This is a genomic window from Pseudacidovorax intermedius (assembly GCF_001476815.1).
Classification (GTDB): domain Bacteria; phylum Pseudomonadota; class Gammaproteobacteria; order Burkholderiales; family Burkholderiaceae_C; genus Xenophilus; species Xenophilus intermedius_A.
In genome coordinates this window covers 54,902-165,885 of the sequence record NZ_LDSL01000051.1, presented here as the reverse complement: position 1 = coordinate 165,885, position 110,984 = coordinate 54,902, and the positions used below count along the sequence as shown (strand labels likewise).

Below are 110,984 nucleotides of genomic sequence, written 5' to 3'. Positions count from 1 at the left end.
CATGAGCCGGGCCCGGGCGCGTTGGGCGTGCGTGTTCGGTCTGGCCTCACAACCCTTTTTCCTGGCCGCCACTTGGCAGGCCGGTCAGCTGGGCATGTTCGCTCTGGCTTTGCTGTATACGGCGGCATGGGCGCGCGGAGCATGGTCCTACTGGCTGCGGCCGGCGCTGCGCCGCAGAATGTGACGAATGTGCAATCGATACGTCGCGCCCACTGAACTGGAAATGGAACGGCTCTTTCACATCGGCCGCGCCAATCCCGTCCCCTGGCCTCGGACGATCTTCCCGCGCAGCCCTGGCCCTTTCATTCGGCGGACCCGCGAGGACGCCGGCTACTCCCGCGAACTGGTCGTAGGGCAGTGGGGCCTGATCCCATGGTTCGCCAAGGAGCCACGGTTGAAGTATTCGACCAACAACGCGCGCAGCGAAGAGCTGGAAGCCAAGGCCACTTTTCGCGACCCGTGGAAGCGTGGACAGCGCTGCGTCATCCCGGCCCTGACCTTCGACGAGCCGAACTGGGAGACGGGCAAAAACCAGTGGTGGACGTTTCGCCGCGCCGATGGCGCGCCGTGGGGCCTGGCTGGACTGTGGAACATCTGGACAGATCGGTCCACGGGCGAAGTCCATGAAAGCTACACGATGCTGACCATCAACGCGGACGCCCATCCGCTGATGAGCCGCATGCACAAGCCCGACCCCAAGCTGCCGCCGGACCAACAGGACAAGCGAAGCGTGATCCCTCTTGAGGCGAGCGATTGGGACCAGTGGCTCGCCGGCACCACGGCCGATGCGCGCGCCCTGCTGCGCCTGGCGCCCGTCGACGTCTTCGATGCACGACCAGCAGAGGAATCAGCATGAATATGCAGCTCGATGTCTTCTATCCGCCGGCGCCGCCCGCGCAACTGGAGGCGGCGCGCGCGGCGGCGCTGGCGGTCTTTGGAGCAGCCGACGTCGATCCCTACAACGCGTGGCTGGCGTGGGCCGAAGAACTGAGGTGGCTGGAGTGCGGCTGCGATGACGCGTACCGCCCCAGCGACAACGCGCGCCGGCTGATGGATCTGCATTCGCGCGCGCAGATGGCAGCGAATTCGGTGCTCGGCGTCTCGGATGGCGAGGTCGTCACACTCGACTTTGTGGAGCGGTGAAAGGACGCCTCCGGCTGCGGGAATGAGAGTCCGCCAGGGCGCATGCGGACGCGCTCGGAATGCAGCCAAAAATTCCCACGAACACGCCGCAAACCCGCATGGATGCTGGGTTGCGCCTCTAGATTGTGATTCCTGAAGTCGCGGGGAAAGCTGAAGCTCTTTGTGAGCGAGTTGGTCTGCGTCTGCTCCGAACGCAGCCTGACCGGCCACTTTGGGCCCAACTCGGTCTTTCGCTCGGAGGGCGGGATAAACCGGAAGCTGTCACTCAACGATTCAATGATCGTTGTATAGTTGATCTATGGAAGAAGCTGACGCCGTCCGATCTCTCGCCGCCTTGGCACAAGTCCTGCGCCTGCGCCTGTTCCGCGCGTTGGTCGTCGCCGGGCCCGAAGGCCTGACCCCAAGTGCACTGGCCGACCACTTGGACGTAGCCGGCAACACGCTGTCGTTCCATCTCAAGGAGCTGACGCATGCCGGCCTGGTGACGCAGGAGCGGCAGGGCCGCAACCTGATCTATCGAACCTCGTTCAACACGATGAACGAACTTATGGAGTATCTCAGCGAGAACTGCTGTGGGGGCGAGGCGTGCTCCACCACCGACGCGGCAGCTTCCTGCCGCTGCTGATCACACCTAACGATGACCATGAACGCAACCGTGCGCCCTTTGAACGTCCTGTTCCTCTGCACCCACAACTCGGCCCGCAGCATCCTGGCCGAAGCCCTGCTGAACGGCATGGCCGGCGACCGCTTCCGCGCCTTCTCGGCCGGCAGCAGCCCGCGCAACAACCAGCGGCCCAACCCGCTCGCGCTGGAGGCGCTGCAACGGGTCGGCATGTCCACCGAAGGCCTGCGCAGCAAGAGCTGGGACGAGTTCGCCAAGCCCGACGCACCCCACATGGACCTCATCATCACCGTATGCGACAACGCGGCCGGCGAGGTGTGCCCGATCTGGCCAGGCCACCCCGCTATGGCCCATTGGGGCTACGCCGACCCGTCCGAGGTGCAGGGCAGCGCGGAGGAGAAACAGGCCGCGTTCCGCAAGACGCTGCACGCCATCCGCCACCGCGTCGAGCTGTTCATCAACCTGCCTGCTGCCGCCATCGACAAGCTGTCGCTCCAGCGGTCCGCACGCGATCTGGCCAAGCGCTGATCGCGCGCGGCTAACCTCTCCTGCGGCCCTGCCGGGCCGAAGCCCCGTCCCCTTAAGAGGCCCCTGCCATGCTCGCGGCTATCCTGATCTTTCTCTTCACGCTGGTGCTGGTCATCTGGCAACCGCGAGGCCTGGGCATCGGCTGGAGCGCATCGCTGGGCGCGCTGCTGGCCCTGGTCTTCGGTGTGGTGCACCTGGCCGACATTGCCGTGGTGTGGGGCATCGTCTGGAACGCAACTGCCACGTTCGTGGCCGTCATCATCATCAGCCTGCTGCTGGACGAAGCCGGCTTCTTCGAGTGGGCCGCGCTGCACGTGGCGCGCTGGGGCGGCGGAAACGGCCGCCGGCTGTTCGCCTTCATCGTGCTGCTGGGCGCAGCGGTGGCGGCTTTGTTCGCCAACGATGGCGCCGCGCTGATCCTCACGCCCATCGTCATGGCGATGCTGGTCGCGCTGGGGTTCTCGCCGGCCGCAACCCTGGCGTTCGTCATGGCGGCCGGGTTCATCGCCGACACCGCCAGCCTGCCGCTGATCGTGTCCAACCTCGTCAACATTGTGTCGGCCGACCTCTTCGATATCGGCTTCAACCAGTATGCGGCTGTGATGGTGCCGGTCAACGTCGCCGCCGTGCTGACCAGCCTGTTGGTCCTGCTGCTGTACTTCGGCCGGCGTGTGCCGGCGCGCTACGACCTGGCCCAGCTCAAGACGCCAGCCCAAGCCGTCCGCGACCCGGCCACGTTCCGAGCCGGCTGGGTGGTACTGATCCTGCTGCTGGTCGGCTTCTTCGGTCTGGAGCCACTGGGCGTGCCGGTCAGCGCGGTCGCAGCCGTGGCCGCCGTGGTGCTGCTGGCCGTTGCGGCCAGGGGCCACGTTATCAGCTCACGCAAGGTGCTGCACGGCGCGCCCTGGCAGATCGTCGTCTTCTCGCTGGGTATGTATCTGGTGGTCTACGGTCTGCGCAACGCTGGGCTGACCGACCGCGTCGCCGCGCTGCTGGATGTGTTCGCGCAGGGCGGCATTTGGGGCGCGGCCATCGGCACGGGCGTGCTTACAGCCCTACTGTCCTCGGTCATGAACAACATGCCCACGGTGCTCATTGGGGCGCTGTCCATCGACGCCTCGCAAGCCAGCGGCCTGGTCAAAGAGGCCATGGTTTACGCCAACGTCATCGGCTGCGACCTCGGCCCCAAGATCACGCCGATCGGCAGCCTGGCCACGCTGCTATGGCTGCACGTGCTCCAGAAGAAGGGGACCACCATCGCCTGGGGCTACTACTTGCGCGTGGGCATCGTGCTTACGTTGCCCGTGCTGCTGGTCACGCTGGCGGCCCTCGCCCTGCGCCTCAGTGTGGCTTGAGCCTGGGCCGAGCGCTTGCACCAATCAACAAGAAACCGACCATGAGCAACATCACGATCTATCACAACCCTGCCTGCGGCACCTCGCGCAACACGCTGGCGATGATCCGCAACAGCGGCGTTGAACCTCAGGTCATCGAGTACCTGAAGACGCCGCCCGACCGCGCCACGCTGGTGCGGCTGATCGGCGCCATGGGCATCACGCCGCGCGAGCTGCTGCGCAAGAAGGGCACGCCCTACGAAGCACTCGGCCTGGACAGCACCTCGTGGACCGATGCGCAGTTGATCGACTTCATGGTGCAGGAGCCCATTCTCATCAACCGGCCCATCGTCATCACGCCGCTGGGCACGCGCCTGTGCCGGCCTTCGGAGGCCGTGCTGGACCTGCTGCCGCAGCCGCAGCAAGGCGCCTTCACCAAGGAAGACGGCCAGGCCGTCATTGACGCCAAGGGAGCACGCATTGCAAAGCCCTGAGCTGCCCAACATCGAAGCGGACCACTTCCGCAGGCCCGACCTGGCCCAGCTGCTGCCGGCCGAGCGCGCGACCCATCCACCGCGCATCCTGCTGCTGTACGGCTCGGTCCGTGAGCGCTCCTACAGCCGGCTCGTGATCGAGGAAGCGGCGCGGCTGCTGCAGGCCATGGGCGCCGAGCCGCGCATCTTCGATCCGCGCGGCCTGCCGCAGCCCGATGGCGCGCCAGAGGACCATCCTAAGGTGCAGGAATTGCGCGACTTGGCGGAGTGGTCCGAGGGCATGGTGTGGTGCTCGCCCGAGCGCCACGGGGCCATGACCGGCATCATGAAGTCGCAGATTGACTGGATTCCGCTCTCCAACGGATCGGTGCGACCCACGCAGGGCAAGACCTTGGCTGTCATGGAAGTGTCCGGCGGCTCGCAGTCCTTCAACGCGGTAAACCAACTGCGCGTGCTCGGCCGCTGGATGCGTATGCTGACCATCCCCAACCAGTCGTCCGTGGCCAAGGCCTTCGCCGAGTTCGCCGAAGATGGCCGCATGAAGCCCTCGCCTTATTACGAGCGCGTGGTGGACGTGATGGAGGAATTGGTGAAGTTCACGCTGCTGACGCGCGACTGCGCGAGCTACTTGGTCGACCGCTACAGCGAGCGGCGCGAGAGCGCTGAGGCGCTGTCCAAACGGGTCAATCTTCGCAGCATCTGACGCCAAAACTGCTGCTCGACAGCGGACGCAGGCGGTCGACCGCTTGTGGCCGATTGCGGCCATGTAGGTGGCGTGTCAGATGGTCTCACAACGTTCTCATCCGCGGGAATCAACAGCACAGACACGCTACCAGCAATTACTCCCACTGCTGCTTAGTTGCCTCCGCTGCGAGCAGCTGGCCCTGAGCATTTATTTGGAGCAGGCGACCCACGCCGCCCTTTGCCACCAGCATGATCTCTATGATGCCTTTTGGAGTTTCTGTCGGCCGCACCCCGGCGCGATAGATGACGATCCGTTGAAAGGTATCCGCGACCAGTTGACGAGCCCGAACGCGAGCGTCGTAATCCTGTGCCTCGACGCCCTCAGCTAGTCGTTGCCAGGCGGCATCCGCCCCCGCCAAGTCAACGCGCGCCAGCGCGGCCAGTTCACGCTCGGCGGCGCTCAAATCTTTCTCTGCCTCTACTTGCTCGGCCTCTAATGATCGTGCGCGGCGGGCGAAAGTTAGTGGCGCGCCGCCATCCGCCCCAGCCTGCAAGATCGCGTCGGTGAGCCGTTCAATTTGCTGAGTCAGTTCGGCGAGCTTTGCGCGGGCGGCTGCCACGCGAGCCCTGGGGCCGCTGGAGCGATCACCGCCGTACAGCGCCTGAAGGTTGAGCATGTCGCTGCAGTAAGTCATCAGGGCGCGCTCAATCGGTGCAACCGAAATGGTCATAGGTTTGATGGTGCAGTCAGCGTTCTTGTACGTGATGCAGTTCAACCGTCGGTGCCCATCGTGAATGCCGCCGTCGGCTCGGCGGTTACGGGTGCCGATGTTCTGGCCGACCATTGCATGGCCGCAGTACCCGCATACAGCAATGCGAAGGCCTGTGATGAGGTGCGGCACAACGGACTTGCCAGCCCGGCGCACGCGAGAGTGAGCTACCGCCTGAAGGTCATCCCATTCCGCCGGAGTCAACAGAGCGGGGTAGTAACCAGGCAGTCGGTATGTGGTTCCATCGACCGCAATCTCTTTCTCGCCCAGCAAGGCGCGCTGCTGTATGAGGCGGTAGATCTGCAGCGACTGCGGCCCCGAGTCCGTCATCTGTAGGCCCTCGTTCGCAAGGTGCAGTGTGATGCGCCGGGGGCTGTAGCCGCGGCGGTACAGGTCCAACGCAGTGCGAACGGCTTCTACCCGCTCAGGGACCAATTCAAACTTGCCATCGACAAGCCGCGTCCATGCCGGATCCTTCCCGTTGCGCACTATGCCGCGGAAGGTGCCAGCGAGCCAGCCCTCGCACTGCTTGCTAATCGCTGCCTTGACGCGCTTGCTCTTCGTGTCGGATTCCTCGTGTGCGCGAATCATGACCAGCAGCGAGTAGACAAGGTCCATCGGGTTGGCCTTGAGTCGTTCCCGGCTGTAGGCCTTCCCGTCGCTGGCCGTCACCACGGTGATGCCGGCATTTACAATTTGGGCCAGTTGGGCCTGGGCCTGGATCGGCTCGGCCCGGGAGAGTCTGTCCAGGCCTTCCACCACAAGCACGGAGCCGGCCGGCACCTTGCCAGACTCGACAGCGGCCAGAAACACCCCAAGCGCACCCGACTTCACGTGCCGTTGGTGGTAGGCCGAGAGCCCCTCATCTTGCAGCGTCAACGATTCGTCGAGCCGCAGACCGTGCTCTGCGGCCCAACGTGCCGCATAGGCCGCCTGACGCTCTGCACTCGTGCCCTTAGCTTGGCGCGGGTCCGAAAAACGCGTGTAGCTATATACCAGTCCTGACAATGAACACCCCAACGATGACCGACGAGCAGAAGCGCGCCCCGAGTGTAGGTTTCATATCGCTCGGGTGCCCGAAGGCCCTGACCGACTCCGAGCTGATCCTCACCCAGCTCAGCGCCGAGGGCTACCAGACCTCCAAGACCTTCCAGGGCGCCGACCTGGTGATCGTCAACACCTGCGGCTTCATCGACGACGCGGTCAAGGAAAGCCTGGACACCATCGGCGAGGCGCTGGCCGAGAACGGCCGGGTGATCGTCACCGGCTGCCTGGGCGCGAAGAGCGGCGGCAGCGGCGGCAACCTGGTGCGGGAACTGCATCCTGCGGTGCTGGCCGTCACCGGCCCGCATGCCACGCAGGAGGTGATGGACGCCGTCCATGCCAACCTGCCAAAGCCGCACGACCCCTTCGTCGACCTGGTGCCGCCGGCCGGCATCAAGCTCACGCCGCGCCACTATGCCTACCTGAAGATCAGCGAGGGCTGCAACCACCGCTGCACCTTCTGCATCATCCCGTCCATGCGCGGCGACCTGGTGTCGAGGCCCATCGGCGACGTGCTCAAGGAGGCCAAGGCGCTGTTCGAGGGCGGCGTCAAGGAACTGCTGGTGATCAGCCAGGACACCTCGGCCTATGGCGTTGACATCAAGTACCGCACCGGTTTCTGGGACGGCAAGCCGGTGCGCACCCGCATGCTGGACCTGGTGGCGGCGCTGGGCGACATCGCCGAACCCTACGGCGCCTGGGTGCGGCTGCACTACGTCTACCCGTACCCGAGCGTGGACGAGATCATCCCGCTGATGGCCGAAGGCCGCGTGCTGCCCTACCTGGACGTGCCGCTGCAGCACAGCCATCCGGACGTGCTGCGCCGCATGAAGCGTCCCGCCAGTGGCGAGAAGAACCTGGAGCGCATCGCGCGCTGGCGCGAGATGTGCCCCGAGCTGGTGATCCGCAGCACCTTCATCGCGGGCTTCCCGGGCGAGACGGAAGCGGAGTTCGAGCACCTGCTGGACTTCGTGCGCGCCGCCGGCATCGACCGCGCCGGCTGCTTTGCCTACAGCCCGGTGGAGGGCGCCACGGCCAACGACCTGCCGGGCATGCTGCCCGCCGAAGAGCGCGAGGCGCGCCGCGCCCGCTTCATGGCGGTGGCCGAGGCCGTGTCGGCCCAGCGGCTGCAGCGCCGCGTGGGCGCCACGATGCAGGTGCTGGTGGATTCCGCGCCGGGTCTGGGCCGCAAGGGCGGCGTGGGCCGCAGCTATGCCGATGCGCCCGAGATCGACGGCGTGGTGCGGCTGCTGCCGCCGGAGAAGGTCAGCAAGACGATGAAGGTGGGCGAGTTCACCAAGGCGCGCATCGTCGCCGCCGAAGGCCACGACCTGGTGGCGCTGCCAATCTGAGGCGCCGGCAGGGCGGGGCGGTGCAGCCCCTTGCCCGATGCCTTGCGCGTCGAACGCCTTGAGCGCCAAAACAAAAAGGCCACCCGAAGGTGGCCTTTTTGCTGTGTCTTGGTGCCCAGGAGAGGACTCGAACCTCCACGATGTTACTCGCTAGTACCTGAAACTAGTGCGTCTACCAATTCCGCCACCTGGGCTCAATATTCTTCGCTTTCGCGAAAAACATATCCGTTTCAGGAAAGCCTGCGATCATAACAGCATTTTGAAGCGGTAAGCAACTCTGCGCCGTCGATCATCTGCGGTGCCATTCGAAGTGGCCTGGCAGCGAACCGCCTGGGCCGTCGAGCGCCGCAGAGGCTCTCACAAATAAGAAAGCCGCCGGGGTTGCCGGCGGCTTTGCTGTGTGTTGGTGCCCAGGAGAGGACTCGAACCTCCACGATGTTACTCGCTAGTACCTGAAACTAGTGCGTCTACCAATTCCGCCACCTGGGCCAATTTCTGTCGTACCCTAGAGGGGTTAACGTCAAAAATTTCGTATGCGTTTCAGGAAAGAAGGAGATCATATCAAAAATCCCGCAGTTGCCAACCCCCTGTTGGAAGAGTTCGAGGGAACGGTGCAAGGCCACCGTGACGGCCACGGTTTCGTGCAACGCGACGATGGAGAAGCCGATGTGTACCTGCCGCCCAACGAGATGCGGGCGGTGCTCCACAAGGACCGGGTCAAGGCGCGCATCGTGCGCACCGACCGGCGGGGCCGCCCCGAGGGGCGGGTGGTCGAGATCGTGGAGCGTCCGGCCCAGCCCATCATCGGGCGGCTGCTGAACGAAGGCGGCGTGTGGCTGGTGGCGCCGGAGGACAAGCGCTACGGTCAGGACGTGCTGATTCCCAAAGGCGCCACCGGCACCGCCAAGACGGGCCAGGTGGTGGTGGTCGAGTTGACCGAGCCACCGGCGCTGTTCGGCCAGCCGGTGGGGCGCGTCTCCGAGGTGCTGGGCGAGATCGACGACCCCGGCATGGAGATCGAGATCGCGGTGCGCAAGTACGGCGTGCCGCATGTGTTCTCCGACGAATGCCTGGCCGAGGCCAAGGCGCTGCCCGACAAGGTGCGGCCCACCGACCGCCGCAACCGCATCGACCTGCGCGACGTGCCGCTGGTCACCATCGACGGCGAGGACGCACGCGACTTCGACGATGCGGTGTACTGCGAGCCCATGAAGATGGGCCGCGGCAAGACGGCCAAGACCGGCTGGCGCCTGCTGGTCGCCATCGCCGACGTCAGCGCCTATGTGAAGACCGGCTCGGCCATCGACATCGATGCCTACGACCGCGCCACCAGCGTGTACTTTCCGCGCCGGGTGATCCCGATGCTGCCGGAGAAGCTCTCCAACGGCTTGTGCTCGCTCAATCCCGACGTCGACCGCCTGTGCATGGTGTGCGACATGGTGATCACCGCCGACGGCGAGATCCACGCCTACCAGTTCTATCCGGCCGTGATGCACAGCCATGCCCGCTTCACCTACACCGAGGTAGCGGCCATCCTGGCGAACACGCGCGGCCCCGAGGCCGGCCGCCGCAAGGAGCGGGTGCAGGACCTGTTGAACCTGGCCGACGTGTACCGCGCGCTGCTGGCCCAGCGCAGCAAGCGCGGCGCCGTGGACTTCGAGACCACCGAGACGCAGATCGTCTGCGACGAATCGGGACGCATCGAGAAGATCGTGCCGCGCACGCGCAACGAGGCCCACCGCCTGATCGAGGAGGCGATGCTCGCCGCCAACGTCTGCAGCGCCGACTTCATCGCGCAGAGCAAGCACCCGGGCCTGTTCCGCGTGCACGAAGGCCCCACGCCGGAGAAGAAGGAGATCCTGCGCAACTACCTGCGCGCCATGGGTGTGGGCATGTCGATCACCGACGAGCCGCATCCCTCCGAATTCCAGGCCATCGCCGAGGCCACCAAGGGCCGGCCCGATTCGCAGCAGATCCACACCATGCTGCTGCGCTCCATGCAGCAGGCGATCTACACGCCGATCAACAGCGGCCACTTCGGCCTGGCCTACGAGGCCTACACGCACTTCACCAGCCCGATCCGGCGCTATCCCGACCTGCTGGTGCACCGCGTGATCAAGGCCATCCTGGGCGGTTCGCGCTACCAGCTGCCGGCCCTGCCGACGCCGGGCGAGGCGCATGCCAAGCTGGCCAAGCGCCTCGCCTCGCGGGTGAAGGCGCCGACGCAGGCGCCGGCCAAGCTGCCGGCCGCACAGACCAAGGAGACGCAGGCCTGGCAGGCCGCCGGCCTGCATTGCAGTGCCAACGAGCGCCGCGCCGACGAGGCCAGCCGCGACGTCGAGGCCTGGCTCAAATGCAAGTACATGCGCGAGCACCTGGGCGAGGAATTCGGCGGCGTGGTCACCGCGGCCACCACCTTCGGCATCTTCGTCACGCTGGACGCGATGTACGTCGAGGGCCTGGTGCACATCACCGAGCTGGGCGGCGAATACTTCAAGTTCGACGAGGCCCGGCAGGAACTGCGCGGCGAGCGCACCGGCATCCGCTATTCCATCGGCACGCGCGTGCGGGTGCAGGTGAGCCGCGTCGACCTGGACGGTCGCAAGATCGACTTCCGCCTCGTGCGCGAGGGTGACGACCTGACGGCCCGCGCCATGCGCGACAAGGGCGTGGCGCCGCAGGGCGTGCCGGCCAAGGCGTCCGACAAGCGGCAGTCCCGGCAGCGGGCGGAATCGCGCTCGGCCACGCGCACCAATCCGGTCACCTCGCCCATCCAGGCGTTGAAGTCGGCCGTCAAGAACGCGGCGGGCAAGGTCAAGAAGAAGCGCAGGCCGCCGCGGCCCTGAGCCCTGAGCCCAGTTCGCTTTCCGTCCAATCCTTTCAAGAGACTGAACGCCCGTCATGCGCTCGTATCTTCGCCGCCTGCGGGTGGCGCAGGTGGCGGGCGGACCACGCGGGCGCCGATGCCATGAACGACAAGACATCCTCTTCCGCGGCCCGCGCGCCGCGCATCGCCATCGTCACCGGCGCGGGCACCGGCATCGGCCGGGCCGCGGCGCTGGCGCTGCTGGCCGACGGCTGGTCCGTGGTGCTGGCCGGTCGCCGGCCCGAGCCGCTGGAGTCGGTGGCCGACGAGTCCGGCGCCGGCGCGCGCGTGTTCGCCGTGCCCACCGACGTGACCCGGCCCGAATCGGTGGACGCGCTCTTCGCCGCCACGCTGCAGCGCTACGGCCGCGTCGACCTGCTGTTCAACAACGCCGGCGTGAGCAACCCGCCCGGCCCGTTCGAGGACTGGACGCCCGAGCAGTGGAAGGGCGTGGTGGACATCAACCTCAACGGCATGTTCTATTGCCTGCAGCGCGCCTTCCGCGCGATGCGCGACCAGACGCCGCGTGGCGGCCGCATCATCAACAACGGCTCCATCTCTGCCCACACGCCGCGGCCCAACTCCATGGCCTACACGGCCACCAAGCATGCCGTGGCCGGTCTGACCAAGACCGCGGCGCTGGATGGCCGCAAGTACGACATCGCGGTGGGCCAGGTGGACGTGGGCAACGCCCTCACCGAGATGGCCGCCAAGTTCCAGCGCGGCGTGCCGCAGGCCACGGGCGAGATCGCGGTCGAGCCGACGATGGACGTGAACGTGGTGGGCCAGTCGGTGCTCTACATGGCCAACCTGCCGCTGGAGGCCAATGTGCTCTTCCACACCGTGATGGCGACCAAGATGCCCTTCGTCGGGCGAGGCTGAGGCCGGGCGTCACCGCACCTGCTGCGGCACGGCACGGCCCAACGGATGCGGGTCAGCGCTGCACCAGGCCCCGGCCGGCTTCCCGTGCGAGCTGCGTGGCACTGAAGGGCCGGCCTGCCGGCCAGCCATCGGCCACCGCGCCATGCCACCACACGGCATGGGCGGCCGCGTCGGCCGCCGCCAGGCCGGAGGCGAGGGCGGCGCCCACCATGCCGGCCAGCACGTCGCCCGTTCCGCCGGTCGCGAGCCGTGCGTTGCCGGTGGGGTTGATGCGCGGCGTCGAATCCGGGCTGGCGATGACGGAGCCCGATCCCTTGAGCACGACGGTGCAGCGGAAGGCATCCGCCAGCCGGCGGGCGGCGCCAAGGCGGTCGTCCTGGACCGCCGGCGTGTCGGTGCCCAGCAGGCGCGCGGCTTCCAGCGGATGGGGGGTGAGCACCGTCGGGCGGCCGGTGGCCGCCCGCGCGCGCAGGGCATCGTGCAGTCGCCGGTCCGCCGCCAACGCGTTGAGTCCGTCCGCATCGAGCACCAGCGCGGCGGCCTGGTCGATGGCCGTGGGCAGCAGGTCGCCGAGCGCCGTCCCCGCGCCGCAGCCGCACACGACGGTCAGCCGGTCCAGCGGCAGCGTGCCGGGCGCCCGCAGCATCAGCGCATACTCGGAGGCCAAGGCGGGGGCGTCCGCCTCCAGCAGGCCGACGAAGACCCGGCCCGCCCCCGCATGCAGCGCCGAGGTGGCGGCCAACAGGGCGGCACCAGTCATGCCCGGCGCACCGCCGATCACCGCCACGTCGCCGAAGCTGCCCTTGTGGCTGTCGTGCGGCCGGGCGGCCGGCGCCGGACGGCCCGACAGGAAGGCATCCGGCGGCGTCGATGACGGGTCGATGCCCAGGTCGTCGAACCACACCTCGCCGGCCAGGTCGCGGCCCTTGGCGGTGAAGAGGCCGGGTTTGACGGTCAGCAGGCTCAGGCAATGGCGCGCAGCGGCGCCTGCGGCACCCAGCTCGGCGGCGAACTGGCCGGTGTCTGCATCCAGGCCGCTGGGCAGGTCGACGCTCAGCACCGGGGCGGTGCCGGCGTGCATGCGCCGCAGATGGGCGAGCAGGGGGCCTTCGGGGGGGCGCGTGGCGCCCAGGCCCAGCAGGGCGTCGATGGCCAGGTCGAATTGCGCGGGCGCCTGCGCGGCAAGCGGCACGCCGGCCTGCCGCAGGCGTTGGCCGGCGTCGGCCGCGTCGGGCGGCAGCCGCGCAGCGTCGCCGTTGAAGCTCACCGCGACCGGGCGACCCAGCCGGTGCAGTTCGAGGGCCGCCTCGAAGCCGTCGCCGCCGTTGTTGCCCGGGCCGCAGGCGATCCAGATGCAGCGTGCATGCGGCGCCAGTGCCATCGCCAGGCGCGCGACCGCCACGCCGGCACGGCGCATGAGCGTGTGCGAGGGCAAGGCGCCGGCCGCCGCGCGCTCGATGGCGCGCGAGGCGGCCGTGCCGTGCAGCGGTTGGGGGAGGGTGAGGTCGAGGCGATGCAGTCCCATGCCGGCGAACTTACCGCGTCCGGGCGCCGCGGCCCAGTGCCGGGCGGTCGTCGGCAGGGCGGCGCTGCCCGGCACGTCGCGTCGGACAACAGGCCGTCAGCGGCGCAGCAGGCGCTCGATGCCCAGGCCGTCGATGTCGATTTCGGGCTCGCGGCGGGCGATCTGGTCGGCCAGCACGCGCGCGCTGCCGCAGGACAAGGCCCAGCCGCTGGAGCCGTGCCCCAGGTTCAGCCAGACGCCCGGCACGCCGCTCGCGCCGACGACGGGCGGGCCGTCCGGCAGCATGGGCCGCGCGCCTTTCCACTGCTGCACGCCCATGGACAGGTTCGCGCTGCCGGGAAACCAGTCGCTCAGCACCTTGTAGAGCGTGGGCAGGGCGGCCGGGTGGATGCGGTCCGCATGGCCGCCCAGTTCGGCGCCGCCCGCCACCCGCAGGCGCTGGCCCTGCCGGGAGATGGCAACCTTGTAGCGTTCGTCCATGACGGCGCTGCGCGGCGCGTTGAGCGGCTCGCGGATCGGCGCGCTGATCGAATGGCCGTAGACCGGCGCCATCGGCAGGTCGATGCCCAGCGGCGCGAGCAGATGGGCCGAACCCAGGCCGGCGCAGACCACGATGGCGTCGTAGGCCACGGCGGGCGAGCCGGCCGACAGGCTGAGCGAACGCGGCTGGGCGCGCGACAGCGGCGCGATGTCGCAGCCGAAGTAGAACTGTGCGCCCAGCGACTCGGCATGGCGCTTGAGCAGCATGGTGAACTGTCGGCAGTTGCCCACCTCGTCCTGCGGCAGGTGGATGGCGCCGGCCAGCGGGGTCTGGGTGGACAGCCCGGGTTCGAGCGCGCGTGCGGCATCGGCGTCGACCAGTTCGAAGACGGCCCCGGCCTCCCGCAGCAGTTCCAGCCCGGGCTGCACCAGCTTCTGCTCGCGGGCGCCGCGCAGCAGCACCAGGTAGCCGTCGCTGCGCTCGTAGACCAGTTCGCAGGCATCGACGATGCCGTGCAGTCGCAGCCGGCTGTAGAAGGCCAGGCGCTGCATGCGGCCACGGTTGGCCAGGTAGGTCTCCAGGCGGCAGGCGCGCTGCCAGGCGCGCATGAAGGCGAAGTCGCGCCCCGCCAGCGGCCAGCGCAGCTTGACCGCCCCGTGGGCGGACAGCAGCGATCGCAGCACCTTCATGCGCATGCCGGGCGCCGCCCAGGGTGTGACGTAGCCGGGCGCGACCACGCCCGCATTGGCGAAGCTGGATTCCTCTGCGGCCGCCTGGCGGCGTTCGAAGACGTCGACTTCGTGGCCGTCGCAGGCCAGTTCCCAGGCAGTGGTGACGCCGATGATGCCGGCGCCCACGATCGCGATTTTCATTGGAGGCGGAGAGGAGGGCGGTGGCGCCCCTGACGACGCGCCGATGAGCGGAGCATAGTGCAGCAACGTGCAGCCGCCCGGCCCGGCGGACGCCGCGTCGCATGAAATGTTGCGACAGCGTCAAGAGTGTGGCGGCCGGACGTCGAAAGGCGCGGCCGCGCCGCCGTGGTACACTCCCGCGGTTTCGCCGGCCAAGGTCTTCGCCTTTCTTGACGACCTGCCGAGCGCCTGCCACCCCCGGTGGCGGGCCTGCCGGCGGAATTCATCCGCGAACCAGCCCATTCAAGGTGTTCGCCGCCCGGCCCTTTTGCTGCCGGTCGCGATATGCGGGCTGGCTTCAAGACCCAACCTTTGGAGAACTGCAATGTCCACCACCATGCGTGAGATGCTGGAAGCCGGCGTCCACTTCGGCCACCAGACCCGTTTCTGGAACCCCAAGATGGCACCGTTCATCTTCGGCCACCGGAACAAGATCCACATCATCAACCTGGAAAAGTCGCTGCCGATGTTCCAGGACGCGCAGAAGTACGCCAAGCAGCTGGCTGCCAATCGCGGCACCATCCTGTTTGTCGGCACCAAGCGCCAGGCCCGTGAAATCGTCTCCGACGAAGCCCGCCGCGCCGGCATGCCCTTCGTCGAGACCCGTTGGCTCGGCGGCATGCTGACCAACTTCAAGACGGTCAAGACCTCCATCAAGCGCCTGAAGGACATGAAGGCCCAGCAGGAAACCGGCCTGGAAGGCATGTCCAAGAAGGAACAGCTGACCTTCACCCGCGAGATCGAGAAGCTCGAGAAGGACATCGGCGGCATCCAGGACATGAACGCCCTGCCGGACGCCATCTTCGTGATCGACGTGGGCTTCCACAAGATCGCCGTGTCCGAAGCCCGCAAGCTGGGCATCCCGCTGATCGGCGTGGTCGACTCCAACCACTCGCCCGAAGGCATCGACTACGTGATCCCCGGCAATGACGACTCCTCCAAGGCGGTCGCCCTGTACGCCCGCGGCATCGCCGATGCTGTCATCGACGGCCGCAACAATGCCGCTGCCGACGTGGTCAAGGCCGTCGCCGAAGGCGAAGGCGACGAATACGTCGAAGTCGAAGACAACGCTTCCGCCTCGGCCTGATTTCCAAGGCGGTCCGGAGAAGGGGCTTCGTGGCCCCTTTTTCGTTCCTCTGGCTACTGAAAACGATCTACGGAGTTAAGACATGGCAGCAATTACCGCAAGCATGGTCGCCGAGCTGCGCGCCAAGACCGATGCCCCCATGATGGAGTGCAAGAAGGCCCTGACCGAGGCCGAAGGCAACATGGAAAAGGCCGAAGAGCTGCTGCGCGTCAAGCTGGGCAGCAAGGCCGGCAAGGCTGCCGCCCGCATCACCGCGGAAGGCGTGGTCGCCGCCAGCATCGAAGGCAATGTCGGCGCGCTGGTCGAAGTCAACAGCGAAACCGACTTCGTGAGCAAGAACGACAGCTTCATCGCCATGGCCCAGGCCGCGGCCCAGCTGGTCGCCAAGCACAACCCGGCCGACGTGGCCGCCCTGGGCGCGCTGGCGTACAGCCAGGACGGCTTCGGCCCCACGCTGGAAGACGTGCGCAAGGGCCTGATCGGCAAGATCGGCGAGAACATGTCGATCCGCCGCTTCAAGCGCTTCGACAGCGGCGCCAAGCTGGCTTCCTACCTGCACGGCACCCGCATCGGCGTGGTCGTCGAGTACGAAGGTGACGACACCGCCGCCAAGGACGTCGCCATGCACGTGGCCGCCATGAAGCCGGTCGCGCTGTCGTCGAACGACGTGCCCGCCGAGCTGATCGAGAAGGAACGCGCCGTGGCCGCGGGCAAGGCCGAGGAAGACCGCAAGGCCGCCGAAGCCGCCGGCAAGAAGCCGCAGCCCGAGGACATCGTCGCCAAGCGCATCGAAGGCGGCGTGCAGAAGTACCTCAAGGAGGTCTCGCTGTTCAACCAGGCCTTCGTCAAGAACGACAAGCAGACCGTCGAGCAGATGCTCAAGGAAAAGGCAACGACCGTGAAGGGCTTCACCCTGTACGTGGTCGGCGAAGGCATCGAGAAGAAGGTCGACGACTTCGCGGCCGAAGTCGCTGCACAGGTGGCTGCCGCCAAGGCCGGCGCCTGATTGCCCGCGCAAGCGGTGGCGTGCCCTGTAACGGGGCGTGCCACCGCTTTTTTCTTGCGCCCCACCACGTACACTCCTTCCCGCCTTCACTTTCTGCACCAATTGCCTATGCACGACGCCGCCCCCGCCCACAAGCGCATTCTTCTCAAGCTGTCGGGTGAGGCGCTGATGGGCGACGACGCCTTCGGCATCAACCGCGCCACCATCGTGCGCATGGTCGAGGAAGTGGCGGAAGTGGTGCACCTGGGCGTCGAGGTGGCGGTGGTCATCGGCGGCGGCAACATCTTCCGCGGCGTCGCAGGCGGTGCCGTCGGCATGGACCGGGCCACGGCCGACTACATGGGCATGCTGGCCACGGTGATGAATTCGCTGGCCCTGGCCGATGCCATGCACAAGCAGGGCCTGACCGCCCGCGTCATGTCCGCCATCGCCATCGACCAGGTGGTCGAGCCCTATGTGCGGCCCAAGGCGCTGCAGTACCTCGAAGAGGGCAAGGTGGTGGTGTTCGCCGCCGGCACCGGCAACCCCTTCTTCACCACCGACACGGCCGCCGCGCTGCGCGGTGCGGAAGTGGGCGCAGAACTGGTGCTCAAGGCCACCAAGGTCGACGGCGTGTACAGCGCCGATCCCAAGAAAGACCCGTCGGCGACGCGCTATTCCTCGCTGTCCTTCGACGAGGCGATCTCCCAGAACCTCGGCATCATGGATGCGACCGCCTTCGCGCTGTGCCGGGACCAGAAACTGCCCATCAAGGTGTTCTCCATCTTCAAGCCGGGCGCGCTCAAGCGCGTGGTGTTGGGTAAAGACGAGGGCACGCTGGTGCACGTCTGAGAACAAGAGAAGACATCATGACCATTGCCGACATTCGCAGCGGGACCGAAGCCAAGATGAAGCAGACGCTGACGGCGCTGCAGGGCCATCTGGCCAAGATCCGCACCGGCCGCGCCAACCCGGCGCTGCTGGACAGCATCCATGTGGACTACTACGGCTCGCCGGTGCCGCTGTCGCAGGTGGCCAACGTGTCGCTGCTCGACGCCCGCACCATCAGCGTCCAGCCCTGGGAAAAGGGCATGGGCGCCAAGATCGAGAAGGCCATCCGCGAGAGCGACCTGGGTCTGAACCCGGCCAGCATGGGCGACCTGATCCGCGTGCCGATGCCGCCGATGAGCGAGGAGCGCCGCAAGGAAATGACCAAGCTGGCGCGCAACGAAGGCGAGAGCGCGAAGGTCGCCACCCGCAACCTGCGCCGCGATGCCAACGAGGCCGTCAAGAAGCTCGTCAAGGACAAGGCCGCCTCCGAGGACGACCAGAAGCGCGCCGAGGCCGAGATCCAGAAGATGACCGACCGCTACATCGCGGAGATCGACAAGCTGGTCGCGGCCAAAGAGGCCGACATCCTGGCCGTCTGAAGCAGCGTCCACCCGCCGCTCGCTGCCGTCGTTCACCGCCTTGCCCGCGCCGCCGGGCCCAGGAACTGCCCCGCCCATGAAAGCCCAAGGTCTGCCGCGCCATGTCGCCATCGTGATGGACGGCAACGGGCGTTGGGCGACGCGCCGTTTCCTGCCCCGCGTGGCGGGCCACCGGCAAGGCGTCGAATCCCTGCGCCGCTGCGTGCGTGCGTGCGCCGAGCGGGGCATCGAGGCCCTGACGGTGTTCGCCTTCTCCTCGGAGAACTGGAACCGTCCCAAGGACGAGGTGTCCGGCCTCATGGACCTGCTGCTGCTGGTGCTGCAGCGCGAGGTGCCGCGGCTGGCCGCGGACGGGGTGCAACTGCATTTCGTCGGCGACCGCACGGGCCTGTCGGCCCGCCTGGTCTCGGGCCTGGCCAAGGCCGAGAGCGACACGGCGTCCAACACCCGGCTGGTGCTCAACATCTGCTTCAACTACGGTGGCCGCTGGGACATTGCCCAAGCCGCCGAGCGGCTGGTGCGCGAAGGCCTGCCGATCACCGAAGTCAACCTGAACCGGGCCATGGCGCTGGCGCATTGCCCGGACCCGGACCTCGTGATCCGCACCGGCGGCGAGCAGCGGCTGTCGAACTTCCTGCTGTGGCAGAGCGCCTATTCGGAGTTGTACTTCACCGACTGCCTCTGGCCCGAGTTCGACGAGGCCGCGCTGGACCATGCGATCGAGGCCTTTCGCAGCCGCGAGCGGCGCTTCGGCAAGACCTCGGAGCAGGTCGGGGGCGCGCAGCCGCTACCGCTTCAAAGCCAGGTAGCCTGACCCAGCACCGACATGCTCAAGCAACGCATCATCACGGCGCTGGTCCTGCTGGCCATCCTGCTGCCGGCACTGTTCTATCCGTCGCCCGAACCCTTCGCCGTCGTCATGCTGGTGCTGGTGGCCGCGGCGGGCTGGGAATGGGGGCGGCTCAACGGCTACCGCCAGGGCATCGCCGTGCTGTTCGGCGCCGAGATGGTGCTGCTGTGCGGGCTGTCGTGGTGGCTCGGCCTGCTGTCGCGGCCGCTGCCCATCTTGTGGTCGGTGGCGGGGGCGGCGTGGGTGCTCGGTGGTGCCGCGCTGCTCAAGCTGGCGGTGCCCGGCTGGCCGCACATTCCCAAGGCGCTCCGGGTCGTCGGCGGGCTGCTCGCCCTGTGGGCCGCCTGGCTGGCGGCGGTGCAGGCCCGCATGGTGGGCATCAACTTCCTGCTGTCCATCCTCGTGCTCGTGTGGGTGGCCGATGTGTTCGCCTATTTCGCCGGGCGGGCGTTCGGCCTGCGCTTCACGCGCAACAAGCTGGCGCCGGCCATCAGCCCGGGCAAGAGCTGGGAAGGCGTGTGGGGCGGCATGATCGGCGTGGTGGTGCTGGCCCTGTGCTGGGTCTGGGCCGACCGCGCGGCGGCTGCCGCGGTGCCGAGCCTTTACTCGCATCTGGCGGGGCGGGGCTGGTGGCTGCTGCTGCTGGGTGTGGTCTTCCTGGCCGCCATGAGCGTGGTGGGCGACCTGGTCGAGTCGCTCATCAAGCGCAGCGCCGGCGCCAAGGACAGCAGTGGCCTGCTGCCCGGCCACGGCGGCGTGCTCGACCGCATCGACGCGCTGCTGCCGACCCTTCCGCTGGCGATGATGCTGGCGTCCCTGGCCTGATCCTCAAGGTATTCCGGTGAGACAACGCGTGACGATCCTCGGGGCCACCGGCTCCGTGGGAACCAGCACCCTGGACGTGGTCGCGCGCCACCCCGAGCGTTACGAAGTCTTTGCGCTGACCGCCGCCCGGCGGGTGGATGAGCTCGCGGCGCAGTGCCTGCGCTTCCGGCCGCGCTTCGCGGTCATGGCCGACGAGGCCGCGGCGCGCGAACTCGCGGCCCGGCTGGAGGGGGCGCAACTGCCGACGCGCGTGCGGAGCGGTGCCGCCGCACTCGACGAAGTCGCGGCGCATCCCGAGGTGGATGCCGTCATGGCCGCCATCGTGGGCGCCGCCGGCCTGGCCTCCTGCCTGGCGGCCGCGGCGGCCGGCAAGCGCCTGCTTCTGGCCAACAAGGAGGCGCTGGTGGTCGGCGGCGAGTTGTTCATGGCCGCGGTGCGCCAGGGCGGCGCCACGCTGCTGCCCATCGACAGCGAGCATTCGGCCATCTTCCAGTGCCTGCCCGAAGACCCGGCCGCCTGGCCGGCGCGGGTGGACCAGATCATCCTCACCGCCTCCGGCGGGCCTTTCCGGCAGCGCGATCCCGCGACGCTGGGCGATGTCACGCCGGAACAGGCCTGCGCCCATCCCAACTGGGTGATGGGTCGCAAGATCTCGGTCGATTCCGCCACGATGATGAACAAGGCCCTGGAGGTGATCGAGGCGCGGCACCTGTTCGGGCTGCCGTCCTCGCGCATCCAGGTGGCGATCCACCCGCAGAGCATCATCCATTCGATGGTGCAGTTCGTGGACGGCTCGGTGTTGGCGCAGTTGGGGACGCCCGACATGCGCGTGCCCATCGCCTGCGGCCTGGCCTGGCCGGAGCGGGTGGAAAGCGGCACCCGGCGGCTCGACTTCCGTCAGATGGCCGCCATGACCTTCGAGGAAGCGGACCCTGTGCGCTTTCCGGGCCTGCAACTCGCGTGGCAGGTGCTCGAGGCGGCCCCCGGCACGCCGGCGGTGCTCAATGCCGCCAACGAGGTCGCCGTGGCAGCCTTCCTGGAAGGGCGGCTGCGCTTCGACCGCATCCATGCGGTCAATGTCGAAACTTTGGCGGCGGTGACGCCCTCCAACCCGCAGTTCCTGGCCGACCTGCTGGCGCTGGATGCGCAGTCCCGGCGTGCCGCCGAGCAGGCGGTCGGCCGGATGTCGTCCTGACCCGCCTTCCTATTTTGCCGCCATGCTCACTGTCGTTGCCTTCGTCGTCGCGCTCGGGCTGCTGATCGCCGTCCACGAATACGGCCACTACCGCGTGGCAGTGGCGTGCAACGTGCGGGTGCTGCGTTTCTCCATCGGCTTCGGCCCCACGCTGTTGCGCTGGAAGCCGCGGCGTCAGCATCCGGGGCAGGACACCGAGTTCGTCGTCGGCGCGTTGCCGCTCGGCGGCTACGTTCGCATGCTGGACGAGCGGGAGGCGCCGGTCGCCGCCGAGGAGCGCCACCGGGCCTTCAACACCCAGCCGCTCAAGTCCCGCGCTGCCATCGTCGCCGCGGGGCCCATCGCCAATCTGCTGCTGGCGGTGCTGCTGTACGCCGTGGTCGGCTGGATCGGCGTGCAGGAGCCGGCCGCCGTCATCGGCAAGCCGGCCGACACGTCCCTGGCCGCCGAGGCCGGGCTGCGCGGCGGCGAGCGGGTGCTGAGTGCCGGCGACAGCGCCGAATCGCTCTCGCCCGTGGCTTCCTTCGAGGACCTGCGCTGGCAGGCCACGCGTGCCGCGCTCGACGGCCGCGACCTGACGCTGGAGGTGGCCGTGCAGGGTGGCGGCGGCCGCGAGGTGCTGCTGCCGCTGAGCCGCCTGGGCACCCGGGACGCCGACCCGCAGATGTTCGCCAGAATCGGCCTGGCCGCGCCCTTCACCCGCCCGGTGCTCGGCGAGGTGATGCCCGACGGCGCCGCCCACCGCGCGGGCCTCGAGGCTGGCGACCTGGTGCTGTCCGTGGGCGGCAGGCCGGTGGCCGATGGCGCGCAGTTGCGCGAACTCATCCGCGCCTCGGTCGACGGGCGCGAGCCGCGCACGCAGGCCTGGCACATCGAACGCGGCGGCTCGGCCTTGACCCTGGATGTTCGGCCCGATGTGCGCGAGGACGGCGGGACGGCGGTGGGCCGCATCGGCGCCTACGTGGGCTCTGCCCCGGAGATGGTCACCGTGCGCCAGGGCCCGCTGGACGGCCTGGCCAAGGGGGTGCAGCGCACCTGGGAGGTCTCGGCGCTCACGCTCAAGATGATGGGCAAGATGCTCGTCGGCGAAGCCTCGATCAAGAACATCAGCGGTCCGCTCACCATTGCCGACTACGCGGGCAAATCCGCCAGCCTGGGCCTGACGCAGTACCTGGTGTTCCTCGCCCTCATCAGCGTGAGCCTGGGCGTGCTCAACCTGCTGCCGCTGCCCGTCCTCGATGGGGGGCACCTGATGTATTATCTTTGGGAGGGCCTCACCGGCAGGAGCGTGTCTGACGCCTGGATGGAACGCCTGCAGCGCGGGGGAGTCGCGCTGCTGCTGGTGATGATGTCGATCGCGCTCTTCAACGACGTGAATCGGCTCTTTGGCTAACCTTCCTACCGAGCCTTGGCGGCGCCGGGTTTTTTCTTCTCACATGAACCAACAGATCAGTCGCTTCCGCCTGCGCAGCGTGGCAGCCGTGCTCACCAGCGCGCTGGCCGCGACGGCCGCCTGGGCCATCGAGCCCTTCACCGTCCGTGACATCCGCATCGAAGGCCTGCAGCGCGTCGAGCCCGGCACGGTGTTCGCGTCGATCCCGCTGCGCGTGGGCGAGACCTACACCGACGACCGCGGCTCCGCCGCCATCCGTGCGCTGTTCGACCTGGGCCTGTTCAAGGACGTGCGCATCGACGTCAACGGCAACGTGGTCGTGGTGATCGTCGAGGAGCGTCCCACCATCGCCGACGTCGACTTCGCCGGCACCAAGGAATTCGACAAGGACGCGCTCAAGAAGGCGCTGCGCGAGGTCGGCCTGACCGACGGCCGTCCTTTCGACAAGGCGCTGGCCGACCGGGCCGAGCAGGAACTCAAGCGCCAGTACATCTCGCGTGGCCTGTACAACGCTGAGGTCGTCACCACCGTCACGCCCATCGAGCGCAACCGCGTCAACCTGACCTTCACGGTCACCGAAGGCGCGCCCGCGCGCATCCGCGACATCCGCATCGTGGGCAACAACGCCTTCAGCGAATCCACGCTGCTCGGCCTGTTCGACCAGGACACGGGCGGCTGGCTGTCCTGGTACACCAAGTCCAACCAGTACTCGCGCACCAAGCTCAATGCCGACCTCGAGACGCTCAAGCAGTACTACCTGACGCGCGGCTACATGGACTTCCGGATCGATTCCACGCAAGTGGCGATCTCGCCCAACCGGCAGGACCTCTCGATTACCGTCAACATCCAGGAAGGCCCCAAGTACGTCGTCTCCGGCGTCAAGCTCGAGGGCAACTACCTGGGCCGCGACGACGAGTTCAAGTCGCTCGTTTCCATCAAGCCCGGCGAGCCCTACAACGGCGACCAGGTGACCGAGACCACCAAGGCCTTCAACGATTACTTCGCCAGCTTCGGCTACGCCTTTGCGCGCGTGCAGGCCAAGCCGGAGGTAGACAGGGCCAACAACCGGGTCGAGCTCGTGCTGCAGGCCGACCCGTCGCGCCGTGTGTACGTGCGCCGCATCAACGTGGCCGGCAACAACAAGACGCGCGACGAGGTGATCCGCCGCGAGTTCCGCCAGTTCGAAGCCTCCTGGTACGACGGCGACCGCATCAAGCTGTCGCGCGAGCGGGTGGACCGTCTGGGCTACTTCACTGAAGTCAACGTCGACACGCAGGAAGTGCCGGGCTCGCCCGACCAGGTCGATCTGACCTACAGCGTGGTCGAGAAGCCCACCGGCTCGCTGCAGCTGGGCGCCGGTTTCTCGAGTGCCGACAAGATCTCGCTGAACTTCGGCATCACGCAGGAAAACGTCTTCGGCTCCGGCAACTATCTGGGCCTGAACGTCAACACCAGCAAGTACAACCGCACGATCTCGGTCACGACCACCGACCCGTACTTCACGCAGGACGGCATCTCGCGGTCGATCAGCCTGTTCCACCAGACCAGCCGGCCGTACTACAGCACCGATGGCGACTATTCGCTGGTGGCCGAAGGCGGCTCGATCCGCTTCGGCGTGCCTTTCAGCGAGGTGGACACGGTGTTCTTCGGTGCCGGCCTGGAGCGCTACCGCTTCAAGCCGGGCGAGGTGCCCGACTATTCGCTGTTGCAGCTGATCAACCCGACGCTGGCCAACTTCTATCGTGCGCAGTACGGCAAGTCGGTGCCGCAGGCCTACCTGGACTACTTCCGCTGCGGCTTCTCGAACACCGCCAGCGGCTACCCGGGTGCGCTCACCTGCAACCGCGACTCCGTGTGGGGCGTGCCGCTCACCGTGGGCTGGGCCCGCGACGACCGCGACAGCGCGCTGGTGCCGACCAAGGGCCGCGTGCAGCGCGCCAACCTCGAAGTCGGTGTGGGCGGCGATTTCAGCTACGGCAAGTCGAGCTACCAGTTCCAGCAGTACGTGCCGTTGTCCAAGCAGTACACCCTGGCCTTCAATGCCGAACTGGGCTACGCGAAGGCCTTCGGCGGCAAGGACTTCCCGATCTTCAAGAACTTCTACGCTGGCGGCCTGGGCTCGATCCGCGGCTTCGAGCAGAACTCGCTCGGCCCGCGCGATTCCGTCACCACCGCGGCGCTGGGCGGCACGCGCAAGGCCGTGTTCAACATCGAGCTGAGCACGCCGTTCCCCGGCGCCGGCAACGACCGCACGCTGCGCCTGTACACCTTCCTGGACGCCGGCAACGTGTTTGCCGACCGCCGCGCGGGCCAGACCGACGAGCAATGGAAGGCGCAACAGCGCATCCGTGCCTCCTTCGGCCTCGGCGTGAGCTGGATCTCGCCGCTGGGCCCGCTGCGCATCGCCTATGCGGTGCCGATCCGCCAGCAGAAGGAAGTGCCGGATCCCAACAACCCCTTCGTTCCGATCGTGCCTGCCGACCGCACGCAGCGCATCCAGTTCCAGATCGGGACGGCATTTTGAGTCAGTCAATGAAGAAGATGTATTCGTGGTCCGGGGCACTGCTGCTGGCCGCCGGCATGCTGGCAGCCGGCGCCGCACAGGCCCAGGAGACTTTCCGTTTCGGCGTCGTCAACCCCGACCGCGTGATGCGCGAGGCGCCTGCCGCCAAGGCCGCGCAGACGCGGCTGGAGCAGGAATTCCTCAAGCGCGAGAAGGACCTCAAGGACCAGGAAGCGGCGCTCAAGGCCGCCTCGGACAAGCTCGAGCGCGACGCGCCCACGCTGTCGGAGAGCCAGCGCACGCAGCGCCAGCGCCAACTGGTCGATCAGGACCGCGACTTCCAGCGCAAGCGCCGTGAGTTCCAGGAGGACCTGAACCTGCGCCGCAGCGAAGAACTGCAGAAGGTCTACGAAAGCGCGCAGCGCGCCATCAAGCAGGTGGCCGAGGCCGAGAAGTACGACGTGATCCTGCAGGATGCCGTCTACGTGAACCCCAAGCACGACATCACCGAGAAGGTGATCAAGGCCCTGAACGCCGGCGCCGGCAACGCCACCGGCGGCACGGCCGGCAAGTGACGACCGCGCCGTGAGCCTGTCACTGGGGGAGATCGCCGCCGCATTGGGTGGCGAACTGCTCGGCGACGCGGCGCTCGTGGTGGACCGGCTGGCGCCCCTGACGTCCGCCGGGCCGGAGGCGATCAGCTTCCTGAGCCATGCCCGCTACCGCAAGGAACTGGCCGCCACCCGGGCGGCCTGTGTCATTGTGGCGCCCGCCATGCGCGACGAAGCCGCCGCTCGCGGCGCCTGCCTCGTCGTCGACGATCCGTACTTGTATTTCGCGCGGCTGACGCAGCTGTGGAAGGCCCGCCATGCGCGGGCGGTGCCGCCGGGCATCCATCCCACGGCGGTGGTGGACGCAGAGGCGCGCATCGACCCGACGGCCACGATCGGGCCGCTGTGCGTGGTCGAGCGCGGCGCAGTCATCGGCGCCGGCACGGTGCTCAAGTCGCGCGTCACCGTCGGCGAGGACTGCACGATCGGGGCGCGCTGCCTGCTGCATCCCGGCGTGGTGATCGGGGCGGACGGCTTCGGCCTCGCACCGCACCAGGGCGCCTGGGTCAAGATCGAGCAACTCGGCGCCGTGCGCATCGGGGACGACGTCGAGATCGGCGCCAACACCTGCATCGACCGCGGCGCGCTCGAGGACACCGTCATCGAGGACGGCGTGAAGCTCGACAACCTGATCCAGATCGGCCACAACGTGCGTGTCGGCCGCAACACGGCCATGGCCGGTTGCGTGGGGGTGGCGGGCAGTGCGGACATCGGCGCGCAGTGCACCATCGGCGGGGGCGCCGTGGTGCTGGGCCACCTGAAGCTGGTGGACGGCGTGCATGTCTCGGCGGCCACGGTGGTGACCCGCTCGATTCTGAAGCCAGGGCAGTACACTGGCGTGTTTCCCTTTGATGACAACGCAGCATGGGAGCGCAATGCCGCCACGCTGCGGCATCTGCATCAGCTGCGCGAGCGCCTGCGGGCCCTCGAGAAGAACGCGGCCTCCGGCCAGACACCATGACGAACACGCTCGACATCCACCAGATCCTGAAGCTCCTGCCCCATCGCTACCCCTTCCTGCTGGTTGACCGGGTGCTGGACATGGAAAAGGGCAAGCGCATCACGGCGCTGAAGAACGTGACGATGAACGAGCCCTTCTTCAACGGCCATTTCCCGCACCGTCCGGTGATGCCGGGCGTGCTGATGCTCGAAGCCATGGCGCAGGCGGCGGCACTGCTGTCCTTCCGCTCGCTGGACATCGTGCCGGACGACAACACCGTGTACTACTTCGCCGCCATCGACGGCGCGCGCTTCAAGCGGCCGGTGGAGCCGGGCGACCAGCTGACGCTGGAGGTCGAGATCGACCGCATGAAGGCCGGCATCTCCAAATTCCGCGGCCGGGCCCGCGTGGGCGACGAGCTGGCCTGCGAGGCCGAGCTGATGTGTGCCATGCGCCGCATCGACGCCTGAGGCATGACACGGATCCATTCGACAGCGCTGGTCGACCCGGCCGCCGAGCTGGACGAGTCGGTCAGCGTCGGGCCCTACACAGTCATCGGGCCCAAGGTGCGCGTGGGTGCCGGCACGCGCATCGGTCCGCATTGCGTGATCGAGGGCCGCACGACCATCGGCCGCGACAACCAGATCTTTCAGTTCGCGTCGCTCGGCGCCATGCCGCAGGACAAGAAATACGCGGGCGAGGACACCGCGCTGGAGATTGGCGATCGCAACACGATCCGCGAGTTCTGCACCTTCAATCTCGGCACCGTCCAGGACGCCGGCGTGACCCGCGTGGGCCACGACAACTGGATCATGGCGTACGTGCACGTGGCGCACGACTGCCGGTTAGGCGACAACATCACCATGGCCAATGGCGTCACGCTGGCCGGCCATGTGCAGGTGGGTGACTGGGTGACGGTGGGCGGCCTCACGGGCGTGCTCCAGCGCATGCGCCTGGGCGACCACGCGATGATCGGTTTTGCCAGCCACGTGGGCAAGGACATCCCGCCCTTCATGGTGGTGGATGGCAATCCGCTCACGGTGCGCGGCGTCAATCTCGTGGGGCTGCGCCGCCGCGATTTTTCGGCCGAGCGGATCGCAGGCATTCGCGAGATGCACAAGCTCATCTACCGCCAGGGCCTCACGCTCGATCAGTCGCGCGAGGCCGTACGCGTCTTGGCCGACACGCGCCCGGATTGCGCCGCGGACGCTGCCCTCATGGACCAGTTCCTCGGCAGCGCCCAGGCCGGTGTGGCCCGCTGAGCGCATGCAGCTTCCCACTCAACGCCAGTTCGCGATGGTCGCGGGCGAGGCCTCCGGCGACCTGCTCGCCAGCCTGCTGATCGACGGCCTGCGGCCGCGCTTTCCCGATGCCGCGCTGGTCGGCATCGGCGGCCCGCAGATGATCGCGCGCGGCTTCCAGAGCTGGTGGCCGCAGGAGAGGCTGGCGGTGCGCGGCTACATCGAGGTGCTGCGCCACTATGCCGAGATCGCGGGCATCCGCCGCCAGCTGCGCGCGCGGCTGCTGCAGGAGTGGCCGCAGCTGTTCATCGGCATCGACGCGCCCGATTTCAACCTTGACCTCGAGGCCGCCTTGCGTGGCCGCGGCATCCGCACCGTGCATTTCGTCTGCCCCTCCATCTGGGCCTGGCGGGCGGACCGCATCGAGAAGATCCGCGCGGCGGCCGACCATGTGCTGTGCATCTTTCCCTTCGAGCCGGCATTGCTGGCGGAGCAGGGCGTGTCGGCCAGCTATGTGGGCCATCCGCTCGCCAACGTGATTCCGATGCAGGCCGACCAGGCCGCGGCGCGCCGCGCGCTGGGCCTGGACGAAGGGCGCCCCGTGGTCGCATTGCTGCCCGGCAGCCGGCGCTCCGAGCTGCGTTACCTGGCCGCGCGCTTTTTCGGCGCAGCGGCGCAGATGCGCAAGGCCCGGCCCACGCTGCAGTTCGTGGCGCCCATCATCCCCAGCCTGAGCGCCGACGCCGAGGCGCTGCTGGCCGCCAGCGGCATGGCAGATGCCATCCGGCTGGTGGACGGCCGGTCCCACGAGGTGCTGGCCGCCTGCGACGTGACGCTGATCGCCAGCGGCACGGCCACACTGGAGGCGGCGCTGTTCAAGCGGCCGATGGTAATCGCCTACAACATGAACCGCGTGTCCTGGCACCTGATGCACCGCCAGCAGTTGCAGCCCTGGGTCGGCCTGCCCAACATCCTGTGCAACGACTTCGTGGTGCCCGAACTGCTGCAGGACGCCGCGACGCCGCAGGCGCTGGCCGAGGCCACCCTGGCCTGGCTGGACGCGCCCGAACGCGTGGCGGCCCTGCAGGACCGGTTCGCGCGCCTGCATGCCGAGCTGCAACGCGACACCTCCACCCTGTGTGCCAATGCGATCGAGAAAGTCCTCCAAGCCTGAACAGGTGCCCCTGGCCTGGGATGCGCCGGGCCTGCTCGCCGGCGTGGACGAGGCCGGCCGCGGGCCCCTGGCCGGCCCCGTGGTGGCCGCGGCAGTGATCCTGGACGAGCTTCGCCCCATCAAGGGCCTGGCCGATTCCAAGGTGCTCACGCCGCTCAAGCGCGAGAAGCTGCGCGACGAGATCCTTGCCAAGGCCCTGTGCTGCTCCATCGCGGTCGCCACCGTCGACGAGATCGACACCCACAACATCCTGCAGGCCACCATGCTGGCCATGCGCCGCGCGGTGCAGGGCCTGCGGCTGCGCCCGGCGAAGGTGCTGGTGGACGGCAACCGGCTGCCGCCGCTGGACGTGCTGGCCGAGGCCATCGTCAAGGGCGACGCACGGGTGAAGGCCATTTCGGCGGCGTCGATCCTGGCCAAGGTGCACCGCGACCGGCTGTGCCTGGACCTTCACGACGAATTTCCGCAGTACGGCTTCGCCACCCACAAGGGCTACGGCACGCCGGAGCACCTGGCGGCGCTGCGCGCCCATGGCGCCTGCGTGCACCATCGCCGCAGTTTCTCACCCGTGGCGCAGGCGCTGGCGCTGGCGGGGGTGCCCCCGGTGGTGGTGCACGTCAAAAGCCGGGTCGGCCCGCAGATGGCGACCAGCGGGGCGGCACTGCCATGAGCCGCATCGAACCCGTGCGCGTCTCCTCGCGCGACAACCCGCTGCTCAAGGATCTGCGGCGCCTGGCGCGCGACGGCGCGGCCTACCGGCGCATGGGCCGCCTGTGGCTGGAGGGCGACCACCTGTGCGTGGCGGCACTCGATCGCGGCATGCAGCCGGCGGCCGCGGTGTTTGCCGAATCCTTCTGGCCGACGGCGCCCCAGCGGCTCGCCGAGGCCTGCCCGCGCGTCTACCTGGTACCGGATGCGCTGATGGCGGAAGCCAGCGGCCTGGAGTCGCCGGCGCCGATGGGCTTCGTGCTGCCGCTGCCACCGGTGTCCGAGGCCGCGCCGGGCCAGCCGAGCGTCGTGCTCGACCGCCTGCAGGACCCGGGCAACGTGGGCTCCATTTTGCGCAGCGCCTCGGCCTTCGGCTTCCGGCAGGTCGTGGCGCTGAAAGGCACGGTGGCGCTGTGGTCGCCCAAGGTGCTGCGTGCCGGCATGGGCGCGCATTTCGCGCTGTCGCTGGTGGAGGGCGCGTCGTCGGCCGACGTGGCGTCTCTCGGCCTGCCGCTGCTGGCCACGAGCTCGCACCAGGGCACTTGGCTGCACCGCGCGGCATTGCCCTGGCCTTGCGGCTGGATGATGGGCCACGAAGGGCAGGGCCTGGACGCCGGTCTGGACGCCCTGGCCGCCATGCACATCCGCATCGCCCAGCCGGGCGGCGAAGAGTCGCTCAACGTCGCTGCCGCTGCTGCCGTCTGCTTGCATGCCAGCGCGGCGACGCAGCTTGCCGGCCAGCGCTGAATCGCACCCCGCGCTCCCGTATCTTTTGCGTCAGCAGCGTGCGTTTTTCACGCTTGTTAATCATTCCGCTGTGCTTTTTCCTGCGTTTGCGGCAGAATTGTTAACTTTCGTGTCAAACGCTTCCAATTGCCTCCCCATCCGGAGGGGGCAGATGAGTCCGGCGCTTCCACATGCAGCAGAACAGCGGGAACGGTGCGGCGCTTCGCGTGCTGAATCACCTGGTCAATGCAGCCGTCGCAGCCATACTTCTGGTGGCTGCGCTGTTGGCTGCGCTGTTTTTCGCCTGGTCGCTGCAGCGGCTGCATGCGCTGCATGAGGTCGAGGAGCAGCTTGCGGTCTACCAGCTGGCCCTGAGTGCGGTGGAGCAGGTGTCGGCGGAACGCGGGCCGATGAATGGCGCACTCGGCCGCCCCAGCCAGTCGGCCCCTGCGCTGGATGCCGCACGACGCCGGACCGACGTGGCTTTCGAGGCCTTGCGACACGGGGCGCTGGCCTGCGCCGCCTGCCGGCTAGAACCCTACGCCTTTGCCGCGGTGGAGAGCGATCTGCAGCAGGCGCGACTGCTGGTGCAGACGCTGCTGGGGCAGCCGCTGGCGCAGCGCGACCCCGCGCAGATGGCGCTGGCCGTGGCGCGCATGTTCGGCGTGGTGGAGCAGGAGTTCCGTCTCGTCGACCAGCTGGGGCAGGACATCCAGCGGCTGTCACCCGAGATCGCGGTTCCCGTCAACAATGCCCGGCTGGCAGCCAAGCTGCGGGAGAACGCCGGCCGCCTGGGCTCGCTGCTGACGGTCGGCCTGGCCACCGACCGGGATCTCACCAACCTCGAGCGCCAGCGGGTGTCGGAGACGCTCGGCCGCATCCGCCAGCTCAGCGAGTTGCTCCAGGCCGCCATCGTGCCGGGTGTGGACAGCGAGGAGGCCAAGGCCTTCAACAGAGTGGCCGAAAGCTATTTCGGCCAGAGCATGGCCTTTTTCGATGCCACGCTGGAGCGCATGGCGCGCGGCGACGGCCCCACGCCCGCGGCATTCGCCGAGGCGTACGTGCCGCCCATGGCCGCCATCGTGGCGCTGCGCGACGCCGAACTCCGCGTCGCGCAGCTGCGGCTGGATCGGCTCAAGGACAAGGCCTGGTGGGCGCTGGCAGGCATCCTGGCGGTGAGCCTGGTGGTCGTCACGCTGCTGTCGGTGGGGGTCGTGATGCTCAAGCGTCGGCTGCTGTCGCCCTTGCTGGACACCGTGCACCGCCTGATCGGGCTGACGCAGGAAGACACCACCTTCACGCCCACTGCGCCTGCCAGGCGGCGCGGGGGCTATGGGCGGGAACTGCGCATGATCTTCGCGGCGCTGCGCCATCTGGAGGAGCTGCTGCACCGCTCCATCCACGTGCGCCGCGAGCGCGATGCACTCATCGCCCGGCTGCATGTGCTGGCCGGCACCGACCACCTCACCGGCCTGCCCAACCGGCGTACCTTCGAGCAGCGGCTGCTGCAGGCGGGGGCGGAGAGCGGCGGCAGCATGCTGGCGTTGGTGATGTTCGACGTCGACCATTTCAAGCAGATCAACGACCAGCACGGCCACGAGGTGGGCGACCAGTTGCTGCGGCAGATGGCCGACCGGCTGCGCTCGACGCTGCACCGCCCCGAGCAGGCAGCACGCATCGGCGGGGAGGAGTTCGTCGTCTTCCAGGCGGTGGCGCGGCCGGCCGAGGCCATGGCCATGGCCGAGAACCTGCGCCTGGCGCTCAGCCGGCCCTTCTCGATTCCCGACCACGGCACCATCGCCGTGACGGCCAGCTTCGGCGTGGCGCTCACCCGCCAGAGCGGCAAGCTGCAGGCGCAGGACCTGCTGCGGCGGGCCGACCAGGCGCTCTACCGTGCGAAGCGGGCAGGGCGCAATCGGTGCGAACTCGCGGATTTCGACGTGTCGGCCTACGCCAGCCGGCTCGAGGATGAGGCGGCGAGGCTACAATAGGCGGCTTTTCGCAACAGCGTCGCCCGATTCTTTTCTTCGCCAGAAAATTCCCTAGCACCGTTCGCAGCCTGCGCGGCCACGAACCTTGGGCGACCGTCTTATCCGGAGAACCCAGTGCTTTTGTCCCTCCAAGGGTCTTTTTCGCCCGCCATCCTGGCGCTCGCTGACGGCACGGTCTTTCTCGGCAAGTCGATCGGTGCCCCCGGCACCACAGTCGGCGAGGTGGTGTTCAACACCGCCATCACCGGCTATCAGGAAATCCTCACCGACCCCAGCTACCTGCAGCAGATCGTCACGCTGACGTATCCGCACATCGGTAACTACGGCGTCAATGAGGAAGACATCGAAGCCGACAAGATCCAGGCCGCCGGGCTCATCATCAAGGACCTGCCGCTGCTGGCGTCCAACTTCCGCAAGACCCGCAGCCTGAGCGAGTACCTCGCCGCCAATGGCACCGTCGCCATCGCCGGCATCGACACCCGCCGCCTCACCCGCCACCTGCGCACCCACGGTGCCCAGAACGGCACCATCGTCGGCCTGGCCGCCGGCGAGACGCCCACGCAGGAACGCATCGACGCCGCCATCGCCGCCGCCAAGGCGGCGCCCTCGATGGCCGGACTGGACCTGGCCAAGGTGGTTTCCACTCGCCAGACCTACGAATGGACGCAGACCGAGTGGAAGCTGGGTGCAGGCTACGGCGTGCAGATCACGCCGCGCTTCCATGTCGTCGCCTTCGACTTCGGCGTCAAGAAGAACATCCTGCGCATGCTGGCCCAGCGTGGCGCGCGCATCACGGTGGTGCCGGCGCAGACGCCGGCGGCCGACGTGCTCAAGCTCAAGCCGGACGGCGTGTTCCTGGCCAATGGCCCCGGTGATCCGGAGCCCTGCGACTACGCCATCGCGGCCAGCCGCGAGCTGATCGAGACGGGCATTCCGACCTTCGGCATCTGCCTGGGCCACCAGATCATGGCCCTGGCCTCGGGCGCCAAGACCTTCAAGATGAAGTTCGGCCACCACGGCGGCAACCATCCGGTCAAGGATCTGGACAGCGGCCGCGTGTCCATCACCAGCCAGAACCACGGCTTCGCGGTGGACGAGAAGACGCTGCCGGCCAACCTGCGCGCCACGCACGTCAGCCTGTTCGACGGCACGCTGCAGGGCTTGGCCCGCACCGACAAGCCGGCCTTCTGCTTCCAGGGCCACCCCGAGGCCTCGCCCGGCCCGCACGACATCGGCTACCTCTTCGACCGCTTCACGGCACTCATCGAAAAACACAAGGCGGAGGCCGCGAATGCCTAAGCGCACAGACATCAAGAGCATCCTCATCATCGGCGCCGGCCCGATCGTCATCGGCCAGGCCTGCGAGTTCGACTACTCCGGCGTGCAGGCCTGCAAGGCCCTGCGCGAAGAGGGCTACAAGGTCATTCTGATCAACAGCAACCCGGCGACGATCATGACCGATCCGGCCACGGCCGACGTCACCTACATCGAGCCGATCACCTGGCCCACGGTCGAGAAGATCATGGCCAAGGAGCGCCCGGACGCCATCCTGCCCACCATGGGCGGGCAGACAGCGCTGAACTGTGCGCTGGACTTGTGGCGCAACGGCGTACTCGACAAGTACAAGGTCGAGCTGATCGGCGCCACGCCCGAGGCCATCGACAAGGCCGAGGACCGCCTGAAGTTCAAGGACGCGATGACCAAGATCGGCCTGGGCTCGGCCCGCTCCGGCATCGCGCATTCCATGGACGAGGCTTGGGCGGTGCAGAAGAGCGTCGGCTTCCCGACCGTGATCCGCCCCAGCTTCACGCTGGGCGGCACCGGCGGCGGCATCGCCTACAACCCGGAAGAGTTCGAGACCATCTGCAAGCGCGGCCTGGAAGCCTCGCCCACCAACGAGCTGCTGATCGAGGAATCGCTGCTCGGCTGGAAGGAGTACGAAATGGAAGTGGTCCGCGACAAGGCGGACAACTGCATCATCGTGTGCTCGATCGAGAACCTGGACCCGATGGGCGTGCACACCGGCGACTCGATCACCGTCGCACCCGCGCAGACTCTGACCGACAAGGAATACCAGATCATGCGCAACGCCAGCCTGGCGGTGCTGCGCGAGATCGGCGTGGACACGGGCGGCTCCAACGTGCAGTTCTCGGTCAATCCGAAGGACGGCCGCATGATCGTCATCGAGATGAACCCGCGCGTGTCGCGCTCGTCGGCGCTGGCCTCCAAGGCCACCGGCTTCCCGATCGCCAAGGTCGCGGCCAAGCTGGCCGTGGGCTACACGCTGGATGAGCTGCGCAACGAGATCACCGGTGGCGCCACGCCGGCGTCCTTCGAGCCCTCGATCGACTACGTGGTCACCAAGATCCCGCGCTTCGCCTTCGAGAAGTTCCCGCAGGCCGATTCGCGCCTGACCACGCAGATGAAGTCCGTGGGCGAGGTGATGGCCATGGGCCGCACTTTCCAGGAGTCTTTCCAGAAGGCGCTGCGCGGCCTGGAGGTCGGCGTCGACGGCATGAACGAGAAGACCCAGGACCGCGAAGTGCTCGAGAAGGAGCTGGGCGAGCCCGGCCCCGAGCGCATCTGGTACGTGGGCGATGCCTTCGCCCAGGGCCTGAGCGTGGACGAGGTGTTCGACCTGACCAAGATCGACCGCTGGTTCCTGGTGCAGATCGAGGAGATCGTGAAGATCGAGCTCGAGCTGGAGACCAAGACCCTGGACGACATCGATGCCGACACGCTGCGCGTGCTCAAGCAGAAGGGCTTCTCCGACCGCCGCCTGGCGCGCCAGCTTAAAACCACCGACAAGGCCATCCGCGACAAGCGCCGCGCCCTGGGCATTCGGCCGGTCTACAAGCGTGTGGACACCTGTGCGGCCGAGTTCGCCACCGACACGGCCTACATGTACTCCACCTACGACGAGGAGTGCGAGGCCGAGCCGACGGACAAGAAGAAGATCATGGTGCTGGGCGGCGGTCCCAACCGCATCGGCCAGGGCATCGAGTTCGACTACTGCTGCGTGCATGCGGCGCTGGCGATGCGCGAGGACGGGTACGAGACCATCATGGTCAATTGCAACCCGGAGACCGTGTCGACCGACTACGACACCTCCGACCGCCTGTACTTCGAGCCGCTGACGCTGGAAGACGTGCTGGAGATCGTCGACAAGGAAAAGCCCACCGGCGTGATCGTGCAGTACGGCGGCCAGACGCCGCTGAAGCTCGCGCTCGACCTGGAGGCCAACGGCGTGCCGATCATCGGCACCACGCCGGACATGATCGACGCCGCGGAAGACCGCGAGCGCTTCCAGCAGCTGCTGCACGAACTGGGCCTGCGCCAGCCGCCCAACGCCACCGCGCGCACGGAGGCCGAAGCGCTGGAGAAGGCCGCTGCGCTGGGCTATCCGCTGGTGGTGCGCCCCAGCTACGTGCTGGGCGGCCGCGCCATGGAGATCGTGCACGAGCAACGCGACCTGGAGCGCTACATGCGCGAGGCCGTCAAGGTGAGCAACGATTCGCCCGTGCTGCTGGACCGCTTTCTGAACGACGCCGTCGAATGCGACGTGGACTGCATTCGCGATGCCGAGGGCGCCACGCTCATCGGCGGCGTGATGGAGCACATCGAGCAGGCCGGCGTGCACTCGGGCGATTCCGCCTGCTCGCTGCCGCCCTACAGCCTCAAGGCCGAGACCATCGCCGAACTCAAGCGCCAGAGCGCCGCCATGGCCAAGGCACTGAACGTGGTCGGCCTGATGAACGTGCAGTTCGCCATTCAGGAAAAGGATGGCCAGGACGTCATCTACGTGCTGGAAGTGAACCCGCGCGCCTCGCGCACGGTGCCCTACGTGAGCAAGGCCACCGGCATCCAGCTGGCCAAGGTGGCCGCGCGCTGCATGGCCGGCCAGTCGTTGGCCAGCCAGGGCATGACGAAGGAAGTCACGCCGCCGTACTTCAGCGTCAAGGAAGCGGTGTTCCCCTTCGTCAAGTTCCCGGGCGTCGATCCGATCCTCGGGCCGGAGATGAAGTCCACCGGCGAGGTGATGGGCGTGGGCAAGACCTTCGGCGAGGCCTTCGTCAAGAGCCAGCTGGGCGCCGGCACCATCCTGCCGAAGTCGGGCAAGGTCTTCATCTCGGTGAAGAACAACGACAAGGCCCGCGCGGTGGAATGCGCCCGGGGCCTGGCCAAGCTGGGCTTCGAACTGATCGCGACCAAGGGCACGGCGGCCGCCATCCAGGCTGCGGGCCTGGCCTGCGCGGTGGTCAACAAGGTGACCGAGGGCCGTCCGCACATCGTGGACATGATCAAGAACAACGAGATCGCCCTGGTCATCAACACGGTGGAAGAACGCCGCAACGCAATCGCCGATTCGCGCCTGATCCGCACCTCGGCGCTGCTGGCCCGCGTGACGACCATCACCACCATCTTCGGCGCCGAGGCGGCCGTCGAGGGCATGCAGCACCTGCAGGACCTGGGCGTGATCTCGGTGCAGGAAATGCACGCGGAACTGGCAGGCGCCTGACGGCAGCGGTGGGCCGGCCCTGGGGCTGGCCCGCTTGCGAAGCGGCAAGGCGGTTCGCCAGAATGCGCCCATGCCCGCCGCCCAGCCCGCCATCGCCGCGCCCCGACGCCTCTGGAGCACCGAGGCCGTGGGCAGCGGTGAGCGGCTGGACTACTGGGTCGGCGCCATCTGCGAGGCTTTCCTGGAGATGGACTGCAGCTCGCGCGAGGCCGAAGTCTTCGACGGGCGGCTGGCCAGCCGCGATGTCGAGGACATCGCGGTCAACCAGGTCATCGCCTCCACGCAGGATGTCTATCGAACGCCGGCCGGCATTGCCCGCAGCCGGCGTTCTCATTTCTACCTGATCGGCCAGGCCGACCGGGCCTGGCACGTGCGCCAGGGCGGCCAGGTGGCGCACCTGCGGCCGGGCGACGTGGTCCTGGTGGATGCGGCCGAACCCTACGAACTGCACTTTCCGCACGGTGTGCATTGCATGTCGCTGCAGCTGCCGCGCGCCTGGGTGATGCAATGGCTGCGCACACCCGAGTCGGTGGGGCCGCGCATGGCGTGGCGTGACCAGGGCTGGGGGCAGAGCCTGTCGGCGCTGGCCGCGCAGCTGGCGCGCGATCCGGACAGCGCGGCGGCCATGCCGGCCGAGACGTTCACGCAGCACCTGGGCGCTCTGCTGGCCGCGGCCCTGGAGCCACCACCCGCTGCCGATGGCCGCGACCGGCGGTTGCATCAACGTCTGCTGGCGCTGATGTCCGAGCAGCTGGACCAGCACGGCCTGCGCGCCGAGGCGCTGGCGCAGGAGGTGGGCGTGTCGCTGCGCACGCTGCATCGCACCTTTGCGGCGGCGGATGCGACCTTCGCCGGCACGCTGCGGCGCCTTCGCATCGCGCGCGCCGAATCGCTGCTTGCCCAGCCGCGGCTGGCGCACCTGAGCGTGGCCGAGATCGGCCGGCGCTGCGGCTTTGCCGATGCCTCGCATTTCGTGCGCGAGTACCAGCGCCAGCGCGGCATCACGCCCGGTGCGCGACGGCGCCAGGCCTGAGGGCGGCGCACCGCCTCACATCGATTCTGTCGAGCGCGTGGCACGCACGCGCCATGGGCGTGGCACGCCTGCGCCATTCCGACCTTCCTTCGTGGCCTAAGGTACGACCCGTGCCGCAGCGCAGACCCCGCGCCCCGGCCGCCCCAACGATGGAGGATTCGACATGGCAGACACCTACGTTCTCGTTCACGGCGCCTGGCACACCGGCGCCGAAATGGAAGCCACGGCGCAGCACCTGCGCCAGCGCGGCCACACCGTCCACTGTCCGACGCTGGCCGGCAACCGACCCGACGACAAGCGCGACGCCATCGGCCTGGCCGAGGCGGTCGACTCGCTGGCCGCCTTCTTGGAGCAGCACGACCTGCAGCAGGTCCGGCTGGTCGGCCACAGCTATGGCGGCATGGTCATCAGCCACATGCCGCGCCGGCTGCCGGGGCGCGTCCGCCGCCTCGTCTACTGGAATGCCTTCGTTCCGCTGGACGGCGAGTGCCTGAACGACCTGGTGCCGCCGCACTACCGCGCGCTCTTCGATGGCGTGGCGGCGGCCAATGGCCAGGCGGTGATGCTGCCATACCCGATCTGGCGCGAGTCGTTCATGAACGATGCCGACGAAGCCCTGGCACGCAGTACCTACGCGATGCTCAATCCGCATCCCTACCGCACTTTCACCGAGGCGGCCGTGCTGCCGCAGCCGCTGGCCGCGCTGGAGATCGGCAAGAGCTACCTCAACGCGCGGCAGGACACGGCGCTGCCGCACAGCCTGCCGTGGCATCCGCGCCTGTCGGAGCGGCTGGGCCTGTTCCGGCTGGTGGAGTGCGAGGGCGGCCACGAGCTGTGCTTCTCCAACCCCGAGCTGCTGGCCCGCAAGCTCGAGGAGGCGGGCCGGGACTGAGGTCCTCGCGCCGCGTCCGGCGAGCACGGCTGCCTGCATCGCGCGTGCGGGTTTGGCCTGCCGCGCAACAGCCGGCATAATCGCTTCACCGACACCGCCCGGCTCCGGCCCGGCGGTGTCGTTCTTTTTTGCCGCCGGCCCACCTTGCTGCGCCCCGGCGCGGCAATGCCGCAGCCCGCCCGCAAGCGGCTGTAAGGGCTTTTTTGACAGACCAGAACGACGACGGACATGGCCACCATTCCCATCACCAAGCGCGGCGCCGAGAAGCTGCGCGAAGAACTGCACCGCCTGAAGACGGTGGAGCGCCCCTCCGTGATCAATGCCATCGCCGAGGCCCGTGCCCAGGGCGACCTGAGCGAGAACGCCGACTACGACGCCGCCAAGGACCGCCAGGGCTTCATCGAAGGCCGCATCCAGGAAATCGAAGGCAAGCTGTCGGCCGCCCAGGTCATCGATCCGTCGGAGATCGACGGCGGCGGCAAGGTGGTCTTCGGCGCCACCGTCGAGCTGGAGGAAGAGTCCAGCGGCGACACCGTCCGCTACCAGATCGTCGGCGAGGACGAGGCCGACCTGAAGCAGGGCCTCATCAACATCTCCAGCCCCATCGCCCGCGCGCTGATCGGCAAGGAAGAGGGCGACGTGGCCGAGGTGCAGGCGCCCGGCGGCGTCAAGCGCTACGAGATCGTGGGCGTCAGCTACGCCTGACCGGCGGCATGCGAGTCCGCCAGCGCATCGCGCTCATGGCCGCTGCCCTGTGGTGGGGCAGCCTGACGGCCATCGGCTTCGTGGCCGTGCCGCAGCTGTTCGTCCACCTGCAGCCGGCGGCGCTGGCGGGCACGACGGCGGCGCACCTGTTCTCGGCACAGACCTGGGTGACCATCGGCTGCGCGCTGGTGCTGCTCATGGCGATGGGCCGCCATGGCGACGACGAGCCCGCCGCCCGGCCGGGCATGGTGATGCTGGTGCTCGGCGGCCTGCTCATGGCCCTGCTGGTCGAATATGCCGTGGCGCCACGCATCGTCGCGCGCGAGAATTTGCGGCTGTGGCACGGCGTGGGCACCGCCATGTATGCGCTGCAGTGGCTGTGCGCGGGCCTGAACCTGTGGCGACGGGCCTGAGCGGCTGAACTCCAGCCCCGCGCCCCACCGCTTGGCGTCGCCTGCACGCCGCGTCCGAAGGTGGCACCATCGTCGGCAACAACAACACCGAGAAGCGACCATGGCCTCCCAGATCATCCGCATTCCCGCTGCCGGCGTGGCCGAGCTGCACGAAGACCCGGCATGGACCGCCGGCCTCGAAGCGGGCAAGGTGCTGTATTTTCCCAACCTGGGCTTCGCCCTGAGCGATGCCGAACAGGCCCTGCTGCACCCCGAGATGCGCGACCCCAAGTCCCGCAACATCAGCCTGGATGCGCAGGGCCGGCTCAAGGGCCTGGCCGGCGACGCCGCCACGCAGGCGACGGTCACCGCCTGGATTCAGCGCTTCCGCACCCAGTCCCAGGCGCTGATCGCACGGCTGCTGCCCGGCTACGAGGGCAAGCTGCGGATGGCGCCGACCAGCCTGCGGCCGTCGGAAGTGGAAAGCCGGGTGCAGTCCTGGCGCGCCGACGACCGGCGGCTGCACGTCGATGCCTTCCCGTCTCGGCCCAACCGGGGCGAGCGCATCCTGCGTGTCTTCACCAACATCCATCCGGCCGGCGGCGACCGTGTGTGGCGCGTGGGCGAGCCCTTCGAAACGGTGGCGCGAACCTTCCTGCCGAAGGCCAAGCCCTATTCGCTGTGGCAGGCCAAGGCGCTGGCGGCGCTGCACGTCACCAAGTCGCTGCGCAGCGAATACGACCACCTGATGCTGCAGCTGCACGACGGCATGAAGCGCGACCTGGACTACCAGCGCAACGCGCCGCAGCAGACCGTGAATTTCCCGGCGGGCTCGACCTGGGTGTGCTTCTCCGACCAGACCTCGCATGCCGCCATGTCGGGCCAGTACATGATGGAGCAGACGCTCTTCCTGCAGACCGGCGGCGAGTACGACCCCGCCGCCAGCCCGCTGGGCATCCTCACGCGCCTCAAGGGCCGGCCGCTGGTGGGTGCCGAAGCGGCAGCCTGAGCCGCTCCGGATACGGCCCGCCGGCAGCGCGGGACGCTATTCGCGCCAGTGCTCGGCGACCCAGGCCGCCGGCTCGATGTGCCGGAAGCGCCGGTTGCGCCGGCCTTCGAGTGCATCCGGCGGGTTGCATTCGCCGTGGAAGATCACCACGCGCGCCCCTTCGGGCACCACCGGCGGCTTCCACAGGTTGAGTGGCCATGGCGGGATGCTGTGGTACTTGAAGCTCGGGCACCATGGCGCCGGCCAGTAGCCGAGCTTGCCCTGGCGGTGCAGGAAGGCCGACAGGTAGGCCTGCTCGTTGCGGTACTGGCGCGGCACCTCGTCCATGTGGCTGCGGAAATGCGCCAGCACGTCCGCATGCGCGCCCAACTCGAAACGGTAGACCGAGGAATTGCCCGTCACCCGCTGGCCGAAGCGCCAGAAGCGCGGGTAGTCGTGGATGATGAGGAACTCGCCCGGCTGCTCGAAGAAGGCATCCAGGCCGCCCACGATCACGACGTCCAGGTCCAGGAAGAGGGCGGTGCCGCGCAGGCCGTACAGGTCCTGCTCGAAGGTGGTGAGCTTGCGCCAGGCCCGGTCCGGCTGGCCGGGCTTGAGTTCCAGCGACAGCGGCGGAATGGGCAGGCACTGCACCTCGGGGCGGATGCCGGTGTCGTCGTCCGTCAGGCAGACGAAGTTGAAGTCGCCGGTGAGGTGCCGGCGCACCATGGCATAGAGGCGGTTGACGTAGTGGGGCCCGTACTTGGTGCCCCACTTCATGCACAGGATGTGCCGCTGCCGGCCCGCCGCGTCGGTGCCGGTGGGGCGCTTGGCCACAGGGGCGCTCACGCCTCAGTCCTGCCGCTTCTTGATCGATTTCTGCTTGGGCTTGGCGCGCTTGACGATGCCGCCGGGCGTGAGCCGCTGGTTGCCCAGCACGCGCAGCATCTTCACCTCGGGACGCTGGCCGCCACGCTTGCTGTACTTGAGGATCTTGACGTCGCGCGGACCGGCCATGCGGTCTTCGTCCTCCTCGCGGACCTTGGCGGGCTTGGGCCGCCACAGCACCAGCAGCTTGCCGATGTGCTGGATCGGCGCGGCGTCCAGCGCATCGGCCAGTTCGGAGAGCATGGCGTCGCGGGCGAGGCGGTCGTCGGAGAAGACGCGGATCTTGATCAGGCCGTGCGCCTTGAGGGCCGCATCGGCTTCCCTCTTGACGGCGTCGGTGAGCCCGTCGCTGCCGATCATCACGATCGGGTCCAGGTGGTGGGCGTCCGCACGGTGGGCTTTGCGCTGTGCGGGAGTCAATTGAATGGCGGGCATCCCCGTATTATCGAGCCCACATGAAAGTTCGCACCCAGAGCAAGAAGGTCAACAAGGCCTGGCTCAACGATCACGTCAACGATCCCTACGTCAAGCTGGCCACGAAGGAGGGCTACCGCGCCCGCGCGGCCTACAAGCTCAAGGAGATCGACGAGGTCTTCGGCCTGGTGCGGCCGGGCCAGGTGGTGGTGGACCTGGGCTCCACCCCCGGTGCCTGGAGCCAGTACCTGCGCCGGCGCATGGCGCCGGCCGGCGCAGCGCAAGGCGCGCTCGACGGCACGCTGATCGCCCTCGACATCCTCGAGATGGAGCCGATCGAGGGGGTCACCTTCCTGCAGGGGGACTTCCGCGAGCCCGAGGTGCTGGCGCGCCTCGAAGAGGCCGTAGGGGGCCGGCCGGTGGACGTTGTGGTGTCGGACATGGCGCCCAACCTGTCGGGCATCGATTCGGCCGACGCGGCGCGCATCGAGAACCTCGTGGAACTGGCGGTGGATTTCGCGCTCCACCACCTGAGGCCTGAGGGCGCGCTGGTGACCAAGGTGTTCCACGGCGCGGCCTACGACCCGCTGCTGCGGCTCTTCAAGGCCCATTTCAGGGTCGTCAAGCCGCACAAGCCCAAGTCCTCTCGGGACCGGTCGTCGGAAACCTTCCTCGTCGGCATCGGCCTCAAGGGCTGAGCGGCCTCGAAAAGCGGCGAAATTCGCGTTTTGTAACCGTGCTGCGCCTATGGGCGTCATAGTCATGTAGGCCGGTTTCGCAGGTTGAAAAGCCTAAAATGCACGCCAATTACCATCGTGCATGGGTTCACGATGGCGCGCATCCCACGCGCATTACGACTGGAGCTTCGTTTGAACAACAATCAGTGGTTTTCCAAGATCGCCGTCTGGCTGGTCATCGCCATGGTGCTCTTCACGGTGTTCAAGCAATTTGACACCCGCGGCGCCATGGGCTCGGGCACGGTGAACTACTCCGAGTTCCTCGAGCAGGTCCGCAACAACCAGATCAAGAGCGCAGTGATCCCCGAAGGTCTGGCCGGTGGCGAGATCACCGCCATCACCACGGACGACCGGAAGATCCGCACCAACGCCACCGTGCTCGACCGCGGCCTGGTGGGCGACCTGATCGACCACAACGTCAAGTTCGACGTCAAGCCGCGTGAAGAAGGCTCGCTGCTCATGACCTTGCTGGTCAGCTGGGGCCCGATGCTGCTGCTGATCGGCGTGTGGGTGTACTTCATGCGCCAGATGCAGGGCGGCGGTAAGGGCGGCGCCTTCAGCTTCGGCAAGAGCAAGGCGCGCATGCTCGACGAGAACAACAACACCGTCACCTTCGCCGACGTCGCAGGCTGCGACGAGGCCAAGGAGGAGGTCAAGGAGGTCGTCGACTTCCTGAAGGACCCGCAGAAGTTCCAGAAGCTGGGCGGCCGCATTCCGCGCGGCCTGCTGCTGGTCGGCCCCCCGGGCACCGGCAAGACGCTGCTGGCCAAGTCGATCGCCGGCGAGGCCAAGGTGCCGTTCTTCAGCATCTCGGGCTCCGATTTCGTGGAAATGTTCGTCGGCGTGGGCGCGGCACGCGTTCGCGACATGTTCGAGAACGCCAAGAAAAATGCGCCCTGCATCATCTTCATCGACGAAATCGACGCCGTCGGCCGCCAGCGTGGTGCCGGCCTGGGTGGCGGCAACGACGAGCGAGAGCAGACCCTCAACCAGATGCTGGTGGAGATGGACGGCTTCGAGACCAATCTCGGCGTGATCGTGGTGGCAGCCACCAACCGGCCGGACATCCTGGATGCTGCACTGCTGCGTCCGGGCCGCTTCGACCGGCAGGTGTACGTGACGCTGCCGGACATCCGCGGCCGCGAGCAGATCCTGAGCGTGCACATGCGCAAGATCCCGGTGGGCCAGGACGTCAACCCGAGCATCATTGCCCGCGGCACGCCCGGCATGTCCGGTGCCGATCTGGCCAACCTGTGCAACGAGGCCGCGCTGATGGCCGCCCGCCGCAATGCCCGCGTCGTGGAGATGCAGGACTTCGAGAAGGCCAAGGACAAGATCTTCATGGGCCCCGAGCGCAAGAGCATGGTCATGCCCGAGGAGGAGCGCCGCAACACGGCCTACCACGAATCTGGCCATGCGCTGATCGGCAAGATGCTGCCCAAGTGCGACCCGGTCCACAAGGTCACCATCATCCCGCGCGGCCGTGCGCTGGGCGTGACGATGAGCCTGCCCGAAAACGACCGCTACAGCTACGACCGCGAGTACATGCTGAACCAGATCAGCATGCTGTTCGGCGGCCGGATCGCCGAAGAGGTCTTCATGCACCAGATGACCACCGGCGCTTCCAACGACTTCGAGCGCGCGACCAATCTGGCCCGCGACATGGTCATGAAGTACGGCATGAGCGAGGCGCTCGGCCCGATGGTCTATGCCGAGAACGAGGGCGAGGTGTTCTTGGGCCGCTCGGTGACGAAGACCACCAACATGAGCGAGACGACCATGCAGAAGGTCGATGCCGAGGTTCGCCGCATCATCGACGAGCAGTACGCCCTGGCGCGCCGCCTGATCGAGGAGAACAGCGACAAGATGCACGCCATGGCCAAGGCGCTGCTCGAGTGGGAAACCATCGACACCGAGCAGCTGGACGACATCATGGCCGGCCGCGAGCCGCGTCCGCCCAAGGACTTCACGCCGCGCACGCCGTCCTCCGGTGGTGGTGGCAGTGGTGGCGCACCGGCCGTCAAGCCCGATCCGGCACCGACGGCGGCATGACGCAGGTGCACGGTGTGCAGACGGGGCCTTCGGGCCCCGTTTTCGTTGGCTGGCAGGCGGGGCGCTTCCGGCTGCCGCTGGCGCGTCCGCTGGTCATGGGCATCGTCAACGTGACACCCGATTCCTTCTCGGATGGCGGCCGGCATGCGGGATTGGACGCGGCCCTGGCGCACTGCGAACGGCTGGTTGAGCAGGGCGCGGACATCCTCGACATCGGCGGCGAATCGACCCGGCCCGGCAGCCCTGCCGTCGCGCTGGACGAGGAACTGGCCCGCGTGCTGCCCCTGGTGCGCGAGGCCGTCCGGCTGAATGTGCCGCTGTCCATCGACACCTACAAGCCGCAGGTGATGCAGGCCGTGCTGGACCTGGGCGCCGACATCGTCAACGACATCTGGAGCCTGCGCCAGCCGGGCGCACGCGAAGTGGTCGTGGCCCATCCCAGCTGCGGCGTGTGCCTGATGCACATGCACCGCGACCCGCAGACCATGCAGCGCGCACCCATGAGCGGCGATGCGGTGGCGCAGGCGGCCGACTTCCTGCGTGCCGAGACGCGGAAGCTGCGCGCCCTCGGCGTGTCGGCCGACCGCATCGTGCTCGACCCCGGCATCGGCTTCGGCAAGACGGTCGAACAGAATTTCTCGCTGCTGGCGCGCCAGCCGGTCATCGCCGCCCTGGGTTACCCGATTCTTGCGGGATGGTCGCGAAAATCGGCCCTGGGCGCGGTCACGGGCGTGGCCGATCCCGCACAGCGCATGCTGCCCAGCGTGGTGGCCGCGGTGCTGGCGGCCGAGCAGGGCGCGCGCATCCTGCGCGTGCACGACGTGCGCGAGACCGTGCAGGGCCTGGCCGTGTGGTCGGCGATGCGCGCCGAGGTCGGCGAAACCTCCACACAACAACAAGATTCCCTTTCATGACCCGACAGTATTTCGGCACCGACGGCATCCGCGGCACCGTGGGCCAGCCGCCCATCACCCCCGACTTCGTGCTGCGCCTGGCGCATGCCGTGGGCCGCGTGCTCAAGCGCAGCGAAGCCCGGCCCACCGTGCTGATCGGCAAGGACACGCGCATCTCCGGCTACATGCTGGAGTCGGCCATGGAGTCCGGCTTCAACTCCGCCGGTGTGGACGTCGTGCTGCTCGGCCCGCTGCCCACGCCCGGCGTGGCCTACCTCACCCGGGCGCAGCGCGCCAGCCTGGGCGTGGTCATCAGCGCCAGCCACAACGCCTATCCCGACAACGGCATCAAGTTCTTCAGCGCGCAGGGCACCAAGCTCAGCGACACGTGGGAGGCCGATGTCGAGGCGGCGCTCGCCGAGGCGCCGGTGTGGGTGGATTCGTCCGGCCTGGGCCGCGCCCGCCGCCTGAGCGACGCCGCGGGCCGCTACATCGAGTTCTGCAAGAGCACCTTCCCCACCGACCTGAGCCTGCGCGGCCTGCGCCTCGTGGTGGACGCGGCGCACGGCGCGGCCTACCAGGTGGCGCCCAACGTCTTCCACGAACTGGGCGCCGACGTGGCCAGCATCGGCGTGCGGCCGGATGGCCTGAACATCAACAAGGGCGTCGGCGCGACCCATCCCGGCGCGCTGGTGGCCGAGGTGAAGGCCCAGGGCGCCGGCTACGGCATCGCGCTGGACGGCGATGCCGACCGGCTGCAGATGGTCGATGCCTCCGGCCGCCTCTTCAACGGCGACGAACTGCTCTACCTGATGGCCATGGACCGCGTTGCGCGGGGCCTGCCGGTGGAAGGCGTGGTCGGCACGCTGATGACCAACAAGGCGGTGGAAGTGGCGCTGCGCAAGGCCGGCATCGGCTTCGTGCGGGCCAAGGTGGGCGACCGCTATGTGCTCGAGGAACTGGAGCGCCGCGGCTGGCTGCTGGGCGGCGAGGGTTCCGGCCACCTGCTGGCGCTGGACCGGCACACCACGGGCGACGGCTTGGTGAGCGCGCTGCAGGTGCTGCAGGCCGTGGTGCGGCGGGGTCAGGGCATGGCCGATCTGCTGGCCGAGGTGCAGCTCTTCCCGCAGAGCCTGGTCAATGTGCGCCTGGCGCCGGGGCAGGACTGGAAGGCCAACCGCGCCCTGGCGGAGGAAAGCGCCCGCGTGGAAGCCGAACTCGGCGACGAGGGCCGCGTGCTGATCCGCGCCAGCGGCACCGAGCCGTTGCTGCGCGTGATGGTGGAAGCCCGCGACGCAGCCCAGGCCGAATCGCTGGCCCGCCGCATCGCGGCGACCGTGGCCGGCGCCTGAGCGTGTCCACCATGGCTGCCCAGGTCCTGGCCGTCCACGCCAGCACCACGCATGGCTTTTCCAAGTTCGAGGAAGAACGCGTGCTGCTGGTCGAGGGCCTGGGCGTGCACGGCGATGCCCATGCGGGCCGCACCGTGCAGCACCGCTCGCGCGTGGCGCGCAACCCCGACCAACCCAACCTGCGGCAGGTGCACCTGCTGCATGCCGAGCTGTTCGACGAACTGATGCCGCGCGGCTTCCCCGTCTTTCCCGGCGAGATGGGCGAGAACATCACCACCCGCGGTCTGGATCTGCTGGCCCTGCCCACCGGCACGCGGCTGCGCCTCGGCGCCGAGGCCGAAGTCACAATTACCGGCCTGCGCAACCCCTGCCGGCAGATCGATCGCTTCCAGCCCGGCCTGATGGCCGCGGTGCTGGACCGCGACGCGCAGGGCCGCGTTGTGCGCAAGGCCGGCGTGATGGCAGTCGTGAGCGCAGCCGGCACTGTCGCGGCAGGCGACGCCATCGTCGTGATCCTTCCCGAAGAACCCCACCGTCCCCTGGAGCCGGTCTGATGCGCGTCGTCCTCGTCAACTACCGTGATCGCGATCAGGCCGAGACGCTGGTGCGGCTGCTCGATGCCTATGCCTGCGATCCTGCAGGCGGCGGCCAGCCGCTCTCGCCCGACGTGCGGCGCAGCCTGCCACAGGCCCTGGCTGCGCGGCCGGATGCCTTCAGCGTGATGGCGTACGACGCCGAAGGCGCGGCTGTCGGGCTGGTCAACTGCTTCGAGGGCTTCTCCACCTTCGCTGCGCGGCCGCTTGTCAACGTGCACGACGTGGTGGTGCTTGCACACGCGCGCGGCAAGGGCGTGGCCCAGTGCATGCTGGCCCGGGTGGAGGAAGAGGCGCGCCGCCGCGGTGCCTGCAAGCTCACGCTGGAAGTGCTCTCAGGGAACGCGCCGGCGCTGAATACCTACCGACGGGTCGGCTTCGCCGGCTACGAGCTGGATCCAGCATTTGGGCAGGCGGTGCTCCTGCAGAAAAAGCTGTAAGCGGGCCACACCTGCGGTGCTGCCGCGACCCAGGCGTCCAGTGCGCAGCGTCCGGGGCCAGAAAAAAAGCCGCCGCAAGCCCGTGAGGGCGCGGCGGCTTCGTCATGGACGGCCCAGTGTGCGCTTCAGAAGCGCGTGACCGGCGGCTCGGCCGATGCGGTCCTGTCGGCCGCGTACTTGCCCAGTTCCCACTTGGCGATGGCGTTGCGGTGCACCTCGTCCGGGCCGTCCGCGAAGCGGAGCGTGCGGGCGTTGGCATAGGCGTACGCGAGCGGGAAGTCGTCGCTCATGCCGCCGCCGCCATGCACCTGCATGGCCCAGTCGATCACCTGGCAGGCCATGCTGGGCGCCACCACCTTGATCATGGCGATGTCGGTCTTGGCGACCTTGTTGCCTGCCACGTCCATCAGCCAGGCGGCCTTGAAGGTGAGCAGGCGGGCCATGTCGATGCGGCAGCGGGCCTCGGCGATGCGCTCCTGGGTCACGGTCTGCGAGGCTACCGTCTTGCCGAAGGCCACGCGCGAGGAGGCCCGGCGGCACATCAGCTCCAGCGCGCGCTCGGCCAGGCCGATCAGGCGCATGCAGTGGTGGATGCGACCGGGGCCGAGGCGGCCCTGGGCGATCTCGAAGCCGCGGCCTTCGCCCAGCAGGATGCTGCTGGCAGGAACGCGCACGTTCTCGAACACCATCTCCATGTGGCCGTGCGGCGCGTCGTCGTAGCCCATGACGCTCAGCGGCCGCAGGATCTTGATGCCCGGCGTGCCGGCCGGCACCAGCACCATGCTCTGCTGCGAATGCTTGGGCGCCTCGGGATCGCTCTTGCCCATGGTGATGAAGACCTTGCAGCGCGGATCGCCGGCGCCGGAGATCCACCATTTGCGGCCGTTGATGACGTACTCGTCGCCCTGGCGCTCGATGCGGGTCTCGATGTTGGTGGCGTCGCTGGAGGCCACGGCCGGTTCGGTCATGGCGAAGGCCGAGCGGATCTTGCCCTCGAGCAGCGGCGTGAGCCATTCCTCGCGGTGCGCGTCCGAGCCATAGCGGGCGATGGTCTCCATGTTGCCGGTGTCGGGCGCCGAGCAGTTGAAGACCTCGGACGCCCATGGCACGCGGCCCATCAGTTCAGCCAGGGGCGCGTATTCCATGTTGGTCAGGCCGCCACCCTTCTTCTTGGCCAGTTCGGCGGTGTCGTTGGGCAGGAACAGGTTCCACAGCTCCTGCGCGCGGGCCTTTTCCTTCAGGCGTTCGATCACCTCCAGATGGGTCCAGCGCTTGCCGGCGGCCGTGTTCTCTGCCATCTCGCGGGCATATTCCGCCTCCGCCGGAAAGATGTGCGCATCCATGAAGTCGCTCACGCGCTTCTGCAGGTCCTTGACCTTGGGTGAAAAATCGAACTCCATGCTGTCTCCGGTGGTGGGTGTGGGAACGGGTGAAAGAGGGGGGGCGGGCCGTGGTGAAGGCGCTCAGGCGCGCTGTGCGAACTGCCAGGCCAGCGTGGCCATGGGGCGCGCCCCCTTGGCCGAGTTGACGGCCTGCTCGCTGGAGGCCGTGCCGGCCTCTACCCGCTTGGCGATGCCCTGCAGGATGGCTGCGATGCGGAACAGGTTGTAGGCCATGTAGAAGTTCCAGTCCTCGGCCAGCGCCTGCGGCGTGGTGAGGCGGGTGCGCTCGCAGTAGCGGCGCACGTACTCCTGCTCGGAAGGGATGCCCAGCGGTGCCAGGTCCACGCCGCCGATGCCGCGGAAGGCACCGGCTGGGATGTGCCACGACATGCAGTGGTAGGCGAAGTCCGCCAGCGGATGGCCCAGCGTGGACAGTTCCCAGTCCAGCACCGCGACGATGCGCGGCGCGTCGGCAGCGAACATCACGTTGTCCAGCCGGTAGTCGCCATGCACGATGGCGACCTTGGATTCGTCGCGTGCGCTCGCGGGGATGTGCGTGGGCAGCCACTCCAGCAACCGCTCCATTTCGTCGATGGGCTGCGACAGGGCGCCTGCCCCGTCGGTGGAGGCCTTGTACTGCTTGCTCCAGCGGCCGATCTGGCGCTCGAAATAGTTGCCCGGCTTGCCGTAGTCGGCCAGGCCGCGCGCGGCGAACTCGACCGTGTGCAGCGCGGCGATCACGCGGTTCATCTCGTCGTAGATGGCGGCCCGTTCGGCATTGGACATGCCCGGCAGGGTCTGGTCCCACAGCACGCGGCCCTGCATGCATTCCATGACGTAGAAGGCGCGGCCAATGATGGACTCATCCTCGCACAGCGCCAGCATCTGCGGCACCGGCACGTCCGAGCCGGCCAGGCCATGCATGACCTTGTACTCGCGCTCCACCGCATGGGCCGAGGGCAGCAGCTTGGCCACCGGACCGGGCTTGGCCCGCATCACGTACTGGCGCTCCGGCGTGAGCAGCTTGTAGGTGGGATTGGACTGGCCGCCCTTGAACATCTCGATCGACAGCGGCCCGCGGAAGCCTTCGACGTTCCATGCGAGCCAGGTTTCCAGGGCCTGCAGGTCCACGGCGTGCTGGGACGACACCGCACGGGTGCCGACGAAGGTGTTGAAGTCCTGGCTCATGTCTCGTTCGTTCGTTCATCTGATTGATGGCGGACGCGTTCAGCTGCCGCCACGGCCCCGGCCGCTCAGCTGTCGGCCTGCGAGATGCGCGTGAGCGCGTCGCGGTCCAGCACCACCAGGCCGGCGGGCTCGATGCGGATCGCACCTTCGCGCTCCATGGTCTTGAGTTCCTGGTTCACACGCTGGCGCGAGGCGCCGAGCAGTTGGGCCAACTCTTCCTGGGCGAGCTGCAGGCCGATGCGTGTCTGGCTGGCATCCGCCAGATTGGGCACGCCATAGCTGCGCACCAAGTGCACCAGCTGCTTGGCCAGGCGGGCGCGAAGCGGCAGCGTGTTGAGGTCTTCCACCAGACCGAAAAGCGTGCGGATGCGCCGTGCCTGCAGCCGCATCAGCGCTTCGTACAACTCCACGTGCGTGCTGAGGATCTTGTGGAAGTCCGCCCGGGCGACACACAGGATGGTGGTGTCGCCATGCGCATAGGCATCGTGCGTGCGCCGGTCCCCGTCGAAGAAGGCGACGTCGCCGAACCAGATGCCCGGCTCCACATAGGTCAGCGTCACCTGCTTGCCCGAGACGGCCGTCGAGCTCACGCGCACCGCGCCCTTGGCGCAGGCGATCCACTGGTCGGGCGGATCGCCGCGGGCGGCGATCAGGTCGCCGTCCTTGTAGCGTTTGACGAAGGCGCATCGGAGGATGTCGTGACGGAGCGAAGGGGAGAGGGAGGTGAACCAGCGGCCACTGTTGATGGCTTCTCTTTCGTCGATGGTAAGAATGGGGTCATCCATGGCTTGTCTTGTCGGTGACTGAATCGCGGAGCCTTGTCGCAGGGGCGACCGGGCGCGCCATCATTGGTAGTCGGGAGAGGTCTTGGACAGGAAGGCGCCGATGCCGATGCCTGCGTTGGCATGGTGGAGGTTGCGCACGAAGTGCTCGCGCTCCTGCGTGAGGTGGTCGCCCAGCGACCGCCCGCGCGCCTCGCCGAGCAGCTCCTTGATGCTGGCCAGGGCATTGGGCGCGCGCCGCTCCAGCTTCTGTGCGAGTTGCATGGCCTGCGCCAGGGCCTGCCCGCTGTCGGTGAGCTGATTGACCAGGCCCAGCTGGTGCAGCCGGTCGGCACCGATGCGCTCGCCGTTCATCAGCCACTCGCTGGCCAGCTGGCGCGGCAGCCATTGCGCAAGGTGCCAGCTCAGCCCGCCGTCGGGCGACAGCGCAACGTTGCTGTACGAGGCGGCGAACACCGCGTCCCGTGCGGCCACCACCATGTCGCAGGCCATGGCCAGCGAAAAGCCGGCACCTGCGGCGGCCCCTTCCACGGCGGCGATCACCGGCTTGGGAAAGCTGCGTATGGCGTCAATCCAGCTGTGCAGCGCATCGATGCTCTCGGCCTGCACACTGGGGTCGCGGGCCCGGTTGGCCTGCAGCCTCTGCAGCGAGCCGCCGGCGCAGAACCAGGCACCTTCGCCGACCAGCACGACGCAGCGGACGTCAGGATTGTTGCCGGCGCCCAGCAATGATTCGACACCGGCGGCGTACATTTCCGGCCCAAGCGCGTTGCGCTGCGAGGGATTGGACAGGGTCAGCACCATCGTGCGGTCCTGCGTGGTGCTTTTCAGCTCTGCGCTCATCTGTGAAGCTCCGCGGCAATGAAACATGAGGGAAGGAATGGCATGGGTTCTGTCTCTGATAGGGAGGAAGCGGCGAAGATTGTGAATGCGGCGTGGTTTCAGGCAGAGCCTTCCGCCGCGACACATCCATCAGCGCCTGGGCTCCGTAATCGGCGGGTCGGCGCAACAAAATGTTAGAAATGCTCATCTTCTTTTTCCAGAAGCCCCGGTGGAATGTGAAAATATTTGAACCTTCTACTTCCTCCCCACTCGTGGCCGTGCCTCCGAATTCCGCGTCAATTGTTTCGTTTGTACTCGGACTCGGCCTTGCGTTGCCGATGCCCGCCTCGGCACTGACGATCGGCCGCCCCGAGGGCAAGGTATGGATCGGCATGCCACTCGACCTGCGGGTGCCCGTCCAGTTGCAGGACGCTGGCGGTGCCTGCCCCTCGGTCAGCGTGAAGCTGGGCGAGAACCGCCTGCCCGACAGCGCCGTGATCACCAGCGTGGAGCCCGGCCCGTCTTCGGAAGCGCCGTGGCTGCGCATCCGCTCGAATCGGCCGATGGACGAGCCGGTGGTCACCGTGAGCGTCAAGGTGGGCTGTTCTTCCAGCATGGTGCGCGAGTTCGCGTTGCTGGCCGACCCGCCGCCGGTGTCGGCCATCACCGCGCCCACCGGCCGCGCACAGGGCTCGGCGCTGCCGCCCGCGGCCGTGGCGCCCCGCCAGAATGGGCGCAGCAGCGGTGGCAGCGGACGGGCCGAGTCGGTTCGCCCGCGCGAATCGGGCACGCCCCGGCAGGCCGGTGGCGCGGCCCGCTCCGCCGTGCCGGCGCAGCGCAACACCAGTCCCCGGCTGCGCGTCGATGCGCTCGATCCGCGCACGGCCGGCGCCGCGGCTGCGGCGGCCGCGACGGCGGGCGCCAGCGTGGCCGCGGAGGACTACACGCTGCCCCCCACCTGGCTGAAGATCGCCACCCGCATCCAGAACATCGAGGCCGCTGCCGCTGCACCCGTCGGCGCCGCAAGTGCGCCCGAGTCCGCTGCCAGCGCGCCCGAGCTCGAGGCCGCCCAGCGGCAGGCCGAGACACTGCGCACCCAGGTCGCGCAGCGGGACCGCACCATCGAAGGCCTGCGCGGCGAACTGTCGCAGGCGCGCCAGGCCGCGGAGGAGCGACCCTGGTGGCTCTGGCCGCTGCTCCTGCTGCTGGCGCTGCTTGCCGTGCTGGTCGGCCTGCTGTGGCGCCGTTCGCGCAAGCAGGCCGAAGAAGCCACCTGGTGGCAATCGGGCGAGCCGTCCGTCGACGCGCCCAACGCTGCGACGTCGGACGCGGCCGTCAAGACGGCCGCAGTGGCTGCCGGCGCCGCTGCCGTGGCATCCGACCGCGGTCCCGACACCATCTCCACGCTGCCGCCCAAGGCGGGCGAGCCGGTGAGCGCCGACAAGCTCCTGGACGTGCAGCAGCAGGCTGAGTTCTGCATGTCCCTCGGCCAGGTCGATCAGGCCGTGGCCGTGCTGGCCGACCATCTGGACGAGTACGGCAACACCAGTCCGCTCATGTACATGGAGCTGCTGCGCCTGCTGCATTCGCAGGGCCGCGATACCGACTACAACACCACCCGCCGCGAGTGCCGCAAGGCGTTGGGTGTCGACCTGCCTTCCTACGAGGACTTCTCGGAAAGCGGCCTGTCGCTGGCCGGCTATCCGGAGGTGGTCGAGCGCATCGAGCAGGCCTGGCCGCACCGTGAGGTGCTGGGCGTGATCGAGGGCTTCCTGTTCCAGCCGGCCGATGCCCACGGCCGCGCGCCCTTCGACCTGCCGGCCTATCGCGAACTGCTGTCGCTCTACGGTGCGGCGCAGGAGCACATCGCCATGGGCGGCGACGGCGCCGCCACCTCGGCGATGGCGCTGCTGAGCCCTTCCATGCCCATGGCCCAGCCGCCGACGGCACCGCTGCCGCTGTCGCAGGCGGGGCAGGCCGCCTCGGGCGTCGCTTCGCCCCTGGTCGGCTCGGACGCGGCCATGCCCAAGACCGCCTCGGGTGCCGCCGCGCCTGCGGCTGCCCCGGTGCCCACGCCCGCGCCGGGCACGATCGACTTCGACCTGTCCGACCTGGAGGCGTCGACCATCGACACCATTCCGCATGCGCTGCGGCGCGACACGCCGACGCAGGCGCCCGCCGCAGCCACCCGACGTGACGCCGCCGCACCCGCGGCCGATGCGGCACCCGCGGTGCCCAACGACTTCGAGCCGGTGCCGCCGGACTTCCAGCTCTTCGATCCGGAAATCGAGGACAGCATCAAGCCGGGCAACTCCATCAGGAAGCCGTCGGGCGACAAGTGAGCGGTGGAGGGCCCGGCGCAGCGCAGCCGGGCGCAACGGGACGAGGGCGCTGCCATGACGGCGCGCGGCCTGCGTACCTCTCCCGCGTCCGTTCCGTGTGGCGTGCTTTGCTCAGCCAGGCGCCCGGCGGGCGTCCAGGCGAACGCTGACGAGCATCGCCAGCAGCAGGCAGGCCAGCCCGCACCAGTTCATCCACGACGACGCCTCTCGGGCAAGCAGCCAGCCGCCCAGCGCCGCACCTGCCGCCTGGCCCATGTACATCGCCGAGCTGTTGAGCGCGATGGAGGCCGAGGCCAGTCCCGGCGCCAGTCCTACCAGCCGCGCCTGCTGCGACGAATTGGCCGCGAAGCAGCCCAGGCCCCAGGGCAGGATCACCGCCGCCAGCATCGCCCAACCCAGGGCGATGCCCAGGGGCCACAGCAGCAGGCTCAGGCTGATCAGCGCCATCGCCACCATGGCCATGCGGGCGCTGCCCAGCCGGTCCATGTGGCGCGTGGCGAGCACGTTGCCCACCACGCCGCAGACGCCCAGCCACAGCCACATCAGGCTCAGCTCGCCGGCGGTCGCCCGCAGCTGCTGCAGCAGCACCGGCCCGATGTAGCTGAACAGCACGAACTGCCCGGCCGCCTGCAACAGCGTGATGCCGACCACCGGCATCAGCAGGGGATGCCGCAGCACCTGCATCCAGCCCTCGCGCGACAGCGGCGGCGGCCGCACGCCATTCGGCATCGTGCGCCATACCCACAGCGCCGCGATGGCGGTGCCCAGACCGATCAGGCCGAAGGCCGCGCGCCAGCCCCAATGGCCGCCCACGTAGGCCGCCAGCGGCAGGCCCAGCACCGAGGCCAGCGACCAGCCGAGAAAGATGAAGGCCACCGCCGCCGCGCGCCGGTGCGGGGGCACCAGCAGGCCGACGCAGGCCGCCGCCTGCGGCGTGAAGACGGCGGGCGCGACCAGCGTGGCCATGCGCATGGGCAGCAGGCTGGCCAGCGAGGGCATCAGGGCGGAGAGCAGGTGGCCCGCGGCGAACCAGGCCAGCGACAGGGCCAGCAGGCGCCGGCGGTCCCAGCCGGCCACCAGGCCGGCCAGCAGCGGCGCGCCGACGCACACCACCAGCGCACCCGCCGTGATGAGCTGGCCCACGGCCGCGATCGAGGTGTGGAAGGATGCGGCCAGCTCCGGCAATGTGCCGGGCACCACCATCACGCCGGTGCCGATGACGAAATTGCCGAAGAGCAGGGCCCACAGCGCGCCGGGCCAGCGCGCCTCCCGGCTCAACGCCGCACCTGCAGCGCCCCGGGATTGACGATGTTGGTGGGGTTGCCGCGGATGAAGCTCACCACGTTGTCGAAGGCCTGGCCGAAGTAGAGCTCGTAGCTTTCCTGCTCCACGTAGCCGATGTGCGGCGTGCAGATGCAGTTCTCCAGCCGCAGCAGCGCATGGCCCTGCAGCGGCGGCTCGCTCTCGAACACGTCGATGGCCGCCATGCCGGGGCGGCCGCGGTTGAGCGCCGCCAGCAGCGCGTCGGACTCCACCAGCTCCGCCCGGCTGGTGTTGACGAACAGCGAGGTCGGCTTCATGCGCGACAGGTCTTCCAGCGTGACCAGCCCGCGCGTGTCGTCGTTCAGCCGCAGGTGCAGCGTCAGCACGTCCGACATCTCGAACAGGGCCTCGCGGCTCGGCGCCGTCTGGAAGCCGTCGGAGCGGGCGCGTTCGCAGCTGGCCTCGCGGCCCCAGATCACCACCTGCATGCCGAAAGCCTGGCCATAGCGCGCCACCAGCTGGCCGATGCGGCCATAGCCCCAGATGCCCAGCGTCTTGCCCTTGAGCACCGAGCCCAGGCCGAAGTTGGGCGGCATCGAAGCGGACTTGAGGCCCGACTGCTGCCAGGCGCCGTGCTTGAGGTTGCTGATGTACTGCGGCAGGCGGCGCATGGCGGCCATGATGAGCGCCCAGGTCAGCTCCGCCGGCGCTAGCGGCGAGCCCGTGCCCTCGGCCACGGCCACGCCGTATTCGGTGCAGGCATTGACGTCCACGTGGCCGCCGACCCGGCCGGTCTGCGAGATCAGCTTGAGCCGGGGCAGCTTGTCGACTAGCTGGCGGGAGATCTGGGTGCGCTCGCGGATCAGCACGATCACGTCGGCGTCCCGCAACCTGACGGACAGTTGGCCGATGCCCTTGACCGTGTTGGTGTAGACCTTGGCGGTGTAGGCATCCAGCTTGGAGGCGCAGCGCAGCTTGCGCACGGCGTCCTGGTAGTCGTCGAGGATCACGATGTTCATGGCTGCCCATTTTGCCTTTGGGCCGCCAAGCCTCCCGCTGCCTTCGAAAAGGGCGAGCGCCCCGCGCGGAGACCGGCCGTGCGGCAAGCACCGGCCGGGCTTATGCCTCAGGCGCTCAATGCAGCGGCGTGCCGCAAGGGCGCACCGTGGCGTCGCGCAATTCCTTCTCGACCAAGCGGTCGAGTTCGGCGCACACGTCGGCCATGCGGCCGGCGATCACCAGGCGCGAGCCGGCGCGGCCGCGCTCGCCAGGCTCCACCACCCGAACCACGCGCAGCGGCCGTGCGGCCGTGCGGCGCACGCCTTCGTTGGCGCTCGCCGGGCGGCGGTGGTGATGGGGCAGCACCGTCACGTAGCGCAGGTCGGCATCGTCGATGGCGGCGCCACGGCGTGCATCGGCATGGCGGCTGACCCAGGATTGGATCGGCGCGAAAAGGCTGGACAAGGCGAGCAGAGCGGTTCCCATGTTGAACTCCTGAAGGCGGAAAGGGGTTTGGACACAGGCAGGATTGCGGACGAAGCCCGCTGCGCCAGGGTGATGGCCTCGTTGGCCATACGCCCGCCACCTGGCGCAGGGGCAGAAAGTGAGCAGCGGCGTGCCTACATCAGCATGGTGTTGCGGATCAGGCCGACGGCCAGGCCCTCGATCTCGAAAGGCTCCCCGGGCTGCACGACGATGGTGGGGTAGTCGGGGTTCTCGGCATGGAGTTCCACCACGTCCTTGAGGCGCTTGAGGCGCTTGACGGTCACCTCGTCGCCCAGCCGGGCCACCACGATCTGGCCGTTGCGCGCCTCGCGGGTGCTCTGCACCGCGAGCAGGTCGCCGTCCATGATGCCGGCGTCGCGCATCGACATGCCGCGCACCTTGAGCAGGTAGTCGGGGCGGTGCTGGAACAGCGTGCTCTCGACGTAGTAGGTCTGGTCCACATGCTCCTGCGCCAGGATGGGTGCGCCGGCCGCGACGCGGCCCACCAGCGGCAGCGAGAGCTGCGACAGTCCGGGAATGGGCAGGGAGAATTGCGATGTGCGCGATTCCTGCAGGTTGCGCAGCGCCTCGCCCTTGAGCCGGATGCCGCGCGACGTGCCGCTCACCAGTTCGATCACGCCCTTGCGGGCCAGCGCCTGCAGGTGCTCCTCGGCCGCGTTGGCGGACTTGAAGCCCAGTTCGGCGGCGATCTCGGCCCGCGTGGGCGGCGCGCCGGTGCGCGCCATCGCGCTGCGGATGAGCTCGAGGATCTGTTGCTGGCGGGCGGTAAGCTTGACCGAAGCGGTCGTGGGCACTTTAAGCATGGCGGCTGCGGCTCCATCGTTGATGCACGTACTGTGTGCACATCCAGTATCTGTATTTTTAACCAGTTTTCAAACCATTGACAAGTCCTGACCACTCCTCAGCTTTTTCCAGCCGCATCGTCGTGCTGGGAACCGGCGGCACGATCGCGGGCAAGGCCGCGAGCGCGGGCGACAACCTCGGCTACGTGGCCGGGCAGGTCGAGGTGGGTGCGCTGCTGGCCGGCGTGCCCGCGCCGGCAGGCCTGACCCTCGTGGCGGAGCAGGTCTGCAACATCGACAGCAAGGACATGTCGCACGCGCACTGGCACGCGCTGGCCCTGCGCTGCCAGCACTGGCTGGACGACCCGTCCGTGCGTGGCATCGTCGTCACGCACGGCACCGACACGCTGGAGGAGACGGCCTTCTTCCTGGCCCAGGTGCTGCAGGCCGACAAGCCGGTGGTGCTGACCTGCGCCATGCGGCCGGCCACGTCGGCGGCACCCGACGGACCGCAGAACCTGCAGGACGCCCTGGCCGTGGCGGCGGCCAGGGATGCGCGCGGCGTGCTGGCCGTGTGCGCCGGCACGGTCCACCTGGCCCGTGCGGTGCGCAAGGTGCACACCTATCGGCTCGATGCCTTTTCATCCGGCGAGGGTGGGCCGCTGGGTTACGTTGAGGAGGGCCGCGTGCGGCTGACCAGGCCCTGGGCCACCGTGCCCTGGATCCCGCGCCTGCGGGTCCGGGCGCTGCCTGCAGCCGACCGGTGGCCATCCGTGCAGATCGTGGCCTGCCATGCGGGGGCGGATGCCGTGGTGGTCGATGCCCTCGTGCAGACCGGCCGGGTGCAGGGCCTGGTGGTGGCCGCGACCGGCAACGGCACGGTGCATGAAGCCGTGGACGCGGCGCTGGTGCGCGCGCAGCAGGCGGGACTGGCCGTGCTGCGCGCCACGCGCTGCGCCGATGGGGCGGTGCTTGCGTCGGACGGCGCACGCTGGCCCGACGCCTTCGACCTGTCGCCCGTCAAGGCCCGCATCGCCCTGATGCTGCGGCTGATGCCCGAGGCCTGAAAACGAAAAAGGCCGGCCTCGTCGGCCAGCCTTGCTTTTTCGTGCTGGGGCGGTGCGCGGCATGCCGCGCCCGCGCTGCTGTCAGTCCGACAGTGCGGCCATCGCCCGGCGCGTGATCTCGTCGACCGAGCCCACGCCGCTGATCGCGCGGTACTTGGGCGCGTTGACCGGATCCTGCTCGGCCCACTTGGCGTAATAGTCCACCAGCGGGCGCGTCTGCTGGCTGTAGACGTCCAGGCGCTTGCGCACGGTCTCTTCCTTGTCGTCTTCGCGCTGGATCAGGTCTTCGCCCGTGACGTCGTCCTTGCCTTCCACCTTGGGCGGGTTGAAGCGCACGTGGTAGGTGCGGCCCGACGCCGGGTGCGAGCGGCGGCCGCTCATGCGCTCGATGATGTCCGAGAAGGGCACGTCGATCTCGAGCACGTAGTCCAGCTTGACGCCGGCCGCCTTCATGGCGTCGGCCTGCGGAATGGTGCGCGGGAAGCCGTCGAACAGGAAGCCGTTGGCGCAGTCGGGCAGGGCGATGCGCTCCTTGACCAGGTTGATGATCAGGTCGTCGCTCACCAGCGCGCCGGCATCCATCACGGCCTTGGCCTGCAGTCCGAGGGGCGTGCCGGCCTTGACGGCGGCACGCAGCATGTCACCCGTGGAGATCTGCGGGATGCCGAACTTCTGGCAGATGAAGGTGGCCTGCGTGCCTTTGCCGGCGCCCGGCGCGCCCAACAGGATGAGTCTCATGGTGTCCTCGGATGCTTTTCTTGAAATCGTCGTGCGGCGCCGGCTCCCCCGGGCGCACCATCCGGTCGAGGATAGCACGCGGCCCCTTCCTACAGCCGCGGGATTGAACGTGCGTGACGCGGGCCCGACGGGGCCGCCGCGCCCTCAGAACTGCGCGCGGACCCGTGCCAGGTCCTCGGGCGTGTCGACGCCCGTGCCGGGCGCGCGCCCGGTGACGTGCACGGCGATGCGGTGGCCGTGCCACAGCACGCGCAACTGCTCCAGCGACTCGATGCGCTCCAGCGGCGACGGCGGAAGCTGCGGAAAGGCACGCAGGAAGCCGGCCCGGTACGCATAGATGCCGATGTGGCGCAGCGCCGGCGCTTCCTGCGGCGGTTGCGGCGGCAGGCCGCCGTCGCGCCAGAAGGGCAGCGGCGAGCGGCTGAAGTAGAGCGCGTGGCCGGCCGCGTCGAGCACCACCTTGACCACGTTCGGGTTGGCGAAGTCGGCCGCATCGTGGATGGGATGGGCGGCGGTGCTCATCGGCACCTCGGGCCTTGTGGCGAGCGAGCCGGCGACGGCATCGATGAGGGACGGATCGATCAGCGGCTCGTCGCCCTGCACGTTGACCACGATGGTGTCGTCGGCCAGGCCCAGCAGGCTGCAGGCCTCGGCCAGGCGGTCGCTGCCGCTCGGATGGTCGGCGCGGGTGAGCAGGGCGCGCACGCCCGCCGCCTCGCAGGCCTGGAGGATGCGCGCATCGTCGCAGGCCACGCACACGGTGCCGGCGCCCGACTGCGCGGCCTGGCGCGCGACGCGCACGACCATCGGCAAGCCGCCGATGTCGGCCAGGGGCTTGTCCGGCAGACGCGTCGACTTCATGCGCGCCGGGATGAGGACCGCGTAGCTCACAGCCCGAGTTCGTCGTCCGTCAGCGGGCGGGCCTCGTTCTCGAGCATCACCGGAATGCCGTCGCGCACGGGGTAGGCGAGCCGGGCGCTGCGCGACCACAGTTCCTGGCGCGTGGCGTCCCATTGCAGCGGTCCCTTGGTGACCGGGCAGACCAGCAGTTCAAGCAGCTTGGAATCCATCGAAGGATGATAGCCGTGCGTCGAGCGCGGCGAAGAAGGCCGGGTCGATGTCGAACTGCAGCGGCACGGCCAGCGCCGTGGGTGCGACCGGCCACAGCTTGGCCGCGTCCTTCTCGGTGCACAGCAGTTGCAGGCCCGGCGGCGGCGTCCAGCCGCTGAAGTCGTGGTGGTCGGGCAGGGCGATGCACGTCCGCAGACTCAGGCCCCGGGCCCGCAGCATGTCGAAGAAGCGTTCCGGCCGCGCAATGCCGGCCACGGCGGCGAGGTCGTCGCGGGCGGCCAGCGACGCGAGCGGCACCTTCCGGCCTTCTCGATCCAGCGCGACGTCGGCCAGCCGCCGATGGCCACGGTGGCCCGCGAAGGCGGGCCGCTCGCCCGTGTGCAGCACCAGGTTGCAGCGGCGGGGCCAGGGCTCGCGCAGCGGTCCGGCCGGCAGCAGCCAGCCGTTGCCGACGCCGCGGTCGTCGAAGACGCAGATCTCGATGTCGCGGCCGAGGGCCAGGTGCTGCAGCCCATCGTCGGCGACGACCACGCGCACCTCCGGATGCAGGGTCAGCAAGCGCCGGCCAGCGGCCGCGCGGTCGGCATCGACCACCAGGGGCGCGCCCGTGGCACGGTGGATGAGCAGCGGTTCGTCGCCCACGTCGCGCGGATCGCTGTCCGCCGCCACCGCCCGGCCGTCGCGCGTGCGGCGCCCATGGCCGCGCGAGATCACGCCCACCGGCAGGCCGCGCGCCTGCAGGTGCCGGACCAGGGCGATGACCACCGGCGTCTTGCCGGCACCGCCGGCGATCACGTTGCCGACGACGATCACCGGCACCGGCAGCCGGTCCGTGCGGCGCCAGCCGCGCGCGTAGGCCAGGCGCCGCGCCGCGGCCAGCAGGCCGAACAGCGCCGCCACCGGCCGCAGCAGCCAGGCCTGCGCGCCGCGGCGTTCCCAGGCGTGCACGGCGCTCAGCGGGCCGCCTTGCCCGTGGTCTGGGTGGCGAAGGTGATCTGCATCAGCCCGGCGCGGCGCGCCGCCTCCATCACCGTGATGACCGCCTGGTGCGGCGCCGCGGCGTCGGCACTGATGATGAGGATGGTGTTGTTGCCGCCGCCACCGTTGGCGCCGTTGCCGCCGGCCTCGGGCTTGGCGAAGCCGCTGAGCGCGGCCGCCAGGCCCTCGACGCTGCGGTCGGCCACGAGTTGCCGGTTGACCGCGTAGCGTCCGTCCGCGGCGACGGCGACGATCACCTCGCGCGGCCGCGTGGTGCTGGGCTCGGCATCGGCCGTGGGCAGGCGCACCTCCATCTCGGTGAAGCGGTTGTAGGTGGTCGACAGCATCAGGAAGATGAGGATCACCAGCAGCACGTCGATGAAGGGGATCAGGTTGATCTCCGGCTCGTCGCGCGAGCCGCTGCGCAGGCGCATGCGGCGGCGGCCGGTGCCGGCGCGATCGGCCGCGCCGGTGGTGGGCAACTGCACGCTCATGCGCGCGCCTTCGCTGCGTGCGCCATCATGGCGCGGACCCGGCGCCCGGGCGGATGCGCGACAGGTGTTCGGCGAAACGGTCGCCTGCCAGCTCCATGTGCAGCAAATAGCCGTCGACGCGCGTGCGGAAGTAGCGCCAGAAGATCAGCGTGGGCACCGCGACGACCAGGCCGAAGGCCGTGTTGTACAGCGCGATGGAGATGCCGTGCGCCAGCTGCGCCGGGTTGCCGCCGCCGCCCGCGCCGGGTGCCTGCGAGCCGAAAATCTCGATCATGCCGATCACCGTGCCCAGCAGGCCCAGCAGCGGTGCCGCCGAGGCGATGGTGGCCAGCGCCGGGAGGTAGCGCTCCAGCCGGTGGGCGATGGCGCGGCCGGTGCTTTCCATGGCGGCGCGCAGGTCGTCGGCGGTGGCCGGGCCGCCCGCCTGCGCGGCGCGGAAGCCGGCGGCCAGCATTTCGCCCAGCGCGGAATTGCGCTCCAGCTTGGCCACCACGTCGGGCGACGGAATGCTGCCCTGAGAGACGCCGATCGCTTCGCCCAGAAGTTGGGGTGGCAGCACCTTGGACGACTTCAGGCTGATGAAGCGTTCGATGACGAGGGCGGTCGCGATGACCGAGCACAGAAGCAGCGGCACAACGGGCCAGCCTGCGGCGACTAAGATCGAAAACAAGGGGCCTCCTGCGCGGTCATGGTGCGCTCGCCAACGGCCGAAAATTATGACCGAATGTTTTTCGGGCGCCGCCCGCGGCGCCGTCCCGCCACCCACATTTTCTGTGGATAACTTTGTGGCTAACCCCCGGAGCAACTTCGCCGAACCCACTGCCGACGGGCATCCCGTCAGGACGACCAGATTTTGAGCAGCACATTCATCAGCGTTATCAACCACTTGCACCAGAAGCCGTGGCTTTGCGGCCCTTCGGCGGCACCGGCCGCCGTGCCGGGCCGCTGTGGATGGGACGGCGAGGCCTGCCGTGGCTGAGGGCCTGGTCCCCCAGTCTCGCGTCTGGGCCGTCGGCGCCCTGTGCCGCGCCGTGGCCGATGCGCTGGACGCCCGCTTCAATCCGGTGACCGTGCAGGGCGAGATCGGCAGCTTCTCGCGCGCCGGCAGCGGCCATTGCTACTTCTCGCTCAAGGACGGCCAGGGCCAGCTGCGCTGCGCCATGTTCCGGCGCGCCGCCTCGCTGCTCGACTTCGACGTGCGCGATGGCGATCTGGTGGAGGTGCGCGGCCGGCTGGCGGTGTACGAGCCGCGCGGTGACCTGCAACTCGTGGTCGAGAGCATGCGGCGCGCGGGGCAGGGCACGCTCTTCGAGCAGTTCCTGCAGCGCAAGGCCAAGCTCGAAGCCGAAGGCCTGTTCGACGCCGCACGCAAGCGTCCGCTGCCGGTGTTCCCGCGGCGCGTGGGCCTGGTCACCTCGCGCGGTGCCGCGGCGCTGCACGACGTGGTGACGGCGATGCGCCGCCGCGCCCCGCACGTGGAGGTGCTGCTGGCCCCCGCTTCGGTGCAGGGCGCCCAGGCCCCGGCCGAACTGATCGCCGGCCTGCAGGCGCTGCAGCAGCTCGACCCGTTGCCGGATGCCATCCTCGTCGTGCGCGGCGGCGGCTCGATCGAAGACCTCTGGGCCTTCAACGACGAGCAACTGGCCCGGGCCATCGTCGCCAGCCGCGTGCCGGTGGTGGTGGGCGTGGGCCATGAAACCGACTTCACCATCGCCGACTTCTGCGCCGACCTGCGGGCGCCCACGCCCACGGCCGCGGCCGAACTGGTGGCGCCGTCGCGCGACGGCTGGCTGCAGGGCCTGGATGCCCTGGAGGAAGCGTTGCTGGACGCGCTGCAAGGCCGCCTCGACCGCCTGGCGCAGCGGCTGGACACCGCGGCCGCCCGCCTGGGCCGCCCCTCCAGCCTGGCCGCGCGCCAGCAGGCCGTGCTGGCGCAATGGCACCAGCGCCTGCAGCGGGCGACCACCGCCTCGGTGCACCAGGCGCAGCGGCGCTTCGACGGCGTGGCTGCCCGCTGGGCGGCCGCGGCCCCGGCGAGCCTGCGTGGCCGCGCCGACCGGCTGGAGCGCGCGGCACTGCGTCTGCAACTGCTGGACCCGGCCGTCGTGCTCCAGCGCGGCTATGCCTGGCTGGCCGACAGCCGCGGCCGCACCATCACCCGCACGGCGCAATTGCATCCGGGCGACGGCGTGCGCGCCACGCTGGCCGACGGCAGCGCCACCTTGCAGGTGACCGCCGTCCAGCAAGGGACCTCGTCCGACGTCAGCCCGGGCAATCCTTCCTAGAATCGACGGGTTTTCTGTCAACCAACCCACGAACGAGCCACACATGGAACATGTTCTGCCCCCCCTGCCGTACGCAATGGACGCCCTGGCCCCCGAGTACTCCCAGGAGACGCTGGAGTACCACTACGGCAAGCACCACAATGCCTACGTGGTGAACCTGAACAACCTGCAGAAGGGCACCGAGTTCGAGAGCATGCCGCTCGAAGACATCGTGAAGAAGTCCAGCGGCGGCATCTACAACAACGCCGCCCAGATCTGGAACCACACCTTCTTCTGGAATTGCATGAAGCCGCAAGGCGGCGGCACGCCCTCCGGCGCACTGGCCAAGGCCATCGAGGCCAAGTGGGGCAGCTACGACGCCTTCAAGGAAGCCTTCGTCAAGTCCGCCGTCGGCAACTTCGGCTCGGGCTGGACCTGGCTGGTGAAGAAGGGCGATGGCTCCGTGGACATCGTCAACACCGGTGCCGCCGGCACGCCGCTGACCACCGACGACAAGGCCCTGCTCACCGTCGACGTCTGGGAACACGCCTACTACATCGACTACCGCAACCTGCGTCCCAAGTTCGTCGAGACCTTCCTGGCCAAGCTGGTCAACTGGGAATTCGCCGAGAAGAATTTCGCCTGATTGCCGGGTGAATAAGGCCTGCCGGTGCCATGCCGGCAGGCGCCAAAGAAAAAGGCAGCGCGGTCACCCTCGTTGCCTTTTTCTTTGGTTCGCAGCCGCCTCTGCAAGAAGCGGCTGCGCCAGGGGCGTCAGACCACCTTGGCGATGCTCGCGCAGACGTGCTCGATGTTCTTGCTGTTGAGTGCGGCCACGCACATGCGGCCGGTGTCGGTGCCGTACACGCCGAACTCGTTGCGCAGGCGCACCATCTGGTCCTTGGTCAGGCCCGAGTAGCTGAACATGCCGATCTGGCTGGTGATGAAGCCCATGTCCTGCTTCACGCCGGCGGCCTTGAGGCCGTCCACCAGCTTCTGGCGCATGGCCTTGATGCGCACGCGCATCTCGCCCAGTTCCTGCTCCCACAGCGCGCGCAACTCGGGATTGCCCAGCACGGCCGCCACCACGGCGCCACCGTGCGTCGGCGGGTTGCTGTAGTTGGTGCGGATCATGATCTTCAGTTGCGACAGCACGCGCGCGGCTTCTTCCTTGCTCTCGCACAGCACCGACAGGGCGCCCACGCGCTCGCCGTACAGGCTGAAGCTCTTGGAGAAGGAGGTGGAGACGAAGAAGGTCAGGCCGGCGGCGACGAACTTGCCGATGACGGCGCCGTCCTCGGCGATGCCGAAGCCGAAGCCCTGGTAGGCCATGTCCAGGAAGGGCGTGAGCTGGCGGGCCTTGACCACCTCGACCACCTGGTCCCATTGGGCTGGCGTGAGGTCGTAGCCGGTCGGGTTGTGGCAGCAGGCGTGCAGCACGACGATGGTGCCGGCGGCCGCGCCCTGCAGGGCGGCCAGCATGCCGTCGAAGTCGATGCCGCGCTTGGCCGCGTCATAGTAGGCATAGCTGCCGACCTCGAAGCCGGCCTGGGCGAACAGGGCGCGGTGGTTCTCCCAGCTCGGGTCGCTGATCAGCACCTTGGCCGAGGGCGAGAGCTTCTTGAGGAAGTCGGCGCCGACCTTCAGGCCGCCGGTGCCGCCCAGGGCCTGGATGGTGGCCACGCGGCCGGATTTGACGGGCTCACTGTCGGCGCCGAAGACCAGCGCCTTGACGGCATTGTCATAGGCGGCAATGCCGTCGATGGGCAGGTAGCCGCGGGCCGAGGGGGCCTTCATCATGTCGGCTTCTGCCTTCTTGACGCACTCCAGCAGCGGCAGCTTGCCGTTGTCGTCGTAGTACACGCCCACGCCCAGGTTGACCTTGTGGGGGTTGGTGTCGGCGGCGAATTGTTCGTTCAGACCCAGGATGGGGTCGCGCGGCGCCATCTCGACGGCGGAGAAGAGAGACATGGAGGAAAGTCCTTTGGATGCTGAGGCGAGCCTCGCGTCCGGCGAGGCTGGGTGCAGAGCCGGCGCTTTGGGGTTAGCCTTGCCGGTTCGCTTGGAATTTTACCGGCCGCCCCGCATCTCCCCGGCTGTCCCCCGGAGCCACACCCCATGACCGCAGACCTTCAGACCGCCGACGATGCCGCCGCCCCGCGCCAGGGCGAATTCGTCCGCTATCCCGATTCGCCCTTCGAGCTGTTCCAGCCCTATCCGCCGGCCGGCGACCAGCCCAAGGCCATCGAGCAGCTGGTGGAGGGTGTGCAGGACGGCGAGGTCTTCCAGACCCTGCTGGGCGTGACGGGCTCCGGCAAGACCTACACCATGGCCAACGTCATCGCCCGCCTGGGGCGGCCGGCCATCGTGTTCGCGCCCAACAAGACGCTGGCTGCGCAGCTGTACAGCGAGTTCCGCGAGTTCTTCCCCAAGAACGCCGTGGAGTACTTCGTCAGCTACTACGACTACTACCAGCCCGAGGCCTACGTGCCCCAGCGCGACCTGTTCATCGAGAAGGACTCGTCGATCAACGAGCACATCGAGCAGATGCGGCTGTCCGCCACCAAGAGCGTGCTGGAGCGGCGGGACGTGGTGATCGTGGCCACGGTCAGCGCCATCTACGGCATCGGCGCCCCCGAGGACTACACCGAGATGCGTTTCATCATGCGCGTGGGCGACAAGATCGGCCAGCGCGACGTGATCGGCCGGCTCATCCGCATGCAGTACACACGCAACGAGCAGGACTTCTCGCGCGGCGCCTTCCGCGTGCGCGGCGACACCATCGACGTGTTCCCGGCCGAGCACAGCGAACTGGCCATTCGCATCGAGCTGTTCGACGACGAGATCGAAAGCCTGTCGCTGTTCGACCCGCTCACCGGCCGTGTGCGGCAGAAGATTCCGCGCTTCACCATCTACCCGTCCAGCCACTACGTCACGCCGCGCGACAAGACGCTGCGCGCCGTCGACACCATCAAGCTGGAGCTGGCCGACCGGGTGAAGGAACTGGTGGGCGCCGGCAAGCTGGTGGAAGCGCAGCGCCTGGAGCAGCGCACCCGTTTCGACCTGGAGATGCTGGCCGAGATCGGCCACTGCAAGGGCATCGAGAACTACACCCGCCACCTGTCCGGCGCCGCGCCCGGGGATCCGCCGGCCACGCTGACGGACTACCTGCCCAAGGACGCGCTGATGTTCCTGGACGAAAGCCACCAGATGATCGGCCAGCTCGCCGCCATGTACAACGGCGACCGGGCGCGCAAGACCACGCTGGTCGAGTACGGCTTCCGGCTGCCCTCGGCGCTGGACAACCGGCCGCTCAAGTTCGAGGAGTTCGAGCGGCGCATGCGCCAGTGCATCTTCGTCTCGGCCACGCCTGCCGCCTACGAGCAGGAGCATGCCGGCCAGGTGGTCGAGCAGTTGGTGCGGCCGACCGGCCTGATCGATCCCGAGGTCGAGGTGCGTCCCGCCACCCACCAGGTGGACGACGTGCTGGGCGAGATCCGCATCCGCGTCGAGAAGAACGAGCGCGTGCTGATCACCACGCTGACCAAGCGCATGGCCGAGCAACTCACCGAGTACCTGGGCGACAACGGCGTGAAGGTGCGCTATCTGCACAGCGACGTCGACACCGTGGAGCGGGTGGAGATCATCCGCGACCTGCGCCTGGGTGCCTTCGACGTGCTGGTGGGCATCAACCTGTTGCGCGAGGGCCTGGACATTCCGGAGGTGTCGCTGGTCGCCATTCTGGATGCGGACAAGGAAGGCTTCCTGCGCGCCGAGCGCAGCCTGATCCAGACGATCGGTCGCGCCGCGCGCAACCTGCACGGCAAGGCCATCCTGTATGCCGACACCATCACGGCGTCCATGAACAAGGCCATCGGCGAGACGCAGCGCCGCCGCGAGCGGCAGATCGCCTTCAACGAGGCCAACGGCATCGTGCCGCGGAGCATCGTCAAGCAGGTGCGCGAGCTGATCGACGGCGTCTACGGCGAAAAGTCGGCCAAGGAGGCGGGCAAGCGCGAGGTCGAGCGCGCCCGCGTCGAGGACATGAGCGAGCGCGACGTGGCCAAGGAAATCAAGCGGCTGGAAAAGCAGATGCTCGAGCACGCCCGCAACCTCGAGTTCGAAAAGGCGGCGCGCGTGCGCGACCAGCTGTCGATGCTGCGCGAGCAGGCCTTCGGCGCGGCAGGCGGGGACAACATCGCCGTGCTGCCGGTCGGCGGGCGCAAGTGAGAGGAAAAACCCGCGCTATCCCGAGCAAGGTTCGGGGTTTCTGTTATACTTGAGCGAAACACTCAAGAAAAAAGAACTTCGCGATGAAGGGCCGGCTCCTACCTTTGCATGGGTGGGATACCGGGCAGGGCGGAGACGGGCGCCACCGGATCCTGTGGGTCCCAGGTGTTGTTTAACGGTAAGCCAATTGAAGGAGCTTGCGATGCGTCTCACTACCAAAGGCCGTTTTGCGGTCACCGCCATGATCGACCTGGCACTGCGCCAGAACTCCGGTCCTGTCACGCTGGCCGCAATCAGCCAGCGGCAGCAGATTTCGCTGTCCTACCTGGAACAGCTGTTCGGCAAGCTCCGCCGCCATGAACTGGTGGAGTCCACCCGCGGCCCCGGCGGCGGCTATTCGCTGGGCCGCAAGGCGGCAGACATCACCGTGGCCGACATCATCGTGTCGGTGGACGAGCCGATCGACGCTACCCACTGCGCCGGCAAGGAAAACTGCATGGGCGAAGCCGGCCGCTGCATGACGCACGAGCTGTGGGCCTCGCTCAACCAGAAGATGGTCGAGTTCCTGGATTCCGTCACGCTGCAGAAGCTGGTGGACGACCAGATCGCCAAGGGCGTGCAGGTCGAGAACAAGCCGGCCGTCAAGCGGGCGATCTCGAGCCAGCCGGTGGTCAAGCCGATCCGGGTGAACGCACCCAACTCGGTGTTCGCCCTCGGCAACGCCTTCGCCAAGTCCTGATGCACGGTGGGCGAGCCGCGGCGGCCTGTCGCTGCCGGCTCTTCCGTTCGTGATCGTTTCCGTATCCACGCCAGCACGAGCGAGCCATGGACGTCACTCCTCATTTCCCGATCTATCTTGATTACGGCGCGACCACGCCGGTCGACCCGCGTGTGGTCGACGCCATGATTCCCTGGCTGCGTGAGCATTTCGGCAACCCCGCTTCGCGCAGCCATGCGTGGGGCTGGGAGGCCGAAGAGGCAGTGGAGAAGGCCCGCGGCGACGTCGCCGCCCTGATCAATGCCGATCCGCGCGAGATCATCTGGACCTCGGGCGCCACCGAATCCGACAACCTGGCGCTGAAGGGTGCGGCCCATTTCTACAAGGAAAAGGGTCGGCACCTCATCACCGTCAAGACCGAGCACAAGGCGGTGCTGGACACCATGCGCGAGCTGGAGCGCCAGGGCTTCGAGGTGACGTATCTCGAGGTCGAGGAAAACGGACTGCTGGACCTCGACAAGTTCAAGGCCGCCATCCGTCCCGACACCATTCTGGCGAGCGTGATGTTCGTCAACAACGAGATCGGCGTCGTGCAGGACATGGTGGCGCTGGGCAATGCCTGCCGCGAGAAGGGCGTGATCTTTCACGTCGACGCGGCGCAGGCCACCGGCAAGGTCGAGATCGACGTCACGCAGTTGCCCATCGACCTGATGAGCCTGGCTTCGCACAAGACCTACGGCCCCAAGGGCATCGGTGCGCTGTACGTGCGCCGCAAGCCGCGCGTGCGGCTGGAAGCCCAGATGCACGGCGGGGGCCACGAGCGCGGCATGCGCTCGGGCACGCTGCCCACGCACCAGATCGTGGGCATGGGCGAGGCCTTCCGCATCGCCAAGGAAGAAATGGCGCAGGATCTCGCCAAGGCGCGCGCGCTGCAGAAGCGTTTGATCGACGGCCTGTCGGACATCGAGCAGGTGTTCATCAATGGCGACCTGACGCACCGGGTGCCGCACAACCTGAACATCAGCTTCAACTTCGTCGAAGGCGAGTCGTTGATCATGGGCATCAAGGGCCTGGCGGTGTCGTCGGGTTCGGCCTGCACCTCCGCCAGTCTGGAGCCGAGCTATGTGCTCCGCGCCCTGGGCCGCAGCGACGAGCTGGCCCACAGCAGCCTGCGCATGACCATCGGCCGGTTCACGACCGAGGAAGAAATCGACGTCGCCATCGCGTCCATCCGTCACAACGTGGCCAAGCTGCGCGAGCTGAGCCCCTTGTGGGAGATGTACAAGGATGGCGTCGACCTGAGCACGATCCAGTGGTCCGCCCACTGAATCCACAAAGAAAGAAGAGGACCCCATGGCTTATTCGGACAAGGTCATCGACCACTACGAAAACCCCCGCAACGTCGGCTCCTTCGACAAGGGCGACGACACCGTCGGCACCGGCATGGTGGGCGCGCCTGCCTGCGGCGACGTGATGAAGCTGCAGATCAAGGTCAACCCGCAGACCGGCGTGATCGAGGATGCGCGCTTCAAGACCTACGGCTGCGGCTCGGCCATCGCCTCGTCGTCGCTGGTGACGGAATGGGTGAAGGGCAAGACGCTGGACGAGGCGGCATCGCTCAAGAATGCGCAGATCGCCGAAGAGCTGGCGCTGCCCCCGGTCAAGATCCACTGCTCGATCCTGGCCGAGGACGCGATCAAGGCCGCGGTGGACGACTACCGCACCAAGGCCGCCGCCAAGACCGGCGCCGAGGCCGTGGCCTCCTGAGCACCCGACGAACCCCGACAACAAGGACGCGCGCGCAATGTCGATCACGCTGACCGAGGCCGCTGCACGCCACGTCACCCGCTACCTCAGCAAGCGGGGCAAGGGCGTCGGTGTGCGGCTCGGCGTCAAGACGACGGGCTGCTCGGGGCTGGCCTACAAGCTGGAGTACGTGGACGAGCTGTCGCCCGAAGACGTGGTCTTCGAAGAACACGGCGTGAAGGTGCTGGTCGATCCCAAGAGCCTGGCCTACATCGACGGCACAGAGCTCGACTTCGTGCGCGAAGGCCTGAACGAGGGTTTCCGCTTCAACAATCCGAACGAGCGCGACCGCTGCGGTTGCGGCGAGAGCTTCCGCGTCTGACGCGCACGCTGGACCACCGGGCCGCCACCCGCAAGGGCCTGGCGGCTTTTTCTTGGCAGCACGAGGAGTGGCCGATGCAGTTGACCGACGATGACTTCACGCTGTTCGCAGTGGCACCGACCTTCGCGCAGGAACGTTCGGCCCTCGATGCGCGCTGGAAGGAACTGCAGCGCGAGGCCCATCCCGACCGCTTCGCCAGCCAGGGCGCGGCCGCGCAGCGGCTGGCCATGCAATGGTCGGTGCGCATCAACGAGGCCTACCAGCGCCTGAAGGACCCGCTGCGTCGCGCCGCCTACCTGTGCGAAATGCACGGCGCGCCGATCCAGGCCGAGAACAACACCGCGATGCCGGCCGACTTCCTCATGCAGCAGATGAGCTGGCGCGAAGAGCTCGAAGAGGCCGGTGATGCGGCGGCGCTCGACGCGCTGCAGCAGCAGGTCCAGGCGGCGCGGGCCCGCGCATTGTCCAGCCTCGACTGGCTGATCGACGAAAAGGGCGACTATCCGGCCGCCGCCCAGCAGGTGAGAGCCCTCATGTTCATCGAACGCTTTTCGGGCGAGCTCGATGAGCGGCTCGACCGGCTGGGACAATAGTTTTCTCCATGGCACTTCTTCAGATCTCCGAACCCGGCCAGGCGCCGGATCCGCACCAGCGGCGCATTGCCGTCGGCATCGACCTGGGCACCACGCATTCGTTGGTGGCCGCGGTGCGCAACGGCGTGGCCGAATGCCTGCCCGACGAGCAGGGCAGGGTGATCCTGCCCTCGGTGGTGCGCTACCTGGATGCGAAGCGCCGGCAGATCGGTTTCGCGGCGCTGGAAGCGCGCGCCACCGATCCCGCCAACACCATTACCTCGGCCAAGCGGCTGATGGGCCGAGGCCTCGATGACGTGGCCAACCGCGCCGCCATGCCCTACACCCTGGTGGACGAAGGCGGCATGGTCAAGGTGCAGACGGTGGCAGGCGCCAAGTCGCCGGTGGAGGTCAGCGCCGAGGTGCTGGCCACGCTGCGCTACCGCGCCGAGGACACCTTCGACGGCGATCTGTACGGCGCCGTCATCACCGTGCCCGCCTACTTCGACGAAGGCCAGCGGCAGGCTACCAAGGATGCGGCCCAGCTGGCCGGCCTGAACGTGCTGCGCCTCATCAGCGAGCCGACCGCGGCGGCCATCGCCTACGGCCTGGACAACGGCAGCGAGGGCGTCTATGCCGTGTACGACCTGGGTGGCGGCACCTTCGACATCTCCGTGCTGCGGCTGACGCAGGGCGTGTTCGAGGTCATCGCCACCGGCGGCGACTCGGCGCTGGGCGGCGACGACTACGACCATGCACTGGCCGACCTCGCCGCGGCGCGCATCGGCGCCACGCCCGCCAGTGACGAGGAGCGCGCCCGGCTGCTCGTCGCCGCGCGGCGCTGCAAGGAGGCGCTGACCGACGCCGAGGCCGCCGTGCTGGACGTCGAATTCGGCGGCCGCACCCATCGGCTCGACATCGCCCGCGTGGACTTCGACGCGGCCACCCATGCGCTCACCCAGCGCACCCTGGCGGCCGTGCGCAAGGCACTGCGCGACGCGCGGATGGCGCCCGGCGAACTGCAGGGCGTGGTGCTGGTCGGTGGCGCCACGCGCATGCCGCAGATCCGCGAGGCCGTCGCCGGCTTCTTCGGCCAGCCGCCGCTCACCAACCTCAATCCCGACGAAGTCGTGGCGCTGGGCGCCGCCATCCAGGCCAACCAGCTGGCGGGCAACGATGGCGCGGGCAACCTGCTGCTGCTGGACGTGATTCCGCTGTCGCTGGGCCTGGAGACCATGGGCGGCCTGGTGGAACGCATCGTGCCGCGCAACACCACCATCCCGACCGCGATGGCGCAGGACTTCACCACCTACCAGGATGGCCAGACGGCCCTGGCGCTGCATGTGGTGCAGGGCGAGCGCGACCTGGTGGCCGACTGCCGCAGCCTGGCGAGATTCACGCTGCGCGGCATTCCACCCATGGCGGCCGGCGCGGCGCGCATCCGCGTCACCTTCACCGTCGACGCCGATGGGCTGCTGTCCGTCACGGCCAGGGAGCAGAGCAGCGGCGTCGAGGCCAGCGTGACGGTCAAGCCGTCCTATGGCCTGTCGGACGATCAGATCGCGACCATGCTGCAGGAGGGCTTCGCCACCGCGCAGCACGACATGCAGCAGCGCGCGCTGATCGAGGCGCGCGTCGAGGCCGACCGCATGCGCCAGGCCACGCGCAGCGCGTTGGCGGCCGACGGCGCGCTGCTGTCGCCGCCCGAGCGCGCGGCCATCGACGCCTTGCTGGCCGCACTCGACGCGCTGCGCGATGGCAACGACAAGGCCGCCATCACCGAGGCGACCGAGGCGCTGGCGCGCGGCACCGAGGCCTTCGCCGCCCAGCGCATGAACCAGGGCATCGCCCAGGCGCTGGCCGGCCGCAGCATCGAATCCGTCTGACGATCCCCATGCCCACCATCAAGATCCTTCCCCACGCCGAATACTGTCCCCAGGGCACCGAGATCCAGGCGCCGGCCGGTACGTCCATCTGCGAGGCGCTGCTCGAGAACGGCATTCCCATCGAGCATGCCTGCGAAATGAGCTGCGCCTGCACCACCTGCCACGTGATCGTGCGCGAGGGACTCGCATCCCTGAACGAGGCCGAGGAAGAAGAGGAAGACCTGCTCGACCGTGCCTGGGGCCTGACGCCGCAGTCGCGGCTGTCCTGCCAGGCCATCCTGGCGCAGAAGGACCTGACCGTGGAGATTCCCAAGTACACGATCAACCACGCCAAGGAAAACCATTGAACATGGCCCGCGTCCTGTCCACCCTGTCGTCCGCGTTCCGGCTGGAGGAGGCCGCAGCATGTCGCGCCTGATCGTTCTCGACACCGAAACCACGGGCCTGTCCGCCGAGAACGGCGACCGGGTGATCGAACTGGGTTGCGTCGAACTGGTCAACCGCAAGCTGACCGGCAACGACCTGCATCTGTATTTCAACCCAGAGCGCGAGAGCCATGAGGATGCGCTGCGCGTCCACGGCCTGACCACCGAGTTCCTGCGCGACAAGCCGAAGTTCGCCACCATGGCGCGCGACGTGGTGGAGTACCTGCGCGGCGCCGAGCTGATCATCCACAACGCCGCCTTCGACGTCGGCTTCCTGAACAAGGAATTCGAGTTGGCCGGCCTGGCGCCGCTGCGGCAGTATGTGGCCGAGGTGACGGACACCCTGGTCATGGCGAAGCAGCTGTTCCCGGGCAAGCGCAACTCGCTCGACGCGCTGTGCGACCGCTTCGGCGTCGACCGCTCCAACCGCACCTTCCACGGCGCCAAGCTGGACGCGCAGCTGCTGGCCGATGTCTACATCAACCTCACGCGCGGTCAGGACGCCCTGCTGATCGACATCGACACGGGTGAGAACGACGATGCGGGCGTGGTCGTCGATGTGGATCTGCGCCAGTTCACGCTGCCGGTGCTGATGGCGACGGAGGGCGAGCTCGCGGCCCATGCACAGGTTCTGGCCGACCTCGACAAGGCCAGCAACGGAAAAACGATATTTCTGTTGCAAGAGCCAAAAAGCATGGCATAATCTAAGGCTTCGCGCAGCAATGCACGAAAACACGAAGCAAGTCGAAAGACGCGCTTCAAGGGCGGTTAGCTCAGGGGTAGAGCACAGCATTCACACTGCTGGGGTCGGGGGTTCAAAGCCCTCACCGCCCACCACCGATCCAGAAAAAACGCCACCTTCACCAGGTGGCGTTTTTTTTTTCGTCCGCTTGGCGTAGGACGATGCGGGCGCACGTCCCACACGGCGGCACGCAAGGTGCTACAAAATGTCAACTTTGTTAGTGCAGCGACAACGCTGCGCCGACCCCGACATCCACCTTCATGCGCCGGATCGCTTCCGCCAACTTCCTGGACCTGCTGCTGGACGCCGTTTGCGCGGTCTCGGCCGACGGCCAGTTCGTGTTCGCCAACGCGGCCTTCGAACGCATCTTCGGCTACACGGCAGAGGAAGTGCGGGGGCGCTCCATGCTCGACATGGTCCACCCCGAGGACCGCGCACGCACGATCGAGGCGGCGGCGCGGGTGATGGCGGGCCACCTCCAGCTTCATTTCGAGAACCGGTACATCCGCAAGGACGGCGAGGTTGTCCACCTGCGCTGGACCGCCCGCTGGGTGGAAGAGGCAGGGTTGCGCGTCGCCGTCGCGCACGACATCACGGAACTGCATCGCACCCGGAGCCTGCAGGCGGCGCTCTACGCCATTTCAGAGGCCGCCCATGTGGCGCAGGATCTGTACGACCTGTTCGCCCAGGTCCACCGCATCGTCGGCGGCCTGCTGGATGCCCGCCATTTCTCGGTGCTGCTGTTCGACGATGCCCAGCAGGCGCTGTACCCTGCCTTCCATGCCGCGCCGACGCAGGACGCGAAAGGGGCGGAGGCGCCCGCCGACTGGTCATGGCTGGCCGCTGCGCTGGTCGGCGACGCGCAGCGCCCGTCAGCGCAACCGGAGGACGTGCTGGTGCCGGGCGAATGGCTTGCCGCCGCACTCCGGACGCAGGAGGGCGTGATCGGCGCGCTCGCGCTTCGCGCGACGGATGGCCAGGGCCGTTACACAGCCGCCGATGCCGAATTGCTGCATTTCATTGCAGGACAGGTGGCCACCGCCGTCGAGCGCAAGCGGTTGCACGTCAGCCTGCAGACGATGGCAGAGCGGGACCAACTCACCCAGCTGTTCAATCGCCGGCACTTCGAAGTGCGGCTGGCCGCTGCCGTGGTACGCGCCCGTGAGCGGGCAGGGGAGGTGTCGGTGCTGTTTCTGGACCTCGACGACTTCAAGGCTGTGAACGACCGGCTGGGTCATGCCGTGGGCGACCTGCTTCTCCAGTCGGTCGCGGACCGTCTGCAGGCCTGTGTTCGCGGCGTCGATGTGGTCGCGCGACTCGGTGGCGACGAGTTCGTCGTGCTGCTGGACGACGACCCCCAGGGCCGCGGCGCCGACACGACCCATCAGCGCATCGCAGAAGCCTTCGACCGGCCCTTTACGCTGTGCGGCGACAGCCATGCCGTGCGCGTCAGCATCGGCGTGGCGCGCTTTCCGTCACAGGCGGCCGATGCGGAGCAATTGCTGCAGCGCGCCGACACCGCCATGTACGCGGACAAGGGCCGGGCCAAAAGCAGAAAAGGTGGGGACGCGCAGCGTCACCACCTTCAACTCAACACGCTGGGCCTGCAGCCGTCACCTGCGGTCTGAGCGGCCCGACGGCGCCCTTGCCCGCAGTGCGCCGCCCAGGCGCTCAGCGGCGAGCGCAGACCATGCCGAGCAGGAAAGCGGCAGCGGCGACGCCGCCCACCACCCCCAGCGGATGGCGGACCGCCATTTCGCGGATTTCGTCCAGCGCCTGACCGTAGGTCTGCTGGACCGTGCCCTGCGCCTCACGCAGCTTGCCCTCGGCCTGCATGTCCTTGTCGCCCGTCAGGTCGCCGAGGGCGTCCTGGGCCTTGCCGGCGATGCGTTGGAAGGCGCCTTGTGCTTGGTCGTACATCGAAGTGTGTTCCTGGTTGGTTGCAGGTCGCCGAAGGCCTTGGGCCCCGACGGCTCGGGCCATGCTCAGGGGGCCCGCGCGAAAGCCGTGTAGGCGCTGCCTGACCGATGAACGTAGTGGGATGCCGCTGCCGCCTGTCAGCGGGCCAGAGGCCGCGGGCTTCAGCGCGTGGCGGCGAAGGGCGCGCCGGCCAGCACCGCGCCCTTGCGCAGGCCCTTCTTGGCGAACCAGCCCTGATTCATCTCGAGCACATAGCGCACGGGTGCCTCGGAGCAGTGGCTGTCGGTGGTCTGAGGCTGCATGTCGGCCAGGTTGACGATCCGTCCGTCGTCGGCGACGAAGGCGGCCGTGAGCGGGATGAGCGTGTTCTTCATCCAGAAGCACTGCACCGCCGGCTGCTCGAAGACGAAGAGCATGCCTTCCTGCTGCGGCAGGTTCTCGCGGAACATCAGGCCGATCTGCCGCTGCGTCGGGGTGGCGGCGACCTGGGCGTCGATCCTGTACATGCCGGCGGTGATCGGCACGCGCGGCAGGTCGAGCTGGGGCTGGGCGAAGGCGCTGGCGGCGGCCGCGAGCAGTGCCGCGGCGGCGGCCAGGGAGCGAAGAAGGGGGCGGGACATGGCGCTTCGATGCATCAGGAATGGCCCGCGTTCCCGGAATACCCGGCGCGGACAGCGCAGATTGTGAACCAGCGCAGGCCGCTGGACTAACATGCCCGCCCCATCATGCAACTGCAAGAACTGCTTTTCAGCCAGGGCTTCGGCACCCGGCGCGTCTGTGCAGGCCTCATCCAGCAAGGCCATGTGACGGTGGACGGGCGCCCGGTCGACGACGCCGGCTTCGAGGTGGCGGTGGCCGAGGGCTTGCCCTTCACCGTCCAGGGCCGGCCGTGGGCCTACCACGCGAAGGCCTACGTGATGCTGCACAAGCCGGCAGGCACCGAGTGCTCGCAGAAGCCGTCGACCTGGCCCTCGGTCTACACGCTGCTGCCGGACGCGCTGCGGCAGCGGCCGGTCAAGGGCGGCGTGACGGGGGTGCAGGCGGTCGGCCGGCTGGACCAGGACACCACGGGCCTGCTGCTGCTGTCGGACGACGGCAAGTTCCTGCACCGCATGGCCTCGCCCAAGCACCATGTGCCCAAGCTGTACGTGGCCGAGGTCAAGCATGCGCTGGACGAGGCCCAGCTCGCCCGCCTGCGCGCCGGCGTGGTGCTGGACGACGACCCCCGCCCCGTGCGCGCGCTGGCCGCCGAGGCGCTGGCCGAGAACCGGCTCGCGCTCACGCTCGGCGAGGGCAAGTACCACCAGGTCAAGCGCATGGTCGCCGCCGCCGGCAACCGGGTGGAGGCGCTGCACCGTGCCCGCATCGGCACGCTGTCCCTGCCGCCCGACCTGGCGCCGGGCCAGTGGCGCTGGCTGACGGCGGACGAGGTGCAGGCCCTGACCCAGGTCAGCAAGCCGGCGCCGCAGTCATCCGCCGCTGGGATTTGACCGTTAAGATTTTTCGTTCCGTCTCCACAGGTTTCACCTTGAGCTTTTCTTTCCTGCGTGCCGGCCGCTTCGCGGCCGTTTTGCTGTCGGTGGCCGCGGCCTGCGCCCCGGCGCTGGCGGCCGGGCCGACGCCCCCCGTCTTCGTGCTCAATTCGCTGGATGCGACGGTGAGCCTGATCGATGCCGGCACCTGGACCGAGACGCGGCGCGTGCCCGTCGGCAAGGAGCCGCACCACATCTACATGACGCCCGACCACCGCTCGGTGATCGTGGCCAATTCGGCGGGCGACTCGCTGACCTTCTTCGATCCCCGCACGGGCGACGTGCAGCGCACCGTCAACGGCATCATCGACCCCTACCACCTGCGCTTCTCGCCGGACATGAAGTGGTTCGTCACGGCGGCCAACCGGCTGAACCACGTGGACATCTACCGCTGGGACGGCAACAACCTGCAGCTGGCCAAGCGCATCGCCACCGGCAAGACGCCCAGCCACATCTGGATCGATTCCAAGAGCACCACGGCCTATGTGTCCATGCAGGACAGCGACGAGCTGATCGCCGTCGACATTCCCAGTCAGACCGTGCGCTGGCGCGTGCGCACCGGCCCGATGCCGGCCGACATCTTCGGCATCCACGACGACCGCACGCTGCTGGTGGGCCTGACCGGCGGCGAGGGCGTGCAGGTGTTCGACGTGGCGGGCGCCGAGCCCAAGGTGGTGGGCATCATCCCCACCGGCAAGGGCGCCCACGCTTTCCGCTCGGCGGGCGACGGCAAGTCGGTGTTCGTCAGCAACCGCGTGGCCAACACCATCAGCCGCATCGACTTCGGCACGCTCAAGGTGACCAACAACTACGCGGTGCCCGGCGGCCCCGACTGCATGGACGTGTCGGCCGACGGCAAGCGGCTGTACGTGACCTCGCGCTGGGCCAAGAAGCTCAGCGTGGTCGACCTGCTGACCGGCCAGCTGATGAAGCAGGTGCCGGTGGGCCGTTCGCCACACGGCGTGTGGACGCTGGACCATGCGCGCTGAACGACTGCGCCGCGGGGCGCGGCGCCTGGTCGTCGGCCTGCTGGCCGTGGCGACGGCCATGTCGGCCGCCGCCGCCGGCCCTGCCGATTGCAGCAAACCGGTCTACCTGACCTTCGACACCGGGCACATGGGCGTGGCGCCGCTGATCGCCGACGTGCTCAAGCGCCACGGCGTGCACGTCACCTTCTTCGCCGCCGCCGAGCGCACCAAGGACGGCGGCGACAGCCTGGACGACCAGTGGGCGCCGTGGTGGAAGGCGAGGGCGGCCGAGGGCCACGAATTCGGCTCCCACACCTACGACCACGCCTACTGGCGGGGCGACCTGCCGGCCGAGAAGGGCGAGCAGCGCTTCGCCATCCAGCCTTCGGCCGGGCCGCAGTCCGGCAAGCGGCTGACGTGGACGGCGGCGCAGTATTGCGAGGACATCCGCAAGTCCAGCACGCGGCTGGCGCAGATCACCGGCAGGAAGCCGCTGCCGCTGTACCGTGCACCGGGCGGCAAGACCTCGCCTGCCCTGCTGGCGGCGGCCCGCGCCTGTGGCTATGCCCACGTGGGCTGGTCGCCTGCAGGCTTCCTGGGCGACGAGTTGCCCAGCGACAAATACCCGAACCAGAAGCTGCTGGCGCAGGCGCTGGAGCGCATCCGCCCGGGCGACATCCTGCTGGCCCACCTGGGCATCTGGTCGCGCCAGGACCCGTGGGCGCCGGCCGTGCTGGAGCCGCTGATCACCGGCCTGCAGGCGCGCGGCTTCTGCTTCCGCACCCTGCGCGAACATCCCGACTACCGCGCCTGGATCGCGGCACATCCCTGATCCCCTAGCGACCAAGACGGAGGCTTCCCGATGAACTGGCATGCCTGGCTGAGCGACCCTTTCGGCCTGACGCAGCAGTGGCTGTTCGAGACGGTGGTGCAGCCGGTGATGTTCGCCGCCGGCATGGGCAACCTGCTGGAAGACGCCTTCGACGCCACCGGCTGGCTGCTGGTCGGCCTGATCCAGATCGCCGTGATGATCGCAATCCTCGGCCCGCTGCAGCGCTGGCGACCGGTGGAGCCGGTGCGGGACCGGCAGGCGGTGCGGGTGGATGTGCTCTACACGCTCATCCATCGCCTGGGCCTGTTCCGCGTGGTGCTGTTCTTCGCACTCGATCCGCTGTTCGACATGGCGCTGGGCCGGGTGCGCGCGGCCGGCTGGGGCACGCTGCAGCTCGATGGCCTCTGGCCGGGCGTGACCGACCAGCCCATCGTCACTTTCCTGCTCTACCTCGTGGTGCTCGACTTCGTCGAGTACCTGATCCACCGCGGCCAGCACACCATCGACTGGTGGTGGCGCCTGCACTCGCTGCACCATTCGCAGCGGCAGATGACCATGTGGAGCGACGCGCGCAACCACCTGCTGGACGACGTGATCCACAGCACCATCGTCGTGGTGGTGGCCCAGCTCATCGGCGTGCCGCCGGGCCAGTTCATCGTGCTGGTGGCCCTCACGCAGCTGAGCCAGAGCCTGCAGCATGCCAACCTGCGGCTGCACTTCGGCCGCCTGGGCGAGCGGCTGTGGGTCAGCCCGCGCTTCCACCGGCTGCACCATGCCATCGGCGTCGGCCACGAGCAGGTCGGCCGGCCCGACGTGCTGGGCGGCTGCAACTTCGGCGTGCTGCTCCCGTGGTGGGACATGCTGCTGCGCACCGCCGATTTCGACGCCCGCTACCTGCCGACAGGCGTGCGCGACCAGGTCGAGCCGGACCCGGCCGGCCGCGTGCGCGATTACGGCCGCGGCTTCTGGGCGCAGCAGTGGCTGGGCCTGCGGCGGCTGGTGGGGCGCGCCTGAACCAGCGCCTGCACGGGGCTTCGAAGGCTGCGGTTATGCTGCGCGCCGATGCGACTTCTCGCTGATTCCTGCTGGCGCGCCGCCGCCTACTGCCTGCACCCCCGGGTCATCCTGCTGTCGCTGCTGCCGCTGGCGGTCATGGTGGCGCTGTCGGCCGGCCTGGCCTACTTCTACTGGGAGAGCGCGGTCGCCTGGACGCGCGGTGCGCTCGACGCCTGGCCGCTGCTGGCGGGGCTCTGGAACTGGCTGCAGCAGCTCTTCGTCGGCGACGTGCGCAACCTGCTCGCGCCGCTCATCGTGCTGCTGGCCGCCACGCCGGTGCTGGTGATGGTGTCGCTGGTCGTCGTGGCCGCGTTCATGGCGCCGGCGCTCACCCGGCTGGTGGCGCAGCGGCGCTTCGCGGCGCTCGAGAAGAAGCACGGCGCGGGTGCCGCCGCCAGCATCGTGCGCTCGGTGGCGCTGACCTTCGCGGCCGTGCTGGCGCTGCTGGTGTCGGTGCCGCTGTGGCTGGTGCCGCCCCTGGTGCTGGTGCTGCCGCCGCTCATCTGGGGCTGGCTCACCTACCAGGTGATGAGCTTCGACGCCCTGGCCGAGCATGCGAGCGGGGCGGAGCGCCGGCTGCTGATGCGGCGCCACAAGCTGCCGCTGCTGACCATCGGCATCCTCTGCGGCTACCTCGGCGCGGCGCCCAGCCTGGTGTGGGCCTCCGGCCTGGTCTTCGCCGCCGCCTTCTTCGTCCTGATTCCGCTGGCGGTGTGGATCTACACCCTGGTGTTCGCCTTCTCGGCCCTGTGGTTCGCGCATTACGCGCTCGAAGCGCTGGCCCAACTGCGCCGCGAGACGACCGCCGCCGAGCCGCCCCCGCCCCTGCCGCCGACCGATGCCGCCGCGGCGCCGGCCCTCCCACCTTCCACGTCTTCCTTCTCCGCATGAGTTCCACCGACAGCCGCGCCTTCGGCCTGATCGTCATTGGCGACGAGATCCTCTCGGGCAAGCGCGCCGACAAGCACATGGCCCGCGTCATCGAACTGCTGGCCGCCCGTGGCCTGGCGCTGTCCTGGACCGAGTACGTGGGCGACGACCCGGCCCGCATCACCGCCGCCCTGGCGCGCGCCTTCGCCGGGCCGGACATCGTGTTTTCCACCGGCGGCATCGGCGCCACGCCGGACGACCACACGCGCCAGTGCGCCGCGGCCGCGCTGGGCGTGCCGCTGGCCCTGCATCCGCAGGCGGCCGACCTGATCCGCGAGCGCATGCGGGACACGGCCCGCGAGCAGGGCGTTGCCTACGAACCCGACCGTCCCGACAACCAGCACCGCCTCAACATGGGCGTGTTTCCGCAGGGTGCGTCGATCATCCCGAACCCGTACAACAAGATTCCCGGCTTCAGCGTCGGCGACGTGCACTTCGTGCCCGGCTTTCCCGTCATGGCCTGGCCCATGGTCGAGTGGGTGCTGGACCAGCGCTACGCCGCGCTGCACCGCACCCCGTCCACCGCGGAGCGTTCCCTGATCGTTTTCGGTGCAATGGAGGCCAGCCTCACGCCCCTGATGGAGGCGGTGGAAAAGGAATTCACCAATGTGAAGGTCTTCAGCCTGCCCAGCGTGGACCATCCGCAGTACGGCCGGCACATCGAGCTGGGCGTCAAGGGTGACACGCGCCTGCTGGAGGCGGCCTACGCACGCTTGAAGCAGGGTGTTATCGATTTTGGTGCATCCATTGGCCCTGAATTGGTGCGTTGATTGTCAATGGGCCGATTTGGTGCTTCGTCTGCTACCGTGGTGCCTTTGGCACTGCGGTCCACCCCGCGCGCGGACCTGTTCGCAATGGCATAGAACCTGCGTTCGTCCTACACGCTAATTTCGTCAACCTTCCCATCCCCAGGAGAACCTGATGGCAAAGACCGTCGCCGACGTCATGAAACTCGTCAAGGAAAACGAGGTCAAGTTCGTCGACTTCCGATTCACCGACACCCGCGGCAAGGAACAGCACGTCACCGTGCCGGTTTCGGCCTTCGACGAAGACAAGTTCACCTCGGGTCACGCCTTCGACGGTTCCTCGATCGCCGGCTGGAAGGGCATCGAAGCTTCGGACATGCAGCTCATGCCCGACCCCAGCACCGCCAACATCGATCCCTTCTACGAAGAGACCACGCTGTTCCTGCAGTGCGACGTGCTCGAGCCCGCCGACGGCAAGCCCTACGACCGTGACCCGCGCTCGGTCGCCAAGAAGGCCGAGGCCTACCTCAAGTCCACCGGCCTGGGCGACACCGCCTACTTCGGTCCCGAGCCCGAGTTCTTCATCTTCGACAGCGTGCGCTGGAGCAACGAGCCCGGCCGCGTGTTCAGCGAGATCGACGAATACGAAGCGCCCTGGAACAGCGGCGCCAAGATGGAAGGCGGCAACCGCGGCCACCGTCCCACCACCAAGGGCGGCTACTTCCCGGTTCCCCCGGTCGACAGCACGCAGGACATGCGCGCCGAGATGGTCCTGGTGCTGGAAAGCCTGGGCATCCCGGTCGAAGTGTTCCACCACGAAGTGGCCGGCGCCGGCCAGAACGAAATCGGCACCAAGTTCTCGACCCTGGTCGAGCGCGCCGACTGGACCCAGGTCCTGAAGTACGTGGTCTGGAACGTGGCCAACACCTACGGCAAGACCGCCACCTTCATGCCTAAGCCCTACGCCGGCGACAACGGCTCGGGCATGCACGTGCACCAGTCGATCTGGAAGGACGGCAAGAACCTGTTCGCCGGTGACGGCTACGCCGGCCTGTCCGACACCGCCCTTTACTACATCGGTGGCATCATCAAGCACGCCCGCGCGCTGAACGCCATCACCAACCCCGGCACCAACAGCTACAAGCGCCTGGTCCCCGGCTTCGAAGCCCCGGTCAAGCTGGCCTACTCGGCCAAGAACCGCTCGGCCTCGATCCGCATCCCGTTCGTCGCCAACCCGAAGGGCCGCCGCATCGAAGCGCGCTTCCCCGATCCCTCGGCCAACCCCTACCTGTGCTTCTCGGCCTTGCTGATGGCCGGCCTGGACGGCATCGAGAACAAGATCCACCCGGGCGAAGCCGCCACCAAGGACCTGTACCACCTGCCGCCGGAAGAGGACGCACTGGTCCCCACCGTCTGCCACAGCCTTGACCAGGCCCTGGAGTACCTCGACAAGGACCGTGCCTTCCTGACCAAGGGCGGCGTGTTCACCGACTCGATGATCGATGCCTACATCGACCTGAAGATGGGCGAAGTCACGCGCTTCCGCATGGCCCCGCACCCGGTCGAGTTCGACATGTACTACTCGCTGTGATGGCATGGGGCGCCACGCGCGCCCCGACGCATCGCATGCAAAGGACGGCTTCGGCCGTCCTTTTTCGTTGGTGGGGAACCGGCGTCCGGAGCCGTCTTCCAATTGCAAGACAATGTTGCGCGCGTGGCGCCTCCCGCGTGCCTGCGTGACGCCTACTTCTGCACCGTTCCGATGATGAAACCCTACCTGCCTGTTCTCGTGTTGCTCGGCCTGGCCTGTTCCTTCGGCGCGCAGGCGCAGGAGCGCATCTGGCGCTGCGGCAACGAATACACCAACAACGCCGCGGATGCCCAGCGCCGCGGCTGCAAGGTCGTCGAAGGCGGCAACGTGACGGTGGTGCAGGGCACGCGTCCGAATGCGGCGGCGGGTGCCGCGGCCGCGCCCGGCGGCAGCCGTCCGGCAGCCGGCAACACGCCGCGCGTCGATTCCCCCGAGCAGCGCGCCCGCGACAGCGATGCGCGCCGCGTGCTCGAAGGCGAGCTGCGCCGCCTGGAGACGCGCCAGACGGAACTGCTCAAGGACTACAACAACGGCCAGCCCGAGAAGCAGGGCAGCGAGGCGCGCAACTACCAGAAGTACCTGGACCGCGTGGCCGAGATGAAGGCCGAGATCGCGCGCAACGAGGCCGACCTCGCCAGCCTGCGGCGCGAACTCGATCGCCTGCCCGCGGCGACACGCTGATGGCCTTCGGTACCGTGGCCCGGTCGGGCAAGCGTTACCAGGCCTTCGACCTGCTGGCCACGCTGGTGGTCGTGATCCGCAGCGATGGCGCCATCGTCTTCGCCAACTCGGCGCTGGAGGATGCGCTGGGCACCTCGCGCCGCACGCTCGAAGGTGCGGCGCTGGGCAACTTCTTCGTCGACACGGGCACCCTGCGCACCGCCATCGACGGGGCGCGCAGCAACGACTTCGCGACCCTGCGCTACGACGCCCTGTTGCGCCGCGGCACGCAGGAGCCGCTGCCCGTGCTGGTCACGCTGGCGCAGACCGACCGCAAGGGCGAACTGCTGCTGGAGATGTCGCCGCAGGAGCAGCAGGTGCGGCAGGAGCGCGAGGAGCGCCTGCTCGATCAGGCGCAGGCCAACAAGGAACTCATCCGCAACCTGGCCCACGAGATCAAGAACCCGCTGGGCGGCATCCGCGGCGCGGCGCAGCTGCTGCAGATGGAGATCGAGTCGCGCGACCTGATCGAGTACACCCAGGTCATCATCCACGAGGCCGACCGCCTGCAGTCGCTGGTGGACCGCCTGCTCGCGCCGCACCGCCGGCCGCACGTGGTGGGCGACGTGAACATCCACGAGGTGTGCGAGCGCGTGCGATCGGTGCTGCTGGTGGAGTTCCCGCAGGGGCTGGAAGTGGAGCGCGATTTCGACCCGTCCATTCCCGAGTTCCGCGGCGACCGCGAGCAGCTGATCCAGGCCACGCTCAACATCGCGCACAACGCGGCGCAGGCCCTGGCAGAGCGGCGTGCCGCGGGCGATGCGCGCATCACCTTCCGCACGCGCATCGCGCGTCAGGTGATCCTCAACAAACAGTGGTGGCGACTGGCACTGGAATTGCATGTCATCGACAACGGCCCGGGTGTACCGGACTCGATCAAGGACCGCATCTTCTACCCGCTCGTGTCGGGCCGGGAGGGCGGAACCGGGTTGGGCCTGACGCTGGCGCAGACCTTCGTGCAACAGCACCATGGGGTCATCGAATGCGACAGCGCGCCGGGCCGCACCGACTTCACGATATTGATACCGCTGCCGTAGCAGGAAAGGACGACAGGAGCCGCATGAAGCCGATCTGGATAGTGGACGACGACCAATCGATACGCTTCGTGCTTGAAAAGGCGCTGTTGCGAGAGGACCTGCCCACGCGCAGCTTCACCAACACCCGCGAGGTGCTGGCCGCGCTGGAAGCCGCCAACGACGACGAGATGCAGGGCCCGCAGGTGCTGGTGAGCGACATCCGCATGCCGGGTGGTTCCGGCCTGGACCTGCTGGACAAGATCAAGCAGAAGCACCCGGGCCTGCCGGTCATCATCATGACCGCCTTCTCCGACCTGGACAGCGCCGTGTCGGCCTTCCAGGGCGGCGCCTTCGAATACCTGCCCAAGCCCTTCGACCTGCCGCGCGCCGTCGAGCTCATCCGCCGCGCGGTGGACGAGAGCCAGCGCGAGGAAGTGGCCGAGGAGCGCATGCAGGCCACGCCCGAGATGCTGGGCCAGGCACCGGCGATGCAGGACGTGTTCCGTGCCATCGGCCGGCTGTCGCAGAGCAACGTGACGGTGCTGATCACCGGCGAATCCGGCTCGGGCAAGGAGCTGGTGGCCCGCGCGCTGCACAAGCACTCGCCGCGCGCCAACGGCCCCTTCGTCGCCATCAACACGGCGGCCATTCCGAAGGACCTGCTGGAGAGCGAACTCTTCGGCCACGAGCGCGGTGCGTTCACCGGCGCGCAGACCATGCGCCGCGGCCGCTTCGAGCAGGCGGAAGGCGGCACGCTCTTCCTGGACGAAATCGGCGACATGCCCTTCGACCTGCAGACGCGGCTGCTGCGCGTGCTGTCGGACGGGCATTTCTACCGCGTGGGCGGCCACAACGCCGTGAAGGCGAACGTGCGGGTGATCGCCGCCACCCACCAGGACCTGGAGCAGCGCGTCAAGCACGGCGGCTTCCGCGAGGACCTGTTCCACCGCCTCAACGTCATCCGCCTGCGCCTGCCGGCGCTGCGCGAGCGCAAGGAGGACGTGCCCTCGCTCACGCGGCACTTCCTGCAGCAGAGCGCGAAGCAACTGGGCGTGGAGCCCAAGCGCATCTCCGACGCGGCGCTGGCGCAGCTGTCGGCCTTCAACTTCCCGGGCAACGTGCGGCAGCTGGAGAACATCTGCCATTGGCTGACCGTCATGGCACCGGCCCAGCTGGTCGAGCCCAAGGACCTGCCGCCGGAAGTGCTGGCCAATGCGCCGACGGAATCGTCCGGCGGCGCCGCCGCGCCGGCGTTCGCGCCCGCTGTGGCGCTGCAGCCGACCTCGGCCGACGGCCACCTGGCGGAGATGGCGCCCGCGTCGCTGCCTTCAGCGCCGCATCTGCCTTCGACGGCGGCCTATGGCGCGGCTTCGGGCCCCATGCCGGTGGCGCCAGTTGCAGCCGTGCCCGTGGCGCAGAGCTGGGAGCAAGGCCTCGATGCCGAAGCCCAGGCGCTGCTCGCCGCCGGCCAGCCCGACGTGTGGGATGCGCTGACGCGGCGCTTCGAGTCGCACCTGATCCTCACGGCCCTGTCCTTCACCCGAGGCCGGCGCATCGAGGCCGCGCAGAAGCTCGGCATCGGCCGCAACACCATCACGCGCAAGATCGCCGAACTGGGCCTGGACCAGGACGAGGCCTGAGCCGCCGCACCCCTCGACCTCCGGCCCCGCTTCGCCCCGGGCACGCCGGCGCGGGGCGCTGGCAGGGGCCTGCCTTATCAGCGCGGGCTCGGCCGCTTGCGAAACCTCAACGCCTGAGTTCGAGCACCACCGGCGCGTGGTCGCTCGGCTTCTCCCATTTGCGCGGCACGCGGTCGATGGTGCAGGCCTGTACCTCGGCCACCAGCGGCTCGCTGACCAGGATGTGGTCGATGCGCAGGCCGCGGTTCTTCTGGTAGCCGAGCATGCGGTAGTCCCACCAGGAGAAGCTCTTCTCCGGCTGGTCGAAGAGGCGGAAGCTGTCCACCAGGCCCAGGTCGAGCAGGGCCTGGAAGTGCTGCCGCTCCTCGGTCGTGTGGTGGATGGTCTCCTTGAGGCCGACCGGGTCGAAGCTGTCGCGGTCTTCCGGGGTGATGTTGAAGTCCCCTAGCAGCACCAGCCGCGGATGGGCCGCCAGTTCGGCACGCAGCCAGTCGCGCAGGGCGTCGAGCCAGCGCATCTTGTAGGCGAACTTGTCGGAGCCGGGCGCCTGGCCGTTGACGAAGTAGCCGTTGACCACGCGCAGCGGACCGCCGGGCGCGTCCACCGTCGCGGCGATCACCCGCGAATGTTCGTCCGCGAAACCGCCGATGTTGCGGTGCACGTCCTGCATCGGGTGCAGGCTGAGCAGGGCAACACCGTTGTAGGTCTTCTGCCCAAACACGGCGGCCTCGTAGCCGGCGGACTTGAGCACCTCCAGCGGGAACTTGTCGTCGGTCATCTTCAGTTCCTGCAGGCACAGCAGGTCGACCGGGTTGGCGATGAGCCAGTCCAGCACGTGCTGGAGGCGGGCGGTGAGGGAATTGACGTTCCAGGTGGCGATCTTCATGGGGCGGCGTCGGTCCGGGTGGATCGGCGAGATGGAGGACGGGTGAGGGCGGTCACAGGGCTGGCGACCCAGGCGGTGATCCAGCGCGGCGCGGCTCGGACGCCGCGAGCACCGATGCTATCCGCCGCGAACGCCACTGGCTGACGCGCGACCCGTGACCCGAGGCACCTGGCTCCGGGCTCACGACCCCCGGCCCGCGGTTCGACGCCATCCACCGTCGCAAGCCGCTCAGTCCAGCCGCACGCCCGCCCGCTGGATCACCGCGCCCCACTTTTCCCGCTCGGCGGCGGCGAAGCGGGCCATCTGCTCGGGCGTGCCGGGCATGGGCTCCACGCCCAGGGCCTGCAGGCGGGCGCGCACGGGCGTGGCGGCCAGTGCCTGCTGCAGTGCGTCAGCGAAGGCGGCGGTGGCCTCCGGCGGCGTGCCGGTCGGCACCACCAGGCCTTGCCAGGCGTAGCCCTCGAAGTTCTTCAGGCCCTGTTCGGCGAAGGTCGGCACTTCCGGCAGGAGGTCCAGGCGCTTGGCCGAGGCCACACCGATGACCTTCACCTTCTTGCCCGCGAGGAAGGGCAGCAGGGTGGCGCTGTCGATCCACATGGCCGGGATCTGGCCGGCTAGCACGTCCTGCATGGCTGGCGCGGCGCCGCGGTAGGGCACGTGCTGCAGGGCCAGGCCGGTCTGCTCGCGGAACAGCTCGCCGACCAGGTGGTGCGGGCTGCCGGGGCCGGCCGAGCCCCAGCTGACCGGGTCCTTCTGCGCACGCGCCCAGGCGGCGAAGCCCTTGAAGTCGTCCGCCGGCACCTGGGCGCCCACGACCAGGAAGAGCGGAAAGCGCACCAGCAGCCCCACCGGCTGGAAAGCCTTCTGCGCGTCGTAGCTCAGCTTGCTGAAGAGGAAGGGGTTGGCTGCCAGCGTGGCGAAGTCGGCGGTGAAGACCAGGTTGCCGTAGTCCTTGGACCGCGCCACGTAATCGGCCGCGATGTTGGTGCCGGCGCCGGGCTTGTTGTTGATGACGATGGGCCGGTTGAGGCTGCGGCCCATGGCTTCGGCAACGGTGCGGGCCACCACGTCCGAGCCGCCGCCGGCGGCATAGCCCACGACCCATTCGAGCGGCCGGCCCTGGGCATGGGCGGGGTTCAGTGCCGGCAGGGCCAGCGAAGCGGCGGCGAGGCCGAGGAACTGCTTGCGGTTGATCATGGTGGTTTGTCTCCGGGTCGTTGTGGTGAAGAGGGAAGGCGGCGCGGGCGGCGTGTCCGCGCAGGCGGGCCGGTGGGCCGCCTGCGTCACGCCGGTGAAACCCGGCCCGTGGGCACCTCATCGCGCCGCGCGGCATCGAGCGCCTCGCGCAGCACGCCGAGGTCGCCGATGTGGTTGGCCAGCAGCAGCACCAGGCGGGCGTTGAGCGCATGGCTCTCGGCCGTGTCCAGCGCCTGGTGCGCGCCGAGCAACGCTTCGTAGAAGTCGTCGAAGCGGTCGATGTTGGGTTGTGTGTTGAGCATGGAAGGGGTACCTCGGCGTCAGGCGTTCACGCGGCCAGGCCGCCGGCGCGGGCCAGCGCGCCGCGCACGTCGGCGTGGGTAGGCCTGCGCCAGCGGGCGCAGACATGCTGGTCTGGCCGCAGCAGATACGCCGTGCCAGGCCGGCCATCCAGGCGGTGCGCGACCAGGCCCTGCGTGTCGTGGAGGTCGATGCCGATGCGGCGCACGGCCACGCCCGGCAACGCCGATGTCCAGGGCGGCGCCTCGCCGAAGACCAGCAGCGTGAAGTCGTCCCCCAGGCTGCGCAGCAGCCAGCCGGCATCGCCGCCAGCCGCTTCCGCGCCGCGGACGGGCGCATCGCACAGCGGGGCGCCGGGCACGGCCGCGCCGGCGAAGGCGTCGTCGCCCGTGTCGGTGTCCGGGGTGTTCAGCGGCGAGTCGTGCAGCGTGGCCGGCACGGACAGCCGGCCGCTGTTGACCAGGCGGCGCGCGAAGGCGTGGTGGCGCGCCAGGGCCAGCACCTGGTCGCGGAAGAGCCGGCTGATCTCGCTCTTGGGCGTGATGAAGTCGGTAGCCCGGCTGGAGTTCAGGATGTTCTCGTCCGCGGCGGCCTCGCGCTCGCTGCCGTAGCTGTCGACGAGCCGGGCGTCGGCGCGGCCCTGCAGCACGCGGTGCAGCTTCCAGCCCAGGTTGTCGGCATCCTGCACGCCGCTGTTGGCGCCGCGCGCGCCGAAGGGCGACACACCGTGCGCGCTGTCGCCGGCGAACACCACGCGGCCGTGAACGAAACGCGCCATGCGCTGGCAGGCGAAGGTGTAGACGCTGGCCCACTCCAGCGTGAAGTCGACGTCCGGGCCGAGCAGGGCGCGCACGCGCGGGATGATCCGCTCCGGCTGGCGCTCGGCCTGCGGGTCGGCGTCCCAGCCGAGCTGGAAGTCGATGCGCCAGACGTTGTCCGGCTCGCGGTGCAGCAGCACGCTCTGGCCAGGATGGAAGGGCGGGTCGAACCAGAACCAGCGCTCGGTCGGAAAGTCCGCCGTCATGCGCACGTCGGCGATGAGGAAACGGTCGCGGAACACGCGGCCCTGGCTCTCCAGGCCGAGCAGCTGGCGGGTGGGGGAGCGTGAGCCGTCGCAGGCCACCAGCCAGTCGGCCTCGATGCGGTAGGCGCCGTCGGGCGTGTCGAGCGTGAGCACGGCGCCGTCGGAGCGGCTGTCGATGGCCGTGAGCCCGTGCTTCCAGCGGATGTCGAGCAGCGGCAGTTGCAGTGCGCGCTCCACCAGGAAGGCCTCGCAGTAGTACTGCTGCAGGTTGATGAAGGCGGGGCGGGCATGGCCGTCCTCGGGCAGCAGGTCGAACTGGTAGAGCTGCGCGTCCTTCAGGAAGACCTTGCCGACCTTCCACGACACGCCCTTGTCGACCATGGCGTCGCCCACGCCCAGGCGGTCCCAGATCTCCAGCGTGCGCTTGGCGAAGCACAGCGCGCGCGAGCCGGTGGACAGGCGATCGTCGTTGTCCACCAGCACCACGGGCTGCCCACGCTGGGCGAGGTCGATGGCCAGCGTCAGGCCGACAGGGCCGGCGCCCACCACGACCACGGGATGGCGCACCGGCGCGGGCGCGTCCTGGTCCGGCGAGCGGCGGTAGGGGAACTGGATGGCCTGCACCTGTTCGCCGGTGCCGCGAAAGGCGTGCGGCGGCGGCGCGGGGTCGGATGCCGTCATGGGCGTGTCTCCTGCGATCGTTCTTCTGGGCGCGGGGCGCCTGTTCTTCGGGCTGGTGCCGTGCGCCTCGCGCTGCGGCCCTGTCGGGTGCTGCGACGCTCGGGCGATCAGCCTTCGAGCGCTTCCCACATCTGGCGGTCGCGCTCGGCGGTCCACACGCGCGGGTGCGCGTGCTGCGTGGCCTCGTCATAGGCGCGGGTCACGTCGAAGGGCATGCAGTGGTTGAAGATGACCCAGTGGCCGTACTTGGGCTGCAGGGTGGCGAAGCTGTGTTCGTAGGTGGCACGCAGGTCCTTGCCGGCGGCCACGCCTTCCTGCACGCAGGCCCACAGGTCGCGGATGAAGTCGCGCGTGGCGGCCAGGCCGGCCTGCACGCGGGCCTCCCCCAGCAGCGCCGGGCCGCGACCGGGCACCAGCGCGCGCGGGCCGAGGGCGGCGATGTTGTCCAGCGTGGCGGGCCAGTCGCGGAAGTAGGCATCGCCGGCATAAGGGGTGGCGTCGAACTCGACCAGGTCGCCCGACAGCAGTGTCTTCTCGCCCGGCAGCCAGACGACGGTGTCGCCCTTGGTGTGGCCGCGGCCCAGTTGCAGCAGCTGCACTTCCAGTTTGCCGAGCCACAGGCTCATGCGGCCGGTGAAGGTGATCGTCGGCCAGGTCAGGCCGGCGGGCACGGATTCGACGTCGCGGAACAGGCGCGGAAAGCGGCCGATCTCGCTGGCCTTGTCGGCCTCGCCACGCTCCACGATCAGGTCGTGCGTGTCCTGGCTGGCGATGACCTGCTGGGCGCCGTAGGCCGAGGCGCCCAGCACCCGCACGGCGTGGTAGTGGGTCAGCACCACGTGTCGGATCGGCTTGTCGGTCACCTCGCGGATGCGGCGGATGACGTCCTGCGCCATGGCGGGTGTGGCCTGGGTGTCGGCCACCAGCACGGCGTCGTCGCCAATGATCACGCCGGTGTTGGGGTCGCCCTCGGCGGTGTAGGCCCAGGCGTGCTCGGACAACTGGGTGAAGCTGACCTTCTTGTCTTCCAGGTCGGCGGCGGATGCGAAGGTCTTGCTCATGGATACGTGTCTCCGTGGGATATCGTGGTTCGCAAAAGGCGAACGGATTTGCTGGGTGCGAATATAGGCAGGCGGTTTTCCTGTGTCAAACTCGTTTGCTCCATGAGAGCGACATCGAAACCGCCGACCGTGCCGGCCGAAGAGAACGGAGAGAAGCTGCAGCGCGCGGTGCAGTCAGTGGAGGTGGGCGGCCGCCTGCTGCTCGCGCTGGCCGACGGCGCAGGTGCCATGAGCCTCAAGGACCTGGCCGCCGCGGCCGGACTCACGCCGTCACGGGCGCATCCGTACCTGGTGAGCTATGGCCGCCTGGGCCTGGTGGAGCAGGACGCGGGCGGCCGCTACGACCTGGGGCCGGCGGCGCTCAAGATGGGCCTGGCCTGCCTGCAGCGGCTGGATCCGCTCAAGGCGGCCGAGCCCGTGCTGCAGGCTCTGTCGACGCAGACCGGCCACGCCGTCGCGCTGTCGGTGTGGGGCAATTTCGGGCCGACGGTGGTGCGGCTGGCGGAGGCGCGGCAACCGCTGCATGTGGCACTGCGGGTGGGCAGCGTGCTGTCGCTCTTCGACACCGCCACCGGCCGCGCCTTTGCCGCCTCCATGCCGCTCGAGGCCTTGCGCCTGGCCATTGCTGGACCACTCGGGCAGGCGACCGGGGCCAGCGCGCTGGCGTCGCGCTCGGAAGAACTGGCGGTGCTGCGCGACGAGCTTCGCCGCCGGGGCGTGGCCCGGGCGGTGGGCCGGCCCATTCCCGGCGTCAATGCCTTCGCCGCGCCGGTGCTGGACCTGCACGGCCATCCGGCGCTCGTCATCACCGTGACCGACCACCAGGACCGGCTCGCCAGCGCCTGGGACGGCGAGACGCCGCGCGCGGTGGCGCGGGCCGCGCGCCGCATCACGCACCGGCTCACGGGCGAAGCGGGCGGGGAAGAGGCTTGAAATCGGCGCTGGAGCCGCCGGCCGGGCGGCTGACCCCGATGCTTTGAGCCTGCTGTTGCGCTTGTGCCGGCGATCCGGTGAGCGCGTTCAGCGGCTGAACTGGATCTCGCCGAACCGGCTGTCCCTGGCCGCCGCCGGCTCCTCCGACGGGCCATAGTAGTACTTGCCCCGCCAGACGTAGAAGGCGTAACAGCCGGCCTCGTGGGCCGTCAGGCCGGACTCGCGATGGATCCAGTCGATCTCCACGCACAAGGTCTCGCCCTTGAGCTGCCATCGGCCGCGGCCCCAGGTCATGCTGTCGTTGCTGTTGGCGATCAGTTGTCCATGCGGCAGGTTGGTCCAGCTCTGGAAGCAACCGTCCGGATGCCAGCGCACGACGCGGGCGCCCGTGCGCACCAGCGCCTGGATTTCATCGGCGTCCAGCCGGCGGCCCTTGCGCGCGAGCGTGGAAAGCGTGGCCGTGCGGCCATTGAGGCCCGCCCCGGCCGCGCTGCCCACCACGACCGCGCCGATGAAGGCGGAAAGCAATCCCCACATCAACCACCCGTCGACCATCACCCGCCGGACTCCTGTTCAATAAACCTTGCTCACACGTGAACGAATGTTTACATAAACACGGGAAGTTGACATACCTCAGATGAGTTATGGCGATGCGGCCTGCGGAACGTTGGGGCAATGGCGTGGGCGATCGGACTTGCTCGGCGCGGCAATGCAGGCGGATAGCCGACAACTTCGGTGCATGGCCATGACTTGCACGTGGGACGCAGGCCACGCGCTCGCGTCATCCCGGTGCAGTTGCCTGCGCGATGCTGGACGCGATCATCGCGTTGCCCGCCGCGCGATGTCGTCGGCCAGCCGGCCCGCATGCGTCACCATGACGCCATGCGCCGCACCCTCGTAAACGACGAGTTCTGCGCCTGGGATCATGTCCGAGTAGACGCGTCCGCTGAGGTCCAGCGGGGCGGAAACGTCGCGATCGCCGTGGATGACGGTGACCGGCACGTCGAGCCCCGCCGCATCCGACGAGAGGTCGCTGTGGGCGATGGTCCGCTGGAACTCGACCACCGCACGCCGCGAGCAGTCCAGCACCATGGCGGCCATCCAGTCGTTGGTGCGCCTGGAGGCGCCGGGTGCGAAGGGGTCGATGTTGGCGTCGATCCAGCCCGACAGGTCGCTGCCGAGCTGCCTGCACAGCAACGCCACCATCTCGGCCGTAATCCCTCCCTGGCCGATCACGCGAGGACCGGTCGCGCCGACGAGGATCAGCCGCGCCACTCGCGCACGACCATGGCGCGCCAGGTAGCGCATGGCCTCGCCGCCCGCGCCCGAATGGGCCACCAGCGTGACGCCGCGCAGATCCAGGCCTTCCAGCACGGCGGCCAGGTCATCGGCGAGCGCGTCGTAGCCGTAGCCGGGACGGTCGGTGGACCGGCCGTGGCCATTTCGGTCGTAGGCGATGGTGCGCAGCCCGGCGGCATTGAGGCCAAGCATGGTCTCGCCCCAGATGCGGCCGTCCATGGCCCACCCGGCCAGCAGCACCACTGGGGGCCCGTCGCCCCAGTCGCGGACATGCAGGGCGTGGCCGTCGCCGCGCGGTATGAAGGCGCCGCTCATGCCGCGGCGCCATCGAGGAAGCCGATCACCTCGGCGATGCGGCCGTCGGCATCCAGGCGCACGACATCGGTCCCCGCCGCCACGGCGGCACCGCCGTCAGGCGCCAGCGACCAGGAGAAGCGCACGAAGCGTCCGTGCGTGTCCGGCGTGCCGCGGCGGGTGAACGCATGCCCGGGGAACTGCGCGCGGGCGGCCGAAATCATCGAGGCGATGCCGTCGAGGCCTTCGCCCTGCATCATCGGGTCGGCATAGCGGGCATCGGTGCGCCAGCGCGCGGCGAGACGACGGCCGCGCGAGGCATCGTCGGCGTCGTTCCACAAGGCCAGATAGTCATCGGCAAGGGTGTGTGCATCGGTCATGTTCAGCTCCTGGTTGAGGGACATCCAGTGTGGTGAACCGGCCTGCGGAAAGCGATGACCTCGGAGGTAATGGGCGCGCGGCGCCTGCGCGCTAGCATGGGCACATGGAGACGCAAGCCCACACGGTCGGCGGCCTGCTGCGCGACTGGCGTGCAAGACGGCGGCTGAGCCAGCTCGATCTGGCCTGCGAGGCGGAGGTGTCGACTCGGCACCTCAGCTTCATTGAGTGCGGGCGGGCATCGCCCAGCCGCGACCTGCTGATGCGCCTGGCCGAGCCGCTGGCCCTGCCGCTCAGGGCGCAGAACGAGTTGCTGGTCGCGGCCGGATTCGCCCCGGTGCATCGCGAGAGCCCCATGGATGCGCCGGACATGGCCGCCGCGCGGGCGGCGGTCCAGGGTGTGCTGGCGGCGCAGTCTCCCTTCCCCGCGCTGGCCGTGGATCGCCACTGGAATCTGGTGCTCGCCAACGCGGCGGCCGAGGCGCTGCTGGCCGGTGCGGATCCGCAGTTGCGGGTGGCGCCCGTCAACGTCCTGCGCGCCACCCTCCATCCGCTCGGACTTGCGGGCGCCATCGTCAACCTGGCCGAATGGCGTCACCACGTCCTGGCCCGACTGAAAGGCGAGGTCGACCGCTGCGCCGATCCGGTCCTTGCGGCGCTGCACGACGAGTTGAGCGCATTGCCGTGTCCGGCCAGCCGCCATCCGCCCGGGCCGGTTGCCCGGATCGCGGTGCCGCTGGTCGTCCGCGATCCGGCCGGGGAGGGGGTGCTGTCCTTCCTGTCGACCACCAGCGTCTTCGGCACGGCGACCGACGTGACATTGGCCGAACTCACGCTCGAGTGCTTCTATCCTGCGGATGAAGCGACGCGCAGGGTGTTGCTGGAACGGGCCTGACCGTGGCGGTCACCGGGGGGCTGCAGAACTCGATGCGACGCGAGCCCCAGGCGCAAGCTTTCCAGTGAATGGGGCCCCGCCCCGGAAGACACCCTGTCGAAAGCCCAAAAGAAAAAACCCGTTGCGTGACAACGGGTCTAGGATCTCTGGCGGAGCAGGCGGGATTCGAACCCGCGGTGGGCTATTAACCCACACACGCTTTCCAGGCGTGCGACTTAAACCACTCATCCACCGCTCCGTGGAGCCCGCCATTCTAACCCGGATTTGTGCCGCTGCGGCCGGTTCGCACCATCTGCATCGCAGAAGCGATCAGGCCGGCGGTGTCGGTCATGTTGCTGGGCACGATGAGCGTGGTCTTCGCATCGGCAGCGACCTTGCTGTAGGCATCGACGGCGCGCTCGGCCACCTTCAGCTGCACTGCCTGCTCGCCGCCCGGCTGGCGGATGGCCGCGGCGATGCGCTCGATGGCCACGGCCGTGGCCTCGGCCACCGCGGTGATGGACGCCGCCTCGCCCTGCGCGTTGTTGATGGCCGCCTGTTTCTCGCCCTCGGAGCGGGCGATGTAGGCCTCGCGTTCACCGGTGGCGATGTTGATCTGCTCCTGCCGGCGGCCCTCCGAAGCGGCGATGAGCGCGCGCTTCTCGCGCTCGGCGGTGATCTGCGCCTGCATGGCGCGCAGGATCTCGGCGGGCGGCGTGAGGTCCTTGATCTCGTAGCGCAGCACCTTCACGCCCCAGTTCAGCGCTGCCTCGTCGATGGCGGCCACCACCTGGGCATTGATGATGTCGCGCTCCTCGAAAGTCTTGTCCAGCTCCAGCTTGCCGATCACGCTGCGCAGCGAGGTCTGCGCCAGCTGCGTCACGGCCACGATGTAGTTGGACGAGCCGTAGCTCGCGCGCATCGGGTCCGTCACCTGGAAGTACAGGATGCCGTCCACCTGCAGCTGCGTGTTGTCGCGCGTGATGCAGATCTGGCTGGGCACGTCGAGCGGAATCTCCTTCAGGCTGTGCTTGTAGGCCACGCGGTCGATGAAGGGGATCAGGAAGTTCGGTCCCGGCGTCATGGTGCTGTGGTACTTGCCCAGCCGCTCGCGGACCCAGGCGTTCTGCTGCGGCACGAACTTGATGGACTGCCAGATGAAGATGACGGCGATGACCAGGATGACGATGGCGATTTCCATGGCGGTTCGATGCGTTGAGGTTGGAAGGTTCCGCAGGGCGGTGTTTAGTGTGCAGGCTCAGAAGGTGGGAATGAATCCGGCGCGGCCGAGCGGGCTGCCAAAACGCGCCCAATCAAGGCGCAAAGCGCAGCCATAGCTCGGGCTATGGCGAGCATTTGCAACGCAGAGTGGGCGTGTTTTGGCAGAACGAGCGGACATGGCGGGTTCGTTCACACCTTCTTAAAGCGGCTCCAGCACCAGCCGGTTGCCCTGCAACTCGACCACGCGGTGCGGGCCCGGCAAGCCGGTGCTGCCCGTGCGCAGCACGGCCGTCCACTGCGCGCCGCGGTGGCGCACGAGCGCCGTGCCGTCGGCGCCCCAGCCGTCGACCTGCACCCGCTCGCCGATGTCCAGGTTCATGTCCGGGCTGGCCTGCGGCGGCGGCCCGGCGGGCCGGGCACGCTGCTTGAGGTACCAGGCACCCACGGTCGCCACACCGACGGCCGCGGCCACCACCAACTGCACCGGCACGGCCGCACCCAGGTGCGCGGACACGGCGGCCGCAGCGAAGGCGATGGCCGTGAGCAGCAGGTAGATGGTGCCGGAGACGAGTTCCAGCGCGACGGCCGCGCCGGCCAGCAACCACCAGAGAGTCGAATGAGCCATGGCGGAGTTCCTACAGCGAAGGGGTGGCGGACAGCCCCACATTCTGGGGCACGCCGCGTGACGCGACCGTCATCTGGATTCCTTACACTTCGCGCCTTCTTTGCGCACCCCCCAAAAGCCGGAGCCCGACAGCCCATGAAATTCCGCTTTCCGATCGTCATCATCGACGAGGACTTCCGCTCCGAGAACACCTCGGGCCTGGGCATCCGCGCCCTGGCGCAGGCCATCGAAAGCGAAGGCTTCGAGGTGCTGGGCGTGACCAGCTACGGCGACCTGTCGCAGTTCGCGCAGCAGCAGAGCCGGGCCAGCGCCTTCATCCTGTCGATCGACGACGAGGAATTCAGCATCGGTCCGGACCTCGACCCGGCCGTGCTGAACCTGCGCAACTTCATCGGCGAAGTGCGGCGCAAGAACACCGACGTGCCGATCTACATCTACGGCGAGACAAAGACCAGCCGGCACCTGCCCAACGACATCCTGCGCGAGCTGCACGGCTTCATCCACATGTTCGAGGACACGCCGGAGTTCGTGGCCAAGCACATCATCCGCGAGGCCAAGAGCTACCTCGAGACGGTGCAGCCGCCGTTCTTCAAGGCGCTGATCGACTATGCGGAAGACGGCTCCTACTCCTGGCACTGCCCGGGGCACTCGGGCGGCGTGGCCTTCCTCAAGAGTCCCATTGGCCAGATGTTCCACCAGTTCTTCGGCGAGAACATGCTGCGCGCTGACGTCTGCAACGCGGTGGAAGAGCTGGGCCAGTTGCTGGACCACACGGGCCCCGTGGCGGCCAGCGAACGCAATGCGGCGCGCATCTTCAATGCCGACCACTGCTTCTTCGTCACCAACGGCACGTCGACGTCGAACAAGATGGTGTGGCACCACACGGTGGCGCCCGACGACGTGGTGGTGGTGGACCGCAACTGCCACAAGTCCATCCTGCACGCGATCATCATGACCGGCGCGATTCCGGTCTTCATGAAGCCCACGCGCAACCACTACGGCATCATCGGGCCGATTCCCAAGAGCGAGTTCGAGCCCGAGGCCATCAAGGCCAAGATCCGCGCCAACCCGTTGCTCAAGGACGTGGACGCCGACAAGGTCAAGCCGCGCGTGCTGACGCTCACGCAGTCCACCTACGACGGCGTGATCTACAACACCGAGACCATCAAGGGCCTGCTCGACGGCTACGTCGACACGCTGCATTTCGACGAGGCCTGGCTGCCGCATGCCGCCTTCCACCCGTTCTACGGGCCGTACCACGCCATGGGCAAGCGCCGCGCGCGGCCCAAGGAATCGCTGGTGTTCGCCACGCAGTCCACGCACAAGCTGCTGGCCGGCATCAGCCAGGCCAGCCATGTGCTGGTGCAGGATTCGCAGAACCGCCAGCTGGACCGGGACCTCTTCAACGAGGCCTACCTGATGCATTCGTCCACCAGTCCGCAGTACGCCATCATCGCCAGCTGCGACGTGGCCGCGGCCATGATGGAGCCGCCCGGCGGCACCGCGCTGGTGGAAGAGAGCATCCTCGAAGCGCTGGACTTCCGCCGCGCCATGCGCAAGGTGGAAGAGGAATTCGGCAAGGACGAATGGTGGTTCAAGGTCTGGGGCCCGGAGCACCTGGTCGAGGAAGGCATCGGCCGCGCCGACGACTGGATCATCAAGGGCGAGAGCCGCAGCGGCAACGGCGGCAAGAAGAACGGGGCGCGCAACTGGCACGGCTTCGGCAAGCTGGCCGACGGCTTCAACATGCTGGACCCGATCAAGTCCACCGTGGTCACGCCCGGCCTGGACCTGGACGGCAAGTTCGCGCCCACCGGCATCCCGGCCAGCATCGTCACCAAGTTCCTCGCGGAGCATGGCGTGATCGTGGAAAAGACGGGCCTCTACAGCTTCTTCATCATGTTCACCATCGGCATCACCAAGGGCCGCTGGAACACGTTGCTGACCGCGCTGCAGCAGTTCAAGGACGACTACGCCCGCAACCAGCCGATGTGGCGCATCCTGCCGGAGTTCTGCCAGCAGCATCCCATCTACGAGCGCATGGGCCTGCGCGACCTGTGCCAGCGGGTGCACGAGCTGTATGCCAAGTACGGCATCGCCCGCCTGACGACCGAGATGTACCTGTCGGACCTGGAGCCGGCGATGAAGCCCAGCGAGGCCTTCGCCCACATCGCGCACCGCAAGACGGAGCGGGTGGAGATCGACCACCTGGAAGGCCGCATCACCACCAGCCTGATCACGCCGTACCCGCCCGGCATTCCGCTGCTGATCCCGGGCGAGGTCTTCAACAAGAAGATCGTGGACTACCTGAAGTTCGCGCGCCAGTTCAACCTGGAGTGCCCCGGCTTCGAAACCGACATCCACGGCCTGGTGGCCCGCATCGACGAGAAGGGCAAGAAGCGCTACTACGCCGACTGCGTCAAGCGCTGAGCCCGGACCGCTGCGGCAGAGCGCGTGGCGCTCAGCCGAAGCGCAGCGCCATCACGCCCGCCACCACCACGGCGGTGCCGATGGCGCGCTGCAGGCCGAAGCGCTCGCGCAGCCACAGCGTGCCGATGAGGGCCGCGAAGAGCACCGAGGTTTCGCGCAGCGCGGCCACCACCGCCACCGGCGCCCGCGTCATGGCCCACAGCGCGATGCCGTAGCTCGCCAGGGAGGCCAGCGTGCCCAGCCACGCGACGTGCAGCCGTCCGGCCATGTAGCGCAGTGCCGCGGGCCGGCCCTGCGGGCCGCGGCGCCACATCACGAGGGCCAGGAAGGGCAGGCCGTCGAAGACGAAGAGCAGCCCGACGTAGGCCGCCGCATTGCCGCTGGCGCGCACGCCCAGGCCGTCGACCACGGTGTAGAGCGCGATGATGCAGGCGTTGGCGAGCGCGAAGCCCAGGGCCTTGCCGCGGTGGCCGCCCGGCTGCCCATGGCCGCGCGACAGGCCGAGCGTGAGCACGCCGGCGCAGATGCCCGCCACGCCCAGCCAGGCCAGGCTGGACAGCCGCTCGCCCATCACCGCCAGGCTGCTCAGCGCCACCAGCAGCGGCGCGCTGCCGCGCATCACCGGATAGGCCAGTCCCAGGTCGCCGTGCTTGTAGGCGCCAGACAGCGCGACGTAGTAGCCGACGTGGATGACCGTGGACGTCGCCAGGTAGGGCCACGACGCGGCTGCCGGCAGGCCCGTGAACAGCAGGATGGGCAGGGCGGCGACCAGCCCTAGGCTGTGGATCAGGGCCGTGTCCAGCGACTTGTCGGTGGCGGACTTGATCAGCGCATTCCAGCTCGCATGGAGCAGGGCGGCGAACAGGACGGCCAGGACGACCGGACCGGTCAGTGTCATGCGGGCGCGGCCGAGGCGCCCGGAAGCGCGGTCACGCAGCGGCGCGCCCTTGCGAGGTAGTGGGGCAGGCCGGGCGTGGCGCAGTCCGCCTGCTTGGCGCGGTCGTCCCACAGCCGCAGGCGCACGGCCTCGGCGGCGTGCGGCCGCTGGATGAAGAGCGCGGCCTGGGCATCGTCGAACACGCCGCCCTGCAGCACCAGGCTGCGCCGGGAATCTTCCGACAGGGCGGCCCGGTAGTCCGGCCGCGTGGCGCAGAGGTAGCGCTTGGCATCCACATGCCAGGCGATGGGGTCGAGCACGCGCGCATCGAAGAGCCCACGCAGGAAGGGCAGGGCATGGAACTGGTGCCGGTCGTCGATGCCGCGCAGCGTGGGCGTCTGGCCCTGGTCGTTCAGCAGGTGGCCGATGTCGTGCAGCAGCGCCGCGGTGACCAGCGTGTCGTCCGCCTCCTCCTGCTCCGCCAGCCAGGCGGTCTGCAGCGCATGCTGCAGCTGGGTGACGGGCTCGCCGCTGTACTGCTCGCCGCCGCGGCGGGCGAACAGGGCCTCGATGTCGTTCAGCGTGACCATGAGGGCCTCAGGAAGCGGCTGCCGCGGCGGCGTGGCGCTTCTTCTCGAAATGCGCGCGCGTGCGTTCGCGGCTGTTCATCACATGCTGGTACATGGCCTGCCCGGCCGCATCGGGGTCGCCCGAGGCAATGGCCTTGAGGATGGCACGGTGCTCGCGGGAATACACCGCCATCGACTCGTCGTTGAGGTTCTGGCGGCGGAACAGCGACAGCTCGTTCACCAGCTTGCGGTAGGTGGCCACCAGCTTGGCGTTGCCCGCCAGCTCGAGCAGGCGGTCGTGGAAGGCGAGGTTGAAGCGGTGGTAGTCCTTGGCATCGCCGGCCTTCACGGCCTGGTCCATGGCTTCCACCAGCTGGCGCAGTTCGCGCACCTGGGCCGGGGTGGCGGTCTCGGCCAGCTTGCGGCCGACGTAGAGGTCCATCACCGCGCGCACCTCGAAGATCTCCAGCGCTTCCTCGATGGGCACGTCGCGCACGAAGACGCCGCGGTTCTTCTCGGTGCGCACCAGGCCGCCTTCCTCCAGCATGCGGAAGGCCTCGCGAACCGGTCCGCGCGACACGCCCAGCTGGTCGGCCAGCGTGGCCTCGGTGAGCTTGGCGCCGGGGCCCAGCGTGCCGTCCAGGATCAGGCGTTCGATCTCCGTCTGCACCACATTCGCGAGCGAATGGCACTGAAGCTGTGCGATGACGGGATGGGTGGAGACCTTCTTGGCGGGGGCGGCGGGCATGGCGCGATGGTAGGTTTCAGAGTGAAGATTGTCTACGATCTACGAATGACAATAGACAAAGTGACGAAGCAGGCCCTGATTTTGCTTGGCGACCGTGTCACGAAGATGTCGTTTCGCGGCGGCACATTCGCCCGGTCATTTCCCGAGGAGCCTGCTCATGCACTTTTCCGTCAAGACCATCGCCACCGCCCTGATCGGCCTGGCCGCCACCGGCGCGGCCTTCGCGCAGAAAACCCAGCTGACGGTCTACACCGCGCTGGAGACCGACCAGCTCAAGGCCTACCAGACCGCCTTCAACAAGGTGGAGCCCGACATTGAGATCAAGTGGGTGCGCGACTCCACCGGCGTCATCACCGCCAAGCTGCTGGCCGAAAAGGCCAACCCGCAGGCGGACGTGGTGTGGGGCGTGGCGGCCTCCAGCATGGCGCTGTTCGACAAGCAGGGCATGCTCGAGCCCTATGCGCCGCTCAACCTCGATGCGGTCATGCCGCAGTACCGCGACAAGAAGAACCCGCCCGCCTGGGTGGGCATGGATGTGTTCGGCGCCGTCGTCTGCTTCAACACGGTCGAGGCCAAGAAGAAGAACATTCCCGTCCCCACCAGCTGGAAGGACCTCACCAAGCCCGAGTACAAGGGCCAGGTGGTGATGCCCAATCCGGCCTCGTCGGGCACCGGCTATTTCGACGTCGCGGCCTGGCTGCAGCTCTGGGGCGACGACAACGGCAAGGGCGGCGGCTGGAAGTACATGGACGCCCTGCACGACAACATCGCGCAGTACACGCACTCCGGTTCCAAGCCCTGCAACATGGCCGCGGCCGGCGAGTACGTGGCGGGCATCTCCTTCGAATACCGCGGCTACACCAACAAGGCCAAGGGCGCGCCCATCGAACTGGTGTTCCCCAAGGAGGGCCTGGGCTGGGACCTGGAAGCCATCGGCATCTACAAGGGCACCAGGAAGCTGGAGGCCGCGAAGAAGCTGGCGAACTGGGCCACGTCCAAGGACGCGATGCTGCTCTACGGCAAGAACTTCGCCCTGACGGCGCAGCCCGGCGTGGCACCCAAGCTGGCCGGCATTCCCGACGACTACGAGGCACGACTGGTCAAGATGGACTTCGAAAAGTCCGCCGTGAACCGCGAGCGCATCCTGGCCGAGTGGACGCGCCGCTACGACGCCAAGAGCGAGGCGAAGAAGTGATGAACGCGCCGGCGCGCGCCTATGCGGCCGAGCGCAGCGTGGGTGCTGCGCCGGCGCCGCTGTCCCTGGTGGAGGCCACGGAGCGGCCCGCCTACCTGCGGCTGGAAGGCGTCCACAAACGCTTCGGCGCCTTCACGGCGCTGGAGTCCATCGACCTGGAGATCGCGCAGGGCGAGCTGGTGTGCTTCCTCGGCCCCTCCGGCTGCGGCAAGACCACGCTGCTGCGCATCATTGCGGGGCTGGAGGTGCAGACGGGCGGCCGCCTAGCGCAGGGCGGCGTTGACATCTCGCGGCTGCCGCCGGCGCGGCGGGACTACGGCATCGTGTTCCAGTCCTATGCGCTCTTTCCCAATCTGAGCATCGCCGACAACGTGGCCTACGGCCTGGTCAACCAGCGGCGGCCCCGCCGGGAGATCGCGGCACGGGTCGACGAACTGCTACAGCTCGTCGGCCTGCCCGGCAGTGGCGCCAAGTACCCGGCGCAGATGTCGGGCGGCCAGCAACAGCGGGTGGCCCTGGCGCGTGCGCTGGCGGCCTCGCCCGGGCTGCTGCTGCTGGACGAGCCGCTGTCCGCGCTCGATGCCATCGTGCGCGTGCACCTGCGCAACGAGATCCGTGCCCTGCAACGGCGGCTGGGCGTCACCACCATCATGGTGACGCACGACCAGGAAGAGGCGTTGTCCATCGCCGACCGCATCGTGGTGATGAACCATGGCGTCATCGAGCAGGTGGGCACGCCGCTGCAGGTGTACCGCGAGCCGGCCACGCCCTTCGTGGCTGAATTCGTCGGCAAGGTCAACCGCCTGCCGGCCGTGGCCGAGGGCGAGCGCTGGTTCCGCTGCGGCGACCGGCGCTGGCAGGTCGATGCGGACCACGGCGCCGACTTCCGGCCGGGCCGGCCGGTGATGCTCTATCTGCGGCCCGAAGACCGGGCGATGACCGGCTTCGCGCCCGACCATCCCGGCCTGTGCACCGGCACCGTGGCGCAGATCGAGTTCCTGGGCGGCAACTGCCTGGCCGAGCTGGTGGTGGATGGCCTGCCCGGGCCGCTGCAGATGCAGTTCTCGCTCAACCAGATGGACGAGTTCGGCGTGCAGGAGGGGCGTCGCCTGCGCTTCGCCCTGCGGCTGGACCGCCTGCGCGTCTTCGCGGCCCCCGAGGTTTGAGAAGGTATGAACGAACCCGCCATGTCCGCTCGTCCTGCCAAAACACGCCCACTCGGCGTTGCAAATGCTCGCCATAGCCCGAGCTATGGCTGCGCGTTGCGCCTTGATTGGGCGCGTTTTCGCAGCCCGCTCGGCCATGCCCGATTCATTCACACCTTCTGACCATGGAAGCCGCCGTCCGTCTTCCGCCCGTGCGGCTGCAGGTGCACTGGACCGAGCGCGCCGCGCACGGCGTGCTGGTCGCCGTGGCCCTGCTGCTGCTCGTCGGCCTGCTGCTGCCGCTGGGCGCCATCCTGTCGCAGGCCCTGCAGGAGGCCGAAGGCCGATCCGGCTGGCAGCACTTCCGCAGCTACCTGGCCTCGCCCGCGCTGCTCGGCAGCCTGTGGAACAGCGTCTGGGTGTCGGCCCTGGTGACCGTCATCGTCATTCCGCTGGCCTTCGCCTTCGCCTATGCGCTCACGCGCAGCTGCATGCCGGCCAAGGGACTGCTGCGCAGCATCACGCTGCTGCCGCTGCTCGCGCCCTCGCTGCTGTCGGCCATCTCGCTGATCTACTGGTTCGGCAACCAGGGCGCGGCGCGCGGACTGTGGCAGGCGCTGGGCTTCGACGGCATCTACGGCGCACCCGGCATCGTGCTGGCCGAATGCTTCGCCACCTTTCCGCATGCGCTCATGATCCTGGTCACGGCCCTGTCGCTGGCCGACGCACGGCTGTACGAGGCGGCGGACGCCATGGGCACGCGCACCGTGCGGCGCTTCTTCACCATCACGCTGCCGGGCGCCAAGTACGGGCTGATCTCGGCCTCGCTGGTGGTCTTCACCCTGGTCATCACCGACTTCGGCATTCCCAAGGTGGTGGGCGGCAACTTCAACGTGTTGGCCACCGACGTGTTCAAGCTGGTGATCGGCCAGCAGGACTTCCAGCGCGGCGCGGTGGTGGCACTGCTGCTGCTGGCGCCGGCGGCCTTCACCTTCGCGGTGGACCATTTCGTGCAGCGTCGCCAGACCGCGATGCTGGGCGCCCGGGCCGTGGCGCTGGTGCCGCGGCCCGCGCGCGGCTTCGACGCTGCGATGACGGCCTACTGCCTGCTGGTGTGCGCACTCATGCTGGCCATGTTCGGCATGGCGGTGTTCGCCTCCTTCGCCAAATTCTGGCCCTACAACCTGACGCCCAGCCTGGACCACTACACCGCCGGCATCGTCGATGCAGAGCTGGGCGGTGCGGTGCTCAACAGCGTGCTGCTGGCCGCCTGCACGGCCGTGGCGGGCACGGTACTGGTGTTCCTGGGCGCCTGGGTGCTCGAGAAGACGCGGGGGCTGGACGCACTGCGGCCTGTGGTGCGGCTGATGGCCATGCTGCCCATGGCCGTGCCCGGCCTGGTGCTGGGCCTGGGCTACATCTTCTTCTTCAACGCGCCGTGGAACCCCCTCAACGGGCTCTACCAGACCCTGGCGCTGCTGGTGCTGTGCACGGTGGTGCACTTCTACACCACGGGCCACCTGACCATGGTGACGGCGCTGAAGGCCATCGACGGCGAGTTCGAGGCCGTGTCGGCCTCGCTGAAGGTGTCGATGTTCACCACGCTGCGCCGGGTCACGCTGCCCATCTGCCTGCCGGTGCTGCTGGACGTGTCGCGCTACTTTTTCATCAACGCCATGACCACCATCTCGGCGGTGGTGTTCCTGTATTCGCCCGACACGCGGCTGGCGTCGGTCGCCATCCTCAACCTGGACGAGGCCGGCGACACCGGTGCGGCGGCCGCCATGGCGGTGCTGATCGCCGGCACCTCGGCCGTGGTCACGCTGCTGTACCTGCTGCTGGGCCGCTGGGTCGAACGGCGCACCCAACGCTGGCGCCGGCGCTGAATTCCCTCCTCATGAGCAACACCCACTTCGACCTCATCGTCGTCGGCGCCGGCATCGTCGGGCTGGCGCATGCCTATACCGCGGCGCAGCGGGGCCTCAAGGTCTGCGTCGTCGAGAAGGACGCGGCCTGCATCGGCGCCTCCATCCGCAACTTCGGCTTCCTCACCGTCACGGGGCAGGGCGCCGGCGACACCTGGCGCCGCGCGCGCCGCGCCCGCGAGGTGTGGGGCGCGGTGGCACCGCAGGCGGGCATCGACATCGTCCACCGCGGCCTGTATCTCACGGCCTTCCGCGACAAGGCACTGGCCGTGCTCGAGCAGTTCATGGCCACCGAGATGGCCGCCGGCTGCGAACTGCTGGACGTGGCCGAGGCCGCCCGTCGCGCGCCCGCCCTGCGGCTGGACAGCCACCACGGCCCGGCGCGCGCGGTGCTCCACAGCCCGCACGAGGCACGCGTGGAATCGCGCACCGCCATCGGCTTGCTCGCGGCCTGGCTGGCCGAGGCGCACGGCGTGGTCTTCCGCTTCGGCGAGCAGGTCATGGAGGTGGCCACGCCGCGCGTGCGCACCTCGCGGGCGCTGCTGCAGGCGGAGCGCGTGGCCGTCTGCACCAACATCGAGCTGAACGGCCTGTTCGCCGAGCGTCTGGCGCCGCACGGGCTGCGGCTGTGCCAGCTGCACATGCTGCGCGTGCAGCCGCCGGCGGGCTTTCACTTGCCCGGTTCGGTCATGGCCGACCTCAGCCTCGTGCGCTACCACGGCTACAGCCAGCTGCCGGCGGCCCAGGCGCTGCGTGCGCAGCTGGAGGCGGAGGAGGGCGAGTCGCTCGCCCACGGCATCCACCTGATCGTGGTGCAGAGCGCCGATGGCTCGCTGGTGGTGGGCGATTCCCACCACTACGGCCCGGTGCTCGAACCCTTTGCCGACACGCACGTGGATGCGCTGATGCTGCGCCACATGCAAGAGGCGCTCAAGCTGCCCGACTACACCGTCACCCAGCGCTGGGTGGGCACCTATCCCTCCTCGCCCAGCACCGACTGCCTGATCGATGCGCCGGACGACGCCACGCGGCTGGTGGTGGTCACCAGCGGCACCGGCGCCAGCACGGCCTTCGGCATCGCGGAGGAAGTCTTTGCCAGCTGGTAGCTGCAGGGCTGCACGCCGGTGGCCCCTTCCTTCGATTCATCCGCAACCGGCCGTCGCGCGCCGTTTCGTCATTCCTCGCTTGCCATGACCGATCACTCCCGACTCCAGGCCGTCGTTTTCGACTGGGCCGGCACCATCATCGACTTCGGCTCCCGCGCGCCGATGGGCGCCTTCGTGCGGCTCTTCGAGCGCTACGGCATCACGCTGAGCATCGCCGAGGCCCGCGGCCCCATGGGCATGGCCAAGTGGGACCACATCCACGCGCTCAGCCAGCTGCCGGCCGTCGCGGCCCAGTGGGCCGAGCGCTTCGGCCGCGGCTTCACGCGCGCCGACATCGACGAGCTCTACGAGGTGTTCACGCCGATGAATGCCGCCGTGGTGCCGGACTTCTGCGACTTCATTCCCGGCGCGCTGGCGGCCGTGGCCGCGGCCCGTGCGCGCGGCCTGCGCATCGGTTCCACCACCGGCTACAACCGGCCGATCATGGAGGTGGTCACCCGCATCGCCGCCGCGGGCGGCTACGTGCCGGACAACCTGGTCTGCGCCGGCGACCTGGCGGCCGGCCGGCCCTCGCCGCTCATGATGTACCGCTGCTTCGCCGACCTGGGCGTGTGGCCGGCGCACACGGTGGTCAAGGTGGACGACACGGGCGTGGGCGTGCAGGAAGGTTTGAATGCGGGCACCTGGGCCGTGGGCCTGGCCATCAGCGGCAATGCGGCGGGTTTCAGCCTCGCCGACTGGCAGGCGCTCGGCGCGGTAGAGCAGCAGGCCGTGCGTGAACGCGCCACCGCAGAGCTGAAGGCGGCCGGCGCGCATTACGTGATCGACAGCGTGGCGGACCTGATGCCGGTGCTGGACGACATCGACGCGCGTCTGGCACGGGGCGAGCGGCCGACTGCCTGAATGGCCGTCGCCGGTGATGGTGCACCGGCCGGCAGGGGCTTCAGGGCTCCGGCCGACGCCAGAGCCACACCAGCACGCAGGCCATGGCGACGATGCCGGCCGCGGCGCCCCAGCGCGAAGGCGACAGCCACAGCAGCAGCACCGCACACACCGCCATCGCGGCGGCCGCGCTGCGTTTGGCGCGCCGGCTGACCCGCCCGCCGCTGCGCCAGTTGCGGATCAGCGGGCCGAAGAGCCGGTGCGCTTCGAGCCAACCCGCCAGGCGCGGCGAGCTCCGCGCCGCCGCCCAGGCCGCCAGCAGCACGAAGGGCGTGGTGGGCAGGCCGGGCAGGATCACCCCTGCGACCGCGAGCACCAGGGCGACGACCGCCAGCGCCATCATCAGCCAGCGTGCCAAGCCGCGCAGCGGCCGTGGGCTCGCCGGATCGGACTCGGAAGGCGGAAGGGGCGGCGGCGACTGCACGACGCTCAGCGCTCCTCGCGCACCCGCAGGAAGCGGGCGAAGCGCGGCACGCCCTGCGCGCTGAAGCCGTTGTAGCGGTAGGTGACGGTGCTGCCCACCGGCGGCGGGTCGTCGCGCTGCGCGTCGGTGAAGCCGCCGCCGAGGCGGAACACCACGCCCTGTGGCGTGCGCACCTGCAGCGCGCCCATGCGCCCCTGGTGGCGGCCCCGGCCGGGCAGATGGGCCAGCACCACGGCCTCCGCATCGTCGTAGGGCTTGACCTTGAGCAGGTCGGCGCTGCGCCCCGCGCCGTAGAGCGAGGCGCCCCGGTGCAGCATCAGGCCCTC

The 110,984-nt window shown here is 68.7% G+C and carries 109 protein-coding genes, 4 tRNA genes and 1 pseudogene (2 of these 114 running past the window's edge); 74 read left to right on the top strand and 40 right to left on the bottom strand.

Annotated elements, in window-relative coordinates; all coding sequences use genetic code 11:
• From NS331_RS08380 to arsH, 8 genes are all read left to right on the top strand, one after another.
• Positions 1-184 carry the 3' portion of a hypothetical protein gene (locus tag NS331_RS08380; RefSeq protein ID WP_058641535.1) on the top strand. Its footprint begins 62 nt before the window's first position, so only the last 184 of its 246 coding nucleotides appear in the window; its start codon lies beyond the left edge, outside the window; it ends in the stop codon at positions 182-184.
• 3 nt (positions 185-187) lie between these two features.
• Complete coding sequence (locus tag NS331_RS08375; protein ID WP_058641534.1) at positions 188-856, top strand: SOS response-associated peptidase; 669 nt, start codon at positions 188-190, stop codon at positions 854-856.
• Complete coding sequence (locus tag NS331_RS08370; RefSeq protein WP_153012783.1) at positions 853-1,143, top strand: hypothetical protein; 291 nt, start codon at positions 853-855, stop codon at positions 1,141-1,143. Before NS331_RS08375 ends, NS331_RS08370 begins: the two co-directional genes overlap by 4 nt.
• Before the next feature lie 298 nt (positions 1,144-1,441).
• The gene (locus NS331_RS08365; RefSeq protein WP_058641532.1) at positions 1,442-1,768 is read left to right on the top strand and encodes an ArsR/SmtB family transcription factor; all 327 of its coding nucleotides are present in this window, start codon (positions 1,442-1,444) and stop codon (positions 1,766-1,768) included.
• A gap of 18 nt (positions 1,769-1,786) precedes the next feature.
• Positions 1,787-2,293, top strand: a complete 507-nt coding sequence (locus NS331_RS08360) for an arsenate reductase ArsC (protein ID WP_058641580.1) — start codon at positions 1,787-1,789, stop codon at positions 2,291-2,293.
• 68 nt (positions 2,294-2,361) lie between these two features.
• Positions 2,362-3,648 carry an arsenic transporter gene (locus NS331_RS08355; RefSeq protein WP_058641531.1) on the top strand — a complete coding sequence of 429 codons (1,287 nt, stop codon included), beginning with the start codon at positions 2,362-2,364 and terminating at the stop codon, positions 3,646-3,648.
• A 41-nt stretch (positions 3,649-3,689) separates the two neighbouring features.
• The gene (arsC, locus tag NS331_RS08350) at positions 3,690-4,121 is read left to right on the top strand and encodes an arsenate reductase (glutaredoxin) (RefSeq protein WP_058641530.1); all 432 of its coding nucleotides are present in this window, start codon (positions 3,690-3,692) and stop codon (positions 4,119-4,121) included.
• Positions 4,108-4,824, top strand: a complete 717-nt coding sequence (gene arsH / locus NS331_RS08345) for an arsenical resistance protein ArsH (protein WP_058641529.1) — start codon at positions 4,108-4,110, stop codon at positions 4,822-4,824. The genes arsC and arsH overlap by 14 nt, the downstream gene beginning before the upstream one ends.
• Before the next feature lie 136 nt (positions 4,825-4,960).
• Here arsH and NS331_RS08340 read toward each other — a convergent pair whose 3' ends face one another.
• Positions 4,961-6,583 (bottom strand): recombinase family protein, encoded by a 1,623-nt coding sequence (locus NS331_RS08340; RefSeq protein WP_058641579.1) that lies wholly within the window; start codon positions 6,581-6,583, stop codon positions 4,961-4,963.
• Between NS331_RS08340 and rimO the strand changes: the two genes are divergently transcribed.
• Entirely contained in the window at positions 6,583-7,971 is a 1,389-nt protein-coding gene (rimO, locus tag NS331_RS08335; RefSeq protein ID WP_440589371.1) for a 30S ribosomal protein S12 methylthiotransferase RimO, read from the top strand. The genes NS331_RS08340 and rimO overlap by 1 nt on opposite strands.
• Positions 7,972-8,080: 109 nt before the next feature.
• Here rimO and NS331_RS08330 read toward each other — a convergent pair.
• A tRNA-Leu gene (locus NS331_RS08330) sits at positions 8,081-8,165 on the bottom strand.
• A 210-nt stretch (positions 8,166-8,375) separates the two neighbouring features.
• Positions 8,376-8,460: transfer RNA gene (locus NS331_RS08325), tRNA-Leu, on the bottom strand.
• A gap of 44 nt (positions 8,461-8,504) precedes the next feature.
• On the opposite strand from NS331_RS08325, the gene rnr reads away from it, so the two are divergent.
• Together rnr and NS331_RS08315 are read left to right on the top strand one after the other, a co-directional pair.
• Positions 8,505-10,817 carry a ribonuclease R gene (rnr, locus tag NS331_RS08320; RefSeq protein WP_058641527.1) on the top strand — a complete coding sequence of 771 codons (2,313 nt, stop codon included), beginning with the start codon at positions 8,505-8,507 and terminating at the stop codon, positions 10,815-10,817.
• Between the two features lie 122 nt (positions 10,818-10,939).
• Positions 10,940-11,719: an SDR family oxidoreductase gene (locus NS331_RS08315; RefSeq protein ID WP_058641526.1), complete on the top strand. Its 780-nt coding sequence runs from the start codon at positions 10,940-10,942 to the stop codon at positions 11,717-11,719.
• Between the two features lie 52 nt (positions 11,720-11,771).
• On the opposite strand, the gene NS331_RS08310 is transcribed toward NS331_RS08315, so the two are convergent.
• Both NS331_RS08310 and NS331_RS08305 read right to left on the bottom strand, forming a co-directional pair.
• Entirely contained in the window at positions 11,772-13,238 is a 1,467-nt protein-coding gene (locus NS331_RS08310; protein WP_440589374.1) for an NAD(P)H-hydrate dehydratase, read from the bottom strand.
• A 102-nt stretch (positions 13,239-13,340) separates the two neighbouring features.
• Positions 13,341-14,597 carry a D-amino acid dehydrogenase gene (locus tag NS331_RS08305; RefSeq protein ID WP_058641524.1) on the bottom strand — a complete coding sequence of 419 codons (1,257 nt, stop codon included), beginning with the start codon at positions 14,595-14,597 and terminating at the stop codon, positions 13,341-13,343.
• Between the two features lie 364 nt (positions 14,598-14,961).
• Here NS331_RS08305 and rpsB point away from each other — a divergent pair, with 364 nt between their 5' ends.
• From rpsB to kdoO, 24 genes are all read left to right on the top strand, one after another.
• Entirely contained in the window at positions 14,962-15,723 is a 762-nt protein-coding gene (rpsB, locus tag NS331_RS08300; RefSeq protein ID WP_058641523.1) for a 30S ribosomal protein S2, read from the top strand.
• Between the two features lie 82 nt (positions 15,724-15,805).
• Positions 15,806-16,729, top strand: coding sequence for a translation elongation factor Ts (gene tsf, locus NS331_RS08295; RefSeq protein WP_058641522.1), 924 nt, complete (start codon positions 15,806-15,808; stop codon positions 16,727-16,729).
• A gap of 108 nt (positions 16,730-16,837) precedes the next feature.
• Positions 16,838-17,560, top strand: a complete 723-nt coding sequence (gene pyrH / locus NS331_RS08290) for a UMP kinase (protein ID WP_058641521.1) — start codon at positions 16,838-16,840, stop codon at positions 17,558-17,560.
• A gap of 17 nt (positions 17,561-17,577) precedes the next feature.
• Complete coding sequence (gene frr / locus NS331_RS08285; protein ID WP_058641520.1) at positions 17,578-18,138, top strand: ribosome recycling factor; 561 nt, start codon at positions 17,578-17,580, stop codon at positions 18,136-18,138.
• Positions 18,139-18,214: 76 nt separating this feature from the next.
• Positions 18,215-18,952 (top strand): polyprenyl diphosphate synthase, encoded by a 738-nt coding sequence (uppS, locus tag NS331_RS08280; RefSeq protein ID WP_058641519.1) that lies wholly within the window; start codon positions 18,215-18,217, stop codon positions 18,950-18,952.
• 12 nt (positions 18,953-18,964) lie between these two features.
• Positions 18,965-19,813, top strand: coding sequence for a phosphatidate cytidylyltransferase (locus NS331_RS08275; RefSeq protein ID WP_058641518.1), 849 nt, complete (start codon positions 18,965-18,967; stop codon positions 19,811-19,813).
• A 16-nt stretch (positions 19,814-19,829) separates the two neighbouring features.
• Complete coding sequence (ispC, locus tag NS331_RS08270; protein WP_058641517.1) at positions 19,830-21,008, top strand: 1-deoxy-D-xylulose-5-phosphate reductoisomerase; 1,179 nt, start codon at positions 19,830-19,832, stop codon at positions 21,006-21,008.
• 22 nt (positions 21,009-21,030) lie between these two features.
• Positions 21,031-22,401 (top strand): RIP metalloprotease RseP, encoded by a 1,371-nt coding sequence (gene rseP / locus NS331_RS08265; RefSeq protein ID WP_058641516.1) that lies wholly within the window; start codon positions 21,031-21,033, stop codon positions 22,399-22,401.
• A 43-nt stretch (positions 22,402-22,444) separates the two neighbouring features.
• Complete coding sequence (gene bamA / locus NS331_RS08260; RefSeq protein WP_058641515.1) at positions 22,445-24,925, top strand: outer membrane protein assembly factor BamA; 2,481 nt, start codon at positions 22,445-22,447, stop codon at positions 24,923-24,925.
• Positions 24,926-24,933: 8 nt separating this feature from the next.
• Positions 24,934-25,479, top strand: a complete 546-nt coding sequence (locus NS331_RS08255) for an OmpH/Skp family outer membrane protein (protein WP_058641514.1) — start codon at positions 24,934-24,936, stop codon at positions 25,477-25,479.
• 10 nt (positions 25,480-25,489) lie between these two features.
• The gene (gene lpxD, locus NS331_RS08250; protein ID WP_058641513.1) at positions 25,490-26,476 is read left to right on the top strand and encodes a UDP-3-O-(3-hydroxymyristoyl)glucosamine N-acyltransferase; all 987 of its coding nucleotides are present in this window, start codon (positions 25,490-25,492) and stop codon (positions 26,474-26,476) included.
• Positions 26,473-26,925, top strand: coding sequence for a 3-hydroxyacyl-ACP dehydratase FabZ (gene fabZ / locus NS331_RS08245; protein WP_058641512.1), 453 nt, complete (start codon positions 26,473-26,475; stop codon positions 26,923-26,925). Before lpxD ends, fabZ begins: the two co-directional genes overlap by 4 nt.
• A 3-nt stretch (positions 26,926-26,928) precedes the next feature.
• The gene (lpxA, locus tag NS331_RS08240) at positions 26,929-27,717 is read left to right on the top strand and encodes an acyl-ACP--UDP-N-acetylglucosamine O-acyltransferase (RefSeq protein ID WP_058641511.1); all 789 of its coding nucleotides are present in this window, start codon (positions 26,929-26,931) and stop codon (positions 27,715-27,717) included.
• Positions 27,718-27,721: 4 nt separating this feature from the next.
• Positions 27,722-28,870: a lipid-A-disaccharide synthase gene (lpxB, locus tag NS331_RS08235; protein ID WP_193758063.1), complete on the top strand. Its 1,149-nt coding sequence runs from the start codon at positions 27,722-27,724 to the stop codon at positions 28,868-28,870.
• Positions 28,842-29,540, top strand: a complete 699-nt coding sequence (gene rnhB / locus NS331_RS08230; protein WP_058641509.1) for a ribonuclease HII — start codon at positions 28,842-28,844, stop codon at positions 29,538-29,540. The genes lpxB and rnhB overlap by 29 nt, the downstream gene beginning before the upstream one ends.
• Positions 29,537-30,325 (top strand): TrmH family RNA methyltransferase, encoded by a 789-nt coding sequence (locus NS331_RS08225; protein WP_058641508.1) that lies wholly within the window; start codon positions 29,537-29,539, stop codon positions 30,323-30,325. The genes rnhB and NS331_RS08225 overlap by 4 nt, the downstream gene beginning before the upstream one ends.
• A gap of 263 nt (positions 30,326-30,588) precedes the next feature.
• A complete protein-coding gene (locus NS331_RS08220) occupies positions 30,589-32,295 on the top strand; it encodes a GGDEF domain-containing protein (protein ID WP_153012782.1) in 1,707 nt (568 codons plus the stop codon).
• A 114-nt stretch (positions 32,296-32,409) separates the two neighbouring features.
• Positions 32,410-33,594, top strand: a complete 1,185-nt coding sequence (gene carA / locus NS331_RS08215; protein ID WP_058641506.1) for a glutamine-hydrolyzing carbamoyl-phosphate synthase small subunit — start codon at positions 32,410-32,412, stop codon at positions 33,592-33,594.
• Positions 33,587-36,814, top strand: a complete 3,228-nt coding sequence (gene carB, locus NS331_RS08210; protein ID WP_058641505.1) for a carbamoyl-phosphate synthase large subunit — start codon at positions 33,587-33,589, stop codon at positions 36,812-36,814. Before carA ends, carB begins: the two co-directional genes overlap by 8 nt.
• Before the next feature lie 70 nt (positions 36,815-36,884).
• The gene (locus tag NS331_RS08205) at positions 36,885-37,847 is read left to right on the top strand and encodes an AraC-like ligand-binding domain-containing protein (protein WP_058641504.1); all 963 of its coding nucleotides are present in this window, start codon (positions 36,885-36,887) and stop codon (positions 37,845-37,847) included.
• Positions 37,848-38,010: 163 nt separating this feature from the next.
• On the top strand, positions 38,011-38,739 hold the full coding sequence (locus tag NS331_RS08200; RefSeq protein ID WP_058641503.1) for an alpha/beta fold hydrolase: 729 nt from the start codon (positions 38,011-38,013) through the stop codon (positions 38,737-38,739).
• Between the two features lie 228 nt (positions 38,740-38,967).
• Positions 38,968-39,444, top strand: coding sequence for a transcription elongation factor GreA (gene greA / locus NS331_RS08195; protein ID WP_058641502.1), 477 nt, complete (start codon positions 38,968-38,970; stop codon positions 39,442-39,444).
• 8 nt (positions 39,445-39,452) lie between these two features.
• Positions 39,453-39,857, top strand: coding sequence for a DUF4149 domain-containing protein (locus NS331_RS08190; protein WP_058641501.1), 405 nt, complete (start codon positions 39,453-39,455; stop codon positions 39,855-39,857).
• 100 nt (positions 39,858-39,957) lie between these two features.
• Entirely contained in the window at positions 39,958-40,845 is an 888-nt protein-coding gene (gene kdoO, locus NS331_RS08185; protein WP_058641500.1) for a Kdo hydroxylase KdoO, read from the top strand.
• Between the two features lie 36 nt (positions 40,846-40,881).
• On the opposite strand, the gene NS331_RS08180 is transcribed toward kdoO, so the two are convergent.
• Together NS331_RS08180 and NS331_RS08175 are read right to left on the bottom strand one after the other, a co-directional pair.
• Complete coding sequence (locus NS331_RS08180; protein ID WP_058641578.1) at positions 40,882-41,604, bottom strand: hypothetical protein; 723 nt, start codon at positions 41,602-41,604, stop codon at positions 40,882-40,884.
• A 72-nt stretch (positions 41,605-41,676) separates the two neighbouring features.
• A complete protein-coding gene (locus tag NS331_RS08175) occupies positions 41,677-42,147 on the bottom strand; it encodes a YhbY family RNA-binding protein (RefSeq protein WP_058641499.1) in 471 nt (156 codons plus the stop codon).
• Between the two features lie 20 nt (positions 42,148-42,167).
• Here NS331_RS08175 and NS331_RS08170 point away from each other — a divergent pair, with 20 nt between their 5' ends.
• The 6 genes from NS331_RS08170 (at position 42,168) to NS331_RS08145 (ending at position 48,193) form a co-directional block, all read left to right on the top strand.
• Complete coding sequence (locus NS331_RS08170) at positions 42,168-42,824, top strand: RlmE family RNA methyltransferase (RefSeq protein ID WP_058641498.1); 657 nt, start codon at positions 42,168-42,170, stop codon at positions 42,822-42,824.
• A 171-nt stretch (positions 42,825-42,995) separates the two neighbouring features.
• Positions 42,996-44,915, top strand: coding sequence for an ATP-dependent zinc metalloprotease FtsH (gene ftsH / locus NS331_RS08165; RefSeq protein WP_440589370.1), 1,920 nt, complete (start codon positions 42,996-42,998; stop codon positions 44,913-44,915).
• Positions 44,912-45,829 (top strand): dihydropteroate synthase, encoded by a 918-nt coding sequence (gene folP, locus NS331_RS08160; protein ID WP_058641496.1) that lies wholly within the window; start codon positions 44,912-44,914, stop codon positions 45,827-45,829. Before ftsH ends, folP begins: the two co-directional genes overlap by 4 nt.
• On the top strand, positions 45,826-47,160 hold the full coding sequence (gene glmM, locus NS331_RS08155) for a phosphoglucosamine mutase (RefSeq protein WP_058641495.1): 1,335 nt from the start codon (positions 45,826-45,828) through the stop codon (positions 47,158-47,160). The genes folP and glmM overlap by 4 nt, the downstream gene beginning before the upstream one ends.
• Positions 47,161-47,171: 11 nt before the next feature.
• Positions 47,172-47,714, top strand: coding sequence for an MOSC domain-containing protein (locus tag NS331_RS08150; RefSeq protein WP_058641494.1), 543 nt, complete (start codon positions 47,172-47,174; stop codon positions 47,712-47,714).
• Positions 47,714-48,193 carry a GNAT family N-acetyltransferase gene (locus NS331_RS08145; RefSeq protein WP_058641493.1) on the top strand — a complete coding sequence of 160 codons (480 nt, stop codon included), beginning with the start codon at positions 47,714-47,716 and terminating at the stop codon, positions 48,191-48,193. Before NS331_RS08150 ends, NS331_RS08145 begins: the two co-directional genes overlap by 1 nt.
• A gap of 125 nt (positions 48,194-48,318) precedes the next feature.
• On the opposite strand, the gene NS331_RS08140 is transcribed toward NS331_RS08145, so the two are convergent.
• The 4 genes from NS331_RS08140 to NS331_RS08125 all read right to left on the bottom strand — a co-directional run bounded on the left by NS331_RS08140 (position 48,319) and on the right by NS331_RS08125 (position 52,388).
• Positions 48,319-49,593: an acyl-CoA dehydrogenase family protein gene (locus NS331_RS08140; protein WP_058641492.1), complete on the bottom strand. Its 1,275-nt coding sequence runs from the start codon at positions 49,591-49,593 to the stop codon at positions 48,319-48,321.
• A 63-nt stretch (positions 49,594-49,656) separates the two neighbouring features.
• A complete protein-coding gene (locus NS331_RS08135; RefSeq protein WP_058641491.1) occupies positions 49,657-50,763 on the bottom strand; it encodes a phosphotransferase in 1,107 nt (368 codons plus the stop codon).
• Positions 50,764-50,828: 65 nt separating this feature from the next.
• Entirely contained in the window at positions 50,829-51,548 is a 720-nt protein-coding gene (locus NS331_RS08130) for a Crp/Fnr family transcriptional regulator (protein ID WP_058641490.1), read from the bottom strand.
• 60 nt (positions 51,549-51,608) lie between these two features.
• Positions 51,609-52,388: an oxepin-CoA hydrolase, alternative type gene (locus tag NS331_RS08125; RefSeq protein WP_058641489.1), complete on the bottom strand. Its 780-nt coding sequence runs from the start codon at positions 52,386-52,388 to the stop codon at positions 51,609-51,611.
• A 317-nt stretch (positions 52,389-52,705) separates the two neighbouring features.
• Here NS331_RS08125 and NS331_RS08120 point away from each other — a divergent pair, with 317 nt between their 5' ends.
• The gene (locus NS331_RS08120) at positions 52,706-54,709 is read left to right on the top strand and encodes a type IV pilus assembly protein FimV (RefSeq protein ID WP_058641488.1); all 2,004 of its coding nucleotides are present in this window, start codon (positions 52,706-52,708) and stop codon (positions 54,707-54,709) included.
• A gap of 111 nt (positions 54,710-54,820) precedes the next feature.
• On the opposite strand, the gene NS331_RS08115 is transcribed toward NS331_RS08120, so the two are convergent.
• The 4 genes from NS331_RS08115 to lexA form a co-directional block, all read right to left on the bottom strand.
• Entirely contained in the window at positions 54,821-55,987 is a 1,167-nt protein-coding gene (locus NS331_RS08115; protein WP_058641487.1) for an MFS transporter, read from the bottom strand.
• Positions 55,984-56,991 carry a D-2-hydroxyacid dehydrogenase family protein gene (locus NS331_RS08110; RefSeq protein WP_058641486.1) on the bottom strand — a complete coding sequence of 336 codons (1,008 nt, stop codon included), beginning with the start codon at positions 56,989-56,991 and terminating at the stop codon, positions 55,984-55,986. Before NS331_RS08110 ends, NS331_RS08115 begins: the two co-directional genes overlap by 4 nt.
• 115 nt (positions 56,992-57,106) lie before the next feature.
• Positions 57,107-57,457, bottom strand: coding sequence for a hypothetical protein (locus tag NS331_RS08105; RefSeq protein WP_058641485.1), 351 nt, complete (start codon positions 57,455-57,457; stop codon positions 57,107-57,109).
• 134 nt (positions 57,458-57,591) lie between these two features.
• Complete coding sequence (lexA, locus tag NS331_RS08100) at positions 57,592-58,281, bottom strand: transcriptional repressor LexA (RefSeq protein WP_058641484.1); 690 nt, start codon at positions 58,279-58,281, stop codon at positions 57,592-57,594.
• Between the two features lie 125 nt (positions 58,282-58,406).
• On the opposite strand from lexA, the gene NS331_RS08095 reads away from it, so the two are divergent.
• A complete protein-coding gene (locus tag NS331_RS08095; protein WP_058641577.1) occupies positions 58,407-59,327 on the top strand; it encodes an asparaginase in 921 nt (306 codons plus the stop codon).
• Between the two features lie 81 nt (positions 59,328-59,408).
• Here the strand turns inward: NS331_RS08095 and adk are convergent, their stop codons facing one another.
• From adk to NS331_RS08065, 6 genes are all read right to left on the bottom strand, one after another.
• Positions 59,409-60,065: an adenylate kinase gene (adk, locus tag NS331_RS08090; RefSeq protein WP_058641483.1), complete on the bottom strand. Its 657-nt coding sequence runs from the start codon at positions 60,063-60,065 to the stop codon at positions 59,409-59,411.
• A 144-nt stretch (positions 60,066-60,209) separates the two neighbouring features.
• Positions 60,210-60,956, bottom strand: coding sequence for a 3-deoxy-manno-octulosonate cytidylyltransferase (gene kdsB / locus NS331_RS08085; RefSeq protein WP_275936453.1), 747 nt, complete (start codon positions 60,954-60,956; stop codon positions 60,210-60,212).
• Complete coding sequence (locus tag NS331_RS27110; protein ID WP_058641482.1) at positions 60,953-61,135, bottom strand: Trm112 family protein; 183 nt, start codon at positions 61,133-61,135, stop codon at positions 60,953-60,955. Before NS331_RS27110 ends, kdsB begins: the two co-directional genes overlap by 4 nt.
• Positions 61,116-62,093: a tetraacyldisaccharide 4'-kinase gene (lpxK, locus tag NS331_RS08075; RefSeq protein WP_058641481.1), complete on the bottom strand. Its 978-nt coding sequence runs from the start codon at positions 62,091-62,093 to the stop codon at positions 61,116-61,118. Before lpxK ends, NS331_RS27110 begins: the two co-directional genes overlap by 20 nt.
• Complete coding sequence (locus NS331_RS08070) at positions 62,090-62,548, bottom strand: ExbD/TolR family protein (RefSeq protein ID WP_058641575.1); 459 nt, start codon at positions 62,546-62,548, stop codon at positions 62,090-62,092. Before NS331_RS08070 ends, lpxK begins: the two co-directional genes overlap by 4 nt.
• Positions 62,549-62,633: 85 nt before the next feature.
• Positions 62,634-63,278, bottom strand: a complete 645-nt coding sequence (locus tag NS331_RS08065) for a MotA/TolQ/ExbB proton channel family protein (protein WP_058641480.1) — start codon at positions 63,276-63,278, stop codon at positions 62,634-62,636.
• A 301-nt stretch (positions 63,279-63,579) separates the two neighbouring features.
• Between NS331_RS08065 and xseA the strand changes: the two are divergent.
• Positions 63,580-64,890 (top strand): annotated as a pseudogene (xseA, locus tag NS331_RS08060) (exodeoxyribonuclease VII large subunit); the annotation flags it as partial.
• 46 nt (positions 64,891-64,936) lie between these two features.
• Positions 64,937-65,518 (top strand): superoxide dismutase, encoded by a 582-nt coding sequence (locus tag NS331_RS08055; protein ID WP_058641478.1) that lies wholly within the window; start codon positions 64,937-64,939, stop codon positions 65,516-65,518.
• A 128-nt stretch (positions 65,519-65,646) separates the two neighbouring features.
• Here the strand turns inward: NS331_RS08055 and NS331_RS08050 are convergent, their stop codons facing one another.
• Entirely contained in the window at positions 65,647-66,843 is a 1,197-nt protein-coding gene (locus NS331_RS08050) for an amino acid aminotransferase (protein ID WP_058641477.1), read from the bottom strand.
• A gap of 147 nt (positions 66,844-66,990) precedes the next feature.
• On the opposite strand from NS331_RS08050, the gene uvrB reads away from it, so the two are divergent.
• The 11 genes from uvrB to NS331_RS07995 all read left to right on the top strand — a co-directional run bounded on the left by uvrB (position 66,991) and on the right by NS331_RS07995 (position 77,201).
• On the top strand, positions 66,991-69,102 hold the full coding sequence (gene uvrB, locus NS331_RS08045) for an excinuclease ABC subunit UvrB (RefSeq protein WP_058641476.1): 2,112 nt from the start codon (positions 66,991-66,993) through the stop codon (positions 69,100-69,102).
• A gap of 202 nt (positions 69,103-69,304) precedes the next feature.
• Positions 69,305-69,841, top strand: coding sequence for a Fe-S cluster assembly transcriptional regulator IscR (iscR, locus tag NS331_RS08040; RefSeq protein WP_017756985.1), 537 nt, complete (start codon positions 69,305-69,307; stop codon positions 69,839-69,841).
• Positions 69,842-69,927: 86 nt separating this feature from the next.
• Positions 69,928-71,148 (top strand): IscS subfamily cysteine desulfurase, encoded by a 1,221-nt coding sequence (locus NS331_RS08035; protein ID WP_058641475.1) that lies wholly within the window; start codon positions 69,928-69,930, stop codon positions 71,146-71,148.
• A 25-nt stretch (positions 71,149-71,173) separates the two neighbouring features.
• Complete coding sequence (gene iscU / locus NS331_RS08030) at positions 71,174-71,587, top strand: Fe-S cluster assembly scaffold IscU (RefSeq protein ID WP_058641474.1); 414 nt, start codon at positions 71,174-71,176, stop codon at positions 71,585-71,587.
• Between the two features lie 37 nt (positions 71,588-71,624).
• Positions 71,625-71,948, top strand: a complete 324-nt coding sequence (gene iscA, locus NS331_RS08025) for an iron-sulfur cluster assembly protein IscA (protein WP_058641473.1) — start codon at positions 71,625-71,627, stop codon at positions 71,946-71,948.
• Positions 71,949-72,022: 74 nt separating this feature from the next.
• Positions 72,023-72,541, top strand: a complete 519-nt coding sequence (hscB, locus tag NS331_RS08020) for a Fe-S protein assembly co-chaperone HscB (RefSeq protein ID WP_058641472.1) — start codon at positions 72,023-72,025, stop codon at positions 72,539-72,541.
• Positions 72,542-72,549: 8 nt separating this feature from the next.
• Positions 72,550-74,406, top strand: coding sequence for a Fe-S protein assembly chaperone HscA (gene hscA / locus NS331_RS08015; protein ID WP_058641471.1), 1,857 nt, complete (start codon positions 72,550-72,552; stop codon positions 74,404-74,406).
• A gap of 8 nt (positions 74,407-74,414) precedes the next feature.
• Entirely contained in the window at positions 74,415-74,753 is a 339-nt protein-coding gene (fdx, locus tag NS331_RS08010; RefSeq protein ID WP_058641470.1) for an ISC system 2Fe-2S type ferredoxin, read from the top strand.
• Between the two features lie 58 nt (positions 74,754-74,811).
• Complete coding sequence (gene dnaQ, locus NS331_RS08005) at positions 74,812-75,534, top strand: DNA polymerase III subunit epsilon (protein WP_058641469.1); 723 nt, start codon at positions 74,812-74,814, stop codon at positions 75,532-75,534.
• A gap of 59 nt (positions 75,535-75,593) precedes the next feature.
• A tRNA-Val gene (locus NS331_RS08000) sits at positions 75,594-75,668 on the top strand.
• A 165-nt stretch (positions 75,669-75,833) separates the two neighbouring features.
• A complete protein-coding gene (locus tag NS331_RS07995) occupies positions 75,834-77,201 on the top strand; it encodes a GGDEF domain-containing protein (RefSeq protein WP_082702335.1) in 1,368 nt (455 codons plus the stop codon).
• A 43-nt stretch (positions 77,202-77,244) separates the two neighbouring features.
• Here the strand turns inward: NS331_RS07995 and NS331_RS07990 are convergent, their stop codons facing one another.
• Together NS331_RS07990 and NS331_RS07985 are read right to left on the bottom strand one after the other, a co-directional pair.
• A complete protein-coding gene (locus NS331_RS07990; RefSeq protein WP_058641468.1) occupies positions 77,245-77,493 on the bottom strand; it encodes a CsbD family protein in 249 nt (82 codons plus the stop codon).
• A 161-nt stretch (positions 77,494-77,654) separates the two neighbouring features.
• Positions 77,655-78,113, bottom strand: a complete 459-nt coding sequence (locus tag NS331_RS07985; RefSeq protein WP_242873689.1) for a DUF192 domain-containing protein — start codon at positions 78,111-78,113, stop codon at positions 77,655-77,657.
• A 105-nt stretch (positions 78,114-78,218) separates the two neighbouring features.
• Here NS331_RS07985 and NS331_RS07980 point away from each other — a divergent pair, with 105 nt between their 5' ends.
• From NS331_RS07980 to ntrC, 10 genes are all read left to right on the top strand, one after another.
• Complete coding sequence (locus NS331_RS07980; RefSeq protein ID WP_058641466.1) at positions 78,219-78,983, top strand: pseudouridine synthase; 765 nt, start codon at positions 78,219-78,221, stop codon at positions 78,981-78,983.
• A gap of 38 nt (positions 78,984-79,021) precedes the next feature.
• Positions 79,022-80,014: a YncE family protein gene (locus NS331_RS07975; RefSeq protein ID WP_082702334.1), complete on the top strand. Its 993-nt coding sequence runs from the start codon at positions 79,022-79,024 to the stop codon at positions 80,012-80,014.
• A complete protein-coding gene (locus NS331_RS07970) occupies positions 80,004-80,825 on the top strand; it encodes a polysaccharide deacetylase family protein (RefSeq protein WP_153012780.1) in 822 nt (273 codons plus the stop codon). The genes NS331_RS07975 and NS331_RS07970 overlap by 11 nt, the downstream gene beginning before the upstream one ends.
• Before the next feature lie 30 nt (positions 80,826-80,855).
• Complete coding sequence (locus NS331_RS07965; protein WP_058641465.1) at positions 80,856-81,839, top strand: sterol desaturase family protein; 984 nt, start codon at positions 80,856-80,858, stop codon at positions 81,837-81,839.
• A gap of 48 nt (positions 81,840-81,887) precedes the next feature.
• Positions 81,888-82,772: an EI24 domain-containing protein gene (locus NS331_RS07960; RefSeq protein WP_058641464.1), complete on the top strand. Its 885-nt coding sequence runs from the start codon at positions 81,888-81,890 to the stop codon at positions 82,770-82,772.
• Positions 82,769-83,581 carry a competence/damage-inducible protein A gene (locus tag NS331_RS07955; protein ID WP_058641463.1) on the top strand — a complete coding sequence of 271 codons (813 nt, stop codon included), beginning with the start codon at positions 82,769-82,771 and terminating at the stop codon, positions 83,579-83,581. Before NS331_RS07960 ends, NS331_RS07955 begins: the two co-directional genes overlap by 4 nt.
• A 151-nt stretch (positions 83,582-83,732) precedes the next feature.
• Complete coding sequence (gene glnA / locus NS331_RS07950) at positions 83,733-85,148, top strand: type I glutamate--ammonia ligase (protein ID WP_058641462.1); 1,416 nt, start codon at positions 83,733-83,735, stop codon at positions 85,146-85,148.
• Positions 85,149-85,322: 174 nt separating this feature from the next.
• Complete coding sequence (locus NS331_RS07945) at positions 85,323-85,829, top strand: hypothetical protein (protein WP_058641572.1); 507 nt, start codon at positions 85,323-85,325, stop codon at positions 85,827-85,829.
• Entirely contained in the window at positions 85,829-86,905 is a 1,077-nt protein-coding gene (gene glnL / locus NS331_RS07940; protein WP_058641461.1) for a nitrogen regulation protein NR(II), read from the top strand. The genes NS331_RS07945 and glnL overlap by 1 nt, the downstream gene beginning before the upstream one ends.
• A 23-nt stretch (positions 86,906-86,928) precedes the next feature.
• Positions 86,929-88,524: a nitrogen regulation protein NR(I) gene (ntrC, locus tag NS331_RS07935; protein ID WP_058641460.1), complete on the top strand. Its 1,596-nt coding sequence runs from the start codon at positions 86,929-86,931 to the stop codon at positions 88,522-88,524.
• A gap of 106 nt (positions 88,525-88,630) precedes the next feature.
• Here the strand turns inward: ntrC and xth are convergent, their stop codons facing one another.
• From xth to NS331_RS07910, 5 genes are all read right to left on the bottom strand, one after another.
• Positions 88,631-89,410, bottom strand: a complete 780-nt coding sequence (gene xth, locus NS331_RS07930; RefSeq protein WP_058641459.1) for an exodeoxyribonuclease III — start codon at positions 89,408-89,410, stop codon at positions 88,631-88,633.
• 228 nt (positions 89,411-89,638) lie between these two features.
• Positions 89,639-90,607: a Bug family tripartite tricarboxylate transporter substrate binding protein gene (locus NS331_RS07925; protein WP_193758062.1), complete on the bottom strand. Its 969-nt coding sequence runs from the start codon at positions 90,605-90,607 to the stop codon at positions 89,639-89,641.
• Between the two features lie 86 nt (positions 90,608-90,693).
• Positions 90,694-90,909 carry a DUF2783 domain-containing protein gene (locus NS331_RS07920; protein WP_058641458.1) on the bottom strand — a complete coding sequence of 72 codons (216 nt, stop codon included), beginning with the start codon at positions 90,907-90,909 and terminating at the stop codon, positions 90,694-90,696.
• 26 nt (positions 90,910-90,935) lie between these two features.
• Complete coding sequence (locus tag NS331_RS07915) at positions 90,936-92,612, bottom strand: FAD-dependent oxidoreductase (protein ID WP_058641457.1); 1,677 nt, start codon at positions 92,610-92,612, stop codon at positions 90,936-90,938.
• 107 nt (positions 92,613-92,719) lie between these two features.
• On the bottom strand, positions 92,720-93,673 hold the full coding sequence (locus NS331_RS07910) for an MBL fold metallo-hydrolase (protein ID WP_058641456.1): 954 nt from the start codon (positions 93,671-93,673) through the stop codon (positions 92,720-92,722).
• A gap of 129 nt (positions 93,674-93,802) precedes the next feature.
• Between NS331_RS07910 and NS331_RS07905 the strand changes: the two genes are divergently transcribed.
• Positions 93,803-94,606, top strand: coding sequence for an IclR family transcriptional regulator (locus NS331_RS07905; RefSeq protein ID WP_242873688.1), 804 nt, complete (start codon positions 93,803-93,805; stop codon positions 94,604-94,606).
• Between the two features lie 87 nt (positions 94,607-94,693).
• Here the strand turns inward: NS331_RS07905 and NS331_RS07900 are convergent, their stop codons facing one another.
• The 3 genes from NS331_RS07900 to NS331_RS07890 all read right to left on the bottom strand — a co-directional run bounded on the left by NS331_RS07900 (position 94,694) and on the right by NS331_RS07890 (position 96,579).
• Positions 94,694-95,134: a DUF995 domain-containing protein gene (locus NS331_RS07900; protein ID WP_058641454.1), complete on the bottom strand. Its 441-nt coding sequence runs from the start codon at positions 95,132-95,134 to the stop codon at positions 94,694-94,696.
• A gap of 291 nt (positions 95,135-95,425) precedes the next feature.
• Positions 95,426-96,220, bottom strand: a complete 795-nt coding sequence (locus tag NS331_RS07895; protein ID WP_058641453.1) for an alpha/beta fold hydrolase — start codon at positions 96,218-96,220, stop codon at positions 95,426-95,428.
• Positions 96,217-96,579, bottom strand: coding sequence for a nuclear transport factor 2 family protein (locus NS331_RS07890; protein WP_058641570.1), 363 nt, complete (start codon positions 96,577-96,579; stop codon positions 96,217-96,219). Before NS331_RS07890 ends, NS331_RS07895 begins: the two co-directional genes overlap by 4 nt.
• 104 nt (positions 96,580-96,683) lie before the next feature.
• On the opposite strand from NS331_RS07890, the gene NS331_RS07885 reads away from it, so the two are divergent.
• Positions 96,684-97,472: a helix-turn-helix domain-containing protein gene (locus NS331_RS07885; RefSeq protein ID WP_058641452.1), complete on the top strand. Its 789-nt coding sequence runs from the start codon at positions 96,684-96,686 to the stop codon at positions 97,470-97,472.
• A 147-nt stretch (positions 97,473-97,619) separates the two neighbouring features.
• Here the strand turns inward: NS331_RS07885 and NS331_RS07880 are convergent.
• The 3 genes from NS331_RS07880 to NS331_RS07870 form a co-directional block, all read right to left on the bottom strand.
• Positions 97,620-97,710 (bottom strand) — tRNA-Ser (locus NS331_RS07880).
• A gap of 15 nt (positions 97,711-97,725) precedes the next feature.
• On the bottom strand, positions 97,726-98,652 hold the full coding sequence (locus NS331_RS07875) for an SPFH domain-containing protein (RefSeq protein ID WP_058641451.1): 927 nt from the start codon (positions 98,650-98,652) through the stop codon (positions 97,726-97,728).
• 219 nt (positions 98,653-98,871) lie between these two features.
• A complete protein-coding gene (locus tag NS331_RS07870; protein ID WP_058641450.1) occupies positions 98,872-99,297 on the bottom strand; it encodes an NfeD family protein in 426 nt (141 codons plus the stop codon).
• Positions 99,298-99,432: 135 nt separating this feature from the next.
• Between NS331_RS07870 and NS331_RS07865 the strand changes: the two genes are divergently transcribed.
• Positions 99,433-101,727, top strand: coding sequence for an arginine/lysine/ornithine decarboxylase (locus NS331_RS07865; RefSeq protein WP_058641449.1), 2,295 nt, complete (start codon positions 99,433-99,435; stop codon positions 101,725-101,727).
• A 31-nt stretch (positions 101,728-101,758) separates the two neighbouring features.
• Here the strand turns inward: NS331_RS07865 and NS331_RS07860 are convergent, their stop codons facing one another.
• The 3 genes from NS331_RS07860 to NS331_RS07850 are packed head-to-tail and all read right to left on the bottom strand — an operon-like array spanning position 101,759 to position 103,921.
• On the bottom strand, positions 101,759-102,625 hold the full coding sequence (locus NS331_RS07860; RefSeq protein ID WP_058641448.1) for an EamA family transporter: 867 nt from the start codon (positions 102,623-102,625) through the stop codon (positions 101,759-101,761).
• Positions 102,622-103,194, bottom strand: coding sequence for a phosphonate degradation HD-domain oxygenase (locus NS331_RS07855; protein ID WP_058641447.1), 573 nt, complete (start codon positions 103,192-103,194; stop codon positions 102,622-102,624). Before NS331_RS07855 ends, NS331_RS07860 begins: the two co-directional genes overlap by 4 nt.
• Before the next feature lie 7 nt (positions 103,195-103,201).
• Complete coding sequence (locus NS331_RS07850; RefSeq protein ID WP_058641446.1) at positions 103,202-103,921, bottom strand: phosphonate utilization associated transcriptional regulator; 720 nt, start codon at positions 103,919-103,921, stop codon at positions 103,202-103,204.
• A 157-nt stretch (positions 103,922-104,078) separates the two neighbouring features.
• Here NS331_RS07850 and NS331_RS07845 point away from each other — a divergent pair, with 157 nt between their 5' ends.
• From NS331_RS07845 to phnX, 5 genes are all read left to right on the top strand, one after another.
• The gene (locus tag NS331_RS07845) at positions 104,079-105,116 is read left to right on the top strand and encodes a putative 2-aminoethylphosphonate ABC transporter substrate-binding protein (RefSeq protein WP_058641445.1); all 1,038 of its coding nucleotides are present in this window, start codon (positions 104,079-104,081) and stop codon (positions 105,114-105,116) included.
• Complete coding sequence (locus NS331_RS07840) at positions 105,116-106,282, top strand: putative 2-aminoethylphosphonate ABC transporter ATP-binding protein (protein WP_082702333.1); 1,167 nt, start codon at positions 105,116-105,118, stop codon at positions 106,280-106,282. Before NS331_RS07845 ends, NS331_RS07840 begins: the two co-directional genes overlap by 1 nt.
• 164 nt (positions 106,283-106,446) lie before the next feature.
• Positions 106,447-108,147: a putative 2-aminoethylphosphonate ABC transporter permease subunit gene (locus tag NS331_RS07835; protein ID WP_058641444.1), complete on the top strand. Its 1,701-nt coding sequence runs from the start codon at positions 106,447-106,449 to the stop codon at positions 108,145-108,147.
• An 11-nt stretch (positions 108,148-108,158) separates the two neighbouring features.
• The gene (locus NS331_RS07830; protein ID WP_058641443.1) at positions 108,159-109,292 is read left to right on the top strand and encodes a TIGR03364 family FAD-dependent oxidoreductase; all 1,134 of its coding nucleotides are present in this window, start codon (positions 108,159-108,161) and stop codon (positions 109,290-109,292) included.
• Positions 109,293-109,376: 84 nt separating this feature from the next.
• On the top strand, positions 109,377-110,195 hold the full coding sequence (gene phnX / locus NS331_RS07825; protein ID WP_058641442.1) for a phosphonoacetaldehyde hydrolase: 819 nt from the start codon (positions 109,377-109,379) through the stop codon (positions 110,193-110,195).
• A gap of 40 nt (positions 110,196-110,235) precedes the next feature.
• Here the strand turns inward: phnX and NS331_RS07820 are convergent, their stop codons facing one another.
• Both NS331_RS07820 and NS331_RS07815 read right to left on the bottom strand, forming a co-directional pair.
• The gene (locus tag NS331_RS07820; RefSeq protein WP_242873687.1) at positions 110,236-110,592 is read right to left on the bottom strand and encodes a YbaN family protein; all 357 of its coding nucleotides are present in this window, start codon (positions 110,590-110,592) and stop codon (positions 110,236-110,238) included.
• A gap of 71 nt (positions 110,593-110,663) precedes the next feature.
• Positions 110,664-110,984, bottom strand: partial view of a DNA ligase gene (locus tag NS331_RS07815; protein ID WP_058641440.1) — the final stretch only. Its footprint extends 516 nt past the window's final position; the window shows 321 of its 837 coding nt (coding positions 517-837); its start codon lies beyond the right edge, outside the window; its stop codon occupies positions 110,664-110,666.

Excerpts from the sequence above, each read along its gene's own strand:
- NS331_RS08375 (WP_058641534.1), top strand. The coding sequence starts at position 188 with ATGTGCAATCGATACGTCGCGCCCACTGAACTGGAAATGGAACGGCTC.
- NS331_RS08370 (WP_153012783.1), top strand. The coding sequence starts at position 853 with ATGAATATGCAGCTCGATGTCTTCTATCCGCCGGCGCCGCCCGCGCAA.
- NS331_RS08365 (WP_058641532.1), top strand. The coding sequence starts at position 1,442 with ATGGAAGAAGCTGACGCCGTCCGATCTCTCGCCGCCTTGGCACAAGTC.
- NS331_RS08360 (WP_058641580.1), top strand. The coding sequence starts at position 1,787 with ATGAACGCAACCGTGCGCCCTTTGAACGTCCTGTTCCTCTGCACCCAC.
- NS331_RS08355 (WP_058641531.1), top strand. The coding sequence starts at position 2,362 with ATGCTCGCGGCTATCCTGATCTTTCTCTTCACGCTGGTGCTGGTCATC.
- arsC (WP_058641530.1), top strand. The coding sequence starts at position 3,690 with ATGAGCAACATCACGATCTATCACAACCCTGCCTGCGGCACCTCGCGC.
- rimO (WP_440589371.1), top strand. The coding sequence starts at position 6,583 with ATGAACACCCCAACGATGACCGACGAGCAGAAGCGCGCCCCGAGTGTA.
- rnr (WP_058641527.1), top strand. The coding sequence starts at position 8,505 with ATGCGTTTCAGGAAAGAAGGAGATCATATCAAAAATCCCGCAGTTGCC.
- NS331_RS08315 (WP_058641526.1), top strand. The coding sequence starts at position 10,940 with ATGAACGACAAGACATCCTCTTCCGCGGCCCGCGCGCCGCGCATCGCC.
- NS331_RS08305 (WP_058641524.1), bottom strand. The coding sequence starts at position 14,597 with ATGAAAATCGCGATCGTGGGCGCCGGCATCATCGGCGTCACCACTGCC.
- rpsB (WP_058641523.1), top strand. The coding sequence starts at position 14,962 with ATGTCCACCACCATGCGTGAGATGCTGGAAGCCGGCGTCCACTTCGGC.
- tsf (WP_058641522.1), top strand. The coding sequence starts at position 15,806 with ATGGCAGCAATTACCGCAAGCATGGTCGCCGAGCTGCGCGCCAAGACC.
- pyrH (WP_058641521.1), top strand. The coding sequence starts at position 16,838 with ATGCACGACGCCGCCCCCGCCCACAAGCGCATTCTTCTCAAGCTGTCG.
- frr (WP_058641520.1), top strand. The coding sequence starts at position 17,578 with ATGACCATTGCCGACATTCGCAGCGGGACCGAAGCCAAGATGAAGCAG.
- uppS (WP_058641519.1), top strand. The coding sequence starts at position 18,215 with ATGAAAGCCCAAGGTCTGCCGCGCCATGTCGCCATCGTGATGGACGGC.
- NS331_RS08275 (WP_058641518.1), top strand. The coding sequence starts at position 18,965 with ATGCTCAAGCAACGCATCATCACGGCGCTGGTCCTGCTGGCCATCCTG.
- rseP (WP_058641516.1), top strand. The coding sequence starts at position 21,031 with ATGCTCACTGTCGTTGCCTTCGTCGTCGCGCTCGGGCTGCTGATCGCC.
- bamA (WP_058641515.1), top strand. The coding sequence starts at position 22,445 with ATGAACCAACAGATCAGTCGCTTCCGCCTGCGCAGCGTGGCAGCCGTG.
- NS331_RS08255 (WP_058641514.1), top strand. The coding sequence starts at position 24,934 with ATGAAGAAGATGTATTCGTGGTCCGGGGCACTGCTGCTGGCCGCCGGC.
- fabZ (WP_058641512.1), top strand. The coding sequence starts at position 26,473 with ATGACGAACACGCTCGACATCCACCAGATCCTGAAGCTCCTGCCCCAT.
- lpxA (WP_058641511.1), top strand. The coding sequence starts at position 26,929 with ATGACACGGATCCATTCGACAGCGCTGGTCGACCCGGCCGCCGAGCTG.
- lpxB (WP_193758063.1), top strand. The coding sequence starts at position 27,722 with ATGCAGCTTCCCACTCAACGCCAGTTCGCGATGGTCGCGGGCGAGGCC.
- rnhB (WP_058641509.1), top strand. The coding sequence starts at position 28,842 with ATGCGATCGAGAAAGTCCTCCAAGCCTGAACAGGTGCCCCTGGCCTGG.
- NS331_RS08225 (WP_058641508.1), top strand. The coding sequence starts at position 29,537 with ATGAGCCGCATCGAACCCGTGCGCGTCTCCTCGCGCGACAACCCGCTG.
- carB (WP_058641505.1), top strand. The coding sequence starts at position 33,587 with ATGCCTAAGCGCACAGACATCAAGAGCATCCTCATCATCGGCGCCGGC.
- NS331_RS08205 (WP_058641504.1), top strand. The coding sequence starts at position 36,885 with ATGCCCGCCGCCCAGCCCGCCATCGCCGCGCCCCGACGCCTCTGGAGC.
- NS331_RS08200 (WP_058641503.1), top strand. The coding sequence starts at position 38,011 with ATGGCAGACACCTACGTTCTCGTTCACGGCGCCTGGCACACCGGCGCC.
- greA (WP_058641502.1), top strand. The coding sequence starts at position 38,968 with ATGGCCACCATTCCCATCACCAAGCGCGGCGCCGAGAAGCTGCGCGAA.
- NS331_RS08190 (WP_058641501.1), top strand. The coding sequence starts at position 39,453 with ATGCGAGTCCGCCAGCGCATCGCGCTCATGGCCGCTGCCCTGTGGTGG.
- kdoO (WP_058641500.1), top strand. The coding sequence starts at position 39,958 with ATGGCCTCCCAGATCATCCGCATTCCCGCTGCCGGCGTGGCCGAGCTG.
- NS331_RS08180 (WP_058641578.1), bottom strand. The coding sequence starts at position 41,604 with ATGAAGTGGGGCACCAAGTACGGGCCCCACTACGTCAACCGCCTCTAT.
- NS331_RS08175 (WP_058641499.1), bottom strand. The coding sequence starts at position 42,147 with ATGCCCGCCATTCAATTGACTCCCGCACAGCGCAAAGCCCACCGTGCG.
- NS331_RS08170 (WP_058641498.1), top strand. The coding sequence starts at position 42,168 with ATGAAAGTTCGCACCCAGAGCAAGAAGGTCAACAAGGCCTGGCTCAAC.
- folP (WP_058641496.1), top strand. The coding sequence starts at position 44,912 with ATGACGCAGGTGCACGGTGTGCAGACGGGGCCTTCGGGCCCCGTTTTC.
- glmM (WP_058641495.1), top strand. The coding sequence starts at position 45,826 with ATGACCCGACAGTATTTCGGCACCGACGGCATCCGCGGCACCGTGGGC.
- NS331_RS08150 (WP_058641494.1), top strand. The coding sequence starts at position 47,172 with ATGGCTGCCCAGGTCCTGGCCGTCCACGCCAGCACCACGCATGGCTTT.
- NS331_RS08145 (WP_058641493.1), top strand. The coding sequence starts at position 47,714 with ATGCGCGTCGTCCTCGTCAACTACCGTGATCGCGATCAGGCCGAGACG.
- NS331_RS08140 (WP_058641492.1), bottom strand. The coding sequence starts at position 49,593 with ATGGAGTTCGATTTTTCACCCAAGGTCAAGGACCTGCAGAAGCGCGTG.
- NS331_RS08135 (WP_058641491.1), bottom strand. The coding sequence starts at position 50,763 with ATGAGCCAGGACTTCAACACCTTCGTCGGCACCCGTGCGGTGTCGTCC.
- NS331_RS08130 (WP_058641490.1), bottom strand. The coding sequence starts at position 51,548 with ATGGATGACCCCATTCTTACCATCGACGAAAGAGAAGCCATCAACAGT.
- NS331_RS08125 (WP_058641489.1), bottom strand. The coding sequence starts at position 52,388 with ATGAGCGCAGAGCTGAAAAGCACCACGCAGGACCGCACGATGGTGCTG.
- NS331_RS08120 (WP_058641488.1), top strand. The coding sequence starts at position 52,706 with ATGCCCGCCTCGGCACTGACGATCGGCCGCCCCGAGGGCAAGGTATGG.
- NS331_RS08110 (WP_058641486.1), bottom strand. The coding sequence starts at position 56,991 with ATGAACATCGTGATCCTCGACGACTACCAGGACGCCGTGCGCAAGCTG.
- NS331_RS08105 (WP_058641485.1), bottom strand. The coding sequence starts at position 57,457 with ATGGGAACCGCTCTGCTCGCCTTGTCCAGCCTTTTCGCGCCGATCCAA.
- lexA (WP_058641484.1), bottom strand. The coding sequence starts at position 58,281 with ATGCTTAAAGTGCCCACGACCGCTTCGGTCAAGCTTACCGCCCGCCAG.
- adk (WP_058641483.1), bottom strand. The coding sequence starts at position 60,065 with ATGAGACTCATCCTGTTGGGCGCGCCGGGCGCCGGCAAAGGCACGCAG.
- NS331_RS27110 (WP_058641482.1), bottom strand. The coding sequence starts at position 61,135 with ATGGATTCCAAGCTGCTTGAACTGCTGGTCTGCCCGGTCACCAAGGGA.
- NS331_RS08070 (WP_058641575.1), bottom strand. The coding sequence starts at position 62,548 with ATGCGCCTGCGCAGCGGCTCGCGCGACGAGCCGGAGATCAACCTGATC.
- NS331_RS08055 (WP_058641478.1), top strand. The coding sequence starts at position 64,937 with ATGGAACATGTTCTGCCCCCCCTGCCGTACGCAATGGACGCCCTGGCC.
- NS331_RS08050 (WP_058641477.1), bottom strand. The coding sequence starts at position 66,843 with ATGTCTCTCTTCTCCGCCGTCGAGATGGCGCCGCGCGACCCCATCCTG.
- uvrB (WP_058641476.1), top strand. The coding sequence starts at position 66,991 with ATGACCGCAGACCTTCAGACCGCCGACGATGCCGCCGCCCCGCGCCAG.
- iscR (WP_017756985.1), top strand. The coding sequence starts at position 69,305 with ATGCGTCTCACTACCAAAGGCCGTTTTGCGGTCACCGCCATGATCGAC.
- NS331_RS08035 (WP_058641475.1), top strand. The coding sequence starts at position 69,928 with ATGGACGTCACTCCTCATTTCCCGATCTATCTTGATTACGGCGCGACC.
- iscU (WP_058641474.1), top strand. The coding sequence starts at position 71,174 with ATGGCTTATTCGGACAAGGTCATCGACCACTACGAAAACCCCCGCAAC.
- iscA (WP_058641473.1), top strand. The coding sequence starts at position 71,625 with ATGTCGATCACGCTGACCGAGGCCGCTGCACGCCACGTCACCCGCTAC.
- hscB (WP_058641472.1), top strand. The coding sequence starts at position 72,023 with ATGCAGTTGACCGACGATGACTTCACGCTGTTCGCAGTGGCACCGACC.
- hscA (WP_058641471.1), top strand. The coding sequence starts at position 72,550 with ATGGCACTTCTTCAGATCTCCGAACCCGGCCAGGCGCCGGATCCGCAC.
- fdx (WP_058641470.1), top strand. The coding sequence starts at position 74,415 with ATGCCCACCATCAAGATCCTTCCCCACGCCGAATACTGTCCCCAGGGC.
- dnaQ (WP_058641469.1), top strand. The coding sequence starts at position 74,812 with ATGTCGCGCCTGATCGTTCTCGACACCGAAACCACGGGCCTGTCCGCC.
- NS331_RS07995 (WP_082702335.1), top strand. The coding sequence starts at position 75,834 with ATGCGCCGGATCGCTTCCGCCAACTTCCTGGACCTGCTGCTGGACGCC.
- NS331_RS07990 (WP_058641468.1), bottom strand. The coding sequence starts at position 77,493 with ATGTACGACCAAGCACAAGGCGCCTTCCAACGCATCGCCGGCAAGGCC.
- NS331_RS07985 (WP_242873689.1), bottom strand. The coding sequence starts at position 78,113 with ATGTCCCGCCCCCTTCTTCGCTCCCTGGCCGCCGCCGCGGCACTGCTC.
- NS331_RS07980 (WP_058641466.1), top strand. The coding sequence starts at position 78,219 with ATGCAACTGCAAGAACTGCTTTTCAGCCAGGGCTTCGGCACCCGGCGC.
- NS331_RS07970 (WP_153012780.1), top strand. The coding sequence starts at position 80,004 with ATGCGCGCTGAACGACTGCGCCGCGGGGCGCGGCGCCTGGTCGTCGGC.
- NS331_RS07965 (WP_058641465.1), top strand. The coding sequence starts at position 80,856 with ATGAACTGGCATGCCTGGCTGAGCGACCCTTTCGGCCTGACGCAGCAG.
- NS331_RS07960 (WP_058641464.1), top strand. The coding sequence starts at position 81,888 with ATGCGACTTCTCGCTGATTCCTGCTGGCGCGCCGCCGCCTACTGCCTG.
- NS331_RS07955 (WP_058641463.1), top strand. The coding sequence starts at position 82,769 with ATGAGTTCCACCGACAGCCGCGCCTTCGGCCTGATCGTCATTGGCGAC.
- glnA (WP_058641462.1), top strand. The coding sequence starts at position 83,733 with ATGGCAAAGACCGTCGCCGACGTCATGAAACTCGTCAAGGAAAACGAG.
- NS331_RS07945 (WP_058641572.1), top strand. The coding sequence starts at position 85,323 with ATGAAACCCTACCTGCCTGTTCTCGTGTTGCTCGGCCTGGCCTGTTCC.
- glnL (WP_058641461.1), top strand. The coding sequence starts at position 85,829 with ATGGCCTTCGGTACCGTGGCCCGGTCGGGCAAGCGTTACCAGGCCTTC.
- ntrC (WP_058641460.1), top strand. The coding sequence starts at position 86,929 with ATGAAGCCGATCTGGATAGTGGACGACGACCAATCGATACGCTTCGTG.
- xth (WP_058641459.1), bottom strand. The coding sequence starts at position 89,410 with ATGAAGATCGCCACCTGGAACGTCAATTCCCTCACCGCCCGCCTCCAG.
- NS331_RS07925 (WP_193758062.1), bottom strand. The coding sequence starts at position 90,607 with ATGATCAACCGCAAGCAGTTCCTCGGCCTCGCCGCCGCTTCGCTGGCC.
- NS331_RS07920 (WP_058641458.1), bottom strand. The coding sequence starts at position 90,909 with ATGCTCAACACACAACCCAACATCGACCGCTTCGACGACTTCTACGAA.
- NS331_RS07915 (WP_058641457.1), bottom strand. The coding sequence starts at position 92,612 with ATGACGGCATCCGACCCCGCGCCGCCGCCGCACGCCTTTCGCGGCACC.
- NS331_RS07910 (WP_058641456.1), bottom strand. The coding sequence starts at position 93,673 with ATGAGCAAGACCTTCGCATCCGCCGCCGACCTGGAAGACAAGAAGGTC.
- NS331_RS07895 (WP_058641453.1), bottom strand. The coding sequence starts at position 96,220 with ATGAGCGGCGCCTTCATACCGCGCGGCGACGGCCACGCCCTGCATGTC.
- NS331_RS07890 (WP_058641570.1), bottom strand. The coding sequence starts at position 96,579 with ATGACCGATGCACACACCCTTGCCGATGACTATCTGGCCTTGTGGAAC.
- NS331_RS07885 (WP_058641452.1), top strand. The coding sequence starts at position 96,684 with ATGGAGACGCAAGCCCACACGGTCGGCGGCCTGCTGCGCGACTGGCGT.
- NS331_RS07875 (WP_058641451.1), bottom strand. The coding sequence starts at position 98,652 with ATGGAAATCGCCATCGTCATCCTGGTCATCGCCGTCATCTTCATCTGG.
- NS331_RS07870 (WP_058641450.1), bottom strand. The coding sequence starts at position 99,297 with ATGGCTCATTCGACTCTCTGGTGGTTGCTGGCCGGCGCGGCCGTCGCG.
- NS331_RS07865 (WP_058641449.1), top strand. The coding sequence starts at position 99,433 with ATGAAATTCCGCTTTCCGATCGTCATCATCGACGAGGACTTCCGCTCC.
- NS331_RS07860 (WP_058641448.1), bottom strand. The coding sequence starts at position 102,625 with ATGACACTGACCGGTCCGGTCGTCCTGGCCGTCCTGTTCGCCGCCCTG.
- NS331_RS07855 (WP_058641447.1), bottom strand. The coding sequence starts at position 103,194 with ATGGTCACGCTGAACGACATCGAGGCCCTGTTCGCCCGCCGCGGCGGC.
- NS331_RS07850 (WP_058641446.1), bottom strand. The coding sequence starts at position 103,921 with ATGCCCGCCGCCCCCGCCAAGAAGGTCTCCACCCATCCCGTCATCGCA.
- NS331_RS07845 (WP_058641445.1), top strand. The coding sequence starts at position 104,079 with ATGCACTTTTCCGTCAAGACCATCGCCACCGCCCTGATCGGCCTGGCC.
- NS331_RS07840 (WP_082702333.1), top strand. The coding sequence starts at position 105,116 with ATGAACGCGCCGGCGCGCGCCTATGCGGCCGAGCGCAGCGTGGGTGCT.
- NS331_RS07835 (WP_058641444.1), top strand. The coding sequence starts at position 106,447 with ATGGAAGCCGCCGTCCGTCTTCCGCCCGTGCGGCTGCAGGTGCACTGG.
- NS331_RS07830 (WP_058641443.1), top strand. The coding sequence starts at position 108,159 with ATGAGCAACACCCACTTCGACCTCATCGTCGTCGGCGCCGGCATCGTC.
- phnX (WP_058641442.1), top strand. The coding sequence starts at position 109,377 with ATGACCGATCACTCCCGACTCCAGGCCGTCGTTTTCGACTGGGCCGGC.